Consider the following 115,343-nt stretch of genomic DNA (forward strand, 5'->3'; position numbering starts at 1 on the left):
ACCATAGCCTTCGTTCCATCGCAGGCCGCTGGACATGGTCAACATATCCTCGACGGTAATGTGTTGCCGGTTGTCCTCTGCCCAATCGGGAAATGAGTCGACCAGTGTATCCGTCAACTTCATCTGACCGGATTTTATCAGCGTTCCAATCAATCCAGAGGTTATGGTTTTGGTCATTGACCAGCCCAGAAGAGGGGTATTTTCGTCGAATCCATCCGCATAAGCCTCACCAATGATCCGGCCATCATGCACCACAACTACGGCGCGGAAGCCCTCTCCCAGAATGGTCGGGTCCGACAGAACCATTGCCAATTTGGAGTTCTGCGTTGGGGCCACTGTGGTGCCTTCCGGCCAAAGTGCATCAGACAGCGCGGGCAGAGTGTTTAGCTGGGCGTTGACCGGTTGGGCCTCATGCGTATTCGCACATCCCAGCCCCTCGCGATATTGGCTGGTCGCAGGGGCGAAGATCCCGAGTAGCTTTGCGGATACTGATTGCGCCTCGGGGTCTACCGAGACCGAGACGTGTTTCAGCAACGGATGCCCGGGCGCCTGCACATCAACCGCCAGTACCTCCTGCGCATCCCGCCTGGCGATGAACACGTTAGAACAGACGATCTTGGCAGAATAGTTGGTCCCGACTCGCAACAGGTCGGGCGGAGAGATCAGCAGGTACCCAACGCCTGCCACAAGCCCCAACGCCAATGTTCCTGCGGTGATCCTGAGTGCTCTGCCCAACATGAATTGGCTCCCCCCTTACATCCAAAATAAGGGTAGCCATTCCGAAATGTGACGCACCAGCGTTACGTTGCGTTTCGCGGGATCAGAGCAATCCCTCAGCCCGCAGCAATTCCTGCATATTCGCCTCGGGCCGGGGGCCGATATGGCTGATGACTTCGCGTGCGCAGACGTTGCCAATTTTTGCGCAGGTCTCGTAATCGCGGCCCGTCGCCATGCCGAACAGGAATCCGGCGGCGAATTGATCGCCCGCGCCGGTCGCGTCCACCGGTACGACCTTTTCAACCGGTACATCGATGCGCGCGTTGCCGTTCAGAACAGTCACCCCGTCGCCCGACCGGGTGCAAACGACCAGAGGGCAAATCTCGGCCGTTTTCGCCAGCGCCTCCTCAAGATCGTCGGTTTCGAACAGCGATTTGATCTCGGCCTCGTTGCCGATTACAAAATCCAGCTCATTCTCGATCAGCAGCAGGAAATCGACCCGGTGCCGTTCTACACAGAACGGGTCAGAAATGGCGATGCCCGCCTTGCCGCCACCCTTATGGCAGTTGCGCGCGGCTTCAAGGAACGCGGCTTTGCCCTTTTCCTTGTCGAACAGATAGCCCTCGAGGAACATGATCTGGCTGTTGCCCGCGACGTCTTCCGAGACATCCCGAGAAGACAGCTCGGACGAAATACCCAGATAGGTGTTCATCGACCGCTCGCCATCTGGTGAGACAAAGATCATTGAACGCGAGGTCGGCAGCTCGCCCCCCGGCACCGGCGGGTTCACGAAATCCACCCCATCCTCGTTCATCGCATCCGCATAGAACCGCCCCAGCGCATCATCATGCACCCGCCCGATAAACGCCGAATCCAGACCCAGTGCACCCGCACCCGCAATGGTATTGGCAACCGAGCCGCCCGGCGTCTGCACCCGGCCTTCCATCGAGGCGTACAGTACCTCGCCGCGTTCCTGTTCGATCAGCTGCATGATGCCCTTTTCGATGCCCATCAGCTCAAGGAAACTGTCATCGGCTTGGGAAATCACGTCCACAACGGCGTTTCCGATGCCGGTCAGTTGGTAGGTTTTCATAGAGTCTTGTCCTCAAATTCGCAGAGATCGCGGATGATACAGGTAGGGCACTGCGGTTTGCGTGCCTTGCAGTGATAGCGGCCATGCAGGATCAGCCAGTGATGCGCATGCAGCTGAAAGTCGGTCGGTATGTTGTCTTCGATGGCGCGTTCGACGGCGTCCACATTCTTGCCCGGGCAGATGCCGGTGCGGTTGCCGACGCGAAAGATATGCGTGTCCACGGCCTGCGCCGGATATCGCCACCACATGTTTAGGACAACATTGGCTGTCTTGCGCCCCACACCCGGTAGCGATTGAAGCGCCGCGCGGGAGTTGGGCACCTCACCGCCATAGTCTTCGACCAGAATGCGACTCAGCTTGATTACGTTCTTGGCCTTCTGGCGGAACAGGCCGATGGTCTTGATATGTTCGATCAGACCTTCTTCGCCCAGATCCAGCATCTTCTGTGGCGTGTCGGCGATCTTGAATAGCGCGCGCGTAGCCTTGTTGACGCCGGCATCGGTCGCCTGCGCTGACAGTGCGACGGCAACGACCAGAGTATAGACGTTTACATGCTCCAACTCGCCCTTGGGTTCAGGGTCGGCGTCGTGAAAACGCGTAAAGATCTCGCGGATCTTGTGGTATCCGATTTGTTTGGCCATCCGAGCCTTAATGCCCTGCCAGACAAGCGGTCGCAATTGAAAAGGTGCGTTTTGATTTTGCCTAGGCGCGGGTCTTGGTCGATTTATCCCTATGCCTCACTTCTGCAGTCGGAAATCCACCCCCGCCGTTGCAAGTTGATCCCTGATCCCCTGCCACCGGTTCGGATCAGCCGCCAGAACGGCTGCCGAATTGATCTGAACCCGGTATCCTCGATTGAGCGCGCCCTGCGCGGTCTTATTCACGCAATGACACCCGTCCAACCCTGTCAGAACCAGCGTTCCGATCCGTTTGTCTCGCAGGAACTGTTCAAAACCCGGCGAAGAAAAGGCGTCACCTACGGATTTTACAAACTCGGCATCGGGATTCAGCGCAAGACGCGGATCCAACCCAACTCCGTCGGAACCTGCGTTGCCGCGCCCCTGATTGAACCACCCGTTCAGCAAGTTCGCCAGCCGTCCCTTGAATTCATGACGGATGGCAATCACGGACCAGTCAGACTGGCGGGCGCTGTCCGTCGTTGACCGGATCGTCGACAAGGCACCTTCAATTTGTGCGTCATCCCAGGTGGGTATCGAGGTAAAATCTGTTTGCATATCGATCACCAGCAGCGCCGTTTCAGGCCGCGATGCCAGGTCTATTTTGGCTCCGGTTGTCGGAGTGCCAATCTTTCGGATTTGCAAGAGGATGTACAACACGGCGATCATGATGCTTGCCGCCATTATCCAAAAGACGGTCATGTCAGGCCTCCTTGGCGAGTTCTGCGAAATAGCGGGTCAGGGCCAGCTGAACCTTGTGGTAGGCGGCAAGCTCTGACGCAGAAAAATCCTGTGCAAAGCGTGTCAGCTTGGCCATCTCATCCGCTCTGATTGCCGTGATCGTCTCTTCGCCCGCAGGGCTCAGCCGGTAGCAGTAGGTGCCTGCACGTTTGGGATTGGGCTGGCTTTCGATCAGCTGTGCACCCATCAACTCTTTTAAGATGCGCGAGACATATTGTCGTTTCAGCTGCAGCTCGGCGCATAGCACCGGGGCTGTCGCGCCGGGAGATAGCGACAGACCTTCCAAAAGGGCACGTTGCCCGACGGTCACGCCTTTGCGCTGGCTGCCCTGCTCAACTGCTGCCGTGATGTTCCGCAGCAAAGGCCGGGTGGCCTGAACTGCCTGATAAAGCTGATCCAACCTGTGTCCCATACCTGAATGGTAGGAGAAATCGATTTGATTCGTCAACTCAGTTGACAAGATAAAGCGCAGGTTCCGGGTCGCAAGATCGACAGGGGCAAGTTACTGTTCCTGTAACTGATGAGGTGACCGATGAACGTCCAGACAGCAGAAAGCGGATATCATTATAACGTCATGCGGCGCGCGATCGATTTGATCGATCAAGGCGGAGAGAGTCTCAGTCTTGATGAGTTGGCTCGCCAGATGGATATGAGCCCTGCCCATTTTCAGCGTCTGTTCTCACGCTGGACCGGGGTCTCACCGAAGCGATACCAGCAATACCTGACTCTCGGCCATGCCAAAGCTCTGTTGCACGAGCGTTTCACCACGCTGGAAACCGCTCATAATGTGGGGCTGTCCGGCAGTGGGCGGCTTCATGATCTGTTCCTGAAATGGGAATCCATGAGCCCGGGTGAATACGCCCGCAAAGGCGCAGGTCTCACGATCTACTGGGGCTGGTTCGAGTGCCCCTTTGGCCCTGCGCTGGTCATGGGAACTGACAAGGGAATCTGTGGAATCGCCTTTGGAGCCGAGACAGGCGAGGAGGCGGCGATGGAAGACATGATCTCTCGTTGGCCCAATGCTGATTTTGTCGAGGACCCGATGCGCCTGCGGCCTTGGGTGCTCAGCGCCTTCGGTGCGGCCAGCGACCGGTTGGAGCCGACCCCACTCTACCTGATCGGCTCACCACTGCAGATCAAGGTATGGGAAGCGCTGATGCACATCCCTTCGGGGCAGGTCACCACCTATTCCGAGATCGCGCAGCGGGTCGGCTCACCCCAAGCGGTGCGCGCCGTGGGCACCGCAGTTGGGCGCAACCCGGTCAGTTGGCTGATTCCCTGCCACCGTGCCTTACGCAAATCGGGCGGCCTGGGTGGCTACCACTGGGGACTGCCCGTCAAGCGCGCCATGCTGGCCTATGAGGCGGCGCAGGCCGACGCCTGATTGACATTCTGGCGCGTCGTTGCCATATGCACGGCAGGTTCGGGTCCCCTGCCGTTCGCGGCCTTAGGCTTTGGTGAAACCCGATTGAATCACATCTGTTGCCCTTTCCTGGCGCGCGGATGGCAATGCGAACCCCGTCCAGATTTCGCGCCCGTTTCAGGAAACGAGGCACACCATGACACATACTCAGAACATCGCTCCGGTTGCGGAGCTGAAAGAGCAGGCAAAACGCCTGCGCAAACGCCTGCTGGACGCCGGAGTGAAGCTATCACATAGCGAGGCGCTGGAACTGTTGGCGCATCAACTCGGTGCGCGGGATTGGAACACGTTGCACGCGATGGCAGGAAATCGAGTGCAGCTGCGCGTTGGTGACCGGGTTGAGGGCCGATATCTGGGTCAGCCCTTCACCGCCGAAATCCGCGGTCTGACCATGATTGGGGATGGCGGACATCGCCGGGTGACCCTTCAGTTCGACGTGCCCGTAGATGTGGTCCGGTTCGACAGTTTTTCGTCCCTTCGCCAGCGGGTGACAGGTGAGATTGGCTGGGATGGTCGATCCACCCGTCACACGTCGGACGGAGAGCCGCAGCTTATCGTCCGACCTGCGTAAGAAACAAAGCGAGGCACCCTAAGGTGCCTCACATTTTGATATTTCCAGACAGGGTTATTCGGCGGCCCAACCGCCAACGGCTTTGACCTCAAGGAAGTCCTCCAAGCCCCAAACCCCGCCTTCGCGGCCATTGCCGGACTGTTTCATCCCACCAAACGGGGACCCAGCGCTGCGCGACTGGCCGTTCATCTCAACCATGCCCGACCGCAAGACGCGAGCCATTCGGTTGGCGCGTGCACCGTCTTGGGTCTGAACATAATTGGTCAGCCCGTAAGGTGTGTCATTGGCAATCTCGATGGCTTCTTCTTCGGTGTCGAAGGGGATCATGGTCAGAACCGGGCCAAAAATCTCCTCGCGCGCGATGGTCATCTGGTTGTTGGCATCTGCAAAGACCGTAGGACGCACATAGTAGCCCTTGTTCAGTCCCTCAGGGCGACCGGTACCGCCTGCCACCAGACGCGCGCCCTCATCAATTCCTTTCTGGATCAGGTCCTGAATTTTGGTCCACTGCACTTCGTTTACCACCGGCCCGATATGTCGGCCTTCTTCGGCGGCACTGCCGACGGTGACATTTTTTGCCACCTCGGCGGCTGTCTCAACCGCCTGATCATAGATCGGACGCTGCACCAGCATCCGGCTGGGCGCGTTACAGCTTTGACCGGTGTTGTTCATCATGTGCAGGACGCCGCGTTTTACCGCCTTTTCGTCGGCATCGGCGAAGACCACATTGGCCCCTTTGCCGCCCAGTTCCAGATGCACTTTCTTCAGTGTATCCGCCGCATTCTTGGAAATCGCCGTGCCCGCGCGGGTCGAACCGGTGAAGCTGACCATATCAACATCTGCGTGCCCCGAGAGCTGAGAGCCCACGCCCACGCCATCGCCATTCACCAGGTTGAAAACACCAGCCGGGAAGCCAGCCTCATCCATCATCTCAGCAAAGATCATCGCGTTCAGCGGGCTTTGCTCGGACGGTTTCAGAACCATCGTGCAGCCCGCAATCGCGGCGGCCCCGACTTTGAGCGTGACCTGATTCATCGGCCAATTCCATGGGGTGATCAGGGCTGCCACACCCACCGCTTCATAGATGATCCGGTCATTCGGCGCATGATCGCCCAACGGACGTTCGAATTGGAACGCCTTGGCGGCACGGATGAAGTTTTTCAGGTGATAGATCCCCGCGCCCGATTGCTGGCTGCGCGCCATTTCGATCGGTGCACCCATCTCCATCGACATCGCCTGGGCCAGATCCTCTGAGCGGGTGGCGTAAATATCGACCAGTTTCTCTACCAAAGCGATGCGCTCGTCCACCGGGGTTGCCATCCAACCAGGCAGAGCAGCTTTGGCCGCGGCGACCGCTGCGTTAGTGTCAGCCTCTGACCCCAATGAGATCACCGCGCATGGTTCTTCGGTCGACGGGTCGATCACTTCGAAATCATTCGGCTCTGATGGGGCGACCCATTTGCCGTTGATATAGAAATCGCGTTTTTCGATCATGGCTCATCCTCCGGATCAGGAATCAATCGACCGAACGGTCGGTTTTCATTCGCACTCTGTCACCCACCCGGGTGTCGGGCAAGGGTAAAACATAATTTGATCAAATTATCTACCTACTGAATCTTCTGACAGCGCAACATGAATGGTTTAACCTCTGCGCAAAGTGATTAGGTTGGCAGCAATCGACTCGCGATTTTTCACAGGAAAGGAGTTTCCCAATGGGTTTGCGCATCAATGATACGGTCCCGAATTTCACCGCAGAGACAGATCAGGGCACCGTCCAGTTTCATGACTGGATTGGCGATAGCTGGGCCATCCTGTTCTCACACCCCAAGGACTTCACTCCTGTTTGCACGACCGAGTTTTCGGCAGTTGCGCAGTTGAACGATGAATGGGCGGCGCGGAACACCAAAGTGATCGGCGTGTCGGTCGATGGTGTCGAAGATCATAGGAAGTGGAAAAAAGATATCGAGGCCTATGGCAACGCCAACCCCGGCTTCCCGATCATCGCCGATGACGGTCTGGCTGTTTCCAAAGCCTTCGACATGCTGCCGGCCGAGGCCTATCTGCCCGACGGCCGCACGCCTGCCGACAGCGCAACTGTACGCTCTGTCTTTATCATCGGACCCGATAAGCAGTTGAAACTGTCCATGACCTACCCGATGACCGTGGGCCGCAACTTTGCCGAGATTCTGCGTGCGCTGGATGGCCTGCAGATGAGCGCCAAGGGCGTGGCAACCCCCGCAAATTGGGTGCCGGGTGAGGATGTGATCATTCCACCTGCGGTCTCCAACGATGAGGCAAAAGAGAAGTTCGGCGAGTTCGAGACGATCTTCCCCTATCTGCGCAAAACCAAAGCGCCGTCGTAAACGGATCAACGTGCAGGGGGCGAAAGCCCCCGCCTTCTTCTAATGCGCAAACGCCGAGGTTGCGCCGCAAGGGGCACATAGCTCCGGGCGCAGCATCTGCACTTCGTACGGTTTCAGAACCGGCAGCACCGTATCACCATAGCCGCCTGTGTCGGAATGAAGCTCAGGGAACAGCTCGAATAGTTCCTCCTTCACTGCACTGCTCATCGCGTCCAGCGTATATCCGCCGGGATAAAACGATTCCGACCACAATCCTTCGACATTCACCAGCTCATGCTGGTCGAATAGAATGTGAATGTACTCGACGCCCCCGCTTGGCGGAACTTGCGTGATAGACTTGCCGTTGAGCAGAGACTTGGCCGTCGCCAACATCATCGGGTGACTATGATGCAATTCCAATGCAGGTGAGGACACGACAACCCGATGCTGAGGTGACAGCAGCAGATCTCGCGATGGTGTCTGCGGCCCAAGACTGCCCGCACTGATCCGGATCGGGCAATGCTTAGGGGTCTGTCTCAGATCCGCCTCACTCAGCCGTCGCCGACCCACCCAGCGCACGGCCCGACCGGTGCCATCTGCGGTGATCACATGATCGCCTGCTTTGACTTCTTCGATCAGACGCTGGCCCGACGGTGTCAGAATATGTGACCCCGAAGTAAAGCAGACAAAGCTGGGAAGGTTATCATATTCGACCGCAGGTGCAGTACTCTGGGCCAGTGAGTTGCCTGTCAGTACATCGTTAACAGCAACGTTTCCCGAGGTCACAACGATGTATTGCGTACCCGAGAATTGCAGCAGTGTGTAGGTGACCGGTGCACCTCCGACCGTCGCGCTGTAGCCTTCAAATATCTGAAAGCTGCCGGAGTTGTTCAGCCCGGGGATTGGGAGGGTATCGAACTGTTGGCTGCCGTTGTTGTCCGGATTTTCGAGAAAATTATCATCATCAGTAATGGTGACCTGAAACCCCTGGGTCACCGTCACACTGGGGTTGCCAAACGGATCTCCGTTGATCTCAAAGATGGTGATAGAGGCCAAAGCGCGGCGACGTCCCAGATGATTTGGATTTCCTTAACTTTGAGCTAACTCAACTTAGAAGTGTTAACATATCGTTTACCGTGACGCGCAGGGCTCGAAAGCGGCACTGATCGAAAAAGGCAGATTGGCTATGGTTGGATCGACTGTGGGCACGCCTGCCGAGGTGGTGGTTGGGATCGGATACGTCAGTTGAACGCGGTCTCGCTGCCAAAGGATTGTAGCTTCTGATGGAAACTGAAAGCCGCGCTGACTGCGTTGACCAGGCGAAACATTGCCATGATGTTCGATACCACAGAGGCTGCGTATCTCGAGGCGATTAACTGGGATCCGATTTTGGACGTCGAAAGGTTGCGTTGAAGGCAACCGTGACGCGGCTTTCTTTACTTTGGTTTGGGTGGACCCAATGAGTCAGATAGGATGGAAAAAGGATCATTTCGCCGGCTGCCGGGCGCAGCTTCTTTTTGTTCCGAAACGCACTCGCCTGAAGTATGCGCCAGTGAGGCAACTCGTTTCGGGGGTCGAGAAACTCAATCATTCCAGACGAACCTTCTTCGATCTCGGGTTGAGAAACATAGTACACTCCAGACCAATGCGCGCCGGGATGAGTATGCGGCGCATTGTACCCGCCGGAAGGATTGTCGTTTATCCACCCGAACAGTTTCAGGCGAAGTTTATCCGGTTCAACCTTGTCTGAGACCTTTCGTGTTATTTGAAACACCGCATCTTCGGCCGCGTCTCGCAAATTCTGAATAGCGGGCGTATCGCGATCAAAGAGGTTTCCGTTTGAGTGCCATCCGCCGCGATTGGATTTTGAGGCACCCTCGTCTTCCTCACGCATCTTTTCGGCCTCAAACAGAATCGCCGCATTAAGCGCTGCACTGTTAGGCACCACAAATCGCATCATTGGAGTAGAGAAGAGCTTTTCGAATTTCTTGGCTTCGGGCATATCCTCGGTGTCACCTTCAAAAACTACATGGCTGTAAATTCAGATCGGTCCGAGATCAAATTCAGGAATTTGCTCCTGAAAAGTTTTTCGGCGCTCTCCAAATCCACGTTCCCGCACATTGCGCGCATTACCCAGTACCGTTGAGGATATAGTTCTTTGGTTCAAGTCTGGCCTAACCAACCTAAGTTATATTCCCATCGCAAAGCGCCGATGTTTTAGTTCAATTGGCAATTCCTTTGAGGATGGGAACATGAACAAGAAAACTATCGGTCTGACATCAACTTTTGTTCTGATGGCCACCACGGCGCTTTCGCAAACCACCAAGCAAGACATCATCGACGAACTCACAGAACAAGGTTTCCAACGAATCGAAATAACCAACACGCTGTTTGGGAATCTTCGCTTTGAAGCAACTGGACCTGGAATCGAGAGAGAAGTGGTGCTGGGGAAAGACGGAACCATCGTTCGGGATCGTTCAGAGCGAGACGATGAGTTCGACGATGAGGAAGATGACGACGAAGATTTTGATGACGAAGATGACGACGAAGATGACGACGAGGGATTTGATGACGAAGGTGACGATGACGAAGGCGATGGGGAAAACGATAGCGAAGGCGACGATGGTGAACGCGACAGCGAAGGCGACGATGGTGAGCGCGACAGCGAAGGTGACGATGGCGAGCGCGATAGCGAAGGCGACGATGGCGAACGCGATAGCGAAGGCGATGACGGCGAACGCGATAGCGAAGGCGACGATGGCGAGCGCGACGGTGAAGGTGACGATGGCGAAGGGGATGACGAAGGCGACGATGATTAATTCAGCTTCCAACTTGAGCCCAAGCGAGATTGGGGTTTGAACAAATGGTTTAAAAAAGAAGCCATGTTCAAAGCGGGGATCGCTGTATATGCGATCTCTGCTTTGACGTTTGTGATCGAATTGATTGGCGAAATAACAGGGTACTACATTTTTTCCGCGAGTTGGGTGGTCCATGAAATCACGGCTCTCATCACCCTATTTGGGTTTATTCTTGGGGGGCTTTTGATTTGGCAAAGCCACAGGCTGTTTTTGCGACGTCACCAAGAAGTCAAACAGAACCTGCGAAAGGCTCAAGGCGAGTTTTTTCGGATGCTGGAACTACAGTTCGACCGTTGGGGCCTTAGTGCTGCGGAACGAGATGTTGCACTGCTCACCGTAAAGGGCCTGTCCCTCGCAGAAATAGCTAATCTGCGCGAGACCAGCGAGGGAACAATCAAGTCCCAGAACAATTCAATCTACAAAAAAGCTAAGGTCAAATCGAGGACGCAACTGTTAGGCGCGCTCATAGAAGAGCTTTTGATCGAAGAAAAGAAATAAACCAAGAAACGATCGGATATCGTCGTAAATTCATTCATTTATCGGCAATGAGTAGAAAAGAACGCCCAAGTAGATGCCTCGGGCCTGTAAAGCCAACGTTTTAAGTGGTTGCGAGGCTCTGTTTCAGGGCAATGCACTCAGCGATTAAAACTGTATCCTCATCTAAATTGAAGCCTACCCCAGCACCAGCTGATGATCGGCACATTCCACAGTATCGCTGCGGCACTCGACATTCGCCCAAAGAAAAAGGCCCCGGCGGATTACCGGGGCCTTCGTTCTTGCAAAAGAGGCAGATTACTCTGCGCTTTCCTCTTTCTTTTCTTTCTTCTCGGGAACGATCTCTTCGCCGGTTTCCTGATCGACTACTTTCATCGACAGGCGTACCTTGCCGCGATCGTCAAAGCCCAGAAGCTTGACCTTTACTTCCTGACCTTCTTTCAGAACATCCGACGGATGGTTCAGGCGGCGGTTTTCGATCTGGGACACGTGCACCAGACCGTCGCGCTTGCCAAAGAAGTTCACGAAGGCACCGAAATCGACGATCTTCACCACTTTACCGGTGTAGATCTGACCTTCTTCCGGCTCGGCCACGATCGAGTGGATCATCTCATAGGCCTTCTTGATCGATTCACCGTCGGGCGACGCGATCTTGATGACGCCGTCGTCATTGATGTCGACCTTGGCACCCGAAACCTCGACGATCTCGCGGATGACCTTACCACCCGAGCCGATCACTTCGCGGATCTTGTCGGTGGGGATGTTCATGGTCTCGATGCGCGGCGCGTGGACCGAGAATTCGTTGGATTCGGACAGGGCTTTGCCCATCTCACCCAGAATGTGCATCCGGCCGTCCTTGGCTTGCGCCAGGGCTTTCTCCATGATCTCAGGCGTGATGCCCGCAACCTTGATGTCCATCTGCAGCGAGGTGATGCCGTTTTCGGTACCCGCAACCTTGAAGTCCATGTCGCCCAGGTGATCTTCGTCACCCAGAATGTCCGACAGGATGGCGTATTCGCCGTCATCTTCCAGGATCAGACCCATGGCCACACCGGCAACCGGTGCTTTGAGCGGAACGCCCGCATCCATCATCGACAGCGAACCGCCGCAGACCGACGCCATTGAGCTGGAGCCGTTGGATTCCGTGATCTCCGACACGATGCGGATCGTGTAGGGGAAGTCGGTCGCCGCAGGCAGAACCGCCTGCAGGGCACGCCATGCCAGCTTGCCGTGGCCGATCTCACGACGGCCCGGACCACCCACGCGGCCAACTTCACCCACCGAGTAGGGAGGGAAGTTGTAGTGCAGCAGGAAGTTGGATTTGAAGTTGCCGTGCAGCGCGTCGATGAACTGTTCGTCGTCACCGGTGCCCAGCGTGGTCACGGCCAATGCCTGAGTCTCACCACGGGTGAACAGGGCAGAACCGTGGGTCCGCGGCAACATCGAGGTTTCTGCAACGATCGAACGGATATCGGTGGTCGAACGACCGTCGATACGCTTGCCGCCTTTGACGACGTCACCGCGCAGAATGCCAGCTTCCAGCTTCTTCATAGCGGAACCGAGATTGCCGTCTTCTAGTTGCTCTTCGGTCAGCGCTTCCTTGATCGCTTCACGGGCCGCGGCGACAGCGGCGGTGCGCTCTTGCTTGTCGGTGATCGCGAACGCGGCGCGCATCTTCTCTTCACCGGCAGCCGAAACAGCGGCGGACAGCTCCGAGTAATCGGGGGCCACGAATTCGAACGGCTCTTTCGCGGCTTCTTCGGCCAGCGAGATGATCAGGTCGATCACGGGCTGAATTTGCTCATGCGCGAAGTTTACCGCGCCCAGCATTTCCGCCTCGGACAGTTCGTACGCTTCCGATTCCACCATCATCACGGCGTCTTTGGTACCGGCAACAACCAGGTCCAGACGCTGTTCAGGGTTCAGGCGCAGGTCCTGCATGTCGTCGACGGTCGGGTTCAGAACGTATTCACCATCCTCGAAACCAACGCGGGCACCGGCGATCGGACCCATGAACGGCGCGCCGGAAATGGTCAGAGCAGCGGATGCCGCGATCATCGCAACGATGTCGGGGTCGTTGACCAGATCGTGGGACAGCACGGTGCACATCACCAGAACTTCGTTTTTGAAGCCGTCAACAAACAGCGGGCGGATCGGACGGTCGATCAGACGCGCGGTCAGCGTCTCTTTCTCGGTCGGGCGCGCTTCGCGCTTGAAGAAGCCACCCGGAACCTTACCGGCGGCATAGTATTTTTCTTGATAGTGTACGGTCAGCGGGAAAAAATCCTGACCGGGCTTTTGAGCACGGGCAAAGGTCACGTTCGCCATGACGCTGGTTTCACCCAGCGTGGCAATCACGCTGCCGTCGGCCTGACGGGCAACCTTGCCGGTTTCCAGTGTCAGCGTCTCTTCGCCCCACTGAATCGATTTCTTTGTTACATCAAACATATGCGTATCCTAGAACGGAGCACTCCCGCCCCTGCGGGTCTCCGGTTTGCATGGCGGCCCCATTGCCGCCGACCCCACTTTATCTTCCATTCGAGTGCCGGGGTCAGGGCACAACGTCTCAGATGACAGGCCCATACATCAGTTTGCAAGCTTTGGAAAGTCGGGAGTTTTTGGGGGGCAGGGGATTACCTAACCCCCGCCCAAGCTGGGCAGGGGCCGATGTATCAAAGGATAGCGTGCGCCAATATCATCACCACGCCGCAGCCCAGCGCATATCCGGTGTCGACTGCGATGGCGAAGCCGCTTTTCTGCGCCCATGCCCCGACCGATGCGGCCTGAGCAGCCACTGCGAGGATCGCCAGCACCGCAACGCCAAGGCTGTTGTTGGTCTCGGTCAACGCGATCACAGCGGCTAGCAGGATCAGGAAAACGATCTGGGCCGCCATCTGCGGCAGGGGTGGAGATTCGGGCGGGGTGGGGTCGATCCGTGTTCCCTCGGCCCAGCGTTTCTGAAAGCCGACGGGTCCGTAGACCAGCCAGCCCAGCAGAAAGGCCGCGATCACACCCACGCCAAGGGCGAGCCAGTTGATCACAGCGCACCCTCCAGCACTTCAAGGATTCGGGTCCAGCCACCTTCGTGATTGTTGCGGCTTTCTTGCGAAGGGAAACGGATGTGATGCAGGCGCAATTCTGTACCCTTATCGGTGGGCGTGAAATCTAGCGTCACGGTGGAATCGTCCTGACTGTAAGGAGAGTTCCAAGTGAATTGCAGCCGATTGGGCCGGTCGATCACTTTGTATTCGCCCTCATGCGGCAGGTCCCCGGCCTCGGGCGCGCGCATGATGATCTTGAACCGGCCCCCTACTTTGGCGTCAGAATAAGCTTCGGGCACTGACATGTTGGGACCGGGCAGCATGAACTTGGCCAACATTTCCGGGTCTAGCCAAGCATCAAACACCTTTTCCGGCGGGTGCGGAATGGCGCGGGTTATTTCAAGGGACAGTTCCGTCATCTTCTGGGTCCTCCAAAGCAGTTTCCAAGGCGTCCAGCCGAAGCGCCCAGATCGAACGCAGCCCGGCGAACCAGTCATCCACGGCTGACAAGGGGGCCATCTGCACCTCGATCAGATGCTCGCGCCATTCCGTCCGACGCCGCACCAGCCCGGCATTCTCGAGCACCTTGATGTGCTTGGACACCGAGTTGAGGCTCATATCGAATTGCCGTGCAATATCCGTCACTCGCAAGGGGCCCTGCTGCGCGAGCATCGTTAGGATGACGCGGCGGGTTGGGTCGGACGCGGCCTTCAATATAGCGCTTAGGTCATAGCGATTCTCTCGTTCAACCATTTGGATGAATTACATGCCTTTTCTGCTTCAGTCAACCATTTGGTTGAATAACAGGATATTTGCAGCTCTGAAAGCTAATTCGGTCGCTCCCACCGCCTAACTATTCGCGAAATCGAATATATTTGGTGAAAATTTAGTATCCGTATAGGCTGAAACCACCATACCTGCGGTCGAAACGACGGAAACGCGCCAAGGGAATACGAATATCACCTCCGTCCGCCGGTCGAATACCTTGGCGTTTGCACGTAGCGAACAGAAGGGCAGACGCATGGCACAAACCAAGAAAATGCTGGATCCGGATCCCCGGATTTATGACTTTGAGACCGAATATGAGCTTGGACAGGACAATGTCCGGCCTTTCGGTCTGGACATCCATAACCCGGTCTTTTTGATCTCTAGTATCCTGATCTTTGCGTTCGTCCTGATCGCGCTGGCGAATCAGGAATCCGCAGCCACGTTCTTTGGCTGGCTCCGGCCATGGCTGACCAGCACGTTTGACTGGTTTCTGGTGCTGTCGGTTGACGCAATCACCCTGTTCTGTCTGGTGTTGATCATCTTGCCGGTGGGCAAGGTGCGGATCGGCGGCAAGGACGCCAAACCCGACTATTCCTACGCCGGATGGATCGCGATGATGTTCGCGGCCGGGATCGGCATCGGGCTGTTGTTCTTCGGCGTGATGGAGCCGGTCTATTACAACTTTGCAGAAGACGGCAACGCCCGCCCGCTGGGCATCGATATCGCTGTGCCGGGTAACGAATATATCGGCATTGTCGGCACGATCCATCATTGGGGTCTCGAAGGCTGGGCGGTATATGCGGCCGTTGGTCTGGCGCTTGCAATCTTCAGCTATAATCTCGGGCTACCATTGACCCTGCGTTCGGCTTTTTATCCGATTCTGGGCGAGCGCGTCTGGGGCTGGTGGGGCCACATCATCGATACTCTGGCAGTATTCGCGACCCTCTTCGGCCTGACCACATCATTGGGTTTGGGCGCACAACAGGTGGCCGCCGGGCTGTATGAGGTCTTTGGCATCGAACCCAGCCCCACCGTCACCGTCCTGCTGATCATAGGCATTACGATGATCGCACTGGGCTCGGTCCTGATGGGCATGGATGCAGGTGTCAAACGGTTGAGTGAGATCAACATGATCATGGCCGTAGGACTGTTCATCTTCGTCATCGTAGTTACCGGTGTCGGAACCGCCATTGCACGGTACTTCAACGTGATGGTGGATTACGTGACCCATCTACCGGCCCTGTCCAATCCGTTCGGTCGGGAAGACACCAGCTACTTCCACGGCTGGACAACCTTCTACTGGGCCTGGTGGATTGCGTGGTCACCTTTCGTGGGCATGTTCATCGCCCGCATTTCCAAAGGTCGTACGGTGCGTGAGTTCGTGATCTGCGCCTTGTTGGCACCCACTGCGGTTTGCGCCCTGTGGATGTCGACCTTTGGTGGCGCCGCAATTGACATGCTGAACGCAGGCGGAGCAGAGGGCGTCCGCGCCACAGTGATCGAAAGCTATGCCCCCGAGGGCGCGCTGTTCGGCTTCCTGAAAGAGCTGCCGCTTTACGGCATCATAGCCCCGATCGCTCTGATCCTGATCGTTGTGTTCTTTGTCACATCGTCGGACTCAGGCTCGCTGGTGATCGACACGATCACGGCAGGCGGAAAGATGGACGCACCGGTTGTGCAACGCGTGTTCTGGTGCACGCTTGAAGGCCTTGTTGCAATCGCACTGCTGCTGGGCGGAGGTCTCTCTGCCTTGCAAGGGGCAGCGGTGTCGACTGGAATTCCGTTTACCTTGGTGGTTCTGATCATGTGCTACTGCCTGTGGCTGGCGCTTAAATCAGAAAAGGCCAAGATGTAACTGGGATTATCCTGAGAAAACCGAAACGCCCGCCAATTCGGCGGGCGTTTTTGGTCCGGAGCGGCCCCTGTAGCGCGTGCCCATGCAGAAGTCGTCAGGAGCGTACCAAACGGCGGTCAGTGCAGCGAATCCTTGCGTTTGCCTTGGGTTGGATATTCCATCTTTTCATCTTCTAGGATCCCGCGAAGAACCGCCGCTGTCTCAACCTTCGAAATTGCCTTCTTATGGTCGTAGGGATTATTCAAAATCGACCGCGCATTTGTGGCGTTGGACGTCTCAGACATCTTGGTTGCAAACACCCGGCTCAGAATTGACTTCAATGGCATCATTCAACTCCCGCAACATATGGTCATCAAATCCTTGCCGCTGCGGGTCAGGTCCAAGCCACTTGAGGGAAGGGCTCAAAGACCAACTTCCGTGAGTGTGAACCCGCAGCGACACCGTCCATGTAAGAAAAATGGGGTGCCGAGAAAGGGGGAAGAAATCTGCTGTTTGCATCATTTTTTTGACCGCTTGGAAAAAAATCACGGCACTGCTTACGCTTACGTCAACCTTCTAACCTAGGGCCCGGCTTTCGCGACGCGGCGTCACAATTCGAAACCCAAGGTCAGCCACCCGGATACCGCCCGTCGCCGCGCCAAATTGGACAGAAAACAAAAGAGCCCATACCCTGACTCCGGGCAACTCTTGGCGCAGCGCGTGTTTCTTGTGATGTGGCCGGCCCCCTCGACGTTTTGAAATTGGATTATTCCGGGACCGTAATGAGGATGCTGTTATGAACCTTTCACGATTGTCTCTGTTGCTGGTCGTTTTCATTGACGTGATGGGTTTTGGATTGATCGTGCCGATTTTCAACACGATCCTGCTGGATCCACACCAGGCTTTCCTCGCACATGGAACAGCGACGAATATCCGCCAGCTCGACTATACGATTCTGATTGTCGTCTTCTTTCTGTTCTACTTTTTCGGGGCGGCCTTCATCGCCAAGTTGTCGGACTATATCGGGCGTAAAACAGGCATCATGATCTGCCTTACCGGTGCCCTGATCGGCTATGTTCTGACTGTGGCCGCGATCATGACGTCCAGCTATTGGCTGTTACTTTTGGGGCGCGCCATTTCCGGGTTTACGACGGCCAATCAACCCATTGCGCAGGCCGCATTGATCGACATCAGCCATGACGATCAGGAGAAATCAAAAAACCTCGGGATGATTGTTGCGGCATCCGCGCTGGGCCTGCTCGGGGGGCCACTGATTTCAGGATTGCTCAGCGACCAAAACCTGATGGGATCATTTGCGTCACTGGAACTGCCTTTCTACGTCGCCATTGCCCTGATCCTGATCAACATGGCGCTGATTCTGTTCTTCTTCTCCGAACCCGGTTTCAAAAGACAAAAAATTGACTTCGGGCTTTTAGATGTTGTTTTGAACCTGTGGAAAGTCTTCTCGCACCCGGTCGTTTTGCGGCTTTCGGTCGTCATGTTGTTCTCGCTGATGTGCCTGAATGCGTTTTTCTTCTTCATCGACACGTATCTGCTGACCCGGTTCAAGTTCAGTACGCTTCAAAACAGCATGGCCCTCGCCGTGTTCGGAGGCTCCATGGCCTTTGGCAGTGCCTACCTCACCGCACCGCTGCACGAGCGCTATAAAAAGTTTCCGATTCTATATGTCTCCATTGCAGCCATGGCGCTTGGGATATTGGCCTTCATGCTGAACCCCATGGCCGATCTGACCTATGTCCTGATTGTTCCGATAACCATCGCGTTCGCGATCATGTACCCGACCATGCTTTCGTTGTTTTCCGCGAGCGTCGGCCCAACCGAGCAAGGTTGGGTCATGGGTGTGACAGTCGCCATCTACGCGTTGGGCTCCGGGACCATTACGGCCCTCAGCGGGTCCCTCATGGCTATCAATTTGCGGATGCCTTTCGTGCTCGCGGTCATCTGCGGTGTACTGGCATTGATTGCGATGGCGAAACTCTTTCGCCATCCCGGCGTTCAAGCGCTTGATACCAAAGGCAAGTAGGTTTCATCAGTGTGTCCCGAACGAAAATGGGCGCGCCCGCTACAGGCACGCCCAGTAAAAAAGGGAGGACTATGAAAAACCTGACGCTCGAAACAAAAGAAGCGCCTACTCACTAACATCCTCAGAATGGCGCAATCTTTGACCGCGTTCAGTGAAGTGGTTCACAGGAAGTTAAAAAAAGTTTGCGCTTCTTTGCTTAGCGGTAAGGTTTGGGTCGCAGGTATGTGTGTGCCGTCTCTCATGAACATGGCGGGAAATTCGCGCGCCGCACAGTTCACTAGATTAGACAGTGACCAAAACAAATACGCCCACCAAATGGCGGGCGTACAAGATGTACTATTTGTACGAACAGGGCCTCAGCGCCTGTACAACATGAACAAAACGCGTTTAGCGGCGGATGCCCAGCTTTTTGATCAGGTCCTGATAGCGTGCTTCTTCTTTGCCCTTCAGATAGTCCAGCAGCTTACGGCGCTGAGCAACCATCTTCAGCAGACCACGACGACCGTGGTTGTCTTTCTTGTGGGTTTTGAAGTGCTCGGTCAGGGTGTTGATGCGCGAGGTCAGGATAGCAACCTGGACTTCAGGCGAACCAGTGTCGCCGTCCTTGGTTGCGAATTCTTTCATGACGCGTGCTTTATCAGCGGCAGTAATCGACATCGGGGTCTCCTTTAAAGGTTAGAGTTGATGGCGCAGGCCGGGATGTCGTCCAGCACAGGCCCATGGAGAAAACCGCACCGATTCCGATGCGGATGGGCGCGTATAGGCGCATTCACCGCAAATGGCAAAGGGATTCTGCAGGCTCAACTGGTGAAGGCGTACTGCTCCAACTGGGCTTCGGTCACAAACTGAATATCTTCAACAGTCAGACCCTCTGCGCCAAAAAGCTGAGCGACGTCTTCGCCATTGACCCGAACATGGGTCAAGCTGTTGTTTTCACTGTCCTGTTCGATCGTCAATTCCGGTTCTTCCGGGTTGTCCCAGGTGATCAGAAGCTTGTCGTGACCGATCTGGAAATCCATGATTGTCGTGGCTTCCTGCTCGGGGTCGGACTGCACAACGATCTCGTCCTCACCCTCTCCACCTGTGACCACATCGCCGTCTTCGGCAAGAATGACGTCGTCCCCAGAGCCCCCGTTTAGGAAGTCGCGCGCAGGCTCGTCCGGACCATCTTCTCCGGACAAGATGTCATCACCATCTCCGCCAAACAGGGCGTCTTCACCGGCACCCCCAACAAGGTAGTCGTCGCCATCTCCGCCTTGTAGCGCGTCGTCGCCGTCATCGCCGCTTAACGTGTCAGCGCCCTGACCACCAAAAAGCCGGTCATTCCCATCACCGCCGCTCAGATCATCTGTTCCGAAATGACCATACAGGTCGTCATTTCCTGACATTCCGTCCAGCGCGTCGTCACCATATTCACCATGGAGCACATCATTCCCGAGGTTGCCAAACAGGACGTCCCCGCCACCACCGCCATACAACACGTCGTTGCCAGCGCCGCCGTCGATCCAGTCGTCCCCGCCATATCCGTTGATCTGATCGTTGCCTTCCTGCCCGGTCAGAACATCCGCATCCTCATCGCCCGCAATGACCAGATCGCCTTCATACTCGGACACAATCTCACCAGTGTCAGAGCGGGTTTCCTCGGCAGAGCTGGGCTCGTCGATATTCTCGTCCACGTCAAGCAAATTGCCTTCCGACAGGTCGTCGTCGACCGTTTCCTCGATGCGATCGTCTTCATCCTCGTTGTCGCCTTTGTCTTCTGGCACAAGTACGTCGCTGATTGCGTAGGCCGCACCACCCATGGCGGCCATTCCGAATAATCCGATCAGAAACATATCTACCCTCCGCAAGCACAATGGCTCCGAGTGTAAAACATCTCATGCAAACAATGGCTTGGTCAAAGCGAAGCTGAGAGCGTGGTTAACCCTTTATCACCAGGGTTCGGGCTGCTGAGTGTACGCAATGTAGAGAGGATGCTTCGGATGTCCGTCCTTGGTCAGCCCAAGGTGGAACAAGGGCTGGCCCGTGCCGCGCAGCAATTCCTCAACTGCGGGGCCGCGTTCCAGATGTGCGCCATGGGTGCCCCAGGCGGCGATGACCTGATCCGCCCATTCCACGCCGTCCAGGATGGCTGCGTCATTCTCAGGCCCCACCGGATCTGAAGATGCACGCATCTTGCGCGGATCAGTGTCGCGCCAGGCAAAGATATTGGTGACCTGAAAAGCTCCGAAACCCAGTGTGCGTGCGCGACGCTCGCAACGTTCCACCGTGGGGTCGTTCTGCACCTCGGTCGCCGTCGACGGATTCAGCATCACAAACAACGCCTTGCGGCCCGCCGGGTTCCAGATACGGGTCAGGCTATAGCGGTATTTTTCGCAATCGGAGTAGATGGCAGTCGAGGGCGCGTCGCCCTTGGTGTGAGAACGAGTGATCATGCAGTCGGGTTTGGCTGGAATTAGGCCCGTTTACAAGGGGCGATGTCCTGATCCTTAACTTGTGCTATACCTGCCTTCATTTGAACGGCTTATTCTGGGGGGAAGACATGACATTCGAGACATTGGATCCGGCGGATTGGGAGCAGACCCGCAAATTAGCACATGAGATGTTGGATATGGCGTTGGATCATACGCGTGATGTGCGTGATAGGTCGATATGGAAAGATATGCCGACTGCGATACGCAACGGGTTCGAAACGCCTGCACCTCAGCAGGGTATGCCGTTGGGTGATTTGATGGATGATGTCCAATCTCAGGTCATGCAGTATCCGATGGGTAATATCCATCCCCGGTTTTGGGGCTGGTATATGGGCGCGAGCAATTTCACAGGCGCGATGGCAGATTTTCTGGCTGCGGTTCAGGGTTCGAACCTTGGGGGTGGGAATCATGCGGCAGCCCTGATCGACCGACAAGTCGTCGACTGGCTACGCGAGATGATCGGTCTGCCGGAGGGGGCCAGTGGGACATTGGTCAGCGGCGGCAGCGTGGCAAACTTGATCGGGCTGACGGTGGCCCGCAACGTCAAATCCGGGATCGACATGCGCGAAGAGGGCATCACCGCCATGGATAAGCCGATGCGGTATTACGGATCGGATCAGATGCACAGTTGTCACCAAAAGTCGCTCGAAACACTGGGCCTGGGCAACAAGGCGCTGCGGCGTATTCCTACGCAAGACGATTTGACGATGGATCTTGAAGCGCTTGCCGGCATGGTCGCGCAGGATCGCGCAGACGGCCTTAACCCCGCTTGTGTGATTGCCACCGCCGGAACCGTGAACACAGGCGCCATCGACGACTTGTCGGCGATTGCCGATTTCTGCCGCGAGGAAGGCCTGTGGTTTCATGTTGACGGCTGTATCGGTGCGTTAATTGCAATCGCCCATGATAACAGTTGGCGCGTGTCCGGCATCGAACGCGCGGATTCCGTCGCGCTCGACCCACACAAATGGTTACATGCGCCTTTCGAAGTGGGTTGCGCGTTAGTGCGAAGCCATGATGCCCACCACGCGACATTTACTCTGACCCCGGAATACCTGGAACCGCAATCCCGAGGCGTCGCCGGGGCGGCGTTTTTGCACGATTACGGCATTCAGACTTCGCGTGGGTTTCGAGCGCTCAAGGTCTGGATGTCCTTGAAGGAGCACGGCGTTCAGAAATTCGGCAGGCTCATTGATCAGGATATCGAAAAGGCGCGTTATCTGACTTCGCTGATCGAGGCAGAGGATGACCTCACCTTGATGTTCCCCACCAATATAAACATCGTTTGTTTCCGCTATGACCCGGGCGGTCTCAGCCCCGAAACTCTACGTGCGATTAACAGCGAAATCATGTTGTGCCTGCAAGAGGAAGGCACAGCGGTTTTATCGGATACAACGGTTCATGGGGCGCATTGCCTACGGGTGGCGGTTAACAATCACCGCACGCAAAAGCAGGATCTGGATCTACTGGTGTCCGAGATACTTCGACTGGGTCACAAATTGCGTATCGCCGCCTGAACAGTCGTCAGTTGGCGGCAAAGACGCGGCTTGGGTGCAATTCGCCCGACTTGTAAATTCCTACGGCCACGGCCTTGCCATCCAGCGAGGCCCAGGCCTCGTCGCCGTATTCCACGTCAGAGGCCAGCACCATGCCCGGATTGCCATTCCGCAGACGGGTGGCTCCTTCAGAGGTGCATTTCAGCTCGGGTAGGTCTGATAAGCCGGTTTCCAGCGGATGCAGATAATTATCCAGTGCGGTGGTTTTGGCCATTTCGTCGATCTGTTCGATGGTCAGGCCATCCTCGGCCTCAAACGGGCCGGACCAGATGCGGCGCAGTTTTTTCACGTGGCCGTGGCAGCCGAGCGCCTCACCCAGATCACGCGCAATGGAACGGACATAGCCACCTTTGCCACAGGTCAACTCCAGCACGACGTGGTCTTCGTCGGGGCGGTCGATCAGCACCAGTTCCTCTACCCAAAGAGGGCGGGCGGTCAGTTCTACATCCTCGCCATCTCGGGCCAGCTTATAGGCGCGTTGACCGTCGATTTTCACGGCCGAGAACTTGGGCGGCACCTGTTTGATATCGCCCAGAAACGGGCCGAGCGCTTGTTTGATATCCTCATCCGAGGGGCGCGCAATGCTTTCAGCGATGACTTCGCCCTCGGCATCATCGGTGTTGGTGGCCTGCCCCAGTCGCACGGTGAAGGTGTAGGCCTTCAGCGCATCGGTGATGTAGGGGACGGTCTTGGTTGCCTCACCCAGCGCAACGGCCAGAACGCCGGTCGCCTCGGGGTCCAGCGTGCCCGCATGGCCGGCTTTCTTGGCGTCCATCGCCCAACGCACCTTGTTGACCACCGCGGTCGAAGTCATGCCAGCGGGCTTGTCCACCACCAGCCAACCGGAAATGTCGCGGCCCTTGCGTTTGCGTCCCATTCTACACCTTGAGTCTTGCTGAGGCGCGCGAGTTAGCGGATCGTTTCGATGCTGTCAATTTGCCGGAACGTCCTCGACGACACCCACGATGGGTCCCAGCGAAAACCCGATATCCGACCGGTTGCTGGCGCGATCATACATGCGGGAAATGTTGCCATCTAGAAACAGCGCATTCGGTGTTTTCAATACATCGCGGAATAGGCTGCCAAATTCAAAGAAAGTGACGTAATCGTCCGAGATCGCAAACACCACACGCGTGCCATCGGCGCTGGTGCCCACTCCGTTTCGGGTGTAGCGCGAGGTTGAATCCGGCAGAAAGCGAGGGTGTAACTCTCCGTTGATCACCAGCATGGGGCCCGATTGTGTCGCAAAGCGGCACTGCGGCGCCTGATCGACGAAATCCAAAGTCTCGAACACATCGGCACGGTTTTCACGGATGCAGAACACACCGTTGGGCAGCAGGCCGAAATTGCCGGGTCCGGCATTCGGTATCACGCGCATCTGCTCTTGCCCGTCTTCGACATAGTGGCCGACGGGCGAGCGGTCGTCATGGTACATGCCCGCATTCATCGCAAAGACGAGCCTTTTCCCCAGAGGCTCCAACGCCTCATTCACCGAAGAGAAATGACCCAACAGATCGCCATTTTCATCGTTCAGAAACAGGCGCAAATCTTCCGAGGTATCCACCTCGCAAACCGTATATCGCTTGTCCTCATGAGTCAGCTTCTCGCAAGTGACTGCAGAGACTTGCGCGGCCCAAAGGACAGCACACAGCGTGACAAGGGTACGGATCACTCGTCCAGATCGCGGCGTACCGCGTCCTGATTAAACATACGGCGGGTGTCGTCCAGTCGATCAAATGTGTCGTCCAAACGGAACCGCAGGTCGGGTGAGAATTTCAGGCCCACCTTCTTGCCCACTGCGCGGCGAAGCTCACCCTTGTTTCGAGCGAGCAGTTCGATCACGTCCTCTTGCCCCTTGCCGCCCAAGGGCAGCACATAGGCGGTGGCGATCTTCAGATCGGGCGAGGTGCGCACCTCACCCACGGTGATCGACATGCGGTTCAGGTCGGGGTCGTGGACATCTCCGCGCGCCAGAACCTCGGACAGGGTGCGGCGGATCAGTTCGCCGACGCGCAGCTGTCGTTGGGAAGGGCCGGGGCCATCGTGGAATTTGTTCTTTGCCATGCCCCCGATCTAAGCCCAAAGCGGGGCTTTGCCAAGCGGGCGCGAACCGGGTAGGAGGCTTTGAGCCGACTTTAGAAAGGACCAGCGCAATGACCCATATTCCGGGGATCGTTATCACAGGGGCTTCGGGCCGTATGGGGCAGATGCTGATCAAGACCGTGTCTGAGAGCGATCAGGCGCGTCTGGTCGGTGTGGTCGAGCGTAAGGGTCATGACTGGATCGGTCAGGATGTGGGTCAGGCAATGGGCGGGCAGGCGATCGGTGTTACCGTTACTGACGATCCGCTGGAGGCATTTGCACAGGCGCAGGCCGTCATCGACTTTACTGCGCCCGAAGCGACACTGGAATTTGCCGCACTGGCCGCGCAGGCGCGGTGCGTTCACGTAATTGGCACTACCGGCATGAGTGACGAACAGATCGCCGCGCTGGAACCTGCCGCGCGCCATGCTGTGATTGTGCGGGCCGGGAATATGAGCCTTGGGGTAAATCTGTTGGTTCAGCTGACCAAGAAGGTCGCTGCGGCACTGGATGAGGATTTCGATATCGAAGTCATCGAGGGGCATCACCATCACAAGGTCGATGCGCCTTCAGGCACGGCTTTGATGCTGGGCGAAGCTGCCGCAGAAGGGCGCGGTGTCAAGTTGGCGGATGTGGCCGATCGGGGCCGCGACGGTATTACCGGTGCGCGCAAACGCGGCGATATCGGCTTCCACGCGATTCGTGGCGGAGACATTGTCGGCGAACACGATGTCCTGTTCGCGGCACCCGGTGAGCGTATCGTGTTGCGCCATCTGGCTACTGACCGTGCGATCTTTGCCCGTGGGGCGCTCAAAGCCGCGTTGTGGGGTCAAGGCAAGGCGCCGGGCCAGTATGACATGGTGGATGTTCTGGGGCTGTAGGCTTCAGGATCAAGAGCCAAGAAAATTCGACGAATTTTCTTGGCTCTATCGATCGGGCGGATGAAAGCTGTCTCAGCTTGCCTGAATGTGCCGGTCGACCATCCGTTGTACCATCGGTGCGAAATGGGCGAAATCCGGGGTCTCCATATCAGCGCGTTTTCCCGCTTCGTCCAGATAACGGACCTGAATGATTTCTTTCAGGTTCGGATTTGCCTCGAACTCGGCTATCTCCTTGGCACTCATCGGACCACCCTGCAGTTCCAGCGTATGGACCGAGGCTGCGGACAGGCGATTGAAATACTCCGGCTTGGTGGCGCAGAGATACCGCTTGGCTGCCACGTGGTACCGGCAGCAATCGGTGATGACCGACGGAAAGAACTGCTCCAACACCTCGGCACCTGCATCTTCATGATGCCGGTCCTCGGTATCGTCCGGATGGTAAGTGCCGAATTCCGAAGTAAAATGGCCAATGTCGTGCAACAGCGCACCGACGATAATTTCTTCGGACTGCCCGTTCTGTTCCGCAATCGTGGCACCTTGCAGCATGTGCTGGGCCATGGTGACGGGTTCCCCCAGATATTCCTCTCCCCCCCGACGATCGAAGATGTCACCGATAAAGGCCACGATATTGTCCCGGTTTAAGGTCGAGAAATCGGGTTTCATTCCGCCGCCTCCGGTTGTGTCATCTGCATGGCGGCCAGTGTCGAAAGCAGCCCATCCTTGTCAGCATAGCATCCCTGCAACCAGCGAGACCCGGCCCCGGAATAGCCCAGCCGTGCATGCATTACGCGAGTGTTGTCGACGATGAAACTTTCGCCCGGTTCCAGCTTGAAAGACACGCCCATAGCGGGATCGTCAATGATCTCGCCCAGCTGGCGATAGGCTGCATAGTAGGCTTCCATCTTGTCAAAGGGTACATCCACGAACGGCGCAGACGAGCGGTTGTTGAAGCGAATGCCGATCAACTCGCCATCGGGGGAAAGCTCGATCATCGGGCGACGTGACCGCAAACAGACCCCGTCCGAACCTTTATACTCGAACCGTGCCGGATAGCCTGCAAGCAAGGCGAAGCCCTCGGGGTTCAGATCGCGCAGACGCTCAGCCGCGCGGAAACCATCGACAACGATGGAATCGCCGCCTTCGGCCGAATTCTCAAGGCAGTAGAGGATTTGCAGTGTCGGCACCGGGTCGCGATAAGGGTTGTCGGTATGGGCCTGCAACCCCAACCCAGTATAGGCGAGGTTGGTCGGGTTCACCTCGGTCCGAACTTCGAAATAGGGGCCATAATTTGTCTGGCGCACGTAGCCGAACAGATCGGCCACTTTCAGCAGCGATTCCGGCTCGGTTGGGCCACCTGTCAGCTTGGCAAAGCCGTACTCCGCGACGGCAGCCAGCCAGCTGCGCTTGGCCTCAGGGTCGGTGTGCACCCTTTCCCAGTCACCGCTGGGGGCGCTGATACCACGCTCCCATGTGGTGACGCCGGATGCGGTGCGGCCAACTTCTTGCGCCTGTTCGCGGTCATAAACGTGATCGGCCAGCCAATCGGCAGGGAACATCACGGATTTGTTTTCGGGCTGAAAGGTAACACTCAGATCGCCATTTTGGATCTCGGCAGCGCTGACCGAGATATCGGTGGGGATATCGCCGATGGTAATCAGGCGCTGCCCGTTGCCGGGGGCGCGGGTCTCGGGGTCCAGCGCATTGTCGCGCAGCCAAATGGCGTGAAATCTGGCCTGGGTACCATCGGAAAACGCGATAGTGACCACAGATGGGTCGAAAGTGGCTGAGCGCAGCATGGGGTCTCTCCTGTTCGGCGCGGGCTTTGCTTGAGGAGATACGCGCTCCGTGGCATTACTACAATTAAACCTTATTGCCACTGAGGGCTGGGAATACTTATGGCTAAGAAGAAGATTGGACTACCTCCATTGGACTGGCTGCGTGTGTTCGAAGCCGCCGGGCGGCTGGGTGGTTTTTCTGCTGCTGCGCGCGAATTTGGTTTGACGCAGGCGGCGGTCAGTCAACGGATAGGCAATCTTGAGGCGTGGCTGGGCCGGTCATTGTTTGTGCGCGAAGCCCGCGGTGTTTCGCTGACCATCGAAGGCGAAAGCTATCTGCCATTGGTGCAGGACAGCCTGCAAGCACTGGAACGCAATACCGAGGATCTGTTCGGCAAAACTCCGCGCGAGCTTCGGGTCGCGGGACTTTCGTCGCATATCCACGCGCTGGTTCTACCAGCCTTGCCCACGTTCCTTGAGGCGCAGCCAAATGTGCGTGTAATGACAGATTCGATGGCCCGCCGCGCCTCGCTGGAGGAAGAACGTACTTGGCTGCAGATCCGCTATGGCAGAGGTGTCTGGCCTGGACGAAAGGCAAAGCTTATTGCGCCCGAAGTGCTGGCACCGATGGCCGCATCCGGCATCAACTGGGGTGCGCCGCTGATTGATTTGCGCGGAGAACGCCCCGGTTGGAAGGACTGGGCGCAGGTAGCGGGGGTTGATGAATTACCGGCTGGCCGGATCAGTTTTGATTCGGTAGGTCACGCGATCACGGCGGCGCGTCAGGGCATGGGGATCGCGTTGGGTTCACTACCGTTGGCTTCGGGCAGCTTAAAGACTGGTCAATTACACAGATTGGATATGCCCGAGCTTAGGACAAAGGATGGCTATTGGCTGACATGGCCCGAGGATCGGGCAAGGTCGAAACGGCAAAGGGCTTTGATAGACGACTTTCTGCAAGCGCTGCGGGGCGGGGCCTGATCAGAAGTCGATGGCGATGCCCTTTTTTTCCCAATCACCATAGCGGGCCGGATCGGGACCGTCGCGCCCACCCAGTTCCTTGGGCTGCGCCTTGGCTTCCGCTTCGGCCTTTTTGCGACGTTCCTCAGCCTCGGCCAATGCGCGCTGAGCGGCGGGGGGCAGGTCTTTGCGCTCGTCACTCATGACATCGGGTTCCTTTCTGTTCAGGGCCTTGATATACGCCCTCGTCCGCCCAAGGCAATGCGGCAAAGGTCACGAGAGGCACTCAGCATCATGTCAAACTCTGCAACCGCCGCGCGGCGCAGTGCAATCTATCTGCTGGATCAGATATTGGGCGAGGGGCGGCTGTTACCTGAATGTCTGGCGGCCGGCGCATTGGATCGTCTGGTACCCGAGGATCGCGCGCGCGCGCAGCGTCTGACTATTGAAACCCTACGCGGACTTGAGCGTGCCGACCGGCTGTTGGCGGATCACTTGCGGCAGACACCGGCGCTAACGGTGCATAACGCGCTGCGGCTTGGAACGGTCGAGTTGTGTCAGGGCGAGGCCGCGCATGGCGTGGTCAATTCGATGGTCGAGATCGTGGGACGCTCGCGCAAGCATGGGCGGCTCAAGGGGTTGGTGAATGCAGTCTTGCGCAAGATTGCCGCCGATGGACCGGATGCTTGGCCCAAGATGCGCGTGCCCCGTCTGCCCGACTGGCTGCGCGATCCTCTGATCATGGCGTGGGGCGATGACGCAGTAAAGGGTATGGAACAGGCCCATTTCAATGGTGCACCGCTGGACGTGACGCTGAAACCGGGCGCTGAGGCGCCGGGCGGAGAAGCCCTGCCCACCGGCTCAGTCCGTTTGCAGGATGCGGGGCAGGTGTCGGCTTTGCCGGGCTACAAGCGTGGAAACTGGTGGGTTCAGGATGCGGCAGCGGCGCTGCCTGTGCGCGTGCTGGCCCCGAAAGCCGGGGAAAAGGCGTTGGACCTTTGCGCTGCGCCCGGTGGCAAAACGTTGCAATTGGCTGTGGTAGGGGCAGAGGTCACGGCGCTGGATATCTCTGAAACACGGTTGGAGCGGGTGCGCGAGAACCTGAAACGGACAGGTTTGGAGGCTAAGGTGATCGCTGGTGATGCGCTGGACCATCGGGGCCAGTATGATGCCATCCTGCTCGACGCGCCGTGTTCGGCCACGGGCACGATTCGCCGCCATCCTGATTTACCCTTCGCCAAGGATGGCTCGGAATTCGGGGGATTGATCGAGCTACAGGCCCGTATGCTGGCCCATGCCTGGACCCTGCTCAAACCCGGAGGCCGATTGGTATATTGCACCTGTTCCTTGTTGCCGGACGAAGGAGAGGTGCAGATCGAAGAGGCGCTGGATCAATATCCGGATATGCAGATTGACCGTGCGGCGCTTGAGATTGCGGGCGTTGAACCGGACTGGATTACAGAAGAAGGTGGCTTGCGTCTGCGCCCGGATTTCTGGCCGGACAAGGGTGGCATGGACGGGTTCTATATCGCCTGTCTGAACAAATCCGCTTGAGGCGACGCTTTTCGATGACTTGACGCGCGGACCGGTCTATCGTGTGTTCAAGCGCCCGCAGAGCGCAAGGGGCAGAGTCGCAAGCGTCATGTCAGAATCGGACACAATGGCCAATCGCTGGATGCGGTTTCAGAACCGCCTTTACGCGCGCCTGAGCCAAAGGCGGAAGGCGGTTTCGGGATTCGTCAGCCAGCCTGAGCCGCGCACCGTCGGTTCGTTTGCACGCGGGCGACAACTGGTGGCCGGGAATCTCCTTTTCGCTGGATATCTGGTCGAGGCGGATGACACCGATCTCTGGGATGTTGCTGCGCCCAGTCCGGATTTTGATGATGAACGCCACGGTTTCATCTGGCTGGATGATCTGGCAGCCGTCGGCGATATGCGCGCCCGTGAAAAGGCGCAGCGATGGGTCTGGGGCTGGATCACCGCACATGGGCGCGGGAAGGGGCCCGGCTGGGCGCCGGACCTGACCGGGCGCCGGGTGATGCGCTGGATCAACCACGCGCAATTTCTGCTACGCGGCGCTGACGAAGCGCAAAGCAGAGCTTTCTTCCGCTCCTTGGCACAACAAACATGGTTTCTTTCCAAACGCTGGACAGCAGCAACACCAGGATTGCCGAGATTCGAAGCGCTCGCAGGGCTGGTTCAGGCTGGTTTGGCCCTGGAGGGGTTGGAGCAACTGGCTGATCCCGCATTGCGCGCACTGGCCCGGGAATGCGACCGCCAGATCGATGCCGAGGGCGGCATTCTCACCCGCAACCCTGAGGAATTGCTGGAGGTCTTCACTCTGCTGGCCTGGACCTCTGCTGCACTTGGTGAAGTTGGCCGAGGCACGCCTGCCTCTCAGACCGGGGCGATCAAGCGCATTGCACCTACTCTGCGAAATCTGCGTCATGCAGATGGATCTCTGGCCAGATTTCACGGGGGCGGGCGTGGGCTTGAAGGGCGGCTGGATCAGGCACTGGCACAAAGCGGTGTCAAGCCGCAGCAGCATTCGGACCTGTCAATGGGTTATGCACGGCTTGCCGCCTCGAGAACCACGGTTCTGGTGGATGCCAACGCGCCCCCCAAAGGTGCTGCGTCGTTCAACGCCCACGCATCCTCTCTTGCGTTTGAGCTGACCTCGGGGCGCCGTCCTCTGATCGTGAACTGTGGATCAGGCGGCAGTTTTGGGCAGGAATGGCGCAGGGCAGGGCGCGCGACCCCGTCGCATTCGACCCTATGCGTCGAAGGGTATTCCAGCGCCCGGCTTGCAGAAGGCGCAAATGGGTCGTCGCAAGAGGCATTGGTGGATGGCCCGCAGGATGTGCCCGTAGATTTCGAGGATGCCTTCGAAGGCACCCGCTTCATGGTGGGTCATGACGGCTATGCCAAAGTGTTTGGCCTGACCCATGCCCGCACGCTTGAACTGCGCTTTGACGGGCGTGAGCTGGTGGGCGAGGATATTCTGCTGACCGCAACCGACAAAGCCAAAAGGCAGTTCGATCGCGCGATGGACGGTACAGGTCTGCAGGGGATCGCCTTTGACATCCGGTTTCACCTGCATCCTGACGTTGATGCGGCACTTGATCTGGGTGGCGCTGCGGTGTCGATGGCGCTCAAGAGCGGTGAGATCTGGGTTTTCCGCCATGATGGCGTTGGAAAGTTGTCAGTTGAACCAAGCGTTTACCTTGAAAAAGGCCGTTTGAAGCCACGCGCGACAAAACAGATCGTTCTATCTGGGCGCGCAATGGAGTATGCGACGCGCATCCGGTGGACGCTCAGCAAGGCTCAGGATACAGCCTATGCCGTGCGGGATACGCACCGGGACGAGCCCGTTTTCGACTGACGCCAAAAGGACCTTTGGACCCATGACCGACCTTCACCCCGTGCGCCGCGCGTTGCTTTCCGTTTCCGACAAAACCGGGCTGATCGAGCTGGGAACGGCGTTGGCCGAACGCGGGGTTGAACTGCTTTCGACCGGCGGTACCGCGAAGGCGCTACGCGATGCGGGGTTGGAGGTGAAAGATGTCAGCGAGATCACCGGCTTCCCCGAGATGATGGATGGCCGGGTCAAAACGCTGCACCCGATGGTCCATGGCGGGCTGCTGGCTCTGCGCGATAATGACACCCATGTCGCCGCGATGAACGAACATGGTATCGGCGCAATCGACCTGCTTGTGGTAAATCTCTACCCGTTTGAAGCGACCGTGGCTAAAGGCGCTGCCTATGATGAGTGCATCGAGAACATCGATATCGGCGGCCCAGCCATGATCCGGGCGGCATCCAAGAACCATGCCTTTGTAAACGTGGTTGTGGATGTCGAAGATTACTCGTCGCTGCTGGATCAGCTGGAAGAGAATTACGGTAAGACTTCTCTGGGCTTCCGTCAGTGGTTGGCGCAAAAGGCCTATGCCCGCACTGCCGCCTATGACACAGCCGTGTCCAACTGGATGGCCGATGCGCTGGAGCTTGAGGCGCCCAAACGCCGCGCCTTTGCCGGTGAGCTGAAACAGACCTTACGATATGGCGAGAATAGCCACCAGTCGGCAGCGTTCTATGTAGATGGCTCGGGTCGTCCGGGCGTGGCGACGGCGGTACAGCATCAGGGCAAGGAACTGAGCTATAACAACATCAACGATACCGATGCCGCCTTTGAGTTGGTCGCTGAGTTCGACCCGGTCGAAGGGGCAGCTTGTGCGATTATCAAGCATGCCAATCCGTGTGGTGTAGCGAAAGGTGCGACGCTGCTTGAGGCCTATAAAGCCGCGTTCGACTGCGACAGGACGTCGGCATTTGGCGGTATCGTGGCGTTGAATCAACCGCTGGACGCGGAAACCGCGCAGGAGATCACGGGGATTTTCACCGAGGTTGTGATCGCTCCGGGGGCGTCAGACGAGGCCAAGGCGATCTTCGCCGCCAAGAAGAACCTGCGCCTGCTGACGACCGAAGCTCTACCGGATGTGACCGCCGGTGGTAAAACTGTGCGACAGGTGGCCGGTGGCCTGCTGGTGCAGGACAAGGATAACGGCTTTGTTGGTATGGATGATTTGAAGGTGGTCACCAAAAAAGCGCCATCTGAGGAGCAGATGCGCGACCTGCTGTTCGCGTGGAAAGTGGCGAAACATGTCAAATCCAACGCCATCGTCTATGTCAAAGACGGCGCGACCGTAGGTGTCGGCGCGGGGCAGATGAGCCGAGTTGACTCGGCACTGATCGCGGCAAAGAAAGCCGAGCGTATGGCTGATGCACTGGGCTTGCCCCAGCCGCTGACCATCGGTTCGGCCGTAGCTTCTGATGCATTCTTCCCCTTCCCCGATGGGCTCATGGAGGCCGCCGAGGCAGGCGCGACATGCGTTATTCAGCCCGGCGGTTCGATGCGTGATGATGAAGTGATCGGGGCGGCGGATGAGGCCGGTCTGGCCATGGTCTTCACCGGCATGCGGCATTTCCGTCACTGATGCGCGGTTCGTTCATCCTATGGGCCGGATTGGCGGCGTTTTTGATCGACCAGATCAGTAAGTATCTGGTCGTTCACGTAATGCGCGTAGCGCAGGGCGATATCGACGTGCTGCCACCGCTTCTGGTTTTCAGATACGGCGAGAATCGCGGCATCAATTTTGGCCTATTTCAGGGCGACGGTGACGCCGCCCGCTGGGTGCTGATCGGGCTTTCCGTGGCGATCTGCCTGGGCGTCCTGATCTGGCTGGGCCGCATCGCTCCTACGAAGCTTCAACAATTCTGCGGCGGTCTTCTGATCGGCGGGGCGCTGGGAAATGTCGTGGACCGGGTGCTTTACGGCTATGTTCTGGACTTTTTGAACATGTCCTGCTGCGGGATCAGCAACCCTTTTGTGTTCAATCTGGCGGATGTGTTCATATTTGCGGGAGCTTTGGGATTGGTCCTGTTCGATGGCAAAAAGCCCTCGTGACCTGCCGGACGATATGCGATAAAAGCGCCTGAAACTGGCTGGAGACACTGATGCGTATGCCACGCGCCATACTTGTTCTGACACTCGCCGTTGTCGTTGCGGGCTGTTCCGATATTGGTTTGCGCAATCTTGATCCGCCCGGAGCGGGGCCTGACGAATTTTCGGTATTGCCCGTCAAGCCGCTGACCCAGCCCAAGGACTACGCCTTTCTTCCAGCGCCGACACCCGGCGGTGCAAACCTGACCGATCCTAACCCCAAAGCGGACGCCGTTGTGGCGCTGGGTGGTAGTGAGGCAGCGCTGAACCCGAATACCTCAATACCGGCCAGCGATGCCGCGCTTGTGACGGCCTCAAGCAGATATGGCGTTCCTGCCAATACGCGCCAGATAACGGCCGAAGAGGATGCGGCATTCCGCAAAAATCGCGGTCGCTGGACCCGCCTGCGCCTGTTCCCGGTTGATCGGTACTCGCAGGTCTATGAACGTCAGTCAATCGATGCGAACGCGACCAATGAAGCGGCGCGTCGTCGTGGGATCGAAACGCCGTCGGCCCCGCCGCTGGAATGAATTCTTCTTAACTTTCCGTCATTGGCCTTGAACCCCGGCGGCACCACCGTAGTTTGAATATCAGAAATGAAACGGAGGATGCCCCATGGTTCGGGCCCTGGCATTGTCGGCTGCCCTGATCGCCGCCACCCCCTTGTTCGCGAAAGAGGGGCAAGAGGCTGTCACCACATTTACGCTGGAAAACGGCATGGACGTCGTAGTGGTCGAGGATCATCGCGCTCCTGTTGTGCAGCATATGGTCTGGTACCGGGCCGGATCCGCCGATGAACCGATCGGATCCTCTGGCGTTGCACATTTCCTGGAACATCTGCTGTTCAAAGCCACCGACACAATGGAAGCGGGCGAGTTGTCAGCCACTGTCGCGGCCAATGGCGGCAATGACAACGCTTTCACTTCTTACGACTACACCGCCTATTTTCAGCGTGTCGCCGCTGACCGGCTGGAACTGATGATGCGGATGGAGGCAGATCGTATGCGCAACATCCGCCTGACCGAGAATGATATCATCACCGAACGCGACGTGGTTCTGGAAGAGCGTAATCAGCGGACCGAAAACAATCCACGCGCTCTGTTCGGAGAACAGATGAATGCAGCGCAATATTTGAACCACCGTTACGGAGCGCCGGTTATCGGCTGGCGCCACGAGATGGAGGCGTTGGATATGGACGACGCCCTGTCCTTCTACCAGACCCATTATGCACCCAATAACGCCATATTGGTCGTCACCGGAGATGTTGACCCCGACGAAGTCAGGGCGTTGGCCGATCAGTACTACGGTGTTATCCCAGCCAACCCTGATTTGCCCGAGCGGATACGCTCGCAAGAACCACCCCAGACTGCCGAACGTCGCCTGACCTTCAAGGATGCGCGTGTGGCACAACCCTACGTGCAGCGCAGCTATCTGGCCCCTGAACGGGACGCCGGTGAGCAGGAGAAGGCCGCTGCCCTGTTTCTTTTGGCGGAATTGCTGGGAGGAAGCACAACCTCATATCTGAATGAAAAGCTGCAATTTGAGCAGCAGAAGGTGGTCTATACCGGTGCGTTCTACAAGGGGGTCTCATTGGATGACACGACCTTTGATCTGATCGTTGTGCCGGCTGAGGGCGTTTCGCTTCAGGATGCGGAGGATGCCATGGATCAGGCCGTTGCGGATTTCATCGCGGAAGGTGTCAAGGATGAAGACCTGGAGCGCATTAAGATGCAGCTCCGCGCCGCGCAGACCTATGCGCGCGATAACGTGGACGGTATTGGAAACCGCTATGGTCGTGCGTTGACCAGCGGGTTGACGGTCGAAGATGTGCAGGCCTGGCCCGACATCCTGCAGGCTGTGACGGGTGACGAGATCATCGCGGCTGCCCGTGAGGTGCTGCAACCTGAAACCTCGGTCACTGGCTGGTTGATGCGTGACGATGAGGTGACACAATGAAACGGTTTGCCGCAACGCTGATTGCGCTGATCATTGCCCTTCCCGCCTGGGCCGAGATTAAGATCAAAGAGGTAACCTCGCCCGGTGGTATTACCGCTTGGCTGGTCCAAGATCATTCGATCCCCTTCACTGCGCTGGAACTGCGGTTTCGTGGAGGAACGTCGCTGGATGATCCCGATAAACGCGGCGCGGTTTATCTGATGAGCGGCCTGATTGAGGAAGGCGCCGGCGACATGGATGCCCGCACCTATGCACGCGAACTTGAATCTCTGGCTGCATCCTTCAGCTACAGGGCAACAGATGATACGGTCTCCATTTCGGCGCGGTTCCTGACTGAGAACCGGGATGAAGTGATTGATTTGCTGCAGACCACAATTCATGAACCGCGTTTCGATGAGGATGCGATCGATCGGGTGCGCGCTCAGGTGATTTCGGGTCTGAAGTCCGACCAGACTGATCCAAGCGATATTGCCGGACGCAGCTTTGCTGAAATGGCATATGGGGATCATCCTTATGCGTCGGACGGTAAAGGTACGATTGAAAGCGTTTCAAGCCTGACCCGCGACGATATCGTCGCTGCCTACGACAATGTCTTTGCCAAGGACAGACTGTATGTTGGGGCTGTTGGCGACATCACGGCAGAAGAGCTGGGCGTTCTGTTGGACAAATTGCTGTTGGATCTGCCAGCAACCGGGAAACCCATTCCAGACAAGGCGAAGGTCACCATTGACGGCGGTGTCAGCGTAGTGGACTTCAACACTCCGCAATCCGTCGCCCTGTTCGGGCAAAGTGGCATTGATCGCGACGATCCCGATTTCTTTGCGGCCTATATCCTGAATCACATTCTGGGCGGCGGCGGATTCGAAAGTCGCCTGATGCAGGAAGTACGTGAGAAACGTGGCCTGACCTACGGTGTGGCGACCTATCTGGTGCCCAAGGATCTGGCGTCGGTGTATCTGGGCTCGGTCTCATCTGCCAATGACCGTATCGCCGAAGCGGTCGAGGTGATCCGACAGGAATGGGCGCGCGCGGCTGCGGAAGGTGTGACGCAGAAAGAATTGGATGACGCCAAGACCTATTTGACCGGGGCCTATCCGCTGCGTTTTGACGGCAATGGCCAGATTGCCGGAATCATGGTCGGGATGCAGATGGAAGATTTGCCTATCGACTACATTGCGACTCGCAACGACAAGGTGAATGCAGTGACCTTGGAGGATGTGAACCGGGTGGCGTCTGAACTTCTGGACCCCGAGGGTCTGCATTTCACCATCGTCGGCAAACCGGAAGGGGTGGACGGCTGACGTCGTCCATCTACCCGCTGCCGAACAGAATTATTCGTTGTTATTGAATAATTTTTCTTGGAATTGACGGCAGTGGGTGATGCGAACCACTGGCGAAAACAACGAGTTTGTGAACTCTTCCAGGGCGCAGCGCCAGACAGAAGATCGGCAATTCTCCGCCTTAAGTAATCGTTAACTCGCCTTGGCCATACTTTGGCCAGAAATGTCGAGAATTCTATGTTAGTCGGGAACGGAGATGGGGTTCAGAAGATCAACATCTCCTGAGACGAGGCTTGGGACGGATAGCGGCACCATGATAGTTGCGATAATGGGATTGGGAATACTTGCAGGGTTGTTAACCTTTGCTGCCGCTTTGATTGTCGGTCAATCTCTGCTCAGCGCTTTCGCACTTTACGTGGTGGCCGGTACGCTGACATCGCTTTTGGTAGCAGCGGGTATCTATTTCAGAAGCTCTTGAATTTGGTAGGTTGGAAATAAAGCCCAGCGACTGAAAAGTTTGCCACCAATCGGATTCCTGTGTTCTAACCTAAGCTTGGCCCTTTTTCGCTGCGCGCAGCATCTGACCCATCATCTGGCCAAACTTGCCCGAGCCGCGCTGATACAAAGCCCCGTCAACGGCCATGACTGTTCCGCTGATATAGCTCGCCATATCAGAGCTAAGGAATAGGCAGGCATTTGCCACATCCTGGGGCTGACCCCAGCGACCGAGCGGGACGTCCCGACGCAGCTCTTCATGGGCGTTTTCGGTAGGGGCCAGCCGTTTTGCGCCTTCGGTTCCTTCGATAAAACCCGGAACGACCGAATTCACGCGAATCCCTTCGACGCCCCATTCCATTGAAAGGGTTCGGGTGATCTGATCAACGCCCGCCTTGGCGGCGCAAACATGGGCCTGCCCTTCGTAAGGCAGATAGGATTGCGGGGCCGAAATGTTGATAATGCTGGCACCGGGACGTTTGAGATAGGGGTAGGCCCCTTTCATGACGTGGATCGTGCCCATCAGATCGATATCTATGACCGCCTTGAATGCATTGACCGACATTTCAGATGCCAGCGCTGGGAAGTTGCCGGCAGCACCAGAAATCAGGACATCGAAATCTCCAAAAGCGTCGTGGAATTGCTTAAGGCCTTCGGCTACGGCCTCTGGATTGCGAACGTCGAACGCCGCGCCGATCGCGTCGGATGCGCCTGCTGCTTTCAACGCAGCCACGGTATCATCGACCTTTTCCTGCGACCGGCTGGCGACAGCCAGATTAGCACCCGAGGCCGCAAAGGCCTCGGCAATGCCGCGATTGATACCGCTGGTGCCACCAATGACGATGACGGTCTTACCTGAAAAATCCATTTAGGCCTCCGGTGGTACGAGGGCCTTACTCTCCGTAGGGCACCCAGATGTTTTTCACTTCGGTCGCAGCCTGCAGGAAGCGGCGCGAATGGTCCACGCTCCAATCAAATGCCGTCGCGTTATTGACCCAAGTCCGCTTCAGATTTCCGGCCGAGACGACCTCGATATCTTTAGACAGATCGGTGGACGAGAAGGACCAGACCGCATCCACGTTCAGATGCGAGGCCAGCGGCTTTGCCAGCTCTGCGTGGCTGCCGGTCAGGATGTTGACCACACCGGCGGGCACGTCCGAGGTTTCTAGGATCTGGTAAAAATCCGTTGCTGCCAGCGGGTAGGGCTCACTTGCCGCCAGAACCACCCGGTTGCCCATCGCAATCGCTGGCGCCATGGCCGAAACTAGACCCAAGAGGGGTGTTTCGTCCGCACACAGGGCGCCGATCACGCCAACCGGCTCTTTCATGGCAATGGCGACGCCCCGGATCGGAACACCATGTACTTGACCATCATACTTGTCCGCCCAGGCGGCGGCGGTGAACAGTCGCTGGATCGAGGCCTCAACCTCTTTCGCGCCGTCTTTCTTACCGGTCATCGCATCAATACGAGCAGCGAACTCACCCGCACGTGCCGAGAGGTTTTCACCGATGTAATACAGAATCTGAGCCCGCAGATGGCCGGTGGTCTTGGACCAGCCTTTTGCACCCGCTGCAGCCTCAACCGCGTTGCGCACGTCCTTACGGTTGGCCAGACCCACATGGCCAAGTAGGCCGGATTTGCCCCAGACGGGTTTCGAATAGCCGCCATCGGGCCGCGCCTGCTTACCGCCGACATACATCTTGGCGGTGCGGTCAATAGGATCGACTGGAGCGCCTTCGCCCATTGCCGCCTCAATCTTCGTCAGCGGTTTGGCCTTGGCTTTGGGCTTGGTATAAGCCGTCAGCCCTTCCCAACCGCCTTCACGGCCAAAGCCGCTTTCGCGTACACCGCCGAACCCGGCAGCAGCGTCGAACAGGTTAGTTGCGTTCACCCAGACCACGCCCGCAACCAGCTTGGGCGCGATATCCAACGCGAGGTTTACGTTTTCGGTCCAGACTGTCGCGGCCAGTCCGTAACGGGTGTTGTTGGCCAGCTCGACCGCCTCTTCCGGGGTGCGGAAGGTCGAGGACACCAGAACCGGGCCAAAGATCTCCTCCTGCATCAGCGGATCGGAGGCTTCGAGGCCCGAGATCAGCGTCGGTGGGTAGTAACAGCCGTTTTCAGGCAACTCGCATGCGGCCTGATGGACATAACCTGCGGTGTTGCTTTCGACCATGCCCTTGATGGTTAGCAACTGGACCGGGTCCACAACCGCACCCACGTCGATGCATTTGTCCATCGGATCACCAACGCGCAGCTTGTCCATCCGCGCACGCAGCTTGTCGTGGAACCGGTCGGCGATGCCTTCCTGCACCAGCAGGCGCGAGCCCGCGCAGCAGACTTGACCCTGATTGAACCAGATCGCATCGACCAGGCCTTCGATGGCGCTGTCGATATCGGCGTCGTCGAACACGATGTAGGCGGATTTTCCACCCAACTCCAACGTCAGTTCCTTGCCCGAACCCGCGGTGGCTTCGCGGATACGGCGGCCAACCACGGTCGACCCGGTAAAGGCGATCTTGTCCACGTCTGCGTTCACGATCATCTCGCCCACCGCACCGTCTCCGGTGACGATGTTGACCACACCTTTCGGCAGACCCGCCTGCGAGCAGATGTCGGCAAACAGCAGCGCGGTCAGCGAGGTGTACTCGGCGGGCTTCAGAACTACCGTGTTGCCCATTGCGATTGCAGGCGCGATCTTCCACGCCAGCATCAGCAGCGGGAAGTTCCACGGGATGATTTGGCCGCACACACCCAGTGCCTCGGCATCGGGCAATTCGCTTTCCATCAACTGCGCCATACCCGCGTGATAGTAGAAATGCCGCTGTGCCAGAGGGATGTCGATGTCGCGGGATTCTCGGATCGGCTTACCGTTGTCGAGGCTTTCGAGCACAGCAAACAAACGCGAGTGCTTCTGCAGCAGGCGCGCAATCGCGTAGAGGTAGCGCGCACGACCGGCACCGCCCAGCTTCTCCCATTTCGGCTGCGCTTTGCGCGCTGCAGAAACGGCGGCGTCTACGTCAGCCTGTTTGGCTTGTGTCAGCTTGGCCAGAACCTCTCCGGTTGCTGGGTTGCGGCTGTCGAATCCTTTGCCGGGTTTGGTAAACGCGCCATCGATGTAGTGGCCGAACTTGTCGCCCTGATCGACCAGCCAGGCCAGTGCCTCGGCTGCGCTTTCGGGGGCAGGGCCGTAGTCCATGGTCTCGAAAATCTCTTTGACTGTCATTGTTTTTGTCCTCAGCCCATGGAGTGACGGTAACCGGCGGAGTATGCGCCGGTGACATAGTGTTCCAACTGCCGCTCAATGTCGCCCAGCAATGATGAGGCGCCAAAGCGAAACAGATCCGGCTCCAGCCAGCGGTCGCCCAGCTCGTCCTTGATCAGCGACAGATAGACCAGCGCATCCTTGGCTTTCGAAATCCCACCCGCAGGCTTGTAGCCTACGCGATAGCCGGTGCGGTCATAATAGTCGCGAATGGCTCGGATCATTACCAACGACACAGGCAAGGTGGCGTTGACGCTTTCTTTGCCGGTCGAGGTCTTGATGAAGTCTGCCCCTGCCATCATGCACACCAGCGAGGCACGGGCGACGTTGCGCAGGCTGCCCAGCTCTCCGGTCGCCAAAATGGCTTTGACATGTGCATCGCCGCAGGCGACGCGGAAGGCCTTCATCTCATCATACAGGGCCTGCCAGTCGCCAGACAGCACATGACGGCGCGAGATGACGATGTCGATCTCCTCGGCTCCGGCCTTCACGCTTTCTTCGATCTCTGCCACACGCAGATGAAACGGAGAGAGCCCGGCCGGGAAGCCAGTGGATACCGCCGCAACCGGAATACCAGTGCCTTCCAATGCGTCCACAGCCGTTTCGATCATGTCATGGTAGACACACACCGCTCCGGTTGTGATCGGCGGCATGTCCAGCGCCTGCAGAACTGAAGACGCGACAGGTTGACGAGCCTTTGCGCACAGGCGACGAACCCGCCCAACCGTGTCATCGCCCGACAGAGTGGTCAGGTCGATCATTGTGATCGCTTTGAGCAGCCATGCGGCCTGGTATTCTTTTTTCACCGACCGCCGACCGGGCAGCGTCGCTGCGCGGCGCTCGATGGCCGAAGTGTTGGCCTGCACGGCCCGCACCCAATCCAGATCCAGATCCATTCCTGGGTTCCGGGGCTCGGTCACTTGCGGCAGATGCGGGGTGCGCACGGTGCTTTCTGAGCTCTGCGTTTCCATTATTCCGTCCTTTTGGAGGTTCGCGTCAAAATCGCATGGGTCGCAGCGAAAGGGAAGGTGTGCCAGCGTCGTAAAGGGCAAATTTTTGACCAAATGGACAAATATAGTCGCTTTCTTGCGAGTAATTCGCATTTGCATTGACTTAGTTGCGAATGGTTCTCATATTTTGACTTAACAGGATAACCGTTCGGAGTCTGAAATGATTCGTCGATCGCTACTTACGGCATTGGCTCTCGTGTTTGTGTGGCCCGTCGCCGCAATCGCTCAAGCGCCGCTGAAAGTCGTCGCCACCACCGGCATGATTGCAGATGCTGCGCGCCAGGTCGGCGGTGAACAGGTCGACGTGAAGGGCTTGATGGGACCCGGTGTCGACCCGCACGCCTATCGCCAGACCCGCACCGATATTGTTGCGATGACCCGCGCTGATCTGGTGCTGTGGCACGGCCTCTATCTAGAGGCTCAGATGGAAGGTTTCTTTGACGATCTGGGCCGCAAGCGGACAGTGGTTGCCGTGGCGGATGGCATCGACACATCGAAACTGCGCGCCCATGACGATTACGCTGACAAATTTGACCCGCATGTCTGGATGAGCCCGGTTCTGTGGCGCGATGTCGTGATCGAAGTGCAGGAAGCTCTGACCGAAGCCCGGCCCGAAGCGGCAGATGAGTTCGCAGCCAACGCACAAGTTTTTCTGGCTGAGATCGATCTGCTGGCCGCCTATGGCAAGCAGGTTTTGGCGGCCGTTCCCGAAAACAACCGCGTGTTGGTGACTGCGCATGATGCATTTGGCTATTTCGGTGATGAATATGGCTATGAGGTGCTGGGTATTCAGGGCATCTCGACCCAATCCGAGGCAGGGTTGAACCGGATCGGTGAGTTGGTCGAAACTCTGGTAGAGCGTCAGCTGAACGCCGTGTTTGTGGAGAGTTCCGTTTCAGATCGATCCATGCGTGCCTTGATCGAGGGTGCTTCGGCCGAAGGTCACAAAGTGGGTGTCGGCGGAGAGCTGTATTCCGACGCGATGGGCGAGCCGGGCACATATGAGGGTACTTATATCGGCATGCTTGATCACAACATTACCGTTATCGCCGGCGCGCTGGGCGCGGATGTTCCCGAACGTGGCATGAACGGCAAACTGTCGGCGGGGTTTTAAACCATGATTGAACTCGCAACAGTTCAGGGCGTTTCTGTCGACGGGCAGGACATCGATCTTTGCCCTCTCGCCATTCGTGGTCTGACAGTCTCATACGGTCAGAAGCCAGCGGTTTTCTCGGTCGATATGACGGTGCAGCCCGGCGCCATGACGGCGATTATCGGGCCAAATGGGGCTGGCAAATCAACCTTGCTAAAGGCTGCTTTGGGGATCGTGTCTCCGTTGTCGGGTCAGGTGACCGTGTTTGGTCAGCCGCTCGAGGACCAGCGGGCACGCATCGCCTATGTACCGCAACGCGCCAGCGTGGACTGGGATTTCCCGACGCGCGTGATTGATGTGGTGCTGATGGGCTTGTCGCGTCAATTGGGCCTGCTGGGTCGGGTTCGTGCCCGCCATACCGCCCGTGCCATGGACTGTCTGCACCGTGTCGGTATGCGGGAATTTGCCGACCGTCAGATCGGGCAGCTTTCTGGTGGTCAGCAACAGAGGGTCTTTCTTGCGCGCGCATTGGCACAGGATGCCGACATGTATTTGTTGGACGAACCTTTTGCAGGTGTGGACGCCGCGACTGAAAAGGCGATCATCGCCGTGCTGAAATCGTTGAAAGAGGCTGGCAAGACCGTTGTTGTAGTGCATCACGATCTGGCCACGGTCACCGACTATTTCGACCATGTGTTCCTGATCAACACCCGCAAAGTGGCCGAAGGTCCGGTTGCGCAGGCCTTTACCGCTGAAACGCTGCAGGCCGCTTATGGCGGGCGTCTCGCAACGGCTCAAATCGATCAGATTTCGCGCGCGCTGGGGTAGTCATGCTTTGGGAGGCTTTGACCTTACAGCTTGGCTATAACGCCACGCTGGTTGCTATTGGTGCGACATTACTGGGCGTTTCGGCAGGTGTGACGGGCACGTTCTTATTCCTGCGTAAACGCGCGCTGGTTAGCGATGCCATCAGCCACGCGACCCTACCGGGCGTTTGCCTTGCCTTCATGGTGCTGGTGGCTTTCGGTGGTGATGGGCGTAACTTGATCGGACTGCTTGCAGGTTCGGCAATATCCGCATGGGTTGGTTTGCTCTGTATGAACTGGCTGACCAGTCGCACACGTTTGGCAGAAGATGCAGCGATCGGCGCAGTGTTATCGGTGTTCTTCGGTTTTGGTGTCGTACTGCTGACCGTTATTCAAACCATGGGGGTTGGACGCCAGGCAGGATTGGAAGGATTCTTGCTGGGTTCTACTGCTGGGATGCTATGGGCTGATGCTCTGGTCATCGCGATCGGTGGCGCGGCAACGTTGGTACTGGTGATGATCATCCGCCGCCCGATGACGATGGTCGCCTTCGATCCTGAATATGCCGCTGCGCGCGGGTTGCCCGTGCATCGGATTGATCTGGCGATGATGGGGCTCGTGATGGCGGTGACCGTGGTCGGGCTAAAGATCGTTGGTCTGATCCTGATTGTTGCTCTGCTGATCATCCCGCCTGTGACAGCGCGGTTCTGGACGGAGCGATCCGACCGCGTGGTCGTCCTGGCCGGTTTGGCCGGAGGTCTTGCAGGGTTTCTGGGGGCAGGTATTTCGGCCTCGGCTCCGAACCTGCCGACCGGACCGATCATCGTTCTGGTCAGTTTTGGGTTCTTTGCCCTGTCGCTCCTGTTCGCGCCGGTTCGGGGCGTGTTGGCAGCTATTCTCAGCCACCTTCGGTTCCAGCGTCGAGTGCACATTCGGCAGGGACTGCTGGCACTGGCGCAGGGGCAGCAAATCTATGAACCCCTAACCATTCGCCTGTTACGCCGCACCGGCCTTGTGCGCGCCGATGGAGTTGCAACAGAGGAAGGGAGGGCGCGTGCGGCCAAGGCCCTACGAGACGAAAAGCGGTGGGAGATCGTCCGCGCGGATCAGGCGCATGAGGCCACTGCGGCGCTGTACGATGGGCTGCGCGATATCGAGACCGTGCTGACTCGCGATCAGATCGCCGAGATTGATCGTCGTATCGGCGGCCCGCAGGAGGTCACGCCATGAGCGGAGAAGAGTTCGTACCCCTGTCGCTGACGCCTTTGTTGATTGGGACATTCGCGGCCATCGCATGCGCTCTGCCCGGCAACTTTCTGGTGCTGCGCAAACAGGCGCTGATTGGCGACGCGATCAGCCATGTGGTGTTGCCCGGTATTGTCGTCGCGTTTCTGCTGACAGGCGCAATTTCAACATGGCCGATGATGCTTGGCGCAGCAGGGGCTGCTGTGGTCGCCGTGGTTATGATCGAAGCGATCCGGCGATTGGGTCAGATCGAGCCGGGGGCAGCGATGGGTGTCGTATTCACGACCATGTTCGCCGGTGGTGTCCTACTGCTTGAGCAGACTGACACTTCGACCGTCCATTTGGACGTTGAACATGCGCTTTACGGCAATCTGGAAAGCTTGATCTGGCTGGATGCAACGGACTGGTCATCGCTGCTGGATCTACAGGCATTGGCAGGGTTGCCACCTGAATTGCCGCGCATTGCGCTGACACTGACGGGGGTCTTGCTGTTCACGTGGTTGTTCTGGCGACCGCTCAAGATATCAACCTTCGATGAAGGCTTTGCGCGCACAATTGGTATCCGCACTGGCGCGTTAGGGATGGCGCTGGTGATCATAGCTGCGATTGCTGCTGTCGCGGCATTTGATGCAGTGGGGTCGATCATCGTGATTGCAATGTTCATCTGCCCGCCAGCAGCGGCACGGATGATGACCAACCGGTTGGAAGTCCAGATCGTCTGGAGTGTCCTGTTCGCAACCCTTTCCGCCGTGTCCGGTTATGTTTTAGCGGGCTATGGCCCATTGTGGTTGGGGGCTGCGGATGCTGTCAGCGCCGCTGGAATGATCGCCACGATATCAGGCCTGATTCTGGCGCTGACCGCTGCTTTTGGCCCATGCCGAACCCGCAGCGGAGCGCCCAGTCAGGCTTGACTTGGCGTATTCACGCCAACGCCTATCACGCAGTTTCGGCTGAACTTCGCCAAGTGGAAACAATCACGAATTCTTAACAAGATTTATTCCATTTTCGGTGATACCAAACTTTCAATTGGAAACCACAAGACCACCACTCACTCTGGTATATCCGGCCAGTTCTGACCTTAGTCGCTACCCCCTTAACGGCGCGGTCAAACTGGCCGGATACCTCGTTTAAAGCCCGCTCTTCACAATTCAAACCAGTGGTCGAATCGCGTGCGCCTATGCTAGGTCTAGCGGTATGGTGTATGCGAACCCCAATATCAGCGACAATCAACCGGTCATCCGGCAGCTTGATGACGCAGCGATCAACCGGATTGCAGCGGGTGAAGTCGTGGAACGGCCTGCTTCTGCCGTCAAGGAACTGGTCGAAAACGCCATCGATGCCGGGGCCACACGCATCGCTATTGAGGTCGCGGATGGCGGCAAGACCCTGATTCGTGTCACCGATGATGGGTGTGGGATCGCAGCGGGGGATTTGCCTCTGGCGCTGTCGCGCCATGCGACATCGAAGATCGACGGGTCAGATCTGTTGAATATCCACACATTTGGATTTCGCGGTGAAGCACTGCCCTCGCTGGGGGCGGTCGGGCGTTTGACCATCACCAGCCGTGTCTCGGGTGCTGATGCGGCCTCGATCCAGGTGTCCGGTGGCAAAATGGATGCAGTGAAGCCAGCAGCCTTGCGCGCTGGGACTGTGGTTGAGTTGCGAGACCTGTTTTACGCCACCCCGGCACGGCTGAAGTTCATGCGCACGGACCGGGCCGAGGCGCAGGCGATTTCAGACATTGTGAAACGTTTGGCGATGGCCGAGCCTTCGGTCGCGTTCACCCTGCGCGATGTCTCGGGTGGGGGAGAGGGCCGCGTGACCTTTCGTGCCGACCGCGAGAATGGCGATCTGTTTGATGCGCTGCATGCCCGATTGGCGCGCGTTCTTGGCCGTGAGTTCGCCGAGAACGCTTTGCAGATCGATGCCACACGCGAAGGGCTCAGGCTTTATGGCTATGCCGCGCTGCCGACCTATTCGCGCGGGGCTGCAGTGGCGCAGTATCTGTTCGTCAATGGGCGACCCGTACGGGACAAGATGCTGACCGGTGCGCTGCGAGCGGCCTATTTCGATTTCCTCAGCCGCGACCGGCATCCGGCGGCGGCGCTGTTCATAGATTGCGATCCAACGCTGGTGGATGTGAATGTACATCCGGCAAAATCCGAGGTTCGGTTCCGCGACCCCGGCCTCGCGCGTGGCTTGATCGTGTCCAGCCTGCGTCACGCGTTGGCCGAGGCCGGGCACCGGGCATCTTCGACCGTGGCCAACGCAACCTTGGGTGCGATGCGGCCCGAGCCCGCACCCGCAACCCCGGCGCGGGTGTATCAAATGGATCGCCCGTCACCCGCGGCGCGTCAAGCGGCCTATCGGGCGCAATCTCCGGGTTTTGCGGAACTGTCTCAGGACTATAGTGGACGCATCGTGGAACCGGTGCCCGAAACTGCACCGGAGGATGAGCCGCAAGACCTGCCCTTGGGGGCGGCGCGCGGGCAGGTGCACGAGAATTACATCATCGCCCAAACGGCAGACGGCATGGTGATCGTGGATCAACACGCTGCACATGAACGGCTGGTGTACGAAAAGCTCAAGGCTCAGATGGCCGAAAATGGCGTTGCCGCACAAGCGTTGTTGATCCCCGAAATCGTCGAACTGACAGACGGTGACTGCGCACGTCTGATGGCCGTTGCAGAGGACCTGTCGCGCTTTGGATTGACCATCGAATCCTTTGGTGGCGGAGCAATCGCCGTGCGCGAAACTCCGGCCATTCTTGGCGAGGTCGATGCCCGCGCGATGATCCTCGATATCCTTGATGAGCTCTCCGATCAGGGCGAAAGCCAGATGGTGCAAGCGCGGATCGAGGCGATCCTGAGCCGCGTGGCCTGCCATGGCTCGGTTCGGTCTGGCCGTCGGATGCGGGCCGAAGAGATGAATGCCCTGCTGCGTGAGATGGAGGCGACGCCCCATTCCGGGCAGTGCAACCACGGGCGGCCAACTTATGTGGAACTGAAGCTGAGCGATATCGAACGCCTGTTCGGCCGCAGTTGATCCGCTGGCCCGCTCGGGCTATGAAGAATAAAACAAGAACATCTGAGGCGATATGATCGAGATTGCTGGCACCCAATATGCGTTGAATGACCCTATCATCCTGATTGCAGGCGGGGTGGTGGTATTGATTCTGCTGCTTCTGTTTCTGTCACTTCGAGCGTCACAGCGTTCAGCTCGGATGGCGGAGCCGCTGGCCCGGCAGATGGCGCACCTTGGGCAGCATGTGCAGCAACTGGGCCAGGGGCAGGAACAACTGCGGGGTGGCCTACAGCATGTCTCGGACACGCAGGCCAACGCGCAGGTGCAGGTGATCCAGACCGTTGAATCCCGCCTGTCATCGGTGCAACAGCAGATGAATGACCGGCTGGCCGATAACGCGATGAAATCGGCGCGCGCTCTGGCTGAGATGCAGGAGCGGATGAAGGAATCGCTGCATGGTTCGTCGAAACAGACGGCGACCTCGCTGACGCAATTGCAGGAACGTCTGGCAGCCATCGACAAGGCGCAGGACAATATCACCAAGCTTTCAGGCGACGTGCTGTCATTGCAGGATATTCTGTCGAACAAGCAGACGCGCGGGGCTTTCGGGGAAATTCAGCTGAACGATATCGTTTCGAAGGCGCTGCCATCAGATAGTTTTCTGCTGCAGGCCACGTTATCGAACGGACGGCGCGCTGATTGCCTGATCAACCTGCCGAACCCTCCCGGACCGATCGTGATCGACAGTAAGTTCCCGCTGGAAGCCTATGAGGCACTGATCGGATCGACCAATGATATGGAGCTGAAAGCAGCGGTACAAATGTTCCGCAGTACCGTGCGCAAGCACATCAACGATATTGCCGAGAAGTACATTCTGGACGGTGAAACTGCAGATGGTGCGCTGATGTTTCTGCCCTCTGAGGCAGTCTATGCCGAGCTGCACGCCAAGTTCCCTGAATTGGTGCAAGAGAGTTTCTCGAAACGCGTTTGGATCGTTTCACCCACAACTTGCATGGCGACGCTGAACACCATGCGGGCGATCCTTAAAGATGCGCGTATGCGCGAACAGGCAGGTGCGATCCGCAAGGAATTGGGGCTGCTGCATAAGGATGTGGAACGTTTAGGCGACCGGGTGTCGAACCTCGACCGTCATTTCGGGCAGGCTGCAAAGGATATCTCGGAAATCAAGATCAGCGCGGAAAAGGCGGGTCGCCGGGCGCAACGGTTGGATAATTTCGATTTCGAAGAGCTTGCGCCGGATGACCAAACAAACGTCGTGCCGCTGGGCAAAACCGAAGGGTAAGCGTTATTGGATCGACAGGTCCAAATTGTAACCAACCGTCTTGCCTGTGTCGCGATCGTTACCCATCAGATAAACACGTATGGTGTAGTCGCCATCATCGGGAAGCTCGATCCGGGCGGTATTTCCATCGATTGAGCCGTTGTAAATTGCGACGCCGTCGCTATCCGGCGGCAAGATGTTAAAGTAGATCACGCCGTTGCCATTGGTGTCACTGACCTTAAGGTCGGCGAACATCTCCTGCCCAGCCTTGGCTCCGAGTTTATAGTCGAAATATTCGTCGCCGGTGACAGTACCGTTCACCATCGTGCCGAAATTGCCCGGTTGGAATTTAACGTCTGCGGACATCTGTGCGGAAACGCTGGCTCCAAAAGTCAGCAAAAGCGCTGTGACTGCCATCCTTAAGAACATTGAAAACCCCGATTTAGTTAGCGTCGATAAACAACCCTACCACGACGGGTCAGATTCGAAGGAATGGCTGGAACAGGCGTGGCATCAGCTTGCTGAACTTCAGTGGAGCATCAGTGACGGCCAGGCAAATGCAATCTTCAGAGATATCTGCCGTAGGGGTATGATGGATAGACTGGTCAGCGATTTCGACATCGCCGCGGTCGAAGCGGTCGATCTCGTCAGAGAATGCACCCTGCAGGACCATCGTCAGTTCGATGCCTTTATGGCTGTGATCCGGCACTGCTGCCCCGGCGGGGATAAACAACAACCGGGCGGTGGCTTCGCTGGTCGTGGGCAGGATTGCCTGTTTGACACCCATGCCGACGGGCTTCCATTTGATCGCGTTCACGTCGCCGCCGACATAGTCCTGCAGCGGTGTCGGAAGAACTGCACAAGACGGGTGCGCGGGTTTCACCTTTGGTGCGCCCTGAGCAATCAATGCCATTGTTGCCGCCAGTGAACCGTCACTCATGCTTGCTGACGCATCTTGTTCCTGCAAAACGCATCCGCCAACTGCGTCAAAGCTTTCAGCGCGGGCGCGGCAGTGGTCGCACAGAGACAGATGCGTTGCGACCATCAGGTCAAACGCTTCGGGCAGATTGCCTGCGGCATAGGCCATTAGCAGGTCGTCTGTCAGGTGATGTTTAATCTCGTTTTTCATGCTCGTCATCTCAGTTCATCGCGTGGCGCAAGCGGTCCAGCGCCAGCCGTATCCGTGATTTGATCGTTCCCAAGGGCAACCCGGTCTGAGATGCGATTTCTCGATGGCTCAGTTCTCCGAAGTAGGCCTTCTCGATCAGCTGTCTTTGCGCCTCAGGTAATGCCGCCATGGCATCACGCAGCTGCGCGGTTTCCTGTTGCAGCGCTAGAACGTCTTCCTGTTCCGGCTCCGCCTCCGGCCCCCACCCGAGGTCTTCGGGTTCGGGGCGGCGTTGCTTGCGCAATACGTCAATGCGCTTGTTCCTTGCGATCGTGAACACCCAGGTCGCAACCGTTGCCCTTGTCGGGTCAAACAGATGCGCCTTGTGCCACAAGGTCGCCATGACCTCCTGCGCGCATTCTTCAGCCAGGGCGGCATCCGAACCGGACTTGATCAGGAACGCCTTGATACGAGGCGCGAAATGCTGAAAAAGTTCGGCGAAGGCCGCCTGATCCTGAGCGTCTCGGATTCGACGGACGTGTTCCACCCAATCCTTTCTGGCGCCACAAGTATTATTCTGTCCGTTCACCGAGTTGCCCTTAAAACGCTTAGGTCCGCGCCAAACAATTCTTGCAGCAGCTTCTGCCGCCGGTTCGTCCAATGTCGCGGTGTCAGTCTCGGTAAACATAACCACAATACGTGGGGACACCCAAGGTGGATCAGTCGGTTGGATAAATTTCATCCAAAACCGGCTGAATATCGTATTGTGAGATACCAGATATGCGGAAATGCATGTCAATTGAATGATTTGCGGGCAGGACGGAAAATCTGTTTCATGAACAGAATTGATTATATCGCGGGCCATACCTTTCACGGGCGCAAAGGTGCGGTCGAGAATGCGTTTCGCTATTCCGTCGATTACATCTTGCTAGACCCCGAGGCCCACCCCAAGACCCCATACCTGTTTTCGATCAATGGCGCGAACCTGACAAGCTGGCGAGATTGCGATCATGGGGGTGAACCTGGTCAGGGTCGCGGGGCGATCTGGCTGCGTGAATGCTTTGAGGCGCAAGATATTCCACAACCGGACAGGATGACCTTGCTGACACAACCCCGTGTGTTAGGGCATGTGTTCAATCCGGTCAGTTTCTGGTTCTGTTTTGATAAAGATAACCAGCTTTATGCTGTGGTGGCCGAGGTGACCAACACTTATGGCACACGCCATAGCTACTTGTGCCACAAACCCGATCTTTCACCGATTGCACCTACCGATCGGATACTTGCGGACAAGCTGATGCATGTCTCTCCGTTTCAGAAGATCGAGGGCACCTATACCTTCCGCTTTGACTATCAGGACGAACGTGTTGGTGTCTGGATCGATTATGGGCGTGCCCGAGGCGGTTTGATTGCCACGCTGACCGGTCCGCGCCAGCCGTACAGCAACCGGATCATTCTAAAGTCTCTCTGGCGGCGTCCGTTCGGCGCGCGTCGGGCGGTGTTTCTGATCCACTGGCAGGCGGTGAAGCTGTGGTTCAAACGGGCGCGGTTCAGCCCGTTTCGTACCGCGCCGGTTCCCGATCAGCCTGTATCCCGGTCGCGGCACTAAAGCCCTCCGCTTTGCGCAAGATCAAAGACGGTCACCTGCGGGATCGTGCAGAAATGCCTGGACCGCGAACACGAGGAGTTGAGACAGATGTTGGAAATCTCGGCAAGAAAGATCGCCCAGGTCGCCATGATGGGGCGTGAACTGGACCGGGCCGAGGGCGAATTGCGCGCATTCATCGACCGTATGGGTGAGGATGAGCAAGCGGAGCTGGTAGCCGTCATGTGGATCGGTCGAGAAAGCTTTTTTGCCGAGGATTTGGCCGAAGCGATTGCGACGGCTAAGTCCGAAGCCTCGACGCCTTGCGCGGATTATCTGATCGGAACACCGCATTTGTCGGACCATCTGGAAAACGGTTTGGATGCGCTGGGAATTTCAGCCGAGGACGTTGAAAACGATCTGATGTAGTCGGTGATCTGGCGACGGGTCAGCTTATCCTAGCGTATGAAGCAAAATTAATGCGGCCTTCCGTCGGGGTTAATGTCGAGTTCTTTGATCAGGTTCATCAAACACAGCGATGAATCTAGGAGGAACCGTCATGGCACATGTCAATGCAACCGGAGCAGATCATCGGGATCTGCTTTTTGGCCAACTTGTGAACCAAACAGTGCCAAAGTCAGGATGGCAGCGCCGCAAGGTCTACAAGAACACGATCCGGGCGCTTGAAGAACTCAGCGATCGTCAGCTTTTTGATATCGGCATTCCGCGTGGTGAGATCAGGCGGCGCGTATATCGGAACGTCTATCAGAACATACCCTATCTGAACGGCGTTTAAGCCTTTCCGGCGCTGAACGGAAATCGGTCCATTTTAAATTTTGCTGAGGTAACAAGTATGCTGGATGCCAACCCAATCCCGAAACAACCCCCTTCAAAAAGCGCATTGATGCTGTTTGACCGGGCGATGAGAATACACGCGATCAGGGCGGATATCGTTTGTGCCGCCCAGGAACTGAACCGGCTTTCTGATTCCGATCTGTCAGAACTGGGCATCAATCGCTGTGATGTTGAAGCGGTGATTGCGCAATACATCTGACGATAGCGGGTTAAGCCGCATTAAGAACGCAGCCGCTCCGAAGGTACCGGAGCGGCTGTTTGTGATTTAGGCCGTGTGGTCCACGATCTGCAGGTGCTGTGCCAGCGTGTCGATCTCGCGCATCCAGTCCTGCACCAGCTTCGGGTCGCTGGGTGCAGCGTGAACTCCTGCGGGAATAGCGCGGTTCAGCACGGCCTCGACGGCCAGTGAAACCGGGATCGAAACCAGCCGCGCCATCGCCGTCCCGCGCGCGTCGCCCCAGGCATCCATGACATAGGTTTTGTGCCAAACTTCAACGCCGTCCTTTTCCGCCTTCAGGCCCACACATAAAACCACGCGGTCAGGCTCGCCCTCGTCATAGGCGTTCTCGGCCCAGAACTGATCCGACATCTCTTTCAAGCGCGCATCGCCTTCGGGGCCGGACAGCGTTTCGATTTCGGTGAACACATCCGACCACGCCTCAGCCCAGCCGTTCAGGCGCAGGGTGCCACGGACAAATTCCTTGACCGGCCAGTGATCCTCGAACTGGTACTCGGCCTTGAAGGGGATCGAGTCGCGGTTCGGGTAAACTTCGAAGCTTTCCGGAGTGGGCAGCGGCGCGATGTAGCTGGTGATCGCGTCCCAAGGTCGGGCGACATCCAGCGGCGCGTAGTCCCGGATTGACTTGGATGGAGAGCGCAGCGCCTTGAGCACACCCAGAGGCGACCAGCTGAATTTGTAGCGGAACGGGTTGGGATTCTTGGGAACGCCTCCGCAATAAGAGATAAAGCTCAGGTGGTTTTGGGGATCAAACGCGTCCGAGGCGCGGTAATCGGCAACCAGCGCATGTGCCATCAGATGGTCGATGCCCGGGTCCAACCCAACTTCGTTAACCAGCGCTACTCCGGCCTCGCGGGCCTTGCTGTCCAGCGCGCGCATCTCAGGTGCGATATATGAGGAAGAGACAAAGTTGGCTTCTTTCGAGATTGCCAATTCTGCCAAAGGTACATGCCAGTCACCAGGCAGCATCGATACGATGACGTCACCTTTTCCCAGCACCTCACCCAATGCATCGATGTCGAAGGCGCGGATGTCGTCGGTGAGGTCACCGACCTCTGTCTTGGCCTTCTCAATGGTCCGGTTCCAGACAGTGACTTTGTGCCCGCCTTCAATAAGACGGCGTAGGCCGGGGATGGCCGACAGGCCGGTGCCGCACCAGTGAATCGTCATCGCTCAGATCCCTTCAATATGAGTTTTGTAAGTTGCTTCTGCTCGGCCCCAGACGCCGCTATCCAGATCGGTGAGGGTCAACAACGACGGAAGTAGTTGCGCCGCGTAGTCCTCGGAGCTTTCGACAGGCAGCATCGATGGCAGGTTGTCGATCGCCATAACATCCATCACCGGATCGGTGGACACGCGCAAGGCGGGGGCATCCCATGTAGTCGCGCGGTCATAGACCGGCACCGGGTTGTAATCGCTGTCCGGGTCGCAGGCCACATCGCCGATAGCTGTAAGGTTCCGCGAGGTGGTCAGCGCTGACCTTGGGACAAAGACCGGTGTGCCGGGACGAGCGAAGATACAGTTCAGGAACAGGTCGTGGTCGAGGATTTCTGGGAATGGTCCGCCGCGGGCGGTTTCGGCCATGTCCCACTTGGTAACGCTGACGCCCATTGCCTCGCAGAGATCAGCCGCGCCTGTGCCAACACGGCCCAACGCACCGATGACGATGGCGCGGGGACGGTCGGCGCCGGTGGAGTCCAGCTCGGCCAGCAATTCGGCGTTCAACGTGTCTTTGTTCTTATAAACACCAACCGGCGGGCATTCTTCATTTCGTTGCTGGGCCGCCCATGTCTTGAGCGTCACGGCAGCCCCCGCGTACCCAGCCCAATAGCCGAAAGCGGCAACCCGGCGGCCGTTTTCCTCGACCAGATACTCCAGATCATAAAGTGTGCCGCCGCCAGCCTTGAACCGCTGCAAAAGCGCGCGTCCTGAATGTTGCCCCTTATAGGCATGGCCGAACATGATATGGCGGTGGGGCAGGGGCGTGCCGTCCTCGGGCAGCTCCTTGAGGCCAAAGATGATCGCGTCCAGCGGGGCATTGGGCCAGGAATTCTCAGCCGCGATTTCACAGCCCGCGTCCTTGTAGCCATCAATTGCGATGGCGCGGACGGAACTTTCCTCGACCGTCACGCGGATGCCTGCCGCGATCAACGCGGCAGTGCCTTCGGGGGTCAGCCCGACCCGTTCCTCGTTCGGGCGCTGTTCTGCCCGGACCCAGAGATGTGTCATTCCAATTCCTTTTGTCAGAGCATACCGGCAGCGCGTACCGCCTGTACCGAGGGACGCGCCTCCATCGCTTCGCGGAAGGCGATGATCTTTGGAAAGGCCGAGACGTCAACACCGTCGCCCTCCAGCCAGCTGCAAACCACGTACAGGTACGCGTCGGCCAGCGAGAACGCCTCGCCCAAAACAAACGGCCCACGCAACCCGTTCGACGAGATATATGCGCAGGACTCAGTCATGTTTTGCGCGACTTTGTCCTTCATGTCTTTCCAGCTGGATTTCTTGTCTGCCCAACGGGGCCCACGCATCTTGTGGGCATGGTTCACATGCATGGTCGAGGCGAGATAAAACATCACCTCTCGCATCCGCGCCGCCATAACCGGATCTAATGGCACCAATCCCGCCTCGGGCGCTTTAGCGGCAATGTATTCCAGCAACGCTCCGGTTTCGGTCAGAATGCCGCCATCCACAACCAGTGCCGGGACCCGACCTTTTGGATTGATCTGCTTATAGGCGGGTTTGGTTTGCTCACCTCCGGCAAAGTCCAGTTGGATGGCCTCATACTCAAGCCCGGCCTCTTCCAGCGCAATTGCCACGGCGACCGAGATTGTGCGGGGGGCATAATAAAGTTGCATTGTAGCCTCCTTACAGATGGGTCTGCGCGAACTGACGGTCTGGCGCTTCCAGATGGGGCACTGCGTTGAACAGAACCGGACTTAGCTGTGCGCCAATCGGGTGCAGACGATGCATCGACGTGTTCATGATGGCAAGCGCCACCCGCGCCATTGATGGGATATCCAAGCCCATCGCCTGCCGCACCACCATTGAGATCAGCCCGCCCGAGGTCACGACAATTGCCGGACCGCCTTCGGTGCCTATCTCACGCAGAGCGTCGCGAACGCGAGTCTCGAACTCTTCAAAGGTTTCCGGCGTATCTTCGATCTCGCCCCGGGACCAGGCGGCAAAGGTGCGGGGCAAGTGCTCGACAAAGCCTTCGCGGTCGGTTGGTATTTCAACCCCGTGCTGCTGTTGGAACAACTGGGCGAGGGTGAAATACTCGATCTCATTCAGCCGCTCATCCCGAGTTGGCTGCGGCAGCCCCATGCTGGCCGCAGTTTCCACGTGCCGGTTGAGTGTGCCGCAATAAACCCGAGGGTAATGCAGGCGGGTATCGCGCAAATGCGCGCCCAGCCAACGGGCCTGTTGGTGACCCAGTTCGCTCAGCCGGTCATAGCTCAGCTCATCCCGTGCGGTTGTGTTGGCCTGCCCGTGGCGCACTAATGTGATATGTGACATGATGATCCCTCTTGCGTTGACGTCTTAGGGCAGGTTCGGGGCCGGGACCAGAGGGCTTTCACGCGGGCCCGAAAAAACTCCTATATCAGGCGCAGTTTACCGCTATGGTCACCCCGACAAGGAGGACCCATGGCTGTCGATCACACACGATTTCTGACCGATCTGCACACGCTGCGTTCATTCGGGGCTTCGGGCGTCGGCAAGGGCGTCGTCCGCCCCGCCTATTCCAAAGCTGATATCGCCGCGCGCCAGTGGCTCGCCGCGCGCATGGCCGAGGCTGGCCTGACTCCGCATGTCGACCCGGTTGGAAACCTGTTCGGGTTGGCTGATGGACCCTCGCTGCTGATGGGCTCGCATTCCGACAGCCAGCCCGAGGGCGGTTGGCTGGACGGAGCCCTGGGCGTCATTGCGGCACTGGAAATCGCGCGCTCCAGTGACCGACCCATCTCGGTCGTCAGTTTTCAGGACGAAGAGGGGCGGTTCGGCGTCACCACCGGATCGGCGGTCTGGTCAGGTGGATTATCTTTGGAACAGGCGGACGTGCTGATTGATGGCTCAGGCGTCACCTTTGGCAGCGCGCGGGCTGAAATGGCAAAGAAGTCGCAAGGCTTTGTTGATCCTGTCCGGTTCAGCGGTTTCATCGAAATGCACATCGAACAGGGCCCGGCACTGGATGCAGCCGGTGAAGAGATCGGCGTTGTTACCAATATCGTCGGCATCCGCGATATGGTCATCACCTTCCAAGGCCAGCAAAACCATGCTGGAACCACGCCAATGCATTTGCGACGTGACGCGTTTCAGGCCCTGTCGCTGTTCAACACGCGCCTCAATGACCGGTTCCGTAATGTGGTCACGCCGCAAACCGTCTGGACCATCGGGCGTGTTGATGTTCACCCCAATGCGTCCTCTATTGTGCCGGGACGGGTGCGGTTTTCGATGCAATGGCGCGACGGCGATCCTGAGCGTCTGGTGCGTATGGAAGACATCATTCGCGCGACCGCACAGCAGATTGCCGAAGAGCAGGGCATAACACTAACCTACGGCCCGATGCTGGGGTTAGAGCCCGTCAGCATGGACCCGGTTTTGCGCGGTGCGCTGGAAAGCGGCGCGCAGGCCATTGCGCCTGGGCGTTGGCGCAATATGCCATCCGGAGCGCTCCACGATGCCACCAATGTCTCGCGCCTGATGCCGGTTGCGATGCTCTTTGTCCCGTCGATTGACGGAATCAGCCACGATTTTGCCGAAGACACAGCCGAAGAGGATTTGGTTGCGGGTCTCAGGGTGCTTGATCGTGCAGTTCATTCCCTTGAGGAATGAAGGTAAGTTGAAGACCATTTCATGATTTTCCACGCGAAACCAAGTTACTATCGGGGATGTCCACCAGCTATGGGCGGGTGCTCGGCACAGTTTTACTGACTCCGAACAAGGAGTGTTGCCTAACGGAAAAAAGTTTCCTATAGGAACATTATTGATGCATGCACCCGTATACTGTTCTGCCGTGATCGAGGCGATCCGCTGAAATCCTGGGCTGAATCGTTGCAATCTGTGCAGCTTGGGTCAGACTGACAGGAACGTTTCTTGGTAACTGATACAGAGCAGGTGGCCACCATGACTTCATCCTTAAAACGCACGCCTCTTTACGCTTTGCATGTTGAGTTGGGGGGTAAGTTGGTTGATTTTGCGGGTTGGGAGATGCCTGTTCAGTATCCGTTGGGGATTATGGGGGAGCATAAGCAGTGCCGTGAGAAGGCGGCGGTGTTTGATGTGAGCCATATGGGTCAGGTGATTTTGCGGGGCGAGAATGTGGGCGAGAAGCTGGAAGCTTTGTGCCCGCAGGCTTATGCGACGCTGAAGGACGGCAAGGCGCGGTACGGGTTTTTCACCAATGCCGAAGGCGGGATCATGGATGACCTGATCGTGTCGAACGCGGGCGATCATTACTTTGTGGTGGTGAACGCGGCGCTGCGGCATCAGGACATTCCGCATATGCGTGAGCACCTTGAAGGCGTTGAAGTGATCGAGATTTTCGACCGCGCGCTGGTGGCGGTTCAGGGCCCTGCGGCGGAAAACGTTGTGGGCGAACTGTGCCCCGCCGCGCGTGATCTAAAGTTCATGGAAACCACGGTTGCCGATATCAACGGTGTTGAGTGCCGTATCTCGCGGCTGGGCTATACCGGCGAGGATGGCTACGAGATCTCGATCCCCGAGGACAAGGCGATCGAGATCACCAAGGCGTTTCTGGCGCATGAGGATTGCGAGCCGGCCGGTCTGGGCGCGCGCGACAGCCTGCGGCTGGAGGCAGGTCTGTGCCTTTATGGCAATGACATCGACCAGAGCACCTCACCGATTGAGGCCTCGCTGGCTTGGGCGATCCAGAAACGCCGCAAGGAAGAGGGCGGCTTTCCGGGGGCGGACCGCGTGCAGAAGGAACTGGCCGAAGGTCCCGCGCGCAAGCTGGTGGGCATCAAGCCCGAAGGCCGTGCGCCAGCGCGTCAGGGCGTTGAGATCCAGTGCCTTGAGGGCAACAGCATCGGTCAGATCACCTCGGGCGTGTTTGGCCCCACGGTGGGTGGACCGGTGGCGATGGGCTATGTGAGCAAAGGCCATGGCGAGCCGGGCGAGAAGGTGAACCTGATCATCCGGGGCAAGCCGCAACCGGCTGAGATCGTGGCGCTGCCCTTCGTCAAACAGAATTACAAGCGTTGAAGTCAGGAGAGAGAGACATGGCAACCTATTATTCCGAAGAGCATGAATGGCTGAGCGTTGACGGCGACACCGCCACGCTGGGCATCACCAAACACGCCGCCGAGCAATTGGGTGACGTGGTGTTCGTGGAACAGCAGGAAGCAGGCGACGAGTTCGAAAAAGGCGGCGAGATCGGCGTGATTGAATCCGTCAAGGCGGCGTCCGAGCTTTACGCACCGGTCGACGGCGAGATCACCGAGGTGAACGAGGCACTGGCCGACAATCCCGGCGCGCTGAACGAAGACCCCGAAGGCGAGGCCTGGATCTACAAGATCAAGATCGCGGACGCCTCGCAGCTCGAAGACCTGATGGACGAGGCCGGCTACAAGGCCTTCATCGGTTAACTCAGGCGGCGGGTCCGTGCGCGGACCCGCCCCTTCATCTGTTTCCAAATACTTCCGCCGGAGGCTCCTGCCGTCTCCGCCGGGCCTGACCTATCCTTGAGGAGCGCACACATGGCCTTCAAACTGACCGATTACGAAGCCTATGACTTCGCCAACCGCCGCCATATCGGGCCCAGCCCGACCGAGATGCGCGACATGCTCAAGGTGATCGGCTTCAAGACGCTGGACGAGCTGATCGACGCCACCGTCCCGCCCGCGATCCGGCAGAAAGAGCCGCTGGACTGGGGTCCGGCGATGACCGAGCGCGATGCGCTCTTTCACATGAAAGAGGTGGCGAGCAAGAACAAGGTTCTGACCTCGCTGATCGGTCAGGGCTATTATGGCACCACCACGCCGGCGCCGATCCTGCGCAACATTCTGGAAAACCCGGCCTGGTACACGGCCTACACGCCCTACCAGCCCGAGATCAGCCAGGGCCGACTTGAGGCGCTCTTGAACTTCCAGACCATGGTCAGCGACCTGACCGGGCTGGACGTGGCCAACGCGTCCTTGCTGGACGAAGCGACTGCTGCGGCGGAAGCCATGGCGATGGCCAAGCGCGGCGGCCGGTCCAAGGCCAACAATGCAGCCTTCTTTGTCGACAAGAACTGCCACCCGCAGACCATCGCGGTGATTAAAACGCGCGCCGAGCCTCTGGGCATCGAGGTGCAGGTGGCTGATCCGGACACGCTGGATGCGGGCGCGGTCTTTGGCGCCATCTTCCAGTACCCCGGCACCCATGGCCATGTGCGCGACTTCACCGCCGAGATTGCGGCCCTGCATGAACACAAGGCGATTGCCATCGTCGCCGCCGATATCCTGTCGCTGGCGCTGCTGAAGTCGCCCGGTGAGATGGGCGCGGATATCGCCATCGGCTCGACCCAGCGCTTTGGTGTGCCGATGGGCTATGGTGGCCCGCACGCCGCGTATATGGCGACCACCGACAAGCTGAAGCGCTCGATGCCGGGCCGGATCATCGGTGTCAGCATCGACAGCCGGGGCAACAAGGCTTACCGCCTGGCGCTGCAGACCCGCGAACAGCACATCCGGCGTGAGAAAGCCAACTCGAATGTCTGCACCGCGCAGGCGCTGCTGGCGGTGATTGCCTCGATGTATGCCGTGTATCACGGCCCCGACGGCATCAAGGCCATCGCGCAATCGGTGCACCGCAAGACCTCGCGTTTGGCCGCCGGTCTGGAAGAGGCAGGCTTTGCTGTGGAGCCGGAAGTGTTCTTCGACACGATCACGGTTGAGGTTGGCCATCTGCAGAAAACGGTCATGGAGGCCGCTGTGGCCCGGGGCGTCAACCTGCGTAAGGTCGGCGACACGAAAGTGGGCATCAGCCTGGACGAACAGACCCGGCCCGAGACCATCGAGGCGGTCTGGGGGGCCTTCGGCATCGACCGCAAGGATGACAGCTCGAACGTGGCCTATCGCCTGCCGGATTACGCGCTGCGCGAAAGCGAGTACCTGACCCACCCGATCTTCCACAAGAACCGGGCCGAGGCCGAGATCACGCGCTACATGCGCCGTCTGGCCGACCGCGACCTGGCGCTGGACCGGGCGATGATCCCGCTGGGCTCGTGCACCATGAAGCTGAACGCCACGATCGAGATGATCCCGGTCACCTGGCCCGAGTTCGGCAACCTGCACCCGTTCTGCCCCGAAGATCAGGCGCAGGGCTATCATGAGATGATCGATGATCTGAACGACAAGTTGTGCCAGATCACCGGCTATGACGCGATCAGCCAGCAGCCCAACTCGGGCGCGCAGGGTGAGTACGCAGGCCTCTTGACCATCCGCAACTATCACTTCGCCCGGGGCGAAGGGCAGCGCAATGTCTGCCTGATCCCGACCTCGGCGCATGGGACCAACCCGGCCTCGGCCCAGATGGTGGGCTGGCAGGTTGTGCCTGTGCAGGCGGATGAGAAGGGCAACATTGATCTGAATGATTTCCGCGCCAAGGCCGAAAAGCACTCGGACCATCTGGCCGCCTGCATGATCACCTACCCCTCGACCCATGGCGTGTTTGAGACCACCGTGCAGGAGGTCTGCCAGATCACCCATGATCATGGCGGTCAGGTTTATATCGACGGCGCCAACATGAACGCCATGGTGGGTCTGTCGCGTCCCGGAGACATCGGCGGTGACGTCAGCCACCTGAACCTGCACAAGACCTTCTGCATCCCCCATGGCGGCGGCGGCCCCGGCATGGGTCCGATCGGCGTCAAAGCGCATCTGACCGAGCATCTGCCCGGCCACCCGGAATACGGCACTGCCGTGGGTCCGGTCTCGGCGGCGCCCTTTGGGTCGCCCTCGATCTTGCCGGTTAGCTGGGCCTATGTGCTGCTGATGGGCGGCGCGGGTCTGACGCAGGCCACGAAAGTGGCGATCCTGAACGCCAACTACATCGCGGCGCGGCTCAAGGATGCCTACCCGATCCTCTACACCTCGGAAACGGGTCGCGTGGCGCATGAATGCATCCTCGACACCCGCCCGCTGGACGAAGCGGCCCATGTCAGCGTCGATGACATCGCCAAACGTCTGGTGGACAGCGGCTTCCACGCGCCCACCATGTCCTGGCCGGTGGCCGGCACCCTGATGGTCGAGCCTACGGAATCGGAACCCATGGACGAGCTGGACCGCTTCTGCGACGCCATGCTGTCCATCCGCTCCGAGGCACAGGACATCATCGACGGCAAGATCGACGCGGAAAACAACCCGCTGAAAAACGCTCCCCACACGGTGCGCGATCTGGTCGGCGACTGGGACCGTCCCTACACCCGTGAACAGGCCTGCTTCCCCCCAGGCTCCATGGGCGTCGACAAATACTGGTCCCCCGTCAACCGCGTCGACAACGCATACGGAGACCGAAACCTAATCTGCACATGCCCGCCAATGACCGAATACATGGACGCAGCTGAATAAACCTCAATCAATAAACCCCCGCCAACTGGCGGGGGTTTCAATCCGAATTCGGGAACGATTGCTCGCGGCCGAAGCGCTAAAGAAGGTGGAGGAGAAATGAAGCATTATGTCCCTGCAAATGACCATGCGCATTTGACCGAAACCACGTTGGCACGACCCAAACGAGACCATCAGATCGAGATCATTCTTTGCGAGGGCGGAGCGGAAGCATCGGCAGATATGCTGGTTGATTTCTATCGTGCCCTGAATGAACTGAACGAAGGCCATACATACATTACAAATATCCGCACCATTGCCGACGGTGCTGCGGGCGGACCCTTGCACTGGGCCGGGCGAACCGCGATTTTCTGGGGGGATATCTACAAAAGCTGGCCTCTGACACCGTCGGACAAAACCTGGATCGCCCAAGTATTGAACCTGTCCTACCGATCAATTCTCGTTGGCGGTGCAGCGTTTCTTCTCGCCCAGACTAGTCGCGCAACCAAGCGGATTGCATCGGTTCACCCCAACTTTTCTGCCGCAGCGCAAGAGGTTGGACTGATCGACGTCGGTTCGGGTACATACTGGTCCTCAGATAGCCGCACCCATAGCGCATCAACCAGATTGGGCACGTTGCGTTTGTTGTCCGATTTTGTTGCCTTTGATCACGGCGAGCATCTTGCCGAGTCAGTACGCAGCTATATCGGGTTGGCCGACAGGCAAACTACATGCGCAAGCCAACTGGCAGCTCGATTGATCAGACGTTCAAAAGCCGACCCAATGGTGCGACAGGTTGTTGAAAAGATGCAGAACAATCTGGAGGATCCGCTTAGGATACCGGAACTTGCGATGGCGCTTGGTACATCAACGCGCCAGTTACAGCGGCGGTTCCTGGACAGAACGGGTGTAAAACTGCTGACAACGTATCGGGAACTTCGCCTAGAACGGGCCTATGGCCTGCTTCAATTTACCGAGATGACCTATCTTGAAGTGGCGACCGCTACGGGCTTTTCTTCCACAAGTGCATTGGTGCGTGCGTTCCGGGATCACTATGATGCATCGCCCGAAAGTGTACGAAATCGGCGATTTGCAGGCAAAACTCAGGCTGTTTAGCTTGATCGTGTGAATCGACAGCGCAGTCGAATGCGGTTGATACCACACTGGGCCTGAACTTTTGGCATTCACCATTCATGAGGTCGACGACAGATACGATTGTTAGTCCAGTTAACAATGCTTTGCCACCGGCTCAATTATTGACCCGGCCACATCCTCAATTGCCGTCTTACAGACAAGCTCGCAGCTACGCGCTGGCTAATTGTTGTCGTAGGACCTCTCGCTTGAGATCTGCGAAGTTGATACGCTGGTGTTTCGATCGATACGATATTGTACGGGCCGGTTATCCATCCAGGTCCGCACTGGGAAAAGAGAGCATGAAACCTAGGAATTTCGTTCCGAAAGGGGCCGCGACGTTCGACATCGATTATGACGGACCATCCAACGAGATCTATTTTCTGTTGCTGCCGAAACTCACCATGCTTGCCTTTAGCGCAGCGGTTGAACCGCTGAGGATCGCCAATCAGGTCACCAACAAAGAGCTCTACAAGTGGTTTCTGATCTCCGAGGATGGGAACCCTGTTCGATGCTCCAATGGAGTCGAAATAGCAGCTGACTTGGCTCTGCATAGTTTGCCGCGATCATCCAGATTGTTTGTGTGTTCAGGGATCGAACCGTCGGAAAGCATTAATTCAACGATCCTTTCGTGGATCAGCCGCCAGAAAGCGTTTGGCTGCAAGCTTGGTGGAATTTGTACCGGCGCATTTACGCTGGCCAAGGCAGGTATGCTGACCGGCAAGAGGTTCACATTGCATTGGGAAAACCAACCCGCCTTTATTGAACACTTCGAACACCTGACACCATCGGCTAACCTGTATGAGATTGACAATGATCTGATGACCTGCGGTGGAGGTAACGCGGCAACCGATATGGTACTGGACATGATTGAAACCGACTTCGGAAAGGATCTGGCCATCATCGTCTCGGACATGTGCATCCACTCACGATCCAACAATCAAAAAACGCTCCAGAAATCCGCGTTTTCTGTCGCGTTGGGCAGTCGGAACCAATACCTGATCAACGCCATCCAGATCATGCATGAGAATCTGGAAGAGCCTCTGGATATCTCTGAGATCGCCAAGATCGTTCAGATTTCTCGCCGACAGTTGGAGCGGCTGTTTCAAAAATATGTCGAGGTTTCCCCGGTACAATTCTACATCGAGTTGCGTGTGGCGCGCGCTTACGCGTTGCTAAGCGAAACAGAAATGACCGTAGCTGAAATTGCGGCCGCCACGGGTTTTGGCAGCGCGACCCAACTGACAGTTCGGTTCAAGAAACGATACGGCGCAGCGCCGACTTCATTCAGGCGAGGCTGGTCGGGACAGAACGATTGAGAGATGCCGTGCCGGTGGACCCGTCTGCCATCGTACTCTACCAATCAGGGCTAGAGTCTGAGTTCGCCCCGCTCGGATAGCACCTGTAATCTGGGAACATTAACCGCCATGGAATTGAACCAACCCGAACTGCGCCAACTTAGGCGGTCATTCCACAGACACCCCGAATTGGGCTTCAATGAAACGAAAACCAAAGCCAAAGTTGCGGCGCTGCTGCGTCAATACGGGCTTGAAGTTCATGAAGGCGTGGGCGTGGTGGGTATCCTCAGGGCCGGTCAAGGCAACCGCGCGATCGGATTACGCGCAGATATGGACGCGCTACCCATTCAGGAAGCCAGCGATCATGATTACGTGTCACAAAATCCCGGCATTATGCACGCCTGTGGCCATGATGGTCACATGACGATGCTGTTGGGCGCAGCAAAGACTTTGTCCTCGAATCCCGGTTTCAGCGGCACGGTGGTGTTCCTGTTTCAGCCGAATGAAGAGCTTGGACTGGGGGCCAAAGCGATGCTGGACGAGAATGTCTTGACGCGATTTCCAATCGAAGAAGTCTACGCCATACATAACTTGCCTAGGGCACCCGTCGGGCAGATGTCGACCCGAACTGGGCAGATCTGTTCCTCGGAAAGCCTGTTCGAAATTACGATCAAGGGGCAAGGGGGTCATGCGTCCATGCCGCAGGCGGGGCGTGACGCGCTGACGATCGGGTCCGAGATCGTTCTGGCGCTTCAGACAATTGTTGCGCGCAAGCTGGCCCCGGGCGCCGGGGCGGTTGTGTCGGTGACCGAATTTCTGACCGATGGGCAGCGCAACGTCCTGCCAGGAACCGCGACGCTAAAGGGTGATGCGCGGGCACGCAGCCCCGAAGATCGAAACAAGATCGAAGTACACATGCGCAGGATTGCGCATGGCATCGCATCCGCCCATGGCGTTGAGGTCCAAGTGGATTTCAAAACTGAGTTCATCGAAACGATCAACGCACCGATCCCGACCGAAGCTGCCATCCGCGTCGCGCAGCAATCCGGGCTGGACACACTTCCCAATCGTCAACCGATGAGCTTTTCAGAGGATTTCGCGCATTTCTGCGAAGCCGTACCCGGCTGCTTTATTCTACTGGGCAACGGTGAAACTGGCCCGAATGGGCAACCGCTGCATTCGAATGACTACGACTTCAACGATGCGTTACTGCCGATCGGCGCGGAATTCTGGGCAAATCTCGTGCGCGATAGGCTTCCGCTTCAAGACGAAGACTGAACGGGGCCCAGCAACATAGCACCTTCGAACGGCCGTCAGATGAATGATCTAAGACGGCCGCTCACACTGTAATTTGGACCTTACCCTTGCTAGAGCCTGATGCGGAATGCCGCAAACCCATCAGCGCCTTCACCGGCATCCTCGATGGTGACGCCTTTGACTTCGCCCATGTAGTCGCGCGCCTTTGGACCAGTTTCAAACAACACGGTGGTGTCAGAAAGCGGCGCAAACGACCAGTTTGCATCGGCCTTGGGATCGATTGTTCCTTGCTCGACGATATACCGCACGATCACGTCGCGGTTGGTGTCAGGGGCTTCGAACACGACGGTATCACCCATTGCGCCCGGGAAAGAACCGCCGCCCGAAGCACGATAGTTGTTGGTGGCAATGATGAACTCCATGTCATCCGTGACCGCCTCACCGTTGAAGGCCAAATCTACGATACGGGCTGCATCCGGGTTGATCTCTTCCCCCTTGGGTCCAAAGCGCGACGGTTGCGATAGGTCGATCTGGTAGGTCACACCGTCCATCACGTCGAAATTGTAGGAAGGGAAGTCCGGGTTTAGCAAAATCGCATCCTCGGATCCCGCCTCGATCTGGTTGAACATACCCGCCGAGCGTTCCAACCAACCCCGAACCTGAGCACCGTTCACGCGTACCGCGCGCACGGTATTGGGATACAGGTAAAGATCAGCCACGTTTTTGATCGCAACATCGCCCACCGGAACATCTGTGTAATAGTCCGGGCCACCGCGACCCCCGGCCTTGAACGGCGCTGCAGCCGATAGAATGGGCAGACCTTCATGTTCGGTGCCCTTCATCATCTCTTCGACGTACCATTTCTGCGCGATCGAGACGATTTGTACCGATGGGTCATCTGCGACCAGCGCAAAGTAGCTGTGCAGCGGGGCCGATGTCTTGCCGACCGCCCTGCGTACATAAGCCAGTGTTTCGTCGTGATCTTTCGCGACCGAGTCCAGCACCTTCTGATCGTCGCCAACAAGTGCTGTGATCGAACGGTCTTCGTTTCGCTTTGAAATCGGGCGCGCCTCGGACGTTGTCGTCACAACCCGCCATTCGTTTCCGTCGCGCTCAAGCAGCATGTCCAGCAGGCCAAGATGTGACCCCCAAAATCCGCCCATCACCGCCGGTTTGCCCATCAAGGTCCCCTTGTCGACATCAATGCCGGGACGATCAGCAAAGGTAGCGGACGGGAATACGAGGTGATTGTGCCCGGTCGCCAGCGCGTCGATGCCATCGACCCCTGCCAAAACGACCGACGCATTTTCCATTCCATCAGCGTGATCCGCATCCCCAATGCCGGAATGCGACAGGGCAATGATCAGATCACACCCTTGTTCTTGCATCTCGGGTACGTAAGCCTGCGCCGTTTCGACTATGTCACGCGCCTGCACGTTGCCTTCCAGATGCTTGCGATCCCAGTTCATGATCTGAGGCGGAGTAAATCCGATGACACCAACCTTGATCGGATGCTTGCTGCCATCCCCCATTTCAATCTCACGCTCAAGGATGGCATAGGGCTTCACCAGAGTCGTATCATCGCGGGGGGACGCCCCAGTCTCTTTTGCAACATTGGCCAGAACAACAGGGAATTCTGCACCAGCAAGCGCTTTTTCAAGGAAATCTAGGCCATAGTTGAACTCGTGATTGCCCAAAGTGGCAGCGTCATAACCAACAGTATTGAAGGCAGTGATGATCGGATGGCTGTCGCCTTCTTTCATGCCACGTTCATAGGCGATATAGTCGCCCATCGGATTGCCTTGCAGAAAATCTCCATTATCGACGAGCAGCGAATTTGTCGCCTCGGAACGAATCTCATTGATGATCGAAGCGGTCCGCGACAGCCCGACAGTATCGCGCGGTTTGTCCGCATAGTAATCGTATGGGAACACGTGAACATGGATGTCAGTAGTTTCCATGATCCTCAGATGCGCCTGATTGTTGGCCGCCGCCGCCGAAAAGGGATGCAAGGTGATGGCAGCAGCGCTGGCGGTCGTAGTGGCAAGAAACTGACGGCGCGAAATCAAACTACGATTGGAATAGGACATAAGGCACCTCTCAGGTTTGTTATTCGACGCGTGTTCTGGATGCTTTTCACAACAAGGGTATGACAGTGAAGATCTTTGCATCAAACATGCCGAACTTGGGGGTAGGATCCTAAAAGCCTATTGTATTGAATTGCACAGTCCAAGCCACTTTACGCACCAAAGGCGATTGCAGTGAACTGCCCGCATCGTCAGGCCTTCCAACCGATGGATGGCGGTTTCCGCGAGAGCGATGGCTGAGAGACAGACAGCGGTCAAAGCGCGTCGCAACGCGCATTAGACCCTTGAGCCTGCCGGACATGATCTCGACGCGGTTTTGCCGTCTGTACCGACGCTTGTCATATTTGACCGGGGTCTTGCGCGGACCATAATCGGCAGGAGCGGCACGTCAGCGCATATCATTGTGAATGAAAAAGACTATTTCTCTCAGTACACACCTATCGTCGAACCGGGGCTTTCTAGGCGACTTCGGGATGAAGGGTCTAGGCGTGCTATCTGCGCGTCAGCCAGCCGATGAACTCAATCATGATTTCAGTTCAATTTTCCAATCGGGAAAAAAGTGAAAGCTGCAAGTGAATGGCTTCCGAACTTGACGAAGTTACAATGGCCAAAACTGTTTGCAAAGCAAATACCCATTGCCTTTTCCACCAAAGCAACTAGTAGAGACGCGACTTCGTATTCGGGCCCCCTCTGACTTTCCTGCGCAGACTTAGATAATGAGCGATTTTGTCATGACACAGACATCACTGGACAACCTGCTACACAAACTTAATGCGAAGCAGGCTGTGATCGGGATTGTTGGACTGGGATATGTCGGACAGCCCCTGGCCCTCAGATATACCGAAATTGGATACCGGGTCATTGGCTTCGACCTGGATACCACAAAGGTGCAGAATTTAAACTCCGGTCACAGCTCAATTGAGCATATCGACGATGACCGCATTGCAGAGGCGCGAAAAAGTGGATTCGAGGCCACTACAGATTTCTCGCGCATCGCTGAGGCGGATGGCATTATGTTGTGTGTACCAACTCCACTCAACAAATATCGCGAGCCTGATCTGAGCTTTGTCACCGACACGTGCGATCAGATAGCAGATCATTTGCGTCCGGGTCAGGTTATTGCGCTGGAAAGCACAACTTATCCAGGCACAACCAAAGAAGAAGTTTTGCCTCGGCTTGAGAAGAACGGCCTCAAGGTCGGCGAGGATATTTTTGCGGTCTACTCACCAGAACGGGAAGACCCAGCCAACCCGGATTTTACCACCAATACCATCCCAAAGGTTGTCGGCGGGCATACAGGCGCCTGCCTGAAAGCGGGTATCGCGCTTTATGAACACGCAATTGATAAACTCGTACCAGTAAGCTCGACTGAAACTGCCGAGATGACAAAGCTTCTGGAAAATATCCACCGGGCGGTAAACATTGGCCTCGTGAACGAGATGAAAATCGTTGCTGACCGCATGGGGATCGATATTTTTGAGGTTATCGACGCGGCCGCGACCAAACCCTTCGGGTTCACGCCTTACTATCCGGGTCCGGGACTTGGAGGGCACTGCATCCCTATCGATCCATTTTACCTGACCTGGAAAGCACGTGAATACGGCATCAACACACGCTTCATCGAATTGGCCGGTGAAGTGAACACGGCGATGCCGGAATATGTGTTTGGCAAACTCGCCAATGCGCTGAATGATCGCAGCAAAGCGATTCGTGGCAGTAAAATTATGGTTTTGGGCATCGCGTACAAAAAAAATGTCGACGACATGCGTGAGAGCCCTTCTGTCAGCTTGATGGAGCTGATCCGAGACAATGGCGGAGACCTCAGCTACTCGGACCCCCATGTGCCCGAGTTTCCCACGATGCGGGAACACTTCTTCGAATTGTCATCTGAGACCCTTACCCCTGAGGTTCTGTCGGAGCAGGATGCAGTTATTCTGGCGACCAATCACGATGCCTTTGATTATGAGTTGATCAAAAAACACGCGAAGCTCCTCATCGACACCCGCGGTAAATACCGTACCTCTGAGCAAAATATTGTTCGTGCTTAAATGAAACTGCGACCGGCTCTGCGTAGCTGGGCCGGAACATCTGGCGGATGGTACTTAGGAACGGCTGTCGCTCGTATGACCGCTTACGCGGGACCAAAACTCTGAATGGTTTGACGGTGTCCTAAGCGCTGGATGAATGCGCTGAGAATTGGACCCGCAAGGCAAAAATGTCGGCACTTTCCTGCCATTCCAATCAATTCATCGGTACGAACACCGCCTAAACAACTGGCGCCGCATGAAACGCGCGTTGTTCCGGTGCAGGTAGGCAGATATAGTTGCGGGAAATGTCAGGCCGCCTTCGGGTACAGGAAGATTGGCTGTTGACGAGTTCCAATTGTGAGCAATCAAGGGCCAAAACGCGTGAGCTTGAAAAACCGCAACACCCCGCCTCAGCGCCATGAGCTGCGAAAGGTGCGTAATCAGGGGAACAGTTTCCTGGCGCTTGCCTTCATTTTCAGCGTTTTTGTCAATCTGCTTATGCTGACCGGACCGCTGTTCATGCTGCAAGTGTATGATCGGGTCCTTGGGTCACGCTCGGTCGAGACTTTATCAGCGCTATTTCTGCTTGTCGCGCTGCTTTATGCGCTGATGGCGATGTTGGACTATGCGCGCGGCCGAATTGTGGCTCGGTTCGGAGCGCGATTTCAATCAGCACTCGATGAACGCGTGTTTGAAGGGACCATGCGACGCGCATTGTTCCCACAGGTTCGATCAGCACCTGCGACTGCATTGCGAGATCTAGAATCGATCCGTGCATTATGTGCCTCGCCCGTTTTGTTGGCGGTAATGGACATCCCTTGGACTCCAATCTTTGTGGCTGCAATTTTCCTGTTCCACCCGTTGCTAGGCTGGTTGGCCGTCGCAGGCGGAACGCTTCTGGTTGTTATCGCCCTACTAAACCAAGCGTTGACCCATCGCAAAGTGGCAGATGCTCAAATCGCCTCTGCCAAAGCAAATGCATTTTCTGAACACGCCAGACAAGCTGCCGAGGTCGTCAGATCTCAGGGCATGCAGGAAGATGTCTCAAAACGCTGGTTGAACCAACGCACCGAGGCGCTTTCTCAATCCATATCCGCAAGCGACTGGACCGGCAGCTTTACTTCGTTGACCAAGTCTCTGCGGCTGTTTTTGCAATCCGCCATGCTGGCGCTTGGCGCGTTGCTGGTTCTGCGCAACGAAATGACGCCCGGTGCTATGATTGCTGGCACGATCCTTCTAGGTCGCGCTTTGGCTCCGGTCGAAATGGCGGTGGGTCAATGGTCGATGATCGAACGCGCGCGCACGGCATGGATTAACCTGAACACATTTCTTGATTCAACGCCCCCTGAGGCGTCGCGCACCAAACTGCCCGTTCCCAAAGCACATCTTGTCGCAAAGGGCCTGACGGTGATCCCTCCGGGCGCGAAGACACCGACACTACGGAATGCGGCACTTGAGTTGCGCCCCGGCACAGCTCTGGGTGTGATTGGTAAAAGTGGGTCTGGCAAAACAACCCTAGCCAAAGCGTTGTTGGGCCTTTGGCAACCGGCGGCAGGGGAAATCCGTTTGGCCGGCGCTACACTTGATCAATACGACCCTGATGATCTTGGGCAACATATTGGCTATTTGCCACAGCAAGTGACCCTCTTTAACGGAACGGTTGCTGAAAACATCGCCCGGATGTCACAAACCCCTGATCCCGAAGCTGTAGTTGCCGCAGCGAAAACAGCCAATGCGCATGAGCTGATTCTGGGGCTTGAGAAAGGATACGATACCTTCCTTGAGGGCAATGACAGCCAGCTTTCCGGTGGGCAGAAACAGCGGATTGCATTGGCGCGCGCTCTCTATGGTAATCCGGTATTGTTGATTCTGGATGAGCCAAACTCGGCCCTGGATGCAGACGGAACCCTCGCCCTGAACAACGCGGTCCGCGAGCTCAAGAGCGCGGGCAAATCCACGATTATCATGACGCACCGGCCTCAAGCGATCTCGGAATGCGACGATCTTGTCGTTGTCGAGAAAGGCCAGATCGTCAAATCCGGTGGGCGCGATGAAGTTTTGAACACGATGGTCCAAAACGCCAACGTTATCAAAAGGCACCTGAACAAGGTGGGTGAATAATGGCAGACAAGAGTTCACGTCCCGTTTGGAGTATTAAAGCGCCCGCTTTTGTCGGCCTTTTGGCTCTGGCAGTTTTGATCCTGGGACTGGGATTATGGAGCGTCCGCACTGAGCTGGCCGGTGCTATTATCTCGCAAGGTGTGATCGAAGTTCAGAGCAATCGTCAGGTCATCGAACACCCCGATGGTGGCGTTGTAGGCGAGATATTCGTTCGTGACGGTGACGCAGTGGCGCGTGGGGACATGATGCTGCGGCTTGACGATACGTTTTTGGCCTCGGAACAAACGATCGTGGAATCTCAGCTATTTGAGTTACTTGCCCGAAAGACCCGGCTAGAGGCTGAACGGGATGGTGCGAACGCAGATACGTTGAAGAAAAATCTGCAAGAGCTCAAAACCCGCGAATCGATCGACGACGATCTGTTGGAAGGCCAACAACGTCTGTTCAACGCCAGGTTGGAAACGCTGACCCAGCAGATCGACCAGCTTGGGAAACAGAAGATACAGATCCAGAACGAGATTGAGGGGACGCAGGCGCAATTGACGTCACTGAATACTCAGGTTGAATTGATCAGAACGGAGCTCGAAGATCAGCAAGGTTTGCTTGATCGCGGCCTGACGCAGGCCAGCCGCGTTTCTGCATTGCAGCGGGAAGAGGCAAATCTAACAGGGCAAATTGGCAGCCTCGAATCCACAGTTGCGCGACTGACAGGCCAGATCGCTACGACCGAAATTCAAATTGTTGAATTGCAGGCCACGCGGCGCGAAGAAGCCATCACCGAGCTTCGGGATGTGCAGTCTCGCGTTGTAGAACTGGCAGAACGTCGTCTTTCCCTTTCCGAGCGTTTGTCGCGTCTAGACATCCGTGCACCCGTCGCTGGCACAGTTTACGACAGTCAGGTTTTTGCCATCCAGTCTGTGATCCAGCCGGGTGAGCCGATGATGTATGTAGTGCCGCAGGATACGCCCTTGTTGGTCGCAGCACGGGTGGATGCGTTGCATGTGGATCAGTTACATCGCGGACAGGAAGTCGCCCTGCGCTTTCCCGCATTCAATCAACGCGACACGCCCGAGCTGAATGGCCGTGTGATCAATGTCTCAGCAGATTCATTCACAGATGAGACAAGCGGCTTTACCTTCTACCGTGCTGAAGTTGTGCCTGACGAAGGACAACTGGACCGTTTGAATGGCCAGGAACTGTTGCCGGGTATGCCTGTCGAGGCCATGATCAAAACTGATGAACGCACTCCGCTTTCTTACCTGGTCAAACCATTGGCAGATTACTTCTACCGCGCGTTTCGAGAATAGCACCGGTCACGCAGTCTCATTCAAACTGCCTCGATATTGCCAAGCAGTATTGAGGTCATGTCGACCGACAGATCACTATCAACAATAGTGACCTCTGCTCCGGTTTCGTAGGTGACGTTGCTGCGTGAAATTCCGGATAGATCCGCATTTGCATCCAGAAAAACCCACTCAGCGTTGTGCGCAGAAGGCTGGCCAACCGCAACCTGAAGAATTGCCAGTGCATCCAACGCGTTTACCGATCCATCCCGGGTGATATCGGCCGCGATGTAATTTTCGGCCGTTGCCGGACCCCATGTCGGATCAAGTCCAACCGACATGCGCAAAACCTGCAATGCATCCAGCGCTGTTATCTCGCTGCTTGCCGTTGAATACGATTTAATGATGTCCAATTGGCCGGGAAACGCGCCGTCTGGTAGATCCAGATCAAATTCACCTTGTGCATTTGCCTGCGCAACAATTGCAGACCCTCCGTCTGGGGTGAACCGGATTTCAGTATTTCCCAACGCTGCGTTTGGAGTCGTCGAATTCAGCGTGAACCCACCAGCTACCCCGTCTGATGAGTTGTTATCCGGCCCGCTACCCAGATTGACAGGAATATGATCGGGACCACCAAACCCTGCGCCGAATACCTGCTCAGTTGTCAGGGAGGTGCCATTAGCTGAAACAAGTTCTATCGTTTCGTCGCGATAAGCGATTTGGGCGCCTTGAGCGGTGGAAGTGAAATCCAACTGCGCTGGGGTGCGCAGAAAAGGATAATCGGTCAGATCCAAACGATCGGTGCCGGCCTGAAAGTCCGTGATCACAGTCGGGCCACTTGTTTGACGGATCACAAAGATGTCCGCGCCAGCACCACCCGTCATGGTCGTGGAACTAGTGCCCGTAATCAGCATATCGTCCCCTGCTCCGCCGTCCAGAATAGTGTCCAGTATACCGCCTTTTAGCATGTCGTCCTGCGCGGTACCGGTTACTGTTCCGAAGCCTTTGGCAACAATTCCAAGGTCGGCAATCGATACGCTCAGCTGAGTGAGCCCTGCATCCTGTTGAGATGATACAAATATCTGCAGCTCATCCCCCATAGGCGCAACGCTGATCGTTTGGACATTTTGCAATCCACTGTCCAGAGTATCTGCAAAACTATCCATATGGATGAGCTGCCCGTCCGGCGTCATTGTAAACAGCGTGATCCCATCATCCCCGCCCCCAGCCACCACGAAAACCCGACCATCAACCTCAAGGACTGAAAGATCCTGTACGGCCCCAAACCGGGTATGCAGGGTGTCCAGAATATGATCCGTCGGCTTTAACCGCCCGCTGGCGTCCAATTCCATAACGCTTAGCGAATTGCTTTGCGATCCGGCCACAACAATCCATGACTTTCCATAGGCTTGAATTGTCTCAACCGCCGTAGGAGAACTTATGCCCAGCGTCTGGATATCGTCATTACCGGCAACCTCAGAGAGCACGCCACTGCCTTGATCGATCGAATATGACGAGATTGTTCCACTGGTTGCATCTGCGCCGACAATGAAATGATTCGACCCCGATTGCAGGGTCTGAAGCGTACTGGCAGACGCGTTAATGCTATGCGCCGGGCTCAGCGATCCATCACCATTGATACTATAGGTGCCGATCTGGCCTGTGTCCTCATGCGCAAGCGCAAGCAAGTCGCCAGCCCCAATCGTTACCTGGACCGCTGCAGCGATATCCCCGCCGCCCGTCAAAGCATTGGTTTCTTGCAAGGCACCGATAGTGCCATCCGCGTTTAGTTCATAACCCACAAGCCCTGTGGCAGTATCGACGTCGAGGACCAGTTGATCATTGCCCGCCAGATGAATCGGGGTTCCGCTGTGCCCGACCTGATGGGCAATCGAGGCATCGAAATATTGTTGGTCCTGTTCTTGTGGGCCAGCCCCCTCCACAAGGCGCCAAGACACGAGCCCTCCCCCGGATCCGCTCGTGCTGTAAAGATACGTTTCCCCGTTAAACGTTTTTAAAGCCGTATCGCCGATACCTGAATCGAGCGCTGCGGTCCCCGTTGCCACCACTCTTTCGAACTGAAGCATCATCGCCCGTTACCCCCTGCCACCCCTGGCAACACATACAGGATGAAACGATGTTCGGTTCTGAACCAGAACAGAAATGTGGTGAAAACAAGGACTTCAGTTCCAGATTAACTCAAATTTTTCGCAGCGGTCGAATGGCGCAGAAGATCAAACCACAGACCAGATCGGCCGAAAACAGCATATCACGCAACGACCAGCGTCCATCTAATGAGAGGGCAAAATGACCAAAGATACCGTTTCGACCAATAAATCGACCACGGACGCCGGGCCCGATGCGCAACGTACGCGCCATATCCGCAAATGGTTCGACAAAAAACTTCAGCGATGGGTAGGACGCGGGGTTGCTGGCGGCCTTGGCTCGACACTATTCGCATTACCAGCTCTTGCGCAGGCCACCGATGAACAGCTTGCGTCACATCAGTTTGCTGAGTCAATTCCGGGCGTTCGGGTGGCAAAGCTGCTTTCGAATGGCGACGTGCAGCTGAAACTGACAGATGGGCGGACGATTGTTGTCTCTGCCGAGAACGTACAGATTCTGGAAAACGGCACCATAATGGTTGCGGATGAAGTCGTCGGCGTAATTGCACAATTAGGTTTAGCCGCAGAGGCCGCAGGTGCGACCGCAGCGACCGCAGGTGGCGTAAGCGGTGCGGGGCTGGCCTTGGGCGGGCTGGGAATAGCCGGTGCTGCAGCTGCCGGTGGCGGAGGCGGCGGCGGTGGAGACAGCGACGATGAAAATGACGCCGAACCCACCGTTACCCCCTCACCTCCTCGACCGCCCAGCCTGAACCTGGCTGAGCTGCAATCAAACGCATTGAGCAATCTCAGCAGCCAAACAACAGCGCCGGAAGGAACAACGACTGTCGAAGTTACCATCGGATCGGTGACAAAATCAGTCACTCCTGCAGACGACGGAAGCTGGAGCGTTTCACTAACGCAGGCCGAGGCAGCGGCCCTGCCTCAGGGGATTTCGGATGTTTCCGTGCGCCATCTGGATGGTAGCGGGATGGAGCTATCGGCTGAAACCGCAAGGTTCGACGTTGATACCATTCCGCCGGTCCTGACCATCGATACATTCTCGGCGGGTGCGGTAATGAATGCTGCAGAACAAGGTACAAATCTCGAAATCTCTGGCACAACGGATGCCGAGAATGGGCAGACCGTAACGGTAGCGATTGGTGGGCAATCCTATAGTGGCACCGTTTCGGGCGGCGGCTGGAGCGTTTCGGTGCCCGCTTCAGATCTTACCACGCTGCCAGACGGGTCAAGCGTCACGGTGACGGCTGATGTATCGGATCGCGCTGGGAACCCAGCAGATCAGGCCAATGGAAGTTTTGACACTGATCTGACCGCGCCTGATCTGACACTAAACCCAGTGGGTGGCGGTTCAATAGATCTGGCCGATGTCGTTGGGGATCTTGTCTTGTCGGGCACGACCACAGCTGAAAACGGCCAGATGGTCAATGTATCATTCGACGGTCAGGATTACACGGGTTCTGTATCGGGCGGCAGTTGGTCAGTGACGATCCCGAATGCCGATTTGTCTGGTTTGACTACCGGTGTGCCCGCATCCGTTTCAGTTGCCGTCAGCGACACAGCAGGCAATTCGGCAACACCGATATCGGTATCCGTTCCGGTCGATCTCACGGGCCCATCAATTGCAATCACTCCCTTGTCGGTCGGGGCTATCCTGAATGCGGTCGAAACCGGATCTGACCTGGTCGTAAGCGGGACAACAGGGAATATAACCGACGGGCAGCAGGTAACAGTAACCCTTGATGGGCAGACTTATACCGACTCGGTCTCGGGCGGCAGTTGGAGTGTGACAATCCCCAGCGCCGATCTCATAGCGCTTGCCGATGGTGGAGACTTCAATATCACGGGCGACGTGACGGACGCCGACGGCCTTGTCGCCCCGCAAGCCAGCGTCAACTTATCCAAAGATGTCACCGCCCCAACTCTGAGTATCGACAGTTTTTCGGACGGAGCGGTTTTGAATGCTGCGGAACGTGGTACGGACTTGACCATTACGGGCACTACATCCGCCGAAGATGGTCAGACAATCACCGTAAATCTGAACGGCCAATCCTACACAGGACAGGCCTCAACCGGGGGGTGGTCGGTCAGTGTCCCCTCGGCGGATTTGGCGGCGCTACCCGATGGGGCCACGATCAGCGTGACAGCGGATGTCTCGGATGCCGCCGGCAATCCGGCGATACAGGCGACCAACAGCTTCGACACGGACTTCTCCGCCCCGTCGCTCGCCATATCATCACTGTCAGATGGAGCAGTAGTCAACCTGACCGAACAAGCAACGGATCTGGTGGTCTCGGGAACTTCTGATGCGGCCAATGGTACGCAAGTTTCGGTACAGATCATCCAATCCGGAGGTGCGGTTCTGACCGGCGGAATCGCCATAGTAAACGGTGGCATCTGGACATTCACAGCTGCGGCTGCAGACTTGAGCGGCCTGCAGGACGGGCAAAGGTATGACGTGAACGCCTCAATCACGGATGCGGCTGGCAACACGAATGCTGCGACGACCAGTTTCAGCACCGACCTCAGCGCACCAACAATTGCATTGAACCCGCTTTCGGTTGGATCGGTTCTGGATATCGTTGAACAGGGAACAGCCCTCAATGTGTCGGGGACAACAAATGCCGAGGACGGGCAGATTGTAACGATTAGCCTTAATAGCCAGACCTACAGTGCGGTGGTTTCTGGTGGCTTGTGGAGCACAAGCATTCCTTCGGCGGATTTGGCCAGTTTGGCCGATGGAGGCAATTTTGCGGTCACGGCATCGGTTCAAGACGCCGCAGGAAACCCGGCAACCGATGCGACAACCATGTTGGCCACGGATTTCAAACCTATCCTCTACATCGATGATGTGGGTGCCAATAGTGCCGTGTCGCTGATCGATGCACAAAACACTGGAATGACCGTATCAGGCAGTTCCGCAGGCCTGTCTGCCGGACAAGCGGTCGATCTCACGCTTAACTCGGTCTCGCTTGGTTCGGCCACAGTTGCAGCCGATGGGAGCTGGACCCTGTCCGCGCCTGCTGCAAGCTTTGCCTCGATTGAAGCGGGAGACGCCCTCGATTTCGAAGCACAGGCGACAGTCGCAGGCGGCCCCGATCCTGATCCGGTGTCCGAACAGGCAATTGCTCATGTTCCGGCGGCCTACACCATCGTTGAAGCCGGTCGCAGCGGAACGACAGTGACGTTCGAGGTCTACGCAGATTCCGATCGCGATATCTCAAGCGGTCTGGCCTTTACCGCCGAGCTGGGGTTCGATCCTTCGGTGGCGACCTACGATAGCGGCTCCGAGTCAGAAAACCCTGACTTCAATCTCTTTCTGGCTAACCCGAATGGAGGTTCCGCAATCAGTTTCGCGGGCGCGGCCACGAGCTATGGGGATTTATCGCAGCCTGTGGTGACATTTACCATGACAGTTCAGGACGCGAACCAACCCATCGTCTTGACGTTGACCACTCCAGACGGAGGGCCATCACAGCTCCATCTCGGCACCGGTGGGAATGATACCATTACGGGCTCGGATGTTGATGATGTCATCCGCGGCAACCAGGGCGACGACACCATAGATGTGTCCGGGGCGGGTCGAGACGTCATCGTTTTCGAAGCTGACTCATCTTCAAATGGCATTGATACGATCAATGGTTTCACACTGGGCCCAGCAGCCAGCGTTTCTGACGCCTTGATGTTCCAGGGGTTGAATACCACATCGCTTCGCGGCGACGGGACCGGTGTGGAGACCTTGGTGGCCGGCGGCACAATTGGTGCCAACACCGGGTTCATCGGGCTGGAGACCACGCTTTCGGCCCTTGATCTGGATACAATCACTAGCGCAGCCGAAAACCTGAATGGTGCTCAATCAGGTGATGAGATGTATCTGCTGGCAACGGACGGCACTGACAGCATTCTGGTCAAGGTTGACTACTCTGGCCCAGATTCGGCGTCGGTCGAAGCGCTTGCACAGTTCGATGGCCTTTCCGATCTGAGCAGTTTGTCCGACGACAACATCCTGATCACTGACCCAACTGGCGCTTCAGCCTAAACGGCGCTCGTAGCTTGGGGCGATGCACAAATGTAGCCTCGCCTCTTCAAAACAAGAGGATCACATGGCAGAGAACGGCCTTTTCCCAGTTAGCCTTGTACGGCACAGGAATCGATTCTGGCGCCGGTTCACATCATACCAATTTGTTGCAGAGATGGACGCCTGTCCCATCGTCATCTCAGAAGTTCCGCAAATTGCCACATCTTTTCCGATTGTGTTCCTGTCAAACCAAACAGGTTTTTCTCCCGTCGCACTATTCTCAGTCATCCCGGAAATGGCACCGCCCTTCGTCGACCAAAACGGTCGCTGGCTTGCGCCTTATGTGCCCTCAGCGTTGCGTTGCTTTCCATTCCAGGCAGAAGCTATGAAAAAGGGCGACTCTCGGTCACGTCTGTTTGTCGACGAGGATTCAGGGTTGGTTACACATGACCCTAAAGACCAACCATTTTTTACAGTGGACGGACTTTTGACGCAGGATCTCTGCCGTGTGCGCCGCTTTCTGCAAAATCGCCTGGCCTCGGCAAACAAAACGGACCAAGTCTGCTCTTTGATCGCTGAAATGGGTCTGCTTGTACCACTGGGCGAACAGAATGGCATCACTTTGACCGAGGGTTACTGGGGCGTTGATCCAATTCTGCTGGAACAATTGCCCGAGTCTAATAAATTGGCCCTACTTTCTAGCGACGCGCTACAGTTGATTCACGCTCATCAAGTATCCCTGTCGCATTGCGTGTGGCTGTCCAGTGCGCAGAGCCAATCAGGCACGAGGAGTTTAGAACAAAACGACACCTTTGGCGGATTCATGACTGCACTTGCTGAAGAGGTTCGGCACGGACAATGCAAGGAGGGCGCGATCCATGCAATGGGTTAAGTTCGGGCTTGGAATCCTTGGCATAACAGCGGGGTTACTGTCAGTTTCAGCCTGCACCTCAACGCCCAACTTAGCCGATGTCGAGACATCTTTAACGCGAGGAACGACCGGAGCAAGCGCAACAGCACGATCAAAACAACTTTCAAAGAACGCTTATGACCAACAAGTGCGACAGGCTTTTCAGAGCAGTTCGATTGTGGCACGAAGTGGGTCCAAAACAAGGACAATCCAAGCTTACCAGAATGCCGCTAGCGGTGCATTCTTGGCTCAGGCCTTATTGGGGTTGATAGCGCGGCCCGTTCAGACAAACTCCAATAGTAGTGAAGCGCCCCCTTACTGGCGGGTATCGGAAGGTCATGAACCTAGAATGGATGTATTGACTGCGAGATCCCGAGTGTCGGGTACGAAACGCAACGACATGCAGCTACAGGAACGGCTGATTCTGGCAGAACAGAACTTCGCTTTGGCCAATTACACCTCATCGATCCGAACCGAGCACATTCTGGATTTTCCGGGGTTCACGATGGACGCGCTGGATAAGTCGCTATGAATGTTGATCGTGCAACTCTGACCGAACTGGAAGCTTGCTTGTTGAATGTCGCGGCGACACTTGAGCGACCGTTGACAGTGGCAGCACTGAACGCCTGCCAATCTGGTGATACAGGTCAGTTGACCGTGCGCGATGCGATGCACGCGGCACAACGAGCAGGCCTGCAGGTCGGGTTTGGTGCGCGAAAGCTGTCCGCATTTGATGCATCGCTGGCACCTGCGATCTTGTTGTTGGAAGGCGATCGCGCCGTTGTGTACCACGGGCGCACGCGCAATGGCGATCTATTGCTTTACGACCCCGCTTTGGATGACGGTATCGGAGAGGTTCCTGAAAGCGGCGTGGGCGAAGTCTACACGGGCTATGCATTGTTGTTTCGACCCTTGCACCGCGACGAGGTTAACGCAGATCAAGCGGATCAGCGGGGTCATTGGTTCTGGTCGGCCCTTTCCGCAAACCGCTGGTCTTACGTTCAGGTGGCGCTGGCTGCGGCGATGGCAAACGTTCTGGGACTTACGACCTCAGTCTTTATCATGATCGTCTACGACCGGGTCTTGCCCAACGAGGCGACCGAGTCGCTGATTGCTTTGACGCTTGGCGTGGGGCTGGCGCTTCTTTTTGACTTCGCGCTGAAGCTCCTTCGCGCGGGGTTCATAGATCGCGCCGGCCAGAATGCTGACATGTCCATGGGACGGCGAGTATTTGACCAGGTGCTGAATATTCGCATGTCGTCCCGAACGGGCTCAACGGGTGCAATGGCCAGTACCATCCGCGAATTCGAAACTTTGCGTGAATTCTTTACTTCTGCCACACTCGTCGCTGTCGTAGACTTGCCATTCATCGCGGTATTCATATTCGCGATCTATATGGTGGGCGGCCCGCTGGCGCTTGTTCCGGCACTCGCTGTACCAGTCGTTCTTCTCAGCGGACTGGCTGTTCAACCGATCCTGTCGCGTCTTGCTGAACAAAGTTTTGCAGACGGACAATCCAAGCAATCTGTTCTGGTTGAGGCTGTATCAGGCTTGGAAACCATCAAGACAACCGCCGCCAGTCGGCAGATGCGAATGCGGTGGGAAGGTGCAATTGCACGCCAGTCAAACTACGGATCACGCAGCAGGGCCGTTACTCAATTTGCCCTGAACCTAACTGGATTTACTCAGCAGGCCGCGCAAGTTCTTATCGTCTTTTATGGTGTATTTCTGATCACGGATGGCCAGACGAGCATGGGGGCACTTGTTGCGTCGGTGATGCTGACCGGCCGTGCCCTGGCACCGCTGGGACAATTGGCGCAAACCCTGACACGTGTCAATCAGGCACGCAGTGCCTACCGCAATCTGGACACGTTAATGCAGGCGAGCAACGAGCGGCCTGAAGGCAAATCTTGGATCAGCAGATCCGAGTTTTCCGGGCGGATAACGTTTAACAATGTTCATTTCGCATATCCTGATCAAACGGAAGACGCGATGAAAGGTGTTTCATTTACAATCGAACCCGGTGAAAAAGTCGCTGTCCTGGGCCAGATTGGGTCGGGCAAGAGTACGATTGCGCGACTGCTGTTGGGCCTCTACCAACCGCGCGTGGGCTCGGTGATGTTGGACGGGCTGGACATTCGCCAGATTGATCCCGGCGACTTGCGGCGAAATATTGGTTCAGTCTTGCAAGACATCTGGCTGTTTTCCGGTACCGTCCGGGAAAACATTGCCAGCGGGTCGGTGCGACCGCGTGATGATGAACTGATCCGTGCAGGGCGCATTGCAGGTGTCGAAGATTTTATCGCGCGGCACCCACGGGGCTATGATCAGCCTGTAGCCGAACGAGGAGAAGGATTGTCAGGTGGTCAAAGGCAGGCGATTGCATTGGCCCGGGCGCTTATCGGGCATCCTCCTGTCCTGCTGCTGGATGAGCCTACGAGCGCGATGGACGTCAAATCCGAATCCGAAATTATACGCCGCCTTAAAAAGACCACGCCAGATACCACGATGATCATCGTGACGCACCGAACCAGCCTGCTGGAACTGGTTGATCGGGTCATAGTGATTGAGGATGGCAAAATTGCGATGGATGGACCCAAAAACATCCTGACGCAGACAGTTTGCAAACCCGGGAGGCATCTGAATGTCGCGGCATCCTGATCTGGAAAGCCTCGCCCGTGAAATGCGTGGAGGGTCACCGCTGCGGGGATCATTGCTGCTGCTCCTGATACTCAGTTGTTTGATAAGCGCCGTCGCCTGGGCTCATTTAACTGAACTCGACGATGTCGTGAGGGCAGATGGGCGTATCGTGCCATCCGGCGATATTCAGGTGATCGAAGCGACCGAACCCGGTGTTTTGCGGTCCGTTCACGTGCGCGAGGGTCTGGTGGTTGAGGCTGGTACATTGCTGATGGAGCTGAATACTACTCAGATCGAACGAGAGTTGAGCCAAGAGCAACAGCGTGCCTTTGGTTTGATGGCCCGCGCACAACGTCTACGTGCCGAAATCGATGGGGCTGAGCTTGAGTTCGACGACGATCTTCTGACTGGCGCGCCAGATGTCGTGCGGTCAGAGACTGCGCTGTACCACGGTCGGCAAGCAGAACTTGAAGCTGAGATTGCAATTCTCTCTCGACAGCGCGAACAGCGGCAACGCGAGTACGAAGAGGGATTGGTTGACCAGGTCACGTCAACCGAGACCCTGAATGTGTTGGCCGATGAGCGCGCAATGATGGTGCCATTGGTCGAACAGAAGATGGAACCGGCAACAACCCTTTTGGCCCTGCGCCGTAGCGAGGCGGAATGGAAAGGCCGCAAGGTCAGAGCAGAGGCGATGATCAACCGGTTGAAGGCTGGGCTGGATGAAGTGGATGACAAGGTCCGCGCGACGCGCAGTCGGTTTCGTAGTGCCGCACTAACTGATCTGGCTTTGGTTTCGGCAGAGCTTGCCGCCTTGCAACCTGCCCTACCCTCTTTGCGTGACCGTGCGTCTCGCGCGCAGATCCGGGCCCCCGTACGGGGTGTCGTAAACCGGATTCACCGGACGACGATCGGCGGGATGGCCCGAAGCGGTGAGGAACTGATTGAGATTGTTCCGTTGGACGACAGATTGTTGGTGGAAGCCTATGTCCGGCCCAAGGACATCGCCTTCCTGCACCCAGAGCAAAAGGTCAAAATCAAGATCACGGCCTACGATTTTTCGCGGTACGGCAGTCTGGATGGTGAGATCGTTCGAATCGGTGCCGACACCATCACTCGCTCGGAACGAAGTGAAGAAGAGGTTTTCGTCGTCGAAATTCAGACTTCAGACACGATGTTGGGTGCGGGTGGTACAGCGGTTGAAATCATCCCAGGAATGATCGCTCAGGTCGATATTCTGTCGGGGCGAAAGTCAGTTCTGGATTATCTGATCCAACCTGTTCTGAAGATAAAAGACGAGGCGCTGCGCGATTGAAGAAAACGACAGATGGGCAGCAGATAGCAAAGCGCCAGCCGATAGACATCTTAGGCGTCGGGGGGGACCGACGACTAAGACCAGGTCACGTCACCAAGAAAGATATATCCCGCACCATATATCGTTTTAATAAGGCGCGGGTTTTTGGGATCTTCGCCCAGCTTCGTTCGCAAGCGGGAAATCCGAACATCCATAGCGCGGTCAAAGCTGTCACCTGCCCCGCCACCCAACATGTCCTGCATGCGCGCGCGGCTGATCAGGCGTTTGGGACTTTCAAGAAACAATCGCAGAACCTCACCTTCGGCGTGGCTGAAAGGTGTCTCGACGCCATCGGCATTGATCAAGACATATCGATCAAACTGTGCGGTCCAACCATTGAATTCGGCTATGTCTGAATTCGGCGTTGCTGGTCCAGTAGAGCGTAGCCGGGCGCGGACCCGAGCAATTACTTCGGCTGGATCAAATGGTTTGGTGATGTAATCATCTGCGCCAAGCTCCAATCCCGTTACCCGGTCCTGTACCTGAGCGCGGCCTGAAATGATGATGACGGCAGCACCTTGCTCAAGCGCAAGTTTGTGCACAAGTGCAAGACCGTCGGTATCCGGCAATGATAAATCCACCAAACACAGATCCGGAGTGACCCTTTTCAGCGAAGCTTCAAATTCACGGGCACGTGAAAAGCTCTGAGTTTGAAACCCGGCATCTTCCAGCGCTTCCGTTAGGATACGGCGGATTTCAGGTTCGTCATCGAGAATGGTCACCAAAGGTTGTGTCATTCAGGCGGCCTCGGTTCGGATCAACGCCGACAATTGCGACGATGTGAATGGTTTGCTTAGGACGGGTGCACGGGTCAATGCCTGATGATGTAGCGGGTCATTTAGCGGCAGCGACGTCATCAGTATACAGGGCAACGCACCATTCAGGCGGTCGACAATGTCGATCCCAGTGCCTTCGCCCTCCAGCTTAATATCTGATAGAACCAGCGCGATATCACCGATTTCCGACGTCAAGGTCAAAGCTTCATCGACCGAGCTTGCCTCGATCACCGAACACCCCAAATCGACCAGCATGTCCCGGAACTGACTGCGCAGGTCATCGCTGTCTTCAACCAACAAAACGAGACCCGCTTGCGCGGACGGGGCAGGACGGTAGGGCAAACGTATCACGACCGAAGCACCAGAAGGCGTGTTGCGCAAATTAAGGTCACCGCCCGCCAGCTTTACCGTGTCGTAGACCATTGGAAGTCCCAACCCCGAGCCATCGCTGCCTTTGGTGGAAAAGAATGGGTTTAACGCTTTCTTTAATGCTTCCCCGGTAAACCCCGGGCCAGTGTCCGACACCGTGATCTCAACCCATATTGTCCCGATTGCATGCGCAGTGATCGTGATCTGGCCCGATGTGCCGCAAGCATCCCGCGCATTCAGAACCAGGTTCAGCAGTGCATCCTGAACCATGCCGGGATCTAGCATCAGCGCCTTGTCGGGTAGAGTATTGACCACCGACAACCCCATGCCCCGCGGCAAGGACGGGGTGGCAAGGATTCGCAAATCTTCAAGTAAACCGCGCATATCCGTCGCCTGAGGTTGAGGCGTGCGATTGCCGGTCATGTCTGCGATGCGATTCAGCAATTGCCCCCCGCGTCGGGCAGTTTGTTGCGTAGCCGTGACTAGCTGATCGGCTTCCTCGGGCAGATTCATCCTCTCTAATCGCGCCTGCATGCCCAGAATGATGGTCAGCAAATTAGAAAAGTCATGGGCAAGCCCGCTTGTCATCTGCGCCGCCATGGCTCTGCGCCGCGTTTGCTGAAGGGCGACACGGGCTTGAGTTTCTTCGGTGATATCCACCGACATGACATAAACACCACCCGCTTTATCCGGGGTGAATGATACCCGAATGCGGCGTGAATCCTGATCTTCGGTAAACTCGAAAACCGAAGGTTGGCCTCCATAGGCCTGTTCCAGATGTGGCTTTACCCGGTCATAGGCAGATGACCCCAAAGCCTTTGAAATATGAAGGCCCAGAATGTCAGACGGACGGCCGGGCATGACCGAACTGAGGCGGCGGTTTGAGTAATCGTATCGTCCATCGGCATCCAGATGCGCGATATGAGCCGGCATCATCTCGGTCGTCATCCGCGTGCGGGCCTCGATCTCGGTCAGTTGACGCTTGGCTTCTTCCAGCGCGGTGATGGTTGCGGCCAGTTTGCGGTTTGTTGCAGAAAGCTCTTCGGCATGGCTCAGAAGTTGGCCAGACAGTTCTTCTGAACGGGCGCGCAGCAAATCTTCTACCCGCTTCGTGCGAGTTATGTCGGTATAGACGGCCACCCAACCCCCATTGGGCAAAGGTGCACCTTCAACCGAGATCACCTGACCATTGGGCCGGGTGCGCTCCATATAATGCGGCTCGAACGCGAGGGCCTGTGAAACGCGTAGCTCGACCATCTCGTCAACATCGCCGACCGAACCGTATTCCCCGCGGCTAGCGAGAAAATAAATTGTGTCGCGAAACAGAGCCCCCGGCTCGACAAGTTCGTTTGGCAGGTCGAACATTTCCTGAAACCGCAGGTTGCTGACAACGAGACGCAATTGGCTGTCATAAATTGACAGCGCCTGACCGATCAGGTTCAGGCCAGCCGTGGTCATCGCCTTGATGCGCTGTTCGGAAATGTCCAAATTCATCCTCCCCTGCGCCCATGGGTATCACCAGTTCAGGCGCAGGTGTAGGGAGATTTACCTATCCGTGCAGCGGCAAATTGTTCGCGGCACGGTAGGCTTGAACATAGCCGCGTGCCACTGATCGAACGGCTGTACCAATCTGCGAATAAGCCTCGTCCGGCAGGTTGGCAAAGGACACACGGGCCGACCATCCGGGCGCATCAAATCCGCTGCCGTTCAGCAAAACGATGCCATAGTCTTCGGCCAGCTTGAACGCGATATCCAATGGATGAACATTCTGCTTGATCCAAGCCACGACATCTTCACCGACATATTTTCGCAACCAGTATTCGAAATCGATGATGCCGTAATAGGCGTCGTAATGCTCACCTGCCTGCACCTCGATGCCCATCGCTTCGGTCAGCAGTTTGAAACGGCGATGAACCAACTCCATACAGGCGGTCTGATAGATCTTCTTGCTGTCGACCAACTCACTGAGTGAAAACAGTGTCATCATCACCTGCTGCGGCAGCGACAGGCCCGCCGTGTGGTTCAAAGCCACATCGCGGCTATCGGCCACAAGCCGGTCGATAAAGCGAATGTCGCGCGGTGTCAGGCTAAGCGTGCCATAGCGCTTGTCCAGGGCCTGTTTGATCTCATCCGGGTGATCCGCCAGTTTCAGATCGAAGATGTTGTCTTGCGCGACAGCAATCACGCCAAGACGCCAGCCGGTGCAGCCAAAGTACTTGGAATAGGAATACACCCCGATCGTGTTGCGTGGCAGATGGCCCATGACCGAGGTAAAATCATGCACAAAGGTGCCGTAGACATCATCCGTCAACACGATCAGATCGGGACGGTGGTTTTCCACCAAATCCGCCAGTTTTCGCAGTGATGCGGTGCTTAGTGCAACCGAAGACGGATTGCCCGGGTTGACCAGAAAGAACGCCTTTACCTTGGGATCTTTCAGCTTTTCCACTGCGGCATCCGTCAGTTGGAAGCCGTCTTCCTCGTCGGTTTCCACATGGACGGATTCAAGGCTGTAATCCTCAAGCTCTGGCATTTCCAGATAGGGGGTGAAGATCGGTGTACACAACGCGATCGTATCACCCGGGTTCAGCAGCCGATTGGCTTTGAGAGACTTGAAGATATAACACATCGCCGCCGTGCCGCCTTCGACTGCGAACAGATCGAACTGAGCGTCAGGCCGGTGACCTCGGCACATGGACCACATCAGGTATTCATGGGCAATGGTGGCATTGTGTTTCAGGATGCGGTCAGGCACCGGATAGTTATCACCGATGATCGAATCCGTCAGTTCATGCACAAACTCGTCCGCATCGAAATCAAATGCGGATATGGCATGCGCCACGAGCTCAAGCAGCGTATCGACGCCCGGCGTGTCGGAATGATCAGACGCCCAGCTCTGCAGCCGTCCATGGCAACCTTTCTGCGCCGGCATTCCGCCTAAACCAGCGGGGTGGTCCATCACACGTTTGGATTCAGTTATGGCAAATTGACCAAGGGCAAAGAACGCCTCACGCGGACGGGTGGCAACCCAGTTAGGATTGCCGCGCCCCGCGTTCAGGAAAGCACTATTGGCCTTACGCGCCTCGGCCGAGGCCAGTTTGATCAGCTCATCCTTGATCTGAAACGGGCTGAGTGCTTCGTAATCGTGCAGCGTTACTCTATCCATAACGTGAACCTCTCCAAATCAGCTTAGGATCAAAACAACGACCATCCCGAAGATGGTCAATAATGTATTTCCGATCGCATACGGCATTCCGTAGCCAAGCGCCGGGATGCGACTTTGCGCGGCTTCCTGGATCATACCCAACGCCGCCGTCGTGGTGCGCGCACCTGCGCAGGCACCAAACAGAATGGCCGGGTGGAATTTGAACACGTAATGCCCGACGTAAACTGCAAAGATCATTGGTAGCGAAGTCGCGACGATTCCCCATAGCAGCAGCGCAATACCGGCCTGTTGCAGTCCCGCGACAAATCCCGGCCCTGCGGTGATCCCTATCACCGCGATAAACACGTTCAGACCCAGAGTGTTCATCAACCAAAGCGCCGGACCCGGGATGCGCCCAAAGGTCGGGTGCACCGTACGCAGCCAACCCAGCACCAGCCCAGCCAGCAGCGCGCCTCCGGTAGTGGAAAGGCTGATCGGGAAACCACCCATCATGACTGACAGTGTTCCAATGATGCCGCCGATGAAAATCCCCCAGCCTACAAAGGCCAGATCTGTGGTGTCTACCGGGCGGTCGGCATAGCCAATCTGGGCAACTGCGGCCTCGACATGCCGCTTGCTGCCCTGAATTGTGACGATGTCACCACGATGCACGACTGTCCCGGGTAGCAGCGGCAAATCCTGCATGTTTCGCATCAGTTTCGAGACATAAATGCCCCGCGCGATCGACAGTTTGCTTAGCTCTTCAAGCGTCTTGTTATGAACCTCTTTGCTGGTGATCAGCACATCCAGTTTTTCCGACGGTATGCTCAGCAGATCAGGCGCGTCAGCTTCTGTAAGATTGGTCTCAAGCAAACCCACCAGATCAGCGCGGCGGCCTGAGAACATCACAACATCTCCGGCCTGCAATATGGTGTTATCATCTACCTCTATGATCTTCCCGTCACGTCTCAGGCGTTCGGCATAGATGCGGATACCGGGCATCAGATCTTTGACCGGTTGCCCTAGCAAATCGCTACCTTCTGGGATCTCAAAGGCCCGCGCCTCGATCGCGCGATATGCCGAGACGATGCCATCACCGGTTTCAACCGACGTCGTGCCACCCAGCTTAGCCTCATATTCCTTGCAGGCCGCGACCAGATCGACGCCAATCAGACGCGGGCCGATCTTGGCCAGAATGATGGCCGACCCGATTGTGCCGTAAATATAGGTCACCGCATAGGCAATCGGAATCTGGTTCGCATAGGTTTTGGCCTGTTCCGCCGACAGGCCCAGCTGGCCGATTTGGTCGGTGGCAACACCGATCGCCGCTGAAATCGTCTGCGATCCGGCATAAAGCCCCGCGGCATAGCCAAGTTCCAGACCCGCGACCTTGGCTGCGATGATCGGGATTACAAGGCAAAGTGCGAGCACGCTGAGCGCAAAGAACACCTCGCGCGCGCCGTCTGCTTTCAGGCCGCGGATGAACTGAGGTCCGACACCGTAGCCCACAGCAAAGATGAACAAGATGAAGAAAGTCGATTTGACCGCCGAGTCGATTTCAATCTGGGCCTGCCCGATCACCACCGCCGCCAACAACGTTGCCGTGACCGTGCCCAGACTGAACCCCATCAGTTTCCAGGGACCAACGAGAAAGCCGATACCGATGGACAGGAACACCGCCAATTCAGGGTAGTTTTGAAGAATATGCACCAGCCAATCGACCATCAATCACCTCTCAATCCGCGCCTGACAGGCATTTGAGGCAAAAGCCGGAGACAAGGTGAAGAAGCGCCCAATTGGCCCACTTGCTGCCCGACCAAGCCGCCTGTTCGAACACACAACCGCAACAGGAAAACTTCGGCCTCACGATACCTTACAAAGGACATTTGTCTATAATTATCTGAATATTAATAGTTCTGCTTGTCCGCCCTCATTCAGAACACCCTGACTGAGCCTGCCCCACAATGCAAACACGCGAAACGCATGGCTCGCCCGCTCTGCCTGCTCCAGAATCGGAACCATGGGCTTCACTGTCGCTCTACCGCAATGCGCGGGCGCAAAATCCTGAGGGGTTCGAACAAATCCATTGCAGCGACCCGGTGTTTGCCATCACATACCGCTATGACACGGCCGACGATTATTTCCGAGACCAGCGCAACCGGCGTTTGTATCCGCCTTGCCGGAGATCTGCGCACTCAATCGTTGGATCGTGTCGAAGCAGGTTTTGCCGCCCAAAAGCCCAACGGCCAAGATGTCATTGTGGACATGTCGCAAGTTGAATCGCTGGATACTGGAGGGGCCTGGCTAGTCGCCAATCTGGTGCAGCGGATGGGAAGCGAGGGCGCTCAGGTCCAGCTCGAAGGGTTGGCCCCTGCGCATTCGTCATTGATCGAAACAGTATCGCACAACATACCCGAGGTTACAGGAGAAGAACTGCCGCCGTATGGCTTTGTGAATTGGGTTGCCCGGATTGGGCAAAAAACTTTTGGCGCCTGGCAGGACACATTATCAATCATCGGCTTTCTTGGCCTTACTCTGCATCGATTGGTCCGGACTCTGATCATGCCATGGCGACTGCGTCGTGCTGCCTTGGTGTCACAGATGGAGCAAGTCGGCTTCAAGGCGCTGCCGATTGTGTCCTTGATGGGTTTCCTGATCGGCGTCGTTCTGGCCTTTCAGGGCGCGACGCAGTTGAAACAGTTCGGGGCTGAGATCTTTGTTGTCGAATTGATCTCCATCTCGATCCTGCGTGAGCTTGGTATCCTGCTGACAGCGATCATCGTCGCTGGTCGCTCCGGTTCGGCTTTTACGGCTTCGATTGGCTCGATGAAGGTGCAGGAAGAGATTGATGCGATGCGCACCCTGGGGTTGGATCCGATTGAAGTTCTGGTCATTCCCCGTGTTCTGGCGCTGTTGATCATGTTGCCCATTCTTGGCTTTGTTGCCGATATGGCTGGCCTGATCGGCGGAGCGTTGATGAGTTGGATCGACCTCGGTGTCAGCCCCGGCATGTTCCTGACCCGGTTGAAGGAAAATACCGGCGTCGCACAGCTTGCCGTCGGGATGATCAAGGCACCGTTCTTTGCACTGGTGATCGGTGTCATTGCCTGCTGGCAGGCTATGCAGGTCAAAGGTTCATCCGAAAGCGTTGGTCAGCGGACGACAGCCTCGGTCGTGCAATCGATCTTTATGGTCATCGCCATCGACGCCCTGTTTTCGATCTTCTTCTCAGAGTTGGGGATCTGACATGGATGGCGCCGCGCTTCAGGACAAGCCCCAATCCGACACGAAACGCGAAGCCGTTATTCGTGTGCGCAATTTAACCAACCAATTCGGCGAGCAAGTGGTCCACGACAACCTCAACCTCGATGTCTGGCGCGGTGAAGTGCTGGGTGTTGTCGGTGGATCGGGCACTGGGAAGTCCGTGCTTTTGCGTACGATCGTCGGGCTGAACAAGCCCAAGTCGGGAAGTATTGAGGTTCTTGGCGTCGATGTTCTTAATGGCCCCGAAGAAGAACGTCAGCGGATCGAAAGAAGCTGGGGTGTGGCATTCCAGGACGGTGCGCTGTTTTCCTCACTGACTGTATTGCAGAACGTGATGGCGCCTCTGCGCGAGCACACGGGTATCAGTGAAAAATTGATGGCCGCACTGGGTGGTCTGAAGATCAGTCTTGTTGGCTTGCCTCAACTAAGTTGTAGCAAGTTCCCTTCGGAACTGTCCGGCGGAATGCGTAAACGCGCCGCGTTGGCCCGCGCCCTGTCGCTGGACCCTGAAATCGTTTTTCTGGACGAACCAACTGCCGGGTTGGACCCGATCGGGGCCGCCGCATATGATGAACTGATCGGGGAACTTCAGCACACGTTGGGGCTGACCGTGTTCATGGTAACGCATGATCTGGACAGCCTTTATGCCATATGTGATCGCGTCGCGGTACTTGCGGAAAAACGCGTGCTGGTTGAAGGTCCGATAGAAGAGATGACCAAGGTCGACCATCCTTGGGTTCAGGAATATTTCACAGGCCCCCGCGCCCGTGCGGCACAACAGAAGGGGCAGGACAGGTAGAGGCGATGGAGACCCGAGCGAATTACATCCTGATCGGTGCGTTCACCCTGGCGGGCATCCTTGGTGCCTTCGGGTTCTTTCTGTGGCTCGCCAAATTCGAAGTGACCCGGCAATACGCCTATTATGATGTGTTGTTCGACAATGTCTCGGGCCTGTCGGCTGCAGGTGGCGTAAATTACAACGGCTTGCCTGTGGGTCAGGTGGTTTCCCTGGACTTGGACAAAGATGACCCGTCAAAGGTGCGAGTGCGGCTTGAGGTTGATGCCGACATCCCTGTTACCAAAGAAACCATCGCACAGTTGCAATCTCTGGGTGTGACAGGGGTTGCTTATGTTGAGCTTTCCGGCGGGTCCCCAACCGCAGAAAGGCTGGCCCAGAACAGTGTCATCCCAAGCAAGCGCAGTTCGATTCAATCCTTGCTTGAGGGTGCGCCAGAGGTTCTGGAAAAGGCGGTCACCCTGTTGGAGAACCTCAATTCGGTTGTTGATGACAAAAACCGAAAGGCGGTGTCGGATATCCTGAACAATCTGGCAGAAGCGTCGGGCAAGCTGGATAAAACTCTGACGGATTTCCAGTCGCTCTCGTCCGATTTGGGCGGTGCGGCCAAAGACGTTGGAGAATTTACCAAGAGACTGGATACGTTGGCGAACACGGCCGAGACGACGTTGAGCACGGGAACGGACACGCTGAAGAGCATCAAAGAGACCTCAGAATCCGCCAAAACAACGCTAGAGACTGCAAATAACGCCATTGCCAGTGCTGAAAGCGTGATTCAGGAAGATATCCGGCCCTTTATCGAACGCGGGTCAATCCTGGCCGAAAGGCTGACTCGGCTGTCAGATGAAGGCAGCGTTACGCTTGAGGTAATCAGCGAGACTGTTCTGAATGCAAACACCACCCTTGAATCGGTTACATCGACTATGGATTCAGCCAAAGGGGCGCTCGATTCAGCAGAGAGGGCGTTTGACTCGGCAAACCGCGTGATGGACGAGGATATCTCACCTGTCGCTGAAGATGTGAGTAAGGCGGCCAATCAGGTTGCGGAAACCGTCTCGAATATTACCGAAAAGATTGACAAGATTTCCGACGATGTTCTCAGCGCCTCCCAATCGGCGTCGGATCTGCTGGGAACCATCGACGGGATCGTTCAGGACAACCGCCGTCAGGTTTCGGACTTCTTGCGCGTTGGGTTGCCTCAGTTCATCCGGTTCATCGAGGAATCACAGCGTCTGGTCATCAGTCTGGATAGATTGGTCGACAAGGTCGAACGCGACCCGGCCCGCTTTTTGTTAGGCACCCAAGCATCGGAGTTTCGTCAATGATACGGCCCTTAATATTGACTCTGGTTTTGGCCGCTTTGACGGGCTGCACGGGCTTGGGCACGCTGCGGCAGGCTTCTAAGCCCAATGACTTGTATTTGCTGACACCCAAAAGCACGTTCTCGTCATCGCTGCCGCGAATCCAAAAACAGATCGTTGTCGAAGAGCCCACAGCGACGGCTGCCGTGAACACCGATCAGATCGCCGTGCAGCCCACCTTGCTTCAGGTTCAGTATCTGCCGCGGGCCCGATGGGTGGATCGCGCTCCGTTAATTGTGCAGGCGCTGATGGTCGAAAGCTATGAAAATTCCGGCAAGGTCGCGGCCGTAGGACGTTCGACTGTAGGCCTGAGAGCGGACTATGTGATCGCGCCTGATCTGCGCGAATTTCAGGGCATCGTCATCAGCGAAACCGAAGACACGAAGACGGTCCGCGTAGAAGTGCGCATCAATATTAAGATTATCGATGAGTATGAGGACAAGATCATCGCTTCAAGCTCATTCCAGGAAGCAGTGCTGGCGACCAGCGATAAAACACCCGAACTGGTTGAGGCCTTTGATATCGCCTTGGGCAAGACAATGCGGGATGCCGTGGAATGGAGCATCCGCAAAATCCATACGCATACGCTCAATAACCCGCGATCAACACCTAGCTAGCGGTCGCTAGAACTGGCTCGCTGAGGCGACTTGCCAGTCAGCGGCGAACTCTTCAGGGATGGTCTTGCCCAACAGAGAGCCGTCATCCAGAAAGCTGTATAGCTCGGCATAAGACCGCTCTCGTTCATCCGCATTTCGGCGCCGGATGTCGGCAGGGCGCAGGTCGGAAACTTTTGCTTTGCCCATAGCCCCTAATATCTCGCGGAAGCTTTCAAGCGTCGCGTCATGAAACCGATGCACGCGCTGTCTTTTCTGTGGCACATTCACCGCCCGCCCACGGATCGGATCTTGCGTCGCTACCCCCGAGGGGCACCTGTTGGTGTTGCAATGCAGCGCCTGAATGCACCCCACCGCAAACATCATCGCCCGCGCCGCGTTACACATATCCGCACCCAAAGCGAATTTCTCGACCATATCGAATCCAGTGGCCACTTTGCCGGAACAGATCACCCGCACCTTGTCGCGGACTCCAATACCGCGCAGACAGTTGTTTACAAAGATCAGTGCCTCGTTAAGCGGCATCCCCAATCGGTTGGTGAACTCGACCGGGGCAGCGCCAGTGCCCCCTTCCGCGCCGTCCACCGTGATGAAGTCAGGCAGAATCTCAGTTTCCAACATCGCTTTGCAAATCGCCATAAACTCGGATCGACGACCGATGCAGAGTTTGAAGCCCACGGGCTTGCCACCTGACATCTCTCGCAGATGCTGAACGAAATGCATCAATCCAGTCGGTCCATCAAAGGCCGAATGAATAGGTGGGGAAATCACATCCTGATGTACTGGAACCCCACGAATCTCGGCGATTTCTTCATCCACCTTTGCTGCCGGTAGGACCCCGCCATGAGACGGCTTCGCCCCTTGCGACAATTTGATCTCGATCGCTTTGACGACATCTTTCTTGGCCTTTTCGGCAAACAGGTCCTTATCGAACCCACCATCAGGCGTGCGGCATCCAAAATATCCTGTTCCAATCTGCCAGATGATGTCTCCACCTTCGGCCAGGTGGTGGGGGGACAGCCCGCCTTCGCCCGTGTTATGCGCAAAACCCCCATCTTTTGCACCACCGTTCAAAGCACGGATTGCGTTGGCGCTGAGTGCACCGAAACTCATTGCTGATACGTTCAGGCGCGACGCATTGTAGGGTTTGTCGCACTGAGGGCCGCCCAGTATCACCCGTTCTTCGCTCTCTTCGACGTGCTTGGGGGATAGCGAGTGATCAGCGCGGTGATAACCTACCGTCATGATATCGTACTGAGTGCCAAACGCCTGAGTATCCACCTGCCCCTTGGCGCGGGAATAGACCAGACTGCGGATGATCCGATTATAGGGCCGCCCGCTTTCATTGGTTTCAACGAAATACTGCCGGATTTCAGGGCTGACAAACTCCAACATATATCGGAAGTGACCCAGTACCGGGTAGTTGTTCAGCACATTATGCTTTGTTGTCAGCATATCGTAGAGACCGACAACCGCATAGGGGATCAGTATGATCAGCAACCAGTGGGCGGGTGGCCAGAAAAAACCCCAAAGCAAAGTCAAAGGCAAGCAGACATAGCTGAGGAAATAGTAAAGCCTGCGAACAATCATTTCCTATCTCCCTGAGTAGCGCTGTGACAGCGTGACCTTGAATGGACATTGGGTCCATGACCCTGCTCTTCATCCAGAACGTGGAACAAATTGACCTGTTTGCGCAAGCCCTTGCTAATCAAACAAAGATAACGGTTGGGTTGGCGAGGCCGGTTGAACCAAGCAAAAGCAGTCTGTATGCAAAATGAAACGCTGGTCAGAGCAGGATCAACCGCAGTGTCGAAAACAGCGCCTGTATTCGGGCATCGCGCCCTGATGTATACAGCCGTCTTTGTGGGGGGTGCTGCAGGGTCGTTGCTGCGCGAGCTATTTTCGCTGGAGATCCCCGGCGCTCCGTTCCTGACCGCGACTTTCGGCATCAATGTTGCGGCCTGTTTCGTTCTAGGTTGGCTCTATGCCATTCGAAATCGTGTCCACGCCCACGTCCTGCATCTAGGGGCCGTCGGATTTTGCGGTGGGCTATCGACGTTTTCCTCATTCGTCGCCGAGCTGGAAAGACTGGCAGAAACCGGGAATTGGTTTGTGATTATCGCCGTAAGCGCGGAGATCGCATTTGGTCTTACGGCGGCGGTTCTTGGGGAAGCGCTGGGTCGGCGGCATCATTCCCGGGAAACATCGGAATGACGACCTTGTATCTGCATGCCATGTTCGCATTGGGCGGAGGATTGGGGGCTGTACTGCGGCATTGGCTGGCGCTTCGGGTGACGCATGATCTGCCGTACTCGACCCTGATCGTGAATGTTCTGGGCAGCCTTCTGCTGGGTATATGGATTGGTTATCTGGGTGGCTCTGCAGAAATGGGCGAAGAGGAAAAACGCCTTGTATTCGGGTTTTGCGGCGGCTTCACCACATTCTCAAGCTTCGCCTATCAATCGCTACAATTGCACCGTGAACGGACGATCGTGTTTGCCGCCGGGAACATCGCTCTCAGCCTCGCATTGTGCTGGTTCGCGCTATGGCTGGGCCTTGTTCTGACGCGCTAGTGAACGGGTGCTGCAGCCCTTTGGTCGGGCCTGGGCGCGCGGCAGAAGAACAACAGTGGGATCGTGGCCAACGCCAGCAGTCCAAGATTGTTGAATACAGTAAGGTACGAGATCATCTCGGCCTGCCGTGCGATCTCTTGTCCCAAAATGGCGGCGCCCTGGGCGCTATCGGGTGTTAGCCCCAGCGGCGCAAGATAAGCCTGTGCAGCAGGATTGTAGGGTGTCACATTCTGGCTTAGCACTGCCGTATTGGTTTGCAGGCCTCGCACGACCCAAGTCCCCACCAATGAAATACCTACCGAAGAGCCAAGCTGCCTGGTGACGTTGAATAAGCCCGAGGCCTCATCCTGCCTTGATTTACTGATGCTCTCGAATGCCAGAATAGACATCGGCACAAACACCAGCCCCATCCCCAGACCACTGACAAAGCCCGGCCAAGCCAGTTGCCAGAAACCGGCGTCGAGGTTGAGCGTGCCCAACATGAAATTCCCCAGTGCTGTCAACAGCATCCCCAACCCGGCTAAAACTCGTGGATCAAACCGGGTGACCAGTACGGCCCCGGTCAGCACCATCGATGCACCTGCGGCGATCCCGCGCGGTATGAACAAATGACCGGATTCGATCACGGGGTAATCGAGCAGGCTTTGCACAAAGGTTGGCAGTATGGCGATCCCGCCAAACAATGAGATCGCGAACCCCGCTATCACTAGGTTGCACAGGGCAAAGTTGCGATCCGCAAAAAGGCGCAAATCAACGACAGAATGCCGGGATGTCAGAGAATGGACGATGAACCCCATTGCCCCAAGAACCGAAGCGATCAACGCCAGCTGTATCATCCTCGATGACAGCCAGTCCTTGGTCTCACCTTGGTCAAGAATGAATTGAAGGCATCCGATGCCAAGTGCCAGCAGCGCCAGACCTTTCCAGTCGATGCGCACCTCTTCGGTTTTGTCGTCCGGCAACTCGCCCGCTAAAAGCAGCAGGGCCATGGCAGCGACCGGAAGGTTGACGAAAAACACCATTCGCCACGAAAAATACTCTGTCAGGACTGCGCCTACAGTTGGGCCCAACACTGGTGCGACCACCACGCCCAAGCCAAAGACCGCCATGGCCTGCCCCCGTTTTTCACGCGGAAAGGCGTCAAACAGGATGGACTGCGATAACGGGATCAGGAACGCGCCGAACATCCCCTGCGCCAGGCGGAACGCGACGATAGTCTGAAGACTCCATGACAGGCCGCACATGACAGACATTGTGGCAAAACCCGTGACCGCAGTCAGGATCAGCCTGCGCCGCCCGACCCGACGCGCGACAAACCCGGTCAGCGGCATGACCACAACGGCTGAGACGATATAGCTGGTTAAGATCCATGTCGCCTGATCGGTTGTGGCCCCAAAAGCCGCCTGAATATGCGGCAACGCAACATTGACGATGGTACTGTCCAGAACTTCGAGAATTGCACTGAGCACGACGGCCACGACAATCACGCGATTGATATGGCCGGCATCAGTCATTGGCTGGTTCCGGTTGTATCCACCGTAACTTTGCTGCTGCCTCCTACACGTAGCGGAGCATCAGTTGGATCAAGCTCAATCCGCACCGGGAAACGTCGAGTGACCTTGACCCAGTTGCCGCTGGAGTTTTCGGACGGCAACAACGAAAACGTATCGCCCGAGCCTCGACCGATCGACGCAACCTTGCCGGTCAGGGTCGTGTCTGGAAGCATATCCACCTGCACTGTGACCGGCTGACCGGGTCGGATGCGTGGCAGTGATGTTTCCTTGAAATTTGCATCGACCCACCAGTCAGACGACTCGACAATGGAAAATTGCGGCGCATTGGCCGAGACAGACGACCCTGGCCGCAGCGTCAGATTTGCGATCCAGCCATCGGCCGCGGCATAGACCTTGGTCCAGACAAGATCGGCCTGCGCGATTTCCAACGCAGCCTGCGAGGACAACACATTGTCCTGCCGGGCCGCGAGGCCACTTTGCAACGCAGAAAGCTCGGACCGGCTGGTGGTCAACCGGGCCGAAGCCTGTGCGAATTCGGACGTAGTTTGGTCCAGCGAGGCCTGCGCGAGGTCCCCGTCCGAAAACAAAGCTCGGGCGCGTTCAAGATTGCTCTGCGCGGTTTCGTAGAAAGAGTTGGCGCTTTCGACAGCGGCCTGTGCAGCGGTGATCTGGTTCGAGAAGGAGTCAGCCTGCTGAATGGCACTGTCCAGATTAGCTTTGGCCTGATCGACCGAGGCTTGGAACTGTGTCGGATCAATCGAGAACAGCAAATCGCCTGCATTGACCGGCTGGTTTTCGACCACCGCAACGTCTGAAACCTGCCCGGTCACCTGTGCGGCCACGTAGATGATATTCGCGCCGATATAGGCGTCTTTTGTTGACGGATACCGCTCTTCATGCCGCCAGAAAAGGAACAATCCAACAGCAATCGTGACCAGGATCCCTGCGGCGGCAATTGCCTTGAATGACTTCATAAGCAGCTTCCTTTTTGGTGCCTAAGCGAGCGACCTCACATCACCTGCATATGCATGCGCATGGCCAGATTGCCCAGAATCCAAACTGTCCCGCCGATGATAATCAGCAGAACAAGTGTCGAGAATAGAACCAGGTCCAGATCCTCTCGGCTGCTGCGGCGGCGGTCGATGTGTAGAAAATAGATCAGTTGAACAACCAGTTGTGCCAACCCCAGAAGGCCTATGGTCATATAGACGCCTGGTGTTTCAATACCGAAATGATAGGCGATCACAAATACCACCAGCGTGAGCAGCAGTGACCCACCATAGCCAATCACGTAACGCCGCCGTTCGCGGTGATGCATCTCGGATCGTTTATCCATAGGCCAGCCCTCCGAAATACACGATGGTTATTATGCCGATCCAGATAAGATCGAGGAAATGCCAGAATAGCGCCAACCGCACCATACGCGACATCAGCAGATCGGTCAGCCCGAACATACGCAGCTGAATACCCAGCACGATTAGCCACAGACACCCGGCTGCAACATGCAAGCCGTGGAGCGGTACGAGACCATAGAAGGCCGACAAAAACCCGCTACGCTGTGGGATACCGCCTTGGGCTGCCATGTTCATGAAATCACGGATTTCCAAAACCAGAAAACTGAGCCCCAGCAGCAGTGTCACTCCGAACCACAGCACGATCCGTGCCCGAGGCAGGTTGTATTTCAGCGCCAACATCGCCAGCCCGACGGTCAAACTGCTGGTCAGCAGAATGAGAGTCTGGGCAAAGATGCTTTTCAGGTCGAACAGCTCATGCGGGCCCGGACCGCCGGCCTGCGCGTCTATCATGGTGATATAGATCGCGAACATCAGGCCGAAATAGACCAGATCGCTCATCAGGAAGACCCAGAAGCCGAAAGTGACGACCTCGGTCGCCTTGTGAGCGCTGGCGTGGTCCTCACCGAGGTTTATCCCCGGATAGCTGTGCTTGGGTGCGCGCCTCATATCACGGCCTCCATATCCGGGCGGGCGAGGCCGCGATTCTCCGGTGTACTTTCATGATCGCGATCCACAGCGGCGGTGCTGTGGACCAGCGCCAACCACGCCTCGTGTTCTTTGCGGACCTCTTCGGCGGGGATGATGACCTCGGTGCTGGTGTCGAAACTCCAGATGATAATGGCGAGGATCATCGCGATGGTCATCAGTGCTGCCAGCCACCAGATCCACCAGACCAGAGAGAACATCCAGATGCCACTGAGCACGCAGAGGATAAACCCGATGCCGGTGTTGCGCGGCATCTCGATATCTTCGTAGGCCGCGGGTGCAGGATAGGCTTGTCCGCGCTCCTTAGCTGCAGCAAAGTCATCGCGCTCGCCAACCTGCGGAATAATAGCGAAGTTGTAGGGTGGCGGTGGAGACGGGATCGACCATTCCAGCGTACGCCCATCCCAAGGATCACCGACCGGTGCGCGGGTCTGTTCTCGGTCGCGTATACTGACCCACAATTGGACCAGGATCGAAAGCAACCCGCAAGTAATCACCAGCGATCCTATGACGGCGGTGATCATGTAGGGGTGAAAGCTGGGATCCTCCCAACTGAACGACCGGCGGGGCATGCCCATCAGACCAACGAAGTAGAGCGGCATGAAGGTCAGCAGAAACCCAACTGTCCAGCAGAAAACCGAAACGCGGCCCCAGAACTCGTTTAGACGGAACCCAAAGGCCTTGGGGAACCAGTAGTTATAGCCGGCGAGCAACCCGAACAGCACACCGGGTAGCAACGCGTTGTGGAAATGCGCAACCAGAAACAGCGTATTGTGGACCTGATAGTCGACGGTTGGATTGGCAAGAACCACTCCGCTGAGGCCGCCGATGACGAACAACATCAAAAACGCAAGGCCATAAAGCATCGGGACCGAGAATCGAATCCGCCCACGGTACAGAGTCGCCATCCAGTCATAGACCTTTACCCCGGTCGGAATGGCGATCAGCATCGTGGCAATCCCGAACACCGCGTTGATCAGAGCGCTTTGCCCCATGGTGAAGAAATGATGCAACCAAACCGTGAAGGACATGACCGCAATCGACATTGTTGCGATGACCAGTGAGTTGTAGCCATAAAGCCGCTTGGCCGAAAAGGTGGCAAAGACTTCGGAATAGATGCCGTAGGCGGGCAGGACCAGCAGGTAGACCTCGGGATGACCGAACAGCCAGAACAGGTTGGCATAGTTCATCATGTTGCCACCAAGGTCATTGGTGAAGAAGTGGAAATCGAGATATCGGTCAGCGGCCAGCAACAATGCAGCTACACCAAGGGGGGGCATGGCAAAGATGATCAGAATCGAGCTGCAGATTATCGTCCAGCAATACATGGGCAACCGCATGAACTTCATCCCCGGCGCACGCAGCTTGTAGATCGTGACGGCAAAGTTGATGCCAGTCAGTGTTGTGCCCACGCCAGAGACCACGATGGCCCAAATCCAGTAATCCGGCCCAACGCCGGGATTAAAAGCTGCTCCGGTATAGGGTGGATACGCGGTCCAGCCACCGGTCGAGAACTCTCCGACCACCAGCGAGACCATCAGCATCAGCCCGGCCGAGACGGTTAAGCCAAGCCCGATCTGGTTCATCACCGGGAAGGCCACGTCGCGCGCGCCTATCATGAGCGGAATTATGTAATTAGCGACGCCAAAGACAAAAGGTACCGCGACGAAGAACACCATTATGGTGCCATGAGTGCTAAACAGTTCCGCGAAATGCTCGGGTTCCAGAAATCCGTCCCCCGGTCCCGCCGCCTGTTGGGCCCGCATCACCACACCTTCCAGGACGCCCCGCGCCAGCATGACGATGGCGAAGACAATGTACATGATGCCGATCTTCTTGTGATCAGCGCTGGTCAGCCAATCGCGCCAGAGCGGGCCCCACAACCGGAACCACGTCAGGATGCCAATCACTACCACTACGCCCACGATCACAATGGCAGCAGCAGCGTTTGCAATGATCTCATTTGCGCCAGGATTCTGGATCAGTCCAGCAATGGGAAATGCATCCCAACTCAGGCGACCGAAGAAGCCGGTCTCGGCATTTGTCATTGGCTTGCCTCCTGCCCGTATTCAGCCGTTCCGGGTTGCTGATCCAACTGCAGAGGCTCTCCGCTGTGGTAACGACGCAGGATCGAATGGAACAGGTCGCCCTCTTCCAGCGTGAAATAAAGCGCATTCAGCGGCATGAGTTCGGTGCCCAATGCTGCCTGCACCTCATCCCGATCCGTACGCATCGCCAACGTTCGATAAGTGCTTTCGGTCAACGGTATGCCATGCGCTTTTACGCTGGCGACCCACGCCTGAAAATCCTCGGGCTGCATGGCTTGCGCCAGGAATTTCTGCTTTGTGAATCCTCGGCCATTATACTGTGTGTTCTCGCCTTGCATCGTCTCAGGCGAGTCTGCCACCAGGTGTAGCCGAGTCGTCATCCCCGGCATGGCATAGATTTGCCCTGCCAGCGCCGGGATCATAAACGACTGCATCACCGTGTCTGTGGTCAGCGTCATCGCAACTTGCTGTTTGATCGGTATGCCCAGTTCTCCCACCGTTGCGATGCCATGATCTGGATAGATGAACAGCCATTTCCAATCGAGGCCAACCACCTGCACATTTAGGGCAGGCTCTTCTCCAAAAGGGGCCGAATAAGGGTCAAGACGATGTGTCGCTTTCCAGAGATAGAAAGACAGGATCATCACGATCACGACCGGGACGCCCCACATCAGAAATTCAAGCTTCGCCGAAAAATCCCAATGCGGCGTGTATGCAGCATTTCCACCCTTACGTCGGCGATAACGCAGGGCAATCAGCGGCACCAGAGCCAGAACCGGTATCACAGCGATCAGGATAAGAGCCGTCGCGCGCAAAAGGTGTGTCTTTTGCACCGCTGCAATCGGGCCTTGGGGGTCCATGAAGCTATCACTCGCCCCGGCAGACTCAGCCGTCAACAACAGAGCAACAAAGATCACTAAGGCTGGCACAGCGACTGAATGTATCCGAGACAAGGTCACACCTGATGATCCTCTTGCGGCGGGGTTTCCCGGCAACTATCGGCAGAGTCACGGATTTTCTCAAGAACTTTTCCAAAATCACCCTGCGGCGCCGCTGTTGACATGAGGTCAAGCGCGCGCGAGACCAATCATATGCGTTTGGTTCTTGCTATAGTCTTCCTGGTTTGTCTTGCCGCCCCCTCGGTAGCGCAAGATCGCGCTGAGGTTGAACGTCAGTTCCAGAACTGGCTGCAACAAGCCATATGGCCTCGGGCAAAAGCCAAGGGCGTTTCGAAACGCACGTTCCAAAGTGCCTTTGACGGGGTAACGCTAAACTGGGACCTTCCTGACCTGGTTCCGCCGGGCAGCCCCAAAAAGACACCCAAGCAACAACGGCAGGCCGAGTTCGGCTCACCTGGTCGATATTTCAATGCCGGATCAGTCCAGGGTGCCACCTCCGTCGGTCGCAAGATGGCTAGGCGCCACGCGGACACGCTATCACGTGTCGAGACAGAAACCGGCGTACCCGCCCGTATCATACTGGCCATCTGGGGCCGCGAAAGCGGATACGGACAAGTCCCTATCCGCCATAATGCGTTTCAGGTGCTGGGCACCAAAGGGTTCATGAGCACACGGGCAGAGTATTTCACGGCTGAACTAATTGCTGCGCTACAGATCGCAGAATCCGGTCACGGCCAAGGCCACGCACTGAAAAGCAGTTGGGCGGGTGCCTTGGGGCAGCCTCAGTTCATGCCCACAAATTTTCTGACTTACGCGCGCGATGGCGATGGGGATGGCCGAACTGATATCTGGGGCTCAGCCTCGGACACGATTGCATCGATCGGCGCGTATCTTGACGAGCACGGATGGGTGACAGGCCGCGACTGGGGGTTCGAAGTTATCCTACCCACGACCGTTTCTTGCGCGTTGGAGGGCCCTGATCAGGGGCGGTTGATCCGCGATTGGGTCGCCATGGGCGTAAATCGCGTTTCCGGCAAACCTTTTCCGGCACATGAACTTGATGCCGAGGGCTATCTTATGATGCCTGCCGGTCGTAGCGGTCCGGCCTTTATCGTAACGCCCAATTTCTATGTCCTCAAAGACTATAACACCAGCGACCTTTATGCGCTGTTTGTGGGTCATGTCGGCGATCGCATCCAATACGGAGTTGGCGATTTTCGGGGTCGTTGGGGCGATGTGGGCAATCTCTATCGCTCAGATGTCGCCAGCATGCAGCAGGTGCTTGTTCAACAGGGTCATGACGTCGGTGGCGTCGATGGCCTGCCCGGATACAAAACCCGACGCTCGATCGGGCGCTGGCAAGAGGCTTCTGGAAGCACACCAACCTGCTTCCCCGATGCCTCATTGAAGGCCGTTCTGAAGCCGTAGCAGCGTACTGATTCGCCATTTACGAGCATCACTGCGAACACATTCACCCACGGTGATATGTTGAGCTTCACGAAAATGTCACTGCCACGAAGCGTTTCAAAATAAAATTTTAACACCTCCGCCGGCTGCGGTTCTAATCAGCCTTTGTGGTCTTCACCCACCGCAAAACCCTTTACCTTTGCTTCAAAACTGACAGGTTCATGGGCAGTGAAAGATAGCTTTCGCATTCGGATCTCCGACATTGCCTGATGCATGAATGCCGAAATTATCGATCTTGGCACGATCTAGATCAAGGTAAAGTCCAGACAATTGCCGGAGACAAAATGGCAGACAAGCGCCCACCGCGAATGCGGTTTGGACGTTCGAAACCATACAAAATGGGAGTAAACACATGAACAAAATAATCAGAACCTCTTTGGCAGGACTGTTGTCCTCGACCATCATTACCGGTGCTGCAATTGCTGCCGGTACACATCCCGAAACCGGAGAAGCCCTGGCCGACGATCAGACCTTCACCTATCGGATTCTCGATGAACACAGCTCGGTCGACCCGCAAGTCGTAGAAGATGTGTCGGGTGCAGAAATTGTTCGCGATCTGTTTGAAGGCCTGATGAATCAGGATGAGGACGGTAACCTGGTTCCTGGTGTCGCCACCGAATTCTCGGTCAACGATACCAAGGACGTTTACACCTTTACCCTGCGCGATGAAGCGAAGTGGTCGAATGGTGATCCGGTGACCGCAGGTGACTTTGTGTATGCCTGGAAGCGCGCCGTCGATCCCGAACTGTCGTCGCCCTATGCGTGGTTCATGGAACTGATGTCGATCGAAAACGCTGCCGAGATCATCGCGGGCGAAAAACCGGTAGATGAGTTGGGTGTCAAAGCCATCGACGACAAAACGCTGGAAGTCCGCCTGAGCGCCCCCCTTCCCTATTTCCCGCAGATGACCACACATTCGACAACCTTCCCGGCACCGCAGAAAGTGATCGAAGAGTTTGGTGACGCCTGGACCAAACCGGAAAACATCGTCTCGAACGGCGCTTATGTTCTGACCGAGCACCTGCCGCAGGAACGCTCGGTACGTGAACGCAACACCGCCTATTGGGACAACGACAACACCATCATCGACAAGGTCGTGGCGCTGGTCATCAATGATGAAAACGTCGCCCTGACCCGCTATTTGGCTGGCGAACTGGACCGCACCGAAATTCCAGCCGGCCAGTACCCACGTCTGAAGGAAGAGCACCCTGTAGAAGCCATCAGCTTCCCACGCCTGTGCAACTATTATTACACCTTCAATCTGTCTGATGGTGGCCCCGAGGCTTTCAAGGACCCGAACGTCCGCCAAGCCCTGTCACTGGCCGTTGATCGTGCGATCATCACCGAAAAAGTGATGGCAGGCGGTCAGCCCGAAGCCTACACCTTCGCCCCCGAAGCAACCGCAGGCTTCACCGTCCCGGCCGTTGAAATGGCATCCATGTCCCAAGCCGAACGCGACGAGTTGGCGAAGGAGCTTCTAGCAGAAGCAGGTTATGGGCCTGACAACCCTCTGAGCTTCCAGATGGTTTATAACACCGCGGAAAACCACAAGAAGGTCGCCGTTGCGCTGAGCCAGATGTGGAAGCAGAAGCTTGGCGTGAACGCCGAACTGGCAAATATGGAGTGGAAAGTCTTCCTCGAGGAGCGCGGCAACCAAAACTTTGAGCTGGCACGTGGTGCTTGGTGCGGAGACTATAACGAAGCGTCGACCTTCCTGGACCTGCTGCAGTCGGACTCGGGCTATAATGACGGCAAATATGCCAACGCGCGCGTTGATGAGCTGCTGGCCGAGGCCAAAACCTCGGACGATCCGGCTCCGCTTTACACCGAAGTTGAACGCATCATCGCCCAAGAAACGCCTGTGATCCCGATCTATCACTACGCAGGCGTCTATATGATGGACAGCGATGTAGGTAACTGGCCGGTGAACAACGTCGAGCAGAACTGGTACTCGAAGAACCTCTACAAGCTCGCTGAATAATCGTCTTTGAACCACGCCCTGCCCCGGAGACATCCGGGGCAGGGCCAATAAACACGGGGGCATGAAATGCTTGCCTACAGTATAAAGCGGCTGCTGGTCGCTATTCCGACGATCCTGTTATTGATCGTCGCCTGCTTTTTCCTCATGCACATCGCGCCTGGCGGGCCATTCACCTCGGAACGGCCATTGCCGCCGCAGGTTCTGGCCAATATCGAGGCGCGTTATGGATTGGACCAACCGCTGTGGAAACAGCTTTGGGACTATCTGTACAACATCGTGGTGCATTTTGATTTCGGACCGTCCTTCAAATTCAAGGATCGGGATGTGAACGACATCATCGCGCAGGGTTTCCCGATTTCGCTGACCTATGGTTCGCTGTCCTTTCTGGTGGCAACGTCCGTTGGCGTCGCGCTGGGAATTGCCGCTGCAATCAAACACAATAGCTGGATTGACTACTTTGCGGTGGGTCTGGGTATCGCCGCTCAGGCGCTTCCTAACTTCATCATGGGGCCGATCCTGATCCTGACCTTTACCCTTTGGCTGGGGTGGCTGCCGGGTGGCGGCTGGCATGGCGGTCAATGGCAGTATCTGGTGATGCCGGTAATTGCGTTGGCGACCTCCTACATGGGATCGATCGCAAGGATTACGCGGTCATCGATGCTGGAGGTTCTGAACTCGAACTTCATTCGAACTGCACGGGCCAAGGGATTGCCGACAAGAACCGTGATCTGGCGCCATGCGCTTAAGCCGACATTGCTTCCCGTGGTCTCGTACCTCGGGCCGGTTTTTGTCTACGTTCTGACCGGTTCGGTTTTTGTCGACATCTATTTCTCAACCGGCGGTCTGGGGCAGGCCTATGTCGGCTCGGCTTTGTCTCGCGACTATGCTGTGCTGCTGGGGGTCACCATCCTTTACGGCGCGTTGACCGTGGTTGTGAACCTTCTGACCGACCTGGCTTATGCCTGGTTCGATCCAAAAATCCGATACTGAGGGGCAGGCAATGCTTGGAAAATCACAAAAAGCCGCCCATCTGGCCGAGGAAATCACTGATTACACGGTCATTCAGGGGCGCTCGCTTTGGCAGGACGCACGGATACGTTTTGTCCGCAACAAGGCCGCTATGGCCAGCGTTTTCATTCTGGGTCTGATCGTGTTGTTCACGATTGTTGGCCCTTACTTCGCAGTCTGGAACAATGAAGAGATCGACTGGAACGTCATGGGGGACGTGCGCGGCATGGGTATGCCGTCCATGGAAACCGGACACTATTTTGGCGTCGATGATTTGGGGCGCGACCTATACAGCCGCGTCATTCAGGCCACCACCACATCGCTGCTGGTCGGTTTGATCGGGGCCGCGACCGCTCTGATCGTCGGCACCTGCTATGGCATCACCGCCGGATATATCGGCGGGCGCACCGACAGCGCCATGATGCGGTTCGTGGATATCCTTCTGGCAATTCCGGCAACACTGATCATCATTCTGCTGCTAGTCGTGGCGGGACGGTCCTTCTTTATGCTGTTCATCGCATTGGGCGCGGTCGGTTGGCTGACGATGGCGCGGATTGTCCGGGGGCAAACCCTGACCCTCAAGAACCGCGAGTTTATCGAAGCCGCGCGCGCCGCCGGTGTCAGCGAATTTACCATCATGTACCGTCACATTCTGCCCAACCTGTTGGGCGTTGTGATCGTGTACGCTTCGTTACTGGTGCCTGAGATGATCCTGACCGAAAGCTTCATCTCGTTCCTCGGCCTCGGAATCTCAGAACCCTACACATCGTTGGGCCGCCTGATCGCCGAAGGTGCTGGCACCATGGCGTATGGTACGCTCTGGCAGCTGATGTTCCCACTTACTTTTTATGTCGCCATCATCATCACCATGTTTTTCATCGGTGACGGGCTGCGCGACGCTCTGGACCCGAAGGATCGCTGATATGAGTCTGTTTTCCGTGAAGGACCTGAGCGTCCGATTTGATACACCCGACGGCGTGGTTGAAGCTGTACAGGGCATCAGTTTCGACATTAATCCCGGCGAATGTCTGGGCATCGTCGGCGAAAGTGGCTCGGGCAAAAGCCAGACGTTCATGGCAGCGATGGGGCTGTTGCCCTCCGCTGGCCATGCGTCTGGTTCTGCTTTGCTGAATGGTCAGGAGATCCTGAATCTACCTGTGAACAAAATCAACAAGATTCGTGGCTCAGACGTCGGCATGATTTTTCAGGATCCGCTGACCGCCCTGACCCCACATCTGCGGGTCGGCCAGCAGATGCGCGAAGTGCTACAGGTTCACGAAGGTTTGCAAGGCTCGGCTGCCCGCCAACGTTGCCTTGACTGGCTGAATCGCGTTCGCATCCCCGAAGCGAAACGGCGGCTGGATCAATATCCACATGAATTGTCTGGTGGCATGCGTCAGCGTGTGATGATCGCCATGTCGATGCTGTGTAATCCCAAACTTTTGATCGCGGATGAGCCGACTACTGCGTTGGATGTGACCGTTCAGGCCGACATTTTGGACCTGATGGTACGGTTGCAAAAGGATGAAGGTACGGCCATAGCTCTGATCACCCATGACATGGGCGTTGTTGCGCGCATGTGCGACAATATTCAAGTCATGCGTATGGGTGAGTTTGTCGAGGCCGGTGACACGCGCGAAGTCTTTCGTTCTCCTCAGCATGATTATACCCGAACGCTACTTGAGGCTATGCCGCGAATTGATGCGGGCGATGCTCCGAAAGCTCTTACGCAGACGGAAGAACCGTTACTGAAAGTGGATGACGTCAAGGTGCATTTCCCGATCCATGTCTCGGGTGGTCTTTTTGGGCACAAGGTACCCCTAAAAGCCGTTGATGGCGTGAGTTTCGACATCCGAAAGGGCGAGACCCTGGGTGTTGTTGGAGAATCCGGCTGTGGCAAATCCACGCTGGCCCGGGCTGTGCTGCAATTGATCGAACCCAGCGCGGGTAATGTCAGCTGGCTGGGGCATCCGATCGTCGGGCTGAAACGGGCCGAGTTGAACAAGTACCGCAAGGACCTGCAGATCGTGTTTCAGGACCCGCTGGCGAGCCTTGATCCACGGATGACGATCTCGGCCTCGATCGCGGAACCGCTGAAAACCTATCGCCCGGATCTGACCGAGCGGGAACGCAAAGAGTTGGTCGCCGAGATGATGGAGCGTGTTGGCTTGAAGGCCAACATGATTAACCGATATCCGCACGAACTATCCGGGGGGCAAAACCAGCGTGTTGGAATCGCGCGTGCCATGATCAACAAACCAAAACTGATTATCTGTGACGAGGCAGTCTCTGCGCTGGATGTGTCCATTCAAGCCCAGATCGTAGGATTGTTGCGTGAACTGCAACAAGAGTTTGGCCTATCGATGATCTTCATCAGCCACGATTTGTCTGTGGTACGTGCGGTTTCGAACCGGATCATGGTTCTATATCTGGGCCGCATCGTTGAATTGGGCGATGGTGAAGTGATCTGCTCCGAACCGAAACATCCTTACACTCAGTCCCTGATCTCGGCGGTTCCGATCCCTGATCCGGATGTCGAGCGCAGCCGCCAAAGGCTTAAACTACCGGGAGAATTGCCTTCTCCCATGGATCCGAAAGCAGCTTTGCGCTTTTTGCCCAGCAGATTGTCTATGGGTGAGACCGACTATGTACCTCAACTCAGTGAGATTGCCCCGGATCACTTCGTCGCCGAACACGATCCGCTTGAGGCGATTATGGCCAATGCATAAGCTTACGCGCCCGATCCAATCTATCGGGCGCGTTTTAAACTTTATTGAACAAGTGATTAGTGGATTGGTTCATTGATCCAGCTTTCGGTCGTGTTTCGTTTTGACTCTGCCCTTAAGTTAATGGCAGATTCCAGCGAACCCGTAACTGACCAGCCGGGTGCGATTGATTGGTAGGATTTTAGATTATATGTGGGGGCTCCGGCATCACCGAGAGTCGTCGGCAATATATAGAATTAGTGAGGTAATATGGTACGCAAAGTCACCAAGGCGATATTTCCCGTAGCGGGAATGGGCACTCGGTTTCTTCCGGCGACAAAGTCGGTGCCAAAGGAAATCATGACATTGGTTGATCGTCCGCTGGTCCAATATGCCATCGACGAAGCGCGTGCGGCCGGGATCACTGAATTCATCTTCGTGACATCGCGCGGAAAGTCAGCACTTGAGGACTATTTCGATCACAATCTCGTGCTGGAGCAGGACCTCAAATCCAAGGGCAAAGACGAACTGCTTGAAGTATTGAACGCAACCAATATGGAAAGCGGAGCAATTGCCTATATCCGTCAACACAAGGCTTTGGGATTGGGGCATGCGGTCTGGTGCGCCCGTCGACTGATCGGGGATGAACCCTTTGCCGTGATGCTGCCCGACGATGTGATTGCCGCCGACAAACCCTGCCTACAGCAGATGGTCGAAGCCTATGAGGAAACCGGCGGCAACATGGTCGCCGCGATGGAAGTTCCCAACGAAAAAACCAGCTCCTACGGTATTCTGGATACCGGCCAGAATGTTGGAACGGTTGTCCGTGCCAAAGGAATGGTTGAAAAACCGAAACCCGAGGACGCGCCATCCAATCTAGCGGTGATCGGTCGTTACATCTTAGGTCCTTCGGTTCTGTACAATCTGAACCAGAAAAAGAAGGGAAGTGGCGGCGAAATCCAACTGACCGACGCAATTGCTGAGGATATTGGCAATGGTGTCCCTGTCTTTGGCTACAAGTTTGACGGACAGCGGTTCGATTGTGGTTCAAAGGCTGGCTTTCTGCAGGCAACGGTCTCGTTCGCATTGGCTCGCGATGATCTGCGCGACGACCTAAACCAATATCTGCATGAAGTCGTGGCCTCTGATCGGGCCGCGCAGTAGGCCTAGTTGTGTCAGCTATTCCGATTTCAATTCAATAGTTTAAGCTAAAAGGTTCAAAAGGGGCAGGCACCGTGAGCATGGTCTATCCTGTAATTTTATGTGGCGGTTCCGGCACTCGGCTTTGGCCGTTGTCGCGTAAAAGCTACCCCAAACAGTTTGTTCCGCTGATTGGTGAAACCAGCCTGCTGCAGCAATGTGCCGAGCGGTTGAAAGGCCCGACCGACACGCCTTACGCCAAACCTCTGATCCTGACCAACGAGGCTTTCCGCTTTGTTGTCCCTGAACAGTTGATGGCCATCGGAGTCGATCCGGGTCCGATCTTGATCGAACCCGAAGGACGCAATACTGCACCTGCAGTGCTGGCCGCTGCCCTGCACCTTTCATCCACTGACCCCGACGCGATGATGCTGGTGGCCGCGTCGGATCACGTCATTCCAGACAGTGCGGCCTTTCATGCGGCCGTCGCCGAAGGGGTCCGCACAATAGCCGAGCGTGGAGATCTGGTGACGTTTGGGATCACACCCGACCGACCCGAAACCGGATATGGCTACCTTAAGCTCGCCCAAGCACCGGACTCGTCAGGCGCTTCTGTGCAACTTGACCGGTTCGTTGAAAAACCCGATCTTGAAAACGCCAAGGCAATGGTGGTTGAAGGGAGTTATCTTTGGAACTCGGGCATCTTTTTGTTCGCGGTCCGAGATATCCTTGAGGCTTTCGACCAGCATGCACATGATCTAATTGCGCCCGTTCAGAAGGCGGTTGAGCATGCACAGTGTGATCTGGGCTTCCTGCGGTTAGATCCCGAGGCCTGGGCGACAGTTCAGGACATCTCTATCGACTATGCGGTTATGGAGAAGGCCGACAATCTCAGCGTTGTCCCTTATGCCGCCGGGTGGTCAGACGTGGGCAGCTGGTCTGCCGTACAAGAGCTGAGCAACCCCGATACGGACGGCGTTGCAACTGCCGGCGAAGTGACCGCCATAGATTGTCGCAACGTGCTGGTGCGTTCTGAATCGCCCGCGCAAGAAGTTGTTGCAATGGGGTTAGAGAACGTAATCACCGTGGCTATGCCTGACGCGGTTTTGGTCGCCAGCATGGACCGGGCGCAAGACGTCAAGCAGGCCGTCGCAGCATTGAAGGCAAAAGGCGCCAAGCAGGCGGAAGCATTGCCCGTTGATCATCGCCCTTGGGGATGGTTCGAAAGCCTCGTCATCGGCGATCGGTTTCAGGTCAAACGCATTCACGTCCATCCCGGCGCTTCGCTGAGCTTGCAATCGCATCACCATCGGTCCGAGCATTGGATTGTCGTGGAAGGCACCGCCGAGGTGACTATTGACGACAAGGTACAGCTCGTGTCTGAGAATGAATCCGTCTATGTGCCGCTCGGGGCCGTGCACCGGATGGTAAACCCAGGCAAAGTGCCAATGGTTCTTATCGAGGTGCAGACCGGGACCTATTTGGGTGAAGATGACATTATTCGCTACGAAGATGTCTACGCGCGTGACTGAGATCTGATTTCAAGAACTGATCCAAGTTTTGGGGCATCTGCAAGGCAGATGTCTCCATATTTCTGAGACCAAATCTTAAAAATTCGAAACCTGGGCGTTCGGCTGGGTCAGGCGGGATTTACGCACATCACGGCAGTGTGGCGCGCAATCATCATCGGACCGACACCACAGGAGGATGCCCATGCCACAGAACTCTCCCCGTCTAAATCTGCCCTATCTGCAACCCGCGCAGGCCCAAAAACATGTGACCCATAACGAAGCGCTGCGTGCGCTAGATCTGGTGGTGCAGCTAAGCGTTGCGTCCGTTAACGCGACTATCCCACCAGCTGCTCCTGATCAGGGTGAAACCTATGCATTGGGCACGTCTCCGACCGCGGCATGGTCCGGACAGGATGGAAAACTGGCGGCTTGGTTGGACAACGGGTGGCATTTCTTGACGCCCGACATGGGCTGGCGGGCTTGGGATCAAAATGCACGGCTGTTGAAAGTCTGGGACGGGTCGGCGTGGATCGACCCGCCGGTCAATACACAGAACCTTTCCGGGATCGGCATCGCAACCGGATCAGACAGCACAAACCGTCTGGCCGTACGTAGCCCTGCCACCTTGTTGACGCATGAGGGCGCTGGCCACCAACTCAAGATCAACAAGGCTGGTGCCGGTGATACTGCCTCGCTGCTGTTTCAATCGAACTGGACCGGCCATGCCGAAATGGGCCTATCCGGCGATACAAATTTTTCAATCAAGGTCTCGCAGGATGGCGGAAGCTGGGTCGATGCTTTGCGGTTTGACGCCACAACCGGAACAGCCAGCGGAGCGGCTGTGCAAAGCAGCGCCGATGACACCACCTCGGGTCGCCTGATGCGGGCAGATTACGGGTACGGACCGGGCAATGTGCTGGGCACCGTATCCGAAAGCAGCGGCGTACCCAGCGGAGCGGTGATCGAGAGGGGCGGCAATGCAAATGGTGACTACACGCGCTTTGCTGACGGAACCCAGATTTGCACCGCCGTTCTAAGTGCGGTGGCCTGCACGACCGCAACTGGTAGTATGTTCGCCAGCGGTACCGCCAATTGGGATTTCCCTATTGCCTTTGCTGACAGCAGTTCTCCCGCTCTCAGCGGGAACGGCGGCGGTATTGGCCGATTTATGGGGTTTGACGCACCTTCAGAAACTCAAGCGACGTATCAGGTGATGGCTCCATCCTTGGACGCTACCAGTGTAGCCCCAACAGTGATCGCAGTCGGTCGTTGGTACTGAATAAAGACCGTTCGGGCCATC

General features: G+C 56.7%; 102 protein-coding genes and 1 pseudogene (1 of these 103 cut by a window edge). 57 read left to right on the forward strand and 46 right to left on the reverse strand.

The features are described 5' to 3' along the window. The 5 genes from ACR0BT_RS06245 to ACR0BT_RS06265 form a co-directional block, all read right to left on the reverse strand. A protein-coding gene (locus ACR0BT_RS06245; protein ID WP_480762731.1) for a serine hydrolase domain-containing protein crosses the window boundary here: on the reverse strand, nt 1–738 show its 5' portion. 600 nt of this gene lie to the left of the window's left edge; 738 of the gene's 1,338 nt are visible here — the first part of the coding sequence; its start codon is at nt 736–738; its stop codon lies off the left edge, out of view. An 82-nt stretch (nt 739–820) separates the two neighbouring features. Beyond that, complete coding sequence (locus ACR0BT_RS06250) at nt 821–1,810, reverse strand: adenosine kinase (RefSeq protein ID WP_170466608.1); 990 nt, start codon at nt 1,808–1,810, stop codon at nt 821–823. Further along, nucleotides 1,807–2,451, reverse strand: coding sequence for an endonuclease III (gene nth, locus ACR0BT_RS06255; protein WP_170466604.1), 645 nt, complete (start codon nt 2,449–2,451; stop codon nt 1,807–1,809). Before nth ends, ACR0BT_RS06250 begins: the two co-directional genes overlap by 4 nt. Nucleotides 2,452–2,547: 96 nt before the next feature. Then, nucleotides 2,548–3,189, reverse strand: a complete 642-nt coding sequence (locus ACR0BT_RS06260; protein ID WP_480762732.1) for a cysteine hydrolase family protein — start codon at nt 3,187–3,189, stop codon at nt 2,548–2,550. A gap of 1 nt (nt 3,190) precedes the next feature. Next, nucleotides 3,191–3,640 carry a MarR family winged helix-turn-helix transcriptional regulator gene (locus tag ACR0BT_RS06265; protein ID WP_170636552.1) on the reverse strand — a complete coding sequence of 150 codons (450 nt, stop codon included), beginning with the start codon at nt 3,638–3,640 and terminating at the stop codon, nt 3,191–3,193. A gap of 120 nt (nt 3,641–3,760) precedes the next feature. Here ACR0BT_RS06265 and ACR0BT_RS06270 point away from each other — a divergent pair, with 120 nt between their 5' ends. Together ACR0BT_RS06270 and ACR0BT_RS06275 are read left to right on the forward strand one after the other, a co-directional pair. Beyond that, the gene (locus tag ACR0BT_RS06270; protein ID WP_170636551.1) at nt 3,761–4,612 is read left to right on the forward strand and encodes a bifunctional helix-turn-helix domain-containing protein/methylated-DNA--[protein]-cysteine S-methyltransferase; all 852 of its coding nucleotides are present in this window, start codon (nt 3,761–3,763) and stop codon (nt 4,610–4,612) included. 175 nt (nt 4,613–4,787) lie between these two features. Next, on the forward strand, nt 4,788–5,222 hold the full coding sequence (locus ACR0BT_RS06275) for a glyoxalase superfamily protein (RefSeq protein WP_170394728.1): 435 nt from the start codon (nt 4,788–4,790) through the stop codon (nt 5,220–5,222). Between the two features lie 54 nt (nt 5,223–5,276). On the opposite strand, the gene ACR0BT_RS06280 is transcribed toward ACR0BT_RS06275, so the two are convergent. After that, a complete protein-coding gene (locus tag ACR0BT_RS06280) occupies nt 5,277–6,716 on the reverse strand; it encodes an aldehyde dehydrogenase family protein (protein WP_480762733.1) in 1,440 nt (479 codons plus the stop codon). 218 nt (nt 6,717–6,934) lie between these two features. On the opposite strand from ACR0BT_RS06280, the gene ACR0BT_RS06285 reads away from it, so the two are divergent. Beyond that, nucleotides 6,935–7,585, forward strand: a complete 651-nt coding sequence (locus ACR0BT_RS06285; RefSeq protein ID WP_480762734.1) for a peroxiredoxin — start codon at nt 6,935–6,937, stop codon at nt 7,583–7,585. Between the two features lie 39 nt (nt 7,586–7,624). Here the strand turns inward: ACR0BT_RS06285 and ACR0BT_RS06290 are convergent, their stop codons facing one another. Both ACR0BT_RS06290 and ACR0BT_RS06295 read right to left on the reverse strand, forming a co-directional pair. Next, nucleotides 7,625–8,620 (reverse strand): Hint domain-containing protein, encoded by a 996-nt coding sequence (locus ACR0BT_RS06290; RefSeq protein WP_480762735.1) that lies wholly within the window; start codon nt 8,618–8,620, stop codon nt 7,625–7,627. A gap of 316 nt (nt 8,621–8,936) precedes the next feature. Continuing rightward, nucleotides 8,937–9,566 carry a TIGR02466 family protein gene (locus tag ACR0BT_RS06295; RefSeq protein WP_170737211.1) on the reverse strand — a complete coding sequence of 210 codons (630 nt, stop codon included), beginning with the start codon at nt 9,564–9,566 and terminating at the stop codon, nt 8,937–8,939. A gap of 250 nt (nt 9,567–9,816) precedes the next feature. On the opposite strand from ACR0BT_RS06295, the gene ACR0BT_RS06300 reads away from it, so the two are divergent. Beyond that, nucleotides 9,817–10,383, forward strand: a complete 567-nt coding sequence (locus ACR0BT_RS06300) for a hypothetical protein (RefSeq protein ID WP_170466591.1) — start codon at nt 9,817–9,819, stop codon at nt 10,381–10,383. A 36-nt stretch (nt 10,384–10,419) separates the two neighbouring features. Then, nucleotides 10,420–10,920: a helix-turn-helix transcriptional regulator gene (locus ACR0BT_RS06305; RefSeq protein WP_480762736.1), complete on the forward strand. Its 501-nt coding sequence runs from the start codon at nt 10,420–10,422 to the stop codon at nt 10,918–10,920. 294 nt (nt 10,921–11,214) lie between these two features. Here ACR0BT_RS06305 and pnp read toward each other — a convergent pair whose 3' ends face one another. The 4 genes from pnp to ACR0BT_RS06325 form a co-directional block, all read right to left on the reverse strand. Continuing rightward, nucleotides 11,215–13,365 carry a polyribonucleotide nucleotidyltransferase gene (gene pnp / locus ACR0BT_RS06310; protein ID WP_480762737.1) on the reverse strand — a complete coding sequence of 717 codons (2,151 nt, stop codon included), beginning with the start codon at nt 13,363–13,365 and terminating at the stop codon, nt 11,215–11,217. A gap of 224 nt (nt 13,366–13,589) precedes the next feature. Next, nucleotides 13,590–13,958 carry a DUF1761 family protein gene (locus tag ACR0BT_RS06315; RefSeq protein WP_480762738.1) on the reverse strand — a complete coding sequence of 123 codons (369 nt, stop codon included), beginning with the start codon at nt 13,956–13,958 and terminating at the stop codon, nt 13,590–13,592. After that, nucleotides 13,955–14,377 carry an SRPBCC family protein gene (locus ACR0BT_RS06320; RefSeq protein ID WP_480762739.1) on the reverse strand — a complete coding sequence of 141 codons (423 nt, stop codon included), beginning with the start codon at nt 14,375–14,377 and terminating at the stop codon, nt 13,955–13,957. Before ACR0BT_RS06320 ends, ACR0BT_RS06315 begins: the two co-directional genes overlap by 4 nt. After that, nucleotides 14,358–14,711, reverse strand: a complete 354-nt coding sequence (locus ACR0BT_RS06325; RefSeq protein WP_170426150.1) for an ArsR/SmtB family transcription factor — start codon at nt 14,709–14,711, stop codon at nt 14,358–14,360. Before ACR0BT_RS06325 ends, ACR0BT_RS06320 begins: the two co-directional genes overlap by 20 nt. Before the next feature lie 268 nt (nt 14,712–14,979). On the opposite strand from ACR0BT_RS06325, the gene ACR0BT_RS06330 reads away from it, so the two are divergent. After that, on the forward strand, nt 14,980–16,581 hold the full coding sequence (locus ACR0BT_RS06330) for a BCCT family transporter (protein ID WP_170394697.1): 1,602 nt from the start codon (nt 14,980–14,982) through the stop codon (nt 16,579–16,581). A gap of 116 nt (nt 16,582–16,697) precedes the next feature. Here ACR0BT_RS06330 and ACR0BT_RS06335 read toward each other — a convergent pair whose 3' ends face one another. After that, the gene (locus ACR0BT_RS06335; RefSeq protein ID WP_170394694.1) at nt 16,698–16,907 is read right to left on the reverse strand and encodes a hypothetical protein; all 210 of its coding nucleotides are present in this window, start codon (nt 16,905–16,907) and stop codon (nt 16,698–16,700) included. Nucleotides 16,908–17,356: 449 nt separating this feature from the next. Here ACR0BT_RS06335 and ACR0BT_RS06340 point away from each other — a divergent pair, with 449 nt between their 5' ends. After that, nucleotides 17,357–18,604 (forward strand): MFS transporter, encoded by a 1,248-nt coding sequence (locus ACR0BT_RS06340; RefSeq protein WP_170408500.1) that lies wholly within the window; start codon nt 17,357–17,359, stop codon nt 18,602–18,604. A gap of 387 nt (nt 18,605–18,991) precedes the next feature. Here the strand turns inward: ACR0BT_RS06340 and rpsO are convergent, their stop codons facing one another. From rpsO to ACR0BT_RS06355, 3 genes are all read right to left on the reverse strand, one after another. Further along, nucleotides 18,992–19,261, reverse strand: a complete 270-nt coding sequence (gene rpsO / locus ACR0BT_RS06345) for a 30S ribosomal protein S15 (protein WP_050605082.1) — start codon at nt 19,259–19,261, stop codon at nt 18,992–18,994. A gap of 143 nt (nt 19,262–19,404) precedes the next feature. After that, complete coding sequence (locus tag ACR0BT_RS06350) at nt 19,405–20,439, reverse strand: calcium-binding protein (protein ID WP_480762740.1); 1,035 nt, start codon at nt 20,437–20,439, stop codon at nt 19,405–19,407. A 96-nt stretch (nt 20,440–20,535) separates the two neighbouring features. Then, nucleotides 20,536–21,039, reverse strand: a complete 504-nt coding sequence (locus ACR0BT_RS06355) for a DUF1643 domain-containing protein (protein ID WP_170394684.1) — start codon at nt 21,037–21,039, stop codon at nt 20,536–20,538. A gap of 107 nt (nt 21,040–21,146) precedes the next feature. Here ACR0BT_RS06355 and ACR0BT_RS06360 point away from each other — a divergent pair, with 107 nt between their 5' ends. Next, on the forward strand, nt 21,147–22,595 hold the full coding sequence (locus ACR0BT_RS06360; protein WP_480762741.1) for a pyridoxal phosphate-dependent decarboxylase family protein: 1,449 nt from the start codon (nt 21,147–21,149) through the stop codon (nt 22,593–22,595). Between the two features lie 7 nt (nt 22,596–22,602). Here the strand turns inward: ACR0BT_RS06360 and truB are convergent, their stop codons facing one another. Genes truB through rbfA form a run of 3 tightly spaced genes read right to left on the reverse strand, consistent with a single transcriptional unit; the run spans nt 22,603 to nt 24,698 of the window. Then, nucleotides 22,603–23,511 carry a tRNA pseudouridine(55) synthase TruB gene (gene truB, locus ACR0BT_RS06365; protein ID WP_480762742.1) on the reverse strand — a complete coding sequence of 303 codons (909 nt, stop codon included), beginning with the start codon at nt 23,509–23,511 and terminating at the stop codon, nt 22,603–22,605. Between the two features lie 54 nt (nt 23,512–23,565). Next, nucleotides 23,566–24,306 (reverse strand): phosphodiester glycosidase family protein, encoded by a 741-nt coding sequence (locus ACR0BT_RS06370; protein ID WP_480762743.1) that lies wholly within the window; start codon nt 24,304–24,306, stop codon nt 23,566–23,568. After that, nucleotides 24,303–24,698, reverse strand: coding sequence for a 30S ribosome-binding factor RbfA (gene rbfA, locus ACR0BT_RS06375; protein ID WP_170408494.1), 396 nt, complete (start codon nt 24,696–24,698; stop codon nt 24,303–24,305). The genes ACR0BT_RS06370 and rbfA overlap by 4 nt, the downstream gene beginning before the upstream one ends. 89 nt (nt 24,699–24,787) lie before the next feature. On the opposite strand from rbfA, the gene dapB reads away from it, so the two are divergent. Then, nucleotides 24,788–25,597 (forward strand): 4-hydroxy-tetrahydrodipicolinate reductase, encoded by an 810-nt coding sequence (gene dapB / locus ACR0BT_RS06380; protein ID WP_170626775.1) that lies wholly within the window; start codon nt 24,788–24,790, stop codon nt 25,595–25,597. A gap of 72 nt (nt 25,598–25,669) precedes the next feature. Here the strand turns inward: dapB and tmpB are convergent, their stop codons facing one another. Both tmpB and tmpA read right to left on the reverse strand, forming a co-directional pair. Further along, entirely contained in the window at nt 25,670–26,260 is a 591-nt protein-coding gene (tmpB, locus tag ACR0BT_RS06385) for a (R)-1-hydroxy-2-trimethylaminoethylphosphonate oxygenase (RefSeq protein ID WP_170648778.1), read from the reverse strand. Further along, nucleotides 26,257–27,393 carry a 2-trimethylaminoethylphosphonate dioxygenase gene (gene tmpA / locus ACR0BT_RS06390; protein ID WP_480706455.1) on the reverse strand — a complete coding sequence of 379 codons (1,137 nt, stop codon included), beginning with the start codon at nt 27,391–27,393 and terminating at the stop codon, nt 26,257–26,259. Before tmpA ends, tmpB begins: the two co-directional genes overlap by 4 nt. Nucleotides 27,394–27,492: 99 nt before the next feature. Here tmpA and ACR0BT_RS06395 point away from each other — a divergent pair, with 99 nt between their 5' ends. Beyond that, nucleotides 27,493–28,353 (forward strand): LysR family transcriptional regulator, encoded by an 861-nt coding sequence (locus ACR0BT_RS06395; protein WP_480614451.1) that lies wholly within the window; start codon nt 27,493–27,495, stop codon nt 28,351–28,353. Here the strand turns inward: ACR0BT_RS06395 and ACR0BT_RS06400 are convergent, their stop codons facing one another. Beyond that, the gene (locus ACR0BT_RS06400) at nt 28,354–28,536 is read right to left on the reverse strand and encodes a DUF1674 domain-containing protein (RefSeq protein WP_170394659.1); all 183 of its coding nucleotides are present in this window, start codon (nt 28,534–28,536) and stop codon (nt 28,354–28,356) included. 90 nt (nt 28,537–28,626) lie between these two features. Here ACR0BT_RS06400 and ACR0BT_RS06405 point away from each other — a divergent pair, with 90 nt between their 5' ends. The 8 genes from ACR0BT_RS06405 (at nt 28,627) to ACR0BT_RS06440 (ending at nt 37,546) form a co-directional block, all read left to right on the forward strand. Next, a complete protein-coding gene (locus ACR0BT_RS06405) occupies nt 28,627–29,886 on the forward strand; it encodes an RsmB/NOP family class I SAM-dependent RNA methyltransferase (RefSeq protein ID WP_480706453.1) in 1,260 nt (419 codons plus the stop codon). 88 nt (nt 29,887–29,974) lie between these two features. Next, entirely contained in the window at nt 29,975–31,714 is a 1,740-nt protein-coding gene (locus ACR0BT_RS06410; RefSeq protein ID WP_480762744.1) for a heparinase II/III family protein, read from the forward strand. 22 nt (nt 31,715–31,736) lie between these two features. Beyond that, the gene (gene purH / locus ACR0BT_RS06415; protein WP_480762745.1) at nt 31,737–33,326 is read left to right on the forward strand and encodes a bifunctional phosphoribosylaminoimidazolecarboxamide formyltransferase/IMP cyclohydrolase; all 1,590 of its coding nucleotides are present in this window, start codon (nt 31,737–31,739) and stop codon (nt 33,324–33,326) included. After that, complete coding sequence (lspA, locus tag ACR0BT_RS06420) at nt 33,326–33,796, forward strand: signal peptidase II (protein WP_480762746.1); 471 nt, start codon at nt 33,326–33,328, stop codon at nt 33,794–33,796. The genes purH and lspA overlap by 1 nt, the downstream gene beginning before the upstream one ends. A 50-nt stretch (nt 33,797–33,846) precedes the next feature. Then, complete coding sequence (locus ACR0BT_RS06425; RefSeq protein ID WP_170566971.1) at nt 33,847–34,362, forward strand: DUF3035 domain-containing protein; 516 nt, start codon at nt 33,847–33,849, stop codon at nt 34,360–34,362. A gap of 85 nt (nt 34,363–34,447) precedes the next feature. Then, nucleotides 34,448–35,788, forward strand: a complete 1,341-nt coding sequence (locus ACR0BT_RS06430) for a M16 family metallopeptidase (protein WP_480762747.1) — start codon at nt 34,448–34,450, stop codon at nt 35,786–35,788. Beyond that, nucleotides 35,785–37,089, forward strand: coding sequence for a M16 family metallopeptidase (locus ACR0BT_RS06435; RefSeq protein ID WP_480735518.1), 1,305 nt, complete (start codon nt 35,785–35,787; stop codon nt 37,087–37,089). The genes ACR0BT_RS06430 and ACR0BT_RS06435 overlap by 4 nt, the downstream gene beginning before the upstream one ends. A 292-nt stretch (nt 37,090–37,381) precedes the next feature. After that, the gene (locus ACR0BT_RS06440; protein WP_170394635.1) at nt 37,382–37,546 is read left to right on the forward strand and encodes a hypothetical protein; all 165 of its coding nucleotides are present in this window, start codon (nt 37,382–37,384) and stop codon (nt 37,544–37,546) included. Between the two features lie 69 nt (nt 37,547–37,615). Here the strand turns inward: ACR0BT_RS06440 and ACR0BT_RS06445 are convergent, their stop codons facing one another. Genes ACR0BT_RS06445 through deoC form a run of 3 tightly spaced genes read right to left on the reverse strand, consistent with a single transcriptional unit; the run spans nt 37,616 to nt 41,800 of the window. Next, nucleotides 37,616–38,431 (reverse strand): SDR family oxidoreductase, encoded by an 816-nt coding sequence (locus ACR0BT_RS06445; protein WP_170737228.1) that lies wholly within the window; start codon nt 38,429–38,431, stop codon nt 37,616–37,618. Nucleotides 38,432–38,456: 25 nt separating this feature from the next. Continuing rightward, nucleotides 38,457–40,790 (reverse strand): aldehyde dehydrogenase family protein, encoded by a 2,334-nt coding sequence (locus ACR0BT_RS06450; RefSeq protein ID WP_480762748.1) that lies wholly within the window; start codon nt 40,788–40,790, stop codon nt 38,457–38,459. 11 nt (nt 40,791–40,801) lie between these two features. Beyond that, on the reverse strand, nt 40,802–41,800 hold the full coding sequence (gene deoC, locus ACR0BT_RS06455) for a deoxyribose-phosphate aldolase (protein ID WP_170394626.1): 999 nt from the start codon (nt 41,798–41,800) through the stop codon (nt 40,802–40,804). 199 nt (nt 41,801–41,999) lie between these two features. Here deoC and ACR0BT_RS06460 point away from each other — a divergent pair, with 199 nt between their 5' ends. The 6 genes from ACR0BT_RS06460 (at nt 42,000) to ACR0BT_RS06485 (ending at nt 49,310) form a co-directional block, all read left to right on the forward strand. After that, nucleotides 42,000–42,953, forward strand: a complete 954-nt coding sequence (locus ACR0BT_RS06460) for a metal ABC transporter solute-binding protein, Zn/Mn family (protein WP_170426190.1) — start codon at nt 42,000–42,002, stop codon at nt 42,951–42,953. 3 nt (nt 42,954–42,956) lie between these two features. Then, a complete protein-coding gene (locus tag ACR0BT_RS06465; RefSeq protein WP_170819216.1) occupies nt 42,957–43,760 on the forward strand; it encodes a metal ABC transporter ATP-binding protein in 804 nt (267 codons plus the stop codon). A gap of 2 nt (nt 43,761–43,762) precedes the next feature. After that, nucleotides 43,763–44,968 (forward strand): metal ABC transporter permease, encoded by a 1,206-nt coding sequence (locus ACR0BT_RS06470; RefSeq protein WP_480561980.1) that lies wholly within the window; start codon nt 43,763–43,765, stop codon nt 44,966–44,968. After that, complete coding sequence (locus ACR0BT_RS06475; protein WP_170426196.1) at nt 44,965–45,894, forward strand: metal ABC transporter permease; 930 nt, start codon at nt 44,965–44,967, stop codon at nt 45,892–45,894. Before ACR0BT_RS06470 ends, ACR0BT_RS06475 begins: the two co-directional genes overlap by 4 nt. Before the next feature lie 283 nt (nt 45,895–46,177). After that, nucleotides 46,178–48,028, forward strand: a complete 1,851-nt coding sequence (mutL, locus tag ACR0BT_RS06480) for a DNA mismatch repair endonuclease MutL (protein ID WP_170426198.1) — start codon at nt 46,178–46,180, stop codon at nt 48,026–48,028. 52 nt (nt 48,029–48,080) lie between these two features. Continuing rightward, nucleotides 48,081–49,310, forward strand: a complete 1,230-nt coding sequence (locus ACR0BT_RS06485) for a DNA recombination protein RmuC (protein WP_170394608.1) — start codon at nt 48,081–48,083, stop codon at nt 49,308–49,310. 3 nt (nt 49,311–49,313) lie between these two features. On the opposite strand, the gene ACR0BT_RS06490 is transcribed toward ACR0BT_RS06485, so the two are convergent. The 3 genes from ACR0BT_RS06490 to ACR0BT_RS06500 form a co-directional block, all read right to left on the reverse strand. Beyond that, nucleotides 49,314–49,655, reverse strand: coding sequence for a hypothetical protein (locus ACR0BT_RS06490; protein ID WP_255611950.1), 342 nt, complete (start codon nt 49,653–49,655; stop codon nt 49,314–49,316). A 112-nt stretch (nt 49,656–49,767) separates the two neighbouring features. Further along, nucleotides 49,768–50,418, reverse strand: coding sequence for a ChrR family anti-sigma-E factor (locus ACR0BT_RS06495; protein WP_170408477.1), 651 nt, complete (start codon nt 50,416–50,418; stop codon nt 49,768–49,770). 10 nt (nt 50,419–50,428) lie between these two features. Then, a complete protein-coding gene (locus ACR0BT_RS06500; RefSeq protein WP_480763030.1) occupies nt 50,429–51,085 on the reverse strand; it encodes a sigma-70 family RNA polymerase sigma factor in 657 nt (218 codons plus the stop codon). Nucleotides 51,086–51,232: 147 nt separating this feature from the next. On the opposite strand from ACR0BT_RS06500, the gene ACR0BT_RS06505 reads away from it, so the two are divergent. The 4 genes from ACR0BT_RS06505 to ACR0BT_RS06520 all read left to right on the forward strand — a co-directional run bounded on the left by ACR0BT_RS06505 (nt 51,233) and on the right by ACR0BT_RS06520 (nt 53,033). Further along, complete coding sequence (locus ACR0BT_RS06505) at nt 51,233–52,003, forward strand: DUF1365 domain-containing protein (RefSeq protein WP_480762749.1); 771 nt, start codon at nt 51,233–51,235, stop codon at nt 52,001–52,003. Nucleotides 52,004–52,090: 87 nt separating this feature from the next. Next, a complete protein-coding gene (locus ACR0BT_RS06510; protein WP_170408475.1) occupies nt 52,091–52,408 on the forward strand; it encodes a DUF3775 domain-containing protein in 318 nt (105 codons plus the stop codon). 130 nt (nt 52,409–52,538) lie between these two features. Then, nucleotides 52,539–52,775, forward strand: a complete 237-nt coding sequence (locus tag ACR0BT_RS06515) for a DUF1127 domain-containing protein (RefSeq protein ID WP_170394595.1) — start codon at nt 52,539–52,541, stop codon at nt 52,773–52,775. Nucleotides 52,776–52,832: 57 nt separating this feature from the next. Continuing rightward, nucleotides 52,833–53,033 (forward strand): DUF1127 domain-containing protein, encoded by a 201-nt coding sequence (locus ACR0BT_RS06520; RefSeq protein ID WP_480563455.1) that lies wholly within the window; start codon nt 52,833–52,835, stop codon nt 53,031–53,033. A 66-nt stretch (nt 53,034–53,099) separates the two neighbouring features. Here ACR0BT_RS06520 and ACR0BT_RS06525 read toward each other — a convergent pair whose 3' ends face one another. From ACR0BT_RS06525 to ACR0BT_RS06540, 4 genes are read right to left on the reverse strand one after another with little or no spacing between them, the layout of a single operon-like run. After that, nucleotides 53,100–54,242, reverse strand: coding sequence for a saccharopine dehydrogenase family protein (locus ACR0BT_RS06525; protein ID WP_480762750.1), 1,143 nt, complete (start codon nt 54,240–54,242; stop codon nt 53,100–53,102). 3 nt (nt 54,243–54,245) lie between these two features. After that, a complete protein-coding gene (locus ACR0BT_RS06530; RefSeq protein ID WP_170613289.1) occupies nt 54,246–55,301 on the reverse strand; it encodes a saccharopine dehydrogenase in 1,056 nt (351 codons plus the stop codon). Nucleotides 55,302–55,315: 14 nt separating this feature from the next. Further along, nucleotides 55,316–55,930 carry a glutathione S-transferase family protein gene (locus ACR0BT_RS06535; RefSeq protein WP_480762751.1) on the reverse strand — a complete coding sequence of 205 codons (615 nt, stop codon included), beginning with the start codon at nt 55,928–55,930 and terminating at the stop codon, nt 55,316–55,318. A 10-nt stretch (nt 55,931–55,940) separates the two neighbouring features. Continuing rightward, nucleotides 55,941–56,591: a histidine phosphatase family protein gene (locus tag ACR0BT_RS06540; protein WP_170626797.1), complete on the reverse strand. Its 651-nt coding sequence runs from the start codon at nt 56,589–56,591 to the stop codon at nt 55,941–55,943. A 129-nt stretch (nt 56,592–56,720) separates the two neighbouring features. On the opposite strand from ACR0BT_RS06540, the gene ACR0BT_RS06545 reads away from it, so the two are divergent. The 7 genes from ACR0BT_RS06545 to ACR0BT_RS06575 all read left to right on the forward strand — a co-directional run bounded on the left by ACR0BT_RS06545 (nt 56,721) and on the right by ACR0BT_RS06575 (nt 66,330). Next, complete coding sequence (locus ACR0BT_RS06545; RefSeq protein WP_480762752.1) at nt 56,721–57,908, forward strand: Zn-dependent hydrolase; 1,188 nt, start codon at nt 56,721–56,723, stop codon at nt 57,906–57,908. A 291-nt stretch (nt 57,909–58,199) separates the two neighbouring features. Next, the gene (gene gcvT, locus ACR0BT_RS06550) at nt 58,200–59,297 is read left to right on the forward strand and encodes a glycine cleavage system aminomethyltransferase GcvT (protein ID WP_480762753.1); all 1,098 of its coding nucleotides are present in this window, start codon (nt 58,200–58,202) and stop codon (nt 59,295–59,297) included. 17 nt (nt 59,298–59,314) lie between these two features. Further along, complete coding sequence (gene gcvH / locus ACR0BT_RS06555) at nt 59,315–59,680, forward strand: glycine cleavage system protein GcvH (protein WP_170393732.1); 366 nt, start codon at nt 59,315–59,317, stop codon at nt 59,678–59,680. Nucleotides 59,681–59,791: 111 nt separating this feature from the next. Then, on the forward strand, nt 59,792–62,647 hold the full coding sequence (gcvP, locus tag ACR0BT_RS06560) for an aminomethyl-transferring glycine dehydrogenase (protein WP_170393730.1): 2,856 nt from the start codon (nt 59,792–59,794) through the stop codon (nt 62,645–62,647). Nucleotides 62,648–62,743: 96 nt separating this feature from the next. Next, nucleotides 62,744–63,739 (forward strand): helix-turn-helix domain-containing protein, encoded by a 996-nt coding sequence (locus tag ACR0BT_RS06565; RefSeq protein WP_480762754.1) that lies wholly within the window; start codon nt 62,744–62,746, stop codon nt 63,737–63,739. Between the two features lie 317 nt (nt 63,740–64,056). Then, the gene (locus ACR0BT_RS06570; RefSeq protein WP_480762755.1) at nt 64,057–65,073 is read left to right on the forward strand and encodes a GlxA family transcriptional regulator; all 1,017 of its coding nucleotides are present in this window, start codon (nt 64,057–64,059) and stop codon (nt 65,071–65,073) included. Between the two features lie 108 nt (nt 65,074–65,181). Then, the gene (locus ACR0BT_RS06575) at nt 65,182–66,330 is read left to right on the forward strand and encodes an amidohydrolase (RefSeq protein ID WP_480762756.1); all 1,149 of its coding nucleotides are present in this window, start codon (nt 65,182–65,184) and stop codon (nt 66,328–66,330) included. A gap of 89 nt (nt 66,331–66,419) precedes the next feature. Here ACR0BT_RS06575 and ACR0BT_RS06580 read toward each other — a convergent pair whose 3' ends face one another. Both ACR0BT_RS06580 and ACR0BT_RS06585 read right to left on the reverse strand, forming a co-directional pair. Beyond that, nucleotides 66,420–68,399: a bifunctional 2',3'-cyclic-nucleotide 2'-phosphodiesterase/3'-nucleotidase gene (locus ACR0BT_RS06580; protein ID WP_170394564.1), complete on the reverse strand. Its 1,980-nt coding sequence runs from the start codon at nt 68,397–68,399 to the stop codon at nt 66,420–66,422. A 244-nt stretch (nt 68,400–68,643) separates the two neighbouring features. Beyond that, a pseudogene (locus ACR0BT_RS06585) lies at nt 68,644–68,757 on the reverse strand (IS5/IS1182 family transposase); the annotation flags it as partial. Nucleotides 68,758–69,112: 355 nt separating this feature from the next. On the opposite strand from ACR0BT_RS06585, the gene ACR0BT_RS06590 reads away from it, so the two are divergent. The 3 genes from ACR0BT_RS06590 to ACR0BT_RS06600 all read left to right on the forward strand — a co-directional run bounded on the left by ACR0BT_RS06590 (nt 69,113) and on the right by ACR0BT_RS06600 (nt 73,851). Then, complete coding sequence (locus ACR0BT_RS06590) at nt 69,113–70,444, forward strand: nucleotide sugar dehydrogenase (protein ID WP_480762757.1); 1,332 nt, start codon at nt 69,113–69,115, stop codon at nt 70,442–70,444. 360 nt (nt 70,445–70,804) lie between these two features. After that, on the forward strand, nt 70,805–72,544 hold the full coding sequence (locus ACR0BT_RS06595) for a type I secretion system permease/ATPase (protein WP_170394562.1): 1,740 nt from the start codon (nt 70,805–70,807) through the stop codon (nt 72,542–72,544). Further along, complete coding sequence (locus ACR0BT_RS06600; RefSeq protein ID WP_480762758.1) at nt 72,544–73,851, forward strand: HlyD family type I secretion periplasmic adaptor subunit; 1,308 nt, start codon at nt 72,544–72,546, stop codon at nt 73,849–73,851. Before ACR0BT_RS06595 ends, ACR0BT_RS06600 begins: the two co-directional genes overlap by 1 nt. Before the next feature lie 20 nt (nt 73,852–73,871). Here ACR0BT_RS06600 and ACR0BT_RS06605 read toward each other — a convergent pair whose 3' ends face one another. Then, complete coding sequence (locus tag ACR0BT_RS06605; protein WP_480762759.1) at nt 73,872–75,785, reverse strand: M10 family metallopeptidase C-terminal domain-containing protein; 1,914 nt, start codon at nt 75,783–75,785, stop codon at nt 73,872–73,874. A gap of 349 nt (nt 75,786–76,134) precedes the next feature. Here ACR0BT_RS06605 and ACR0BT_RS06610 point away from each other — a divergent pair, with 349 nt between their 5' ends. The 5 genes from ACR0BT_RS06610 to ACR0BT_RS06630 all read left to right on the forward strand — a co-directional run bounded on the left by ACR0BT_RS06610 (nt 76,135) and on the right by ACR0BT_RS06630 (nt 84,833). After that, the gene (locus ACR0BT_RS06610; protein ID WP_480762760.1) at nt 76,135–79,989 is read left to right on the forward strand and encodes an Ig-like domain-containing protein; all 3,855 of its coding nucleotides are present in this window, start codon (nt 76,135–76,137) and stop codon (nt 79,987–79,989) included. 64 nt (nt 79,990–80,053) lie between these two features. Further along, on the forward strand, nt 80,054–80,860 hold the full coding sequence (locus tag ACR0BT_RS06615; protein WP_480762761.1) for a SapC family protein: 807 nt from the start codon (nt 80,054–80,056) through the stop codon (nt 80,858–80,860). Between the two features lie 394 nt (nt 80,861–81,254). Beyond that, nucleotides 81,255–81,410: a hypothetical protein gene (locus ACR0BT_RS06620; protein ID WP_170608973.1), complete on the forward strand. Its 156-nt coding sequence runs from the start codon at nt 81,255–81,257 to the stop codon at nt 81,408–81,410. Next, on the forward strand, nt 81,407–83,539 hold the full coding sequence (locus tag ACR0BT_RS06625; RefSeq protein WP_480762762.1) for a type I secretion system permease/ATPase: 2,133 nt from the start codon (nt 81,407–81,409) through the stop codon (nt 83,537–83,539). Before ACR0BT_RS06620 ends, ACR0BT_RS06625 begins: the two co-directional genes overlap by 4 nt. Next, nucleotides 83,523–84,833, forward strand: a complete 1,311-nt coding sequence (locus ACR0BT_RS06630; protein ID WP_480762763.1) for an HlyD family type I secretion periplasmic adaptor subunit — start codon at nt 83,523–83,525, stop codon at nt 84,831–84,833. The genes ACR0BT_RS06625 and ACR0BT_RS06630 overlap by 17 nt, the downstream gene beginning before the upstream one ends. 74 nt (nt 84,834–84,907) lie before the next feature. Here ACR0BT_RS06630 and ACR0BT_RS06635 read toward each other — a convergent pair whose 3' ends face one another. The 4 genes from ACR0BT_RS06635 to aspT are packed head-to-tail and all read right to left on the reverse strand — an operon-like array spanning nt 84,908 to nt 90,887. After that, nucleotides 84,908–85,609, reverse strand: coding sequence for a response regulator transcription factor (locus ACR0BT_RS06635; protein WP_170394537.1), 702 nt, complete (start codon nt 85,607–85,609; stop codon nt 84,908–84,910). Next, nucleotides 85,610–87,511, reverse strand: a complete 1,902-nt coding sequence (locus ACR0BT_RS06640; protein ID WP_480614389.1) for a PAS-domain containing protein — start codon at nt 87,509–87,511, stop codon at nt 85,610–85,612. It lies immediately after the preceding gene. 55 nt (nt 87,512–87,566) lie between these two features. Continuing rightward, nucleotides 87,567–89,183, reverse strand: coding sequence for a bifunctional aspartate transaminase/aspartate 4-decarboxylase (locus ACR0BT_RS06645; protein ID WP_480762764.1), 1,617 nt, complete (start codon nt 89,181–89,183; stop codon nt 87,567–87,569). Between the two features lie 18 nt (nt 89,184–89,201). Continuing rightward, on the reverse strand, nt 89,202–90,887 hold the full coding sequence (gene aspT, locus ACR0BT_RS06650; RefSeq protein ID WP_480762765.1) for an aspartate-alanine antiporter: 1,686 nt from the start codon (nt 90,885–90,887) through the stop codon (nt 89,202–89,204). A gap of 396 nt (nt 90,888–91,283) precedes the next feature. On the opposite strand from aspT, the gene ACR0BT_RS06655 reads away from it, so the two are divergent. The 4 genes from ACR0BT_RS06655 to ACR0BT_RS06670 are packed head-to-tail and all read left to right on the forward strand — an operon-like array spanning nt 91,284 to nt 95,200. Then, complete coding sequence (locus ACR0BT_RS06655) at nt 91,284–92,408, forward strand: ABC transporter permease (protein WP_480762766.1); 1,125 nt, start codon at nt 91,284–91,286, stop codon at nt 92,406–92,408. 1 nt (nt 92,409) lies between these two features. Then, the gene (locus ACR0BT_RS06660) at nt 92,410–93,225 is read left to right on the forward strand and encodes an ABC transporter ATP-binding protein (protein ID WP_170394521.1); all 816 of its coding nucleotides are present in this window, start codon (nt 92,410–92,412) and stop codon (nt 93,223–93,225) included. Between the two features lie 5 nt (nt 93,226–93,230). After that, entirely contained in the window at nt 93,231–94,547 is a 1,317-nt protein-coding gene (locus ACR0BT_RS06665) for an MlaD family protein (RefSeq protein ID WP_170394518.1), read from the forward strand. Beyond that, the gene (locus ACR0BT_RS06670; RefSeq protein WP_170596158.1) at nt 94,544–95,200 is read left to right on the forward strand and encodes an ABC-type transport auxiliary lipoprotein family protein; all 657 of its coding nucleotides are present in this window, start codon (nt 94,544–94,546) and stop codon (nt 95,198–95,200) included. Before ACR0BT_RS06665 ends, ACR0BT_RS06670 begins: the two co-directional genes overlap by 4 nt. Nucleotides 95,201–95,206: 6 nt before the next feature. On the opposite strand, the gene ACR0BT_RS06675 is transcribed toward ACR0BT_RS06670, so the two are convergent. Beyond that, entirely contained in the window at nt 95,207–96,787 is a 1,581-nt protein-coding gene (locus ACR0BT_RS06675) for an FMN-binding glutamate synthase family protein (protein ID WP_170635839.1), read from the reverse strand. Nucleotides 96,788–96,964: 177 nt separating this feature from the next. Between ACR0BT_RS06675 and ACR0BT_RS06680 the strand changes: the two genes are divergently transcribed. Together ACR0BT_RS06680 and crcB are read left to right on the forward strand one after the other, a co-directional pair. After that, complete coding sequence (locus ACR0BT_RS06680) at nt 96,965–97,411, forward strand: fluoride efflux transporter FluC (protein ID WP_480706199.1); 447 nt, start codon at nt 96,965–96,967, stop codon at nt 97,409–97,411. Continuing rightward, nucleotides 97,408–97,770 carry a fluoride efflux transporter CrcB gene (gene crcB / locus ACR0BT_RS06685; protein ID WP_480762767.1) on the forward strand — a complete coding sequence of 121 codons (363 nt, stop codon included), beginning with the start codon at nt 97,408–97,410 and terminating at the stop codon, nt 97,768–97,770. Before ACR0BT_RS06680 ends, crcB begins: the two co-directional genes overlap by 4 nt. Here crcB and ACR0BT_RS06690 read toward each other — a convergent pair. From ACR0BT_RS06690 to ACR0BT_RS06715, 6 genes are read right to left on the reverse strand one after another with little or no spacing between them, the layout of a single operon-like run. Further along, nucleotides 97,767–99,284: a DHA2 family efflux MFS transporter permease subunit gene (locus ACR0BT_RS06690; RefSeq protein ID WP_480586262.1), complete on the reverse strand. Its 1,518-nt coding sequence runs from the start codon at nt 99,282–99,284 to the stop codon at nt 97,767–97,769. The genes crcB and ACR0BT_RS06690 overlap by 4 nt on opposite strands. Then, nucleotides 99,281–100,258, reverse strand: a complete 978-nt coding sequence (locus tag ACR0BT_RS06695) for an HlyD family secretion protein (protein WP_170407817.1) — start codon at nt 100,256–100,258, stop codon at nt 99,281–99,283. Before ACR0BT_RS06695 ends, ACR0BT_RS06690 begins: the two co-directional genes overlap by 4 nt. Before the next feature lie 35 nt (nt 100,259–100,293). Beyond that, entirely contained in the window at nt 100,294–100,620 is a 327-nt protein-coding gene (locus ACR0BT_RS06700) for a cytochrome o ubiquinol oxidase subunit IV (protein ID WP_255612219.1), read from the reverse strand. Continuing rightward, nucleotides 100,613–101,245, reverse strand: coding sequence for a cytochrome c oxidase subunit 3 (locus ACR0BT_RS06705; protein ID WP_170394501.1), 633 nt, complete (start codon nt 101,243–101,245; stop codon nt 100,613–100,615). The genes ACR0BT_RS06700 and ACR0BT_RS06705 overlap by 8 nt, the downstream gene beginning before the upstream one ends. Then, on the reverse strand, nt 101,242–103,332 hold the full coding sequence (locus ACR0BT_RS06710) for a cbb3-type cytochrome c oxidase subunit I (protein WP_480762768.1): 2,091 nt from the start codon (nt 103,330–103,332) through the stop codon (nt 101,242–101,244). The genes ACR0BT_RS06705 and ACR0BT_RS06710 overlap by 4 nt, the downstream gene beginning before the upstream one ends. Continuing rightward, nucleotides 103,329–104,192 carry a cytochrome ubiquinol oxidase subunit II gene (locus tag ACR0BT_RS06715; RefSeq protein WP_480436524.1) on the reverse strand — a complete coding sequence of 288 codons (864 nt, stop codon included), beginning with the start codon at nt 104,190–104,192 and terminating at the stop codon, nt 103,329–103,331. The genes ACR0BT_RS06710 and ACR0BT_RS06715 overlap by 4 nt, the downstream gene beginning before the upstream one ends. 231 nt (nt 104,193–104,423) lie before the next feature. Between ACR0BT_RS06715 and ACR0BT_RS06720 the strand changes: the two genes are divergently transcribed. The 8 genes from ACR0BT_RS06720 (at nt 104,424) to ACR0BT_RS06755 (ending at nt 115,322) form a co-directional block, all read left to right on the forward strand. After that, nucleotides 104,424–105,659 (forward strand): lytic murein transglycosylase, encoded by a 1,236-nt coding sequence (locus ACR0BT_RS06720; protein ID WP_480762769.1) that lies wholly within the window; start codon nt 104,424–104,426, stop codon nt 105,657–105,659. A 391-nt stretch (nt 105,660–106,050) separates the two neighbouring features. Next, nucleotides 106,051–107,679: a peptide ABC transporter substrate-binding protein gene (locus ACR0BT_RS06725; RefSeq protein WP_170407804.1), complete on the forward strand. Its 1,629-nt coding sequence runs from the start codon at nt 106,051–106,053 to the stop codon at nt 107,677–107,679. 66 nt (nt 107,680–107,745) lie between these two features. Next, entirely contained in the window at nt 107,746–108,669 is a 924-nt protein-coding gene (gene oppB, locus ACR0BT_RS06730) for an oligopeptide ABC transporter permease OppB (protein WP_170394485.1), read from the forward strand. Nucleotides 108,670–108,679: 10 nt separating this feature from the next. Then, nucleotides 108,680–109,609, forward strand: coding sequence for an ABC transporter permease subunit (locus ACR0BT_RS06735; protein ID WP_170509646.1), 930 nt, complete (start codon nt 108,680–108,682; stop codon nt 109,607–109,609). Between the two features lies 1 nt (nt 109,610). Beyond that, nucleotides 109,611–111,416 carry an ABC transporter ATP-binding protein gene (locus tag ACR0BT_RS06740; protein WP_480762770.1) on the forward strand — a complete coding sequence of 602 codons (1,806 nt, stop codon included), beginning with the start codon at nt 109,611–109,613 and terminating at the stop codon, nt 111,414–111,416. A 246-nt stretch (nt 111,417–111,662) separates the two neighbouring features. Then, entirely contained in the window at nt 111,663–112,556 is an 894-nt protein-coding gene (gene galU, locus ACR0BT_RS06745; protein WP_170407796.1) for a UTP--glucose-1-phosphate uridylyltransferase GalU, read from the forward strand. 77 nt (nt 112,557–112,633) lie between these two features. Further along, nucleotides 112,634–114,064 carry a mannose-1-phosphate guanylyltransferase/mannose-6-phosphate isomerase gene (locus ACR0BT_RS06750; RefSeq protein ID WP_480763031.1) on the forward strand — a complete coding sequence of 477 codons (1,431 nt, stop codon included), beginning with the start codon at nt 112,634–112,636 and terminating at the stop codon, nt 114,062–114,064. Nucleotides 114,065–114,245: 181 nt separating this feature from the next. Next, nucleotides 114,246–115,322, forward strand: coding sequence for a DUF2793 domain-containing protein (locus tag ACR0BT_RS06755; RefSeq protein ID WP_480762771.1), 1,077 nt, complete (start codon nt 114,246–114,248; stop codon nt 115,320–115,322). The last annotated feature ends 21 nt before the right edge of the window (nt 115,323–115,343 follow it).

This window comes from Ruegeria sp. CJ6 (genome assembly GCF_056536665.1).

Coding starts and splice junctions, on each gene's coding strand:
- ACR0BT_RS06250 (WP_170466608.1), bottom strand. CDS start 1,810: ATGAAAACCTACCAACTGACCGGCATCGGAAACGCCGTTGTGGACGTG.
- nth (WP_170466604.1), bottom strand. CDS start 2,451: ATGGCCAAACAAATCGGATACCACAAGATCCGCGAGATCTTTACGCGT.
- ACR0BT_RS06260 (WP_480762732.1), bottom strand. CDS start 3,189: ATGACCGTCTTTTGGATAATGGCGGCAAGCATCATGATCGCCGTGTTG.
- ACR0BT_RS06265 (WP_170636552.1), bottom strand. CDS start 3,640: ATGGGACACAGGTTGGATCAGCTTTATCAGGCAGTTCAGGCCACCCGG.
- ACR0BT_RS06270 (WP_170636551.1), top strand. CDS start 3,761: ATGAACGTCCAGACAGCAGAAAGCGGATATCATTATAACGTCATGCGG.
- ACR0BT_RS06275 (WP_170394728.1), top strand. CDS start 4,788: ATGACACATACTCAGAACATCGCTCCGGTTGCGGAGCTGAAAGAGCAG.
- ACR0BT_RS06280 (WP_480762733.1), bottom strand. CDS start 6,716: ATGATCGAAAAACGCGATTTCTATATCAACGGCAAATGGGTCGCCCCA.
- ACR0BT_RS06285 (WP_480762734.1), top strand. CDS start 6,935: ATGGGTTTGCGCATCAATGATACGGTCCCGAATTTCACCGCAGAGACA.
- ACR0BT_RS06295 (WP_170737211.1), bottom strand. CDS start 9,566: ATGCCCGAAGCCAAGAAATTCGAAAAGCTCTTCTCTACTCCAATGATG.
- ACR0BT_RS06300 (WP_170466591.1), top strand. CDS start 9,817: ATGAACAAGAAAACTATCGGTCTGACATCAACTTTTGTTCTGATGGCC.
- pnp (WP_480762737.1), bottom strand. CDS start 13,365: ATGTTTGATGTAACAAAGAAATCGATTCAGTGGGGCGAAGAGACGCTG.
- ACR0BT_RS06320 (WP_480762739.1), bottom strand. CDS start 14,377: ATGACGGAACTGTCCCTTGAAATAACCCGCGCCATTCCGCACCCGCCG.
- ACR0BT_RS06325 (WP_170426150.1), bottom strand. CDS start 14,711: ATGGTTGAACGAGAGAATCGCTATGACCTAAGCGCTATATTGAAGGCC.
- ACR0BT_RS06330 (WP_170394697.1), top strand. CDS start 14,980: ATGGCACAAACCAAGAAAATGCTGGATCCGGATCCCCGGATTTATGAC.
- ACR0BT_RS06335 (WP_170394694.1), bottom strand. CDS start 16,907: ATGCCATTGAAGTCAATTCTGAGCCGGGTGTTTGCAACCAAGATGTCT.
- ACR0BT_RS06340 (WP_170408500.1), top strand. CDS start 17,357: ATGAACCTTTCACGATTGTCTCTGTTGCTGGTCGTTTTCATTGACGTG.
- rpsO (WP_050605082.1), bottom strand. CDS start 19,261: ATGTCGATTACTGCCGCTGATAAAGCACGCGTCATGAAAGAATTCGCA.
- ACR0BT_RS06350 (WP_480762740.1), bottom strand. CDS start 20,439: ATGTTTCTGATCGGATTATTCGGAATGGCCGCCATGGGTGGTGCGGCC.
- ACR0BT_RS06355 (WP_170394684.1), bottom strand. CDS start 21,039: ATGATCACTCGTTCTCACACCAAGGGCGACGCGCCCTCGACTGCCATC.
- ACR0BT_RS06360 (WP_480762741.1), top strand. CDS start 21,147: ATGACATTCGAGACATTGGATCCGGCGGATTGGGAGCAGACCCGCAAA.
- truB (WP_480762742.1), bottom strand. CDS start 23,511: ATGGGACGCAAACGCAAGGGCCGCGACATTTCCGGTTGGCTGGTGGTG.
- rbfA (WP_170408494.1), bottom strand. CDS start 24,698: ATGGCAAAGAACAAATTCCACGATGGCCCCGGCCCTTCCCAACGACAG.
- dapB (WP_170626775.1), top strand. CDS start 24,788: ATGACCCATATTCCGGGGATCGTTATCACAGGGGCTTCGGGCCGTATG.
- tmpB (WP_170648778.1), bottom strand. CDS start 26,260: ATGAAACCCGATTTCTCGACCTTAAACCGGGACAATATCGTGGCCTTT.
- tmpA (WP_480706455.1), bottom strand. CDS start 27,393: ATGCTGCGCTCAGCCACTTTCGACCCATCTGTGGTCACTATCGCGTTT.
- ACR0BT_RS06395 (WP_480614451.1), top strand. CDS start 27,493: ATGGCTAAGAAGAAGATTGGACTACCTCCATTGGACTGGCTGCGTGTG.
- ACR0BT_RS06400 (WP_170394659.1), bottom strand. CDS start 28,536: ATGAGTGACGAGCGCAAAGACCTGCCCCCCGCCGCTCAGCGCGCATTG.
- ACR0BT_RS06405 (WP_480706453.1), top strand. CDS start 28,627: ATGTCAAACTCTGCAACCGCCGCGCGGCGCAGTGCAATCTATCTGCTG.
- ACR0BT_RS06410 (WP_480762744.1), top strand. CDS start 29,975: ATGTCAGAATCGGACACAATGGCCAATCGCTGGATGCGGTTTCAGAAC.
- purH (WP_480762745.1), top strand. CDS start 31,737: ATGACCGACCTTCACCCCGTGCGCCGCGCGTTGCTTTCCGTTTCCGAC.
- lspA (WP_480762746.1), top strand. CDS start 33,326: ATGCGCGGTTCGTTCATCCTATGGGCCGGATTGGCGGCGTTTTTGATC.
- ACR0BT_RS06425 (WP_170566971.1), top strand. CDS start 33,847: ATGCGTATGCCACGCGCCATACTTGTTCTGACACTCGCCGTTGTCGTT.
- ACR0BT_RS06430 (WP_480762747.1), top strand. CDS start 34,448: ATGGTTCGGGCCCTGGCATTGTCGGCTGCCCTGATCGCCGCCACCCCC.
- ACR0BT_RS06435 (WP_480735518.1), top strand. CDS start 35,785: ATGAAACGGTTTGCCGCAACGCTGATTGCGCTGATCATTGCCCTTCCC.
- ACR0BT_RS06440 (WP_170394635.1), top strand. CDS start 37,382: ATGATAGTTGCGATAATGGGATTGGGAATACTTGCAGGGTTGTTAACC.
- ACR0BT_RS06445 (WP_170737228.1), bottom strand. CDS start 38,431: ATGGATTTTTCAGGTAAGACCGTCATCGTCATTGGTGGCACCAGCGGT.
- ACR0BT_RS06450 (WP_480762748.1), bottom strand. CDS start 40,790: ATGACAGTCAAAGAGATTTTCGAGACCATGGACTACGGCCCTGCCCCC.
- deoC (WP_170394626.1), bottom strand. CDS start 41,800: ATGGAAACGCAGAGCTCAGAAAGCACCGTGCGCACCCCGCATCTGCCG.
- ACR0BT_RS06460 (WP_170426190.1), top strand. CDS start 42,000: ATGATTCGTCGATCGCTACTTACGGCATTGGCTCTCGTGTTTGTGTGG.
- ACR0BT_RS06465 (WP_170819216.1), top strand. CDS start 42,957: ATGATTGAACTCGCAACAGTTCAGGGCGTTTCTGTCGACGGGCAGGAC.
- ACR0BT_RS06470 (WP_480561980.1), top strand. CDS start 43,763: ATGCTTTGGGAGGCTTTGACCTTACAGCTTGGCTATAACGCCACGCTG.
- ACR0BT_RS06475 (WP_170426196.1), top strand. CDS start 44,965: ATGAGCGGAGAAGAGTTCGTACCCCTGTCGCTGACGCCTTTGTTGATT.
- mutL (WP_170426198.1), top strand. CDS start 46,178: ATGGTGTATGCGAACCCCAATATCAGCGACAATCAACCGGTCATCCGG.
- ACR0BT_RS06485 (WP_170394608.1), top strand. CDS start 48,081: ATGATCGAGATTGCTGGCACCCAATATGCGTTGAATGACCCTATCATC.
- ACR0BT_RS06490 (WP_255611950.1), bottom strand. CDS start 49,655: ATGTCCGCAGACGTTAAATTCCAACCGGGCAATTTCGGCACGATGGTG.
- ACR0BT_RS06495 (WP_170408477.1), bottom strand. CDS start 50,418: ATGAAAAACGAGATTAAACATCACCTGACAGACGACCTGCTAATGGCC.
- ACR0BT_RS06500 (WP_480763030.1), bottom strand. CDS start 51,085: ATGTTTACCGAGACTGACACCGCGACATTGGACGAACCGGCGGCAGAA.
- ACR0BT_RS06505 (WP_480762749.1), top strand. CDS start 51,233: ATGAACAGAATTGATTATATCGCGGGCCATACCTTTCACGGGCGCAAA.
- ACR0BT_RS06510 (WP_170408475.1), top strand. CDS start 52,091: ATGTTGGAAATCTCGGCAAGAAAGATCGCCCAGGTCGCCATGATGGGG.
- ACR0BT_RS06515 (WP_170394595.1), top strand. CDS start 52,539: ATGGCACATGTCAATGCAACCGGAGCAGATCATCGGGATCTGCTTTTT.
- ACR0BT_RS06520 (WP_480563455.1), top strand. CDS start 52,833: ATGCTGGATGCCAACCCAATCCCGAAACAACCCCCTTCAAAAAGCGCA.
- ACR0BT_RS06525 (WP_480762750.1), bottom strand. CDS start 54,242: ATGACGATTCACTGGTGCGGCACCGGCCTGTCGGCCATCCCCGGCCTA.
- ACR0BT_RS06530 (WP_170613289.1), bottom strand. CDS start 55,301: ATGACACATCTCTGGGTCCGGGCAGAACAGCGCCCGAACGAGGAACGG.
- ACR0BT_RS06535 (WP_480762751.1), bottom strand. CDS start 55,930: ATGCAACTTTATTATGCCCCCCGCACAATCTCGGTCGCCGTGGCAATT.
- ACR0BT_RS06540 (WP_170626797.1), bottom strand. CDS start 56,591: ATGTCACATATCACATTAGTGCGCCACGGGCAGGCCAACACAACCGCA.
- ACR0BT_RS06545 (WP_480762752.1), top strand. CDS start 56,721: ATGGCTGTCGATCACACACGATTTCTGACCGATCTGCACACGCTGCGT.
- gcvT (WP_480762753.1), top strand. CDS start 58,200: ATGACTTCATCCTTAAAACGCACGCCTCTTTACGCTTTGCATGTTGAG.
- gcvH (WP_170393732.1), top strand. CDS start 59,315: ATGGCAACCTATTATTCCGAAGAGCATGAATGGCTGAGCGTTGACGGC.
- gcvP (WP_170393730.1), top strand. CDS start 59,792: ATGGCCTTCAAACTGACCGATTACGAAGCCTATGACTTCGCCAACCGC.
- ACR0BT_RS06565 (WP_480762754.1), top strand. CDS start 62,744: ATGAAGCATTATGTCCCTGCAAATGACCATGCGCATTTGACCGAAACC.
- ACR0BT_RS06570 (WP_480762755.1), top strand. CDS start 64,057: ATGAAACCTAGGAATTTCGTTCCGAAAGGGGCCGCGACGTTCGACATC.
- ACR0BT_RS06575 (WP_480762756.1), top strand. CDS start 65,182: ATGGAATTGAACCAACCCGAACTGCGCCAACTTAGGCGGTCATTCCAC.
- ACR0BT_RS06580 (WP_170394564.1), bottom strand. CDS start 68,399: ATGTCCTATTCCAATCGTAGTTTGATTTCGCGCCGTCAGTTTCTTGCC.
- ACR0BT_RS06590 (WP_480762757.1), top strand. CDS start 69,113: ATGAGCGATTTTGTCATGACACAGACATCACTGGACAACCTGCTACAC.
- ACR0BT_RS06600 (WP_480762758.1), top strand. CDS start 72,544: ATGGCAGACAAGAGTTCACGTCCCGTTTGGAGTATTAAAGCGCCCGCT.
- ACR0BT_RS06610 (WP_480762760.1), top strand. CDS start 76,135: ATGACCAAAGATACCGTTTCGACCAATAAATCGACCACGGACGCCGGG.
- ACR0BT_RS06615 (WP_480762761.1), top strand. CDS start 80,054: ATGGCAGAGAACGGCCTTTTCCCAGTTAGCCTTGTACGGCACAGGAAT.
- ACR0BT_RS06625 (WP_480762762.1), top strand. CDS start 81,407: ATGAATGTTGATCGTGCAACTCTGACCGAACTGGAAGCTTGCTTGTTG.
- ACR0BT_RS06630 (WP_480762763.1), top strand. CDS start 83,523: ATGTCGCGGCATCCTGATCTGGAAAGCCTCGCCCGTGAAATGCGTGGA.
- ACR0BT_RS06635 (WP_170394537.1), bottom strand. CDS start 85,609: ATGACACAACCTTTGGTGACCATTCTCGATGACGAACCTGAAATCCGC.
- ACR0BT_RS06640 (WP_480614389.1), bottom strand. CDS start 87,511: ATGAATTTGGACATTTCCGAACAGCGCATCAAGGCGATGACCACGGCT.
- ACR0BT_RS06645 (WP_480762764.1), bottom strand. CDS start 89,183: ATGGATAGAGTAACGCTGCACGATTACGAAGCACTCAGCCCGTTTCAG.
- aspT (WP_480762765.1), bottom strand. CDS start 90,887: ATGGTCGATTGGCTGGTGCATATTCTTCAAAACTACCCTGAATTGGCG.
- ACR0BT_RS06655 (WP_480762766.1), top strand. CDS start 91,284: ATGACACGGCCGACGATTATTTCCGAGACCAGCGCAACCGGCGTTTGT.
- ACR0BT_RS06660 (WP_170394521.1), top strand. CDS start 92,410: ATGGATGGCGCCGCGCTTCAGGACAAGCCCCAATCCGACACGAAACGC.
- ACR0BT_RS06665 (WP_170394518.1), top strand. CDS start 93,231: ATGGAGACCCGAGCGAATTACATCCTGATCGGTGCGTTCACCCTGGCG.
- ACR0BT_RS06670 (WP_170596158.1), top strand. CDS start 94,544: ATGATACGGCCCTTAATATTGACTCTGGTTTTGGCCGCTTTGACGGGC.
- ACR0BT_RS06675 (WP_170635839.1), bottom strand. CDS start 96,787: ATGATTGTTCGCAGGCTTTACTATTTCCTCAGCTATGTCTGCTTGCCT.
- ACR0BT_RS06680 (WP_480706199.1), top strand. CDS start 96,965: ATGCAAAATGAAACGCTGGTCAGAGCAGGATCAACCGCAGTGTCGAAA.
- crcB (WP_480762767.1), top strand. CDS start 97,408: ATGACGACCTTGTATCTGCATGCCATGTTCGCATTGGGCGGAGGATTG.
- ACR0BT_RS06690 (WP_480586262.1), bottom strand. CDS start 99,284: ATGACTGATGCCGGCCATATCAATCGCGTGATTGTCGTGGCCGTCGTG.
- ACR0BT_RS06695 (WP_170407817.1), bottom strand. CDS start 100,258: ATGAAGTCATTCAAGGCAATTGCCGCCGCAGGGATCCTGGTCACGATT.
- ACR0BT_RS06700 (WP_255612219.1), bottom strand. CDS start 100,620: ATGGATAAACGATCCGAGATGCATCACCGCGAACGGCGGCGTTACGTG.
- ACR0BT_RS06705 (WP_170394501.1), bottom strand. CDS start 101,245: ATGAGGCGCGCACCCAAGCACAGCTATCCGGGGATAAACCTCGGTGAG.
- ACR0BT_RS06710 (WP_480762768.1), bottom strand. CDS start 103,332: ATGACAAATGCCGAGACCGGCTTCTTCGGTCGCCTGAGTTGGGATGCA.
- ACR0BT_RS06715 (WP_480436524.1), bottom strand. CDS start 104,192: ATGGACCCCCAAGGCCCGATTGCAGCGGTGCAAAAGACACACCTTTTG.
- ACR0BT_RS06720 (WP_480762769.1), top strand. CDS start 104,424: ATGCGTTTGGTTCTTGCTATAGTCTTCCTGGTTTGTCTTGCCGCCCCC.
- ACR0BT_RS06725 (WP_170407804.1), top strand. CDS start 106,051: ATGAACAAAATAATCAGAACCTCTTTGGCAGGACTGTTGTCCTCGACC.
- oppB (WP_170394485.1), top strand. CDS start 107,746: ATGCTTGCCTACAGTATAAAGCGGCTGCTGGTCGCTATTCCGACGATC.
- ACR0BT_RS06735 (WP_170509646.1), top strand. CDS start 108,680: ATGCTTGGAAAATCACAAAAAGCCGCCCATCTGGCCGAGGAAATCACT.
- ACR0BT_RS06740 (WP_480762770.1), top strand. CDS start 109,611: ATGAGTCTGTTTTCCGTGAAGGACCTGAGCGTCCGATTTGATACACCC.
- galU (WP_170407796.1), top strand. CDS start 111,663: ATGGTACGCAAAGTCACCAAGGCGATATTTCCCGTAGCGGGAATGGGC.
- ACR0BT_RS06750 (WP_480763031.1), top strand. CDS start 112,634: ATGGTCTATCCTGTAATTTTATGTGGCGGTTCCGGCACTCGGCTTTGG.
- ACR0BT_RS06755 (WP_480762771.1), top strand. CDS start 114,246: ATGCCACAGAACTCTCCCCGTCTAAATCTGCCCTATCTGCAACCCGCG.